At 68.3% G+C, this 110458-nt stretch carries 116 protein-coding genes, 4 tRNA genes and 1 pseudogene (2 of these 121 only partly in view); 28 read left to right on the top strand and 93 right to left on the bottom strand.

Annotated features, from left to right (window positions below):
• The 32 genes from truA to ACIHCQ_RS24855 form a co-directional block, all read right to left on the bottom strand.
• Window positions 1-792, bottom strand: the 5' portion of a protein-coding gene (truA, locus tag ACIHCQ_RS25010; protein ID WP_399666306.1) for a tRNA pseudouridine(38-40) synthase TruA. 69 nt of this gene lie to the left of the window's left edge; only the first 792 of its 861 coding nucleotides appear in the window; the start codon lies at window positions 790-792; its stop codon lies off the left edge, out of view.
• 88 nt (window positions 793-880) lie between these two features.
• Window positions 881-1402, bottom strand: a complete 522-nt coding sequence (gene rplQ / locus ACIHCQ_RS25005; protein ID WP_399666303.1) for a 50S ribosomal protein L17 — start codon at window positions 1400-1402, stop codon at window positions 881-883.
• Between the two features lie 98 nt (window positions 1403-1500).
• The gene (locus tag ACIHCQ_RS25000) at window positions 1501-2523 is read right to left on the bottom strand and encodes a DNA-directed RNA polymerase subunit alpha (protein WP_078075533.1); all 1023 of its coding nucleotides are present in this window, start codon (window positions 2521-2523) and stop codon (window positions 1501-1503) included.
• A gap of 125 nt (window positions 2524-2648) precedes the next feature.
• Complete coding sequence (gene rpsK, locus ACIHCQ_RS24995) at window positions 2649-3053, bottom strand: 30S ribosomal protein S11 (protein ID WP_003956432.1); 405 nt, start codon at window positions 3051-3053, stop codon at window positions 2649-2651.
• 68 nt (window positions 3054-3121) lie between these two features.
• A complete protein-coding gene (rpsM, locus tag ACIHCQ_RS24990) occupies window positions 3122-3502 on the bottom strand; it encodes a 30S ribosomal protein S13 (RefSeq protein WP_399666301.1) in 381 nt (126 codons plus the stop codon).
• Window positions 3503-3697: 195 nt separating this feature from the next.
• The gene (rpmJ, locus tag ACIHCQ_RS24985) at window positions 3698-3811 is read right to left on the bottom strand and encodes a 50S ribosomal protein L36 (protein WP_003956441.1); all 114 of its coding nucleotides are present in this window, start codon (window positions 3809-3811) and stop codon (window positions 3698-3700) included.
• Window positions 3812-3869: 58 nt separating this feature from the next.
• On the bottom strand, window positions 3870-4091 hold the full coding sequence (gene infA / locus ACIHCQ_RS24980) for a translation initiation factor IF-1 (protein WP_003956442.1): 222 nt from the start codon (window positions 4089-4091) through the stop codon (window positions 3870-3872).
• A 152-nt stretch (window positions 4092-4243) separates the two neighbouring features.
• Entirely contained in the window at window positions 4244-5086 is an 843-nt protein-coding gene (gene map / locus ACIHCQ_RS24975; protein WP_399666298.1) for a type I methionyl aminopeptidase, read from the bottom strand.
• A gap of 167 nt (window positions 5087-5253) precedes the next feature.
• Window positions 5254-5937: an adenylate kinase gene (locus ACIHCQ_RS24970; protein ID WP_399666295.1), complete on the bottom strand. Its 684-nt coding sequence runs from the start codon at window positions 5935-5937 to the stop codon at window positions 5254-5256.
• Window positions 5937-7256 (bottom strand): preprotein translocase subunit SecY, encoded by a 1320-nt coding sequence (secY, locus tag ACIHCQ_RS24965; protein WP_399666293.1) that lies wholly within the window; start codon window positions 7254-7256, stop codon window positions 5937-5939. The genes ACIHCQ_RS24970 and secY overlap by 1 nt, the downstream gene beginning before the upstream one ends.
• Before the next feature lie 296 nt (window positions 7257-7552).
• Window positions 7553-8008 carry a 50S ribosomal protein L15 gene (rplO, locus tag ACIHCQ_RS24960; RefSeq protein ID WP_399666291.1) on the bottom strand — a complete coding sequence of 152 codons (456 nt, stop codon included), beginning with the start codon at window positions 8006-8008 and terminating at the stop codon, window positions 7553-7555.
• A gap of 1 nt (window position 8009) precedes the next feature.
• A complete protein-coding gene (rpmD, locus tag ACIHCQ_RS24955; protein ID WP_399666288.1) occupies window positions 8010-8192 on the bottom strand; it encodes a 50S ribosomal protein L30 in 183 nt (60 codons plus the stop codon).
• A complete protein-coding gene (gene rpsE, locus ACIHCQ_RS24950) occupies window positions 8192-8794 on the bottom strand; it encodes a 30S ribosomal protein S5 (protein WP_399666285.1) in 603 nt (200 codons plus the stop codon). The genes rpmD and rpsE overlap by 1 nt, the downstream gene beginning before the upstream one ends.
• A gap of 46 nt (window positions 8795-8840) precedes the next feature.
• On the bottom strand, window positions 8841-9224 hold the full coding sequence (gene rplR / locus ACIHCQ_RS24945) for a 50S ribosomal protein L18 (RefSeq protein ID WP_399666282.1): 384 nt from the start codon (window positions 9222-9224) through the stop codon (window positions 8841-8843).
• A 3-nt stretch (window positions 9225-9227) separates the two neighbouring features.
• A complete protein-coding gene (gene rplF / locus ACIHCQ_RS24940) occupies window positions 9228-9767 on the bottom strand; it encodes a 50S ribosomal protein L6 (protein WP_399666279.1) in 540 nt (179 codons plus the stop codon).
• A 21-nt stretch (window positions 9768-9788) separates the two neighbouring features.
• Window positions 9789-10187, bottom strand: coding sequence for a 30S ribosomal protein S8 (gene rpsH, locus ACIHCQ_RS24935; RefSeq protein ID WP_018528360.1), 399 nt, complete (start codon window positions 10185-10187; stop codon window positions 9789-9791).
• 234 nt (window positions 10188-10421) lie between these two features.
• Window positions 10422-10607 carry a type Z 30S ribosomal protein S14 gene (locus ACIHCQ_RS24930; protein WP_003956452.1) on the bottom strand — a complete coding sequence of 62 codons (186 nt, stop codon included), beginning with the start codon at window positions 10605-10607 and terminating at the stop codon, window positions 10422-10424.
• 5 nt (window positions 10608-10612) lie between these two features.
• Complete coding sequence (rplE, locus tag ACIHCQ_RS24925) at window positions 10613-11170, bottom strand: 50S ribosomal protein L5 (RefSeq protein WP_399666277.1); 558 nt, start codon at window positions 11168-11170, stop codon at window positions 10613-10615.
• Complete coding sequence (rplX, locus tag ACIHCQ_RS24920; RefSeq protein ID WP_399666274.1) at window positions 11170-11493, bottom strand: 50S ribosomal protein L24; 324 nt, start codon at window positions 11491-11493, stop codon at window positions 11170-11172. Before rplX ends, rplE begins: the two co-directional genes overlap by 1 nt.
• A 2-nt stretch (window positions 11494-11495) precedes the next feature.
• The gene (gene rplN, locus ACIHCQ_RS24915) at window positions 11496-11864 is read right to left on the bottom strand and encodes a 50S ribosomal protein L14 (RefSeq protein WP_266534146.1); all 369 of its coding nucleotides are present in this window, start codon (window positions 11862-11864) and stop codon (window positions 11496-11498) included.
• Window positions 11865-12024: 160 nt separating this feature from the next.
• Entirely contained in the window at window positions 12025-12312 is a 288-nt protein-coding gene (rpsQ, locus tag ACIHCQ_RS24910) for a 30S ribosomal protein S17 (RefSeq protein WP_399666271.1), read from the bottom strand.
• Window positions 12312-12536, bottom strand: a complete 225-nt coding sequence (rpmC, locus tag ACIHCQ_RS24905; RefSeq protein WP_040024284.1) for a 50S ribosomal protein L29 — start codon at window positions 12534-12536, stop codon at window positions 12312-12314. Before rpmC ends, rpsQ begins: the two co-directional genes overlap by 1 nt.
• Window positions 12536-12955, bottom strand: a complete 420-nt coding sequence (gene rplP, locus ACIHCQ_RS24900; protein WP_014047785.1) for a 50S ribosomal protein L16 — start codon at window positions 12953-12955, stop codon at window positions 12536-12538. Before rplP ends, rpmC begins: the two co-directional genes overlap by 1 nt.
• A gap of 5 nt (window positions 12956-12960) precedes the next feature.
• A complete protein-coding gene (gene rpsC, locus ACIHCQ_RS24895) occupies window positions 12961-13821 on the bottom strand; it encodes a 30S ribosomal protein S3 (protein WP_399666265.1) in 861 nt (286 codons plus the stop codon).
• A complete protein-coding gene (gene rplV / locus ACIHCQ_RS24890) occupies window positions 13821-14168 on the bottom strand; it encodes a 50S ribosomal protein L22 (RefSeq protein ID WP_026290933.1) in 348 nt (115 codons plus the stop codon). The genes rpsC and rplV overlap by 1 nt, the downstream gene beginning before the upstream one ends.
• A gap of 40 nt (window positions 14169-14208) precedes the next feature.
• On the bottom strand, window positions 14209-14490 hold the full coding sequence (gene rpsS / locus ACIHCQ_RS24885; protein ID WP_127356386.1) for a 30S ribosomal protein S19: 282 nt from the start codon (window positions 14488-14490) through the stop codon (window positions 14209-14211).
• A gap of 12 nt (window positions 14491-14502) precedes the next feature.
• On the bottom strand, window positions 14503-15339 hold the full coding sequence (rplB, locus tag ACIHCQ_RS24880) for a 50S ribosomal protein L2 (protein ID WP_399666262.1): 837 nt from the start codon (window positions 15337-15339) through the stop codon (window positions 14503-14505).
• Window positions 15340-15386: 47 nt separating this feature from the next.
• A complete protein-coding gene (rplW, locus tag ACIHCQ_RS24875; RefSeq protein WP_399666259.1) occupies window positions 15387-15710 on the bottom strand; it encodes a 50S ribosomal protein L23 in 324 nt (107 codons plus the stop codon).
• Complete coding sequence (rplD, locus tag ACIHCQ_RS24870; RefSeq protein WP_399666257.1) at window positions 15710-16369, bottom strand: 50S ribosomal protein L4; 660 nt, start codon at window positions 16367-16369, stop codon at window positions 15710-15712. The genes rplW and rplD overlap by 1 nt, the downstream gene beginning before the upstream one ends.
• 5 nt (window positions 16370-16374) lie before the next feature.
• Window positions 16375-17019 (bottom strand): 50S ribosomal protein L3, encoded by a 645-nt coding sequence (rplC, locus tag ACIHCQ_RS24865; protein ID WP_398520262.1) that lies wholly within the window; start codon window positions 17017-17019, stop codon window positions 16375-16377.
• 14 nt (window positions 17020-17033) lie between these two features.
• A complete protein-coding gene (rpsJ, locus tag ACIHCQ_RS24860) occupies window positions 17034-17342 on the bottom strand; it encodes a 30S ribosomal protein S10 (RefSeq protein WP_003948644.1) in 309 nt (102 codons plus the stop codon).
• 484 nt (window positions 17343-17826) lie between these two features.
• Window positions 17827-18105 (bottom strand): hypothetical protein, encoded by a 279-nt coding sequence (locus ACIHCQ_RS24855; RefSeq protein WP_399666254.1) that lies wholly within the window; start codon window positions 18103-18105, stop codon window positions 17827-17829.
• Window positions 18106-18164: 59 nt separating this feature from the next.
• Between ACIHCQ_RS24855 and ACIHCQ_RS24850 the strand changes: the two are divergent.
• From ACIHCQ_RS24850 to ACIHCQ_RS24840, 3 genes and pseudogenes are all read left to right on the top strand, one after another.
• Window positions 18165-18434 (top strand): annotated as a pseudogene (locus ACIHCQ_RS24850) (AAA family ATPase); the annotation flags it as partial.
• The gene (locus tag ACIHCQ_RS24845; protein WP_399666251.1) at window positions 18435-19655 is read left to right on the top strand and encodes an RNA repair domain-containing protein; all 1221 of its coding nucleotides are present in this window, start codon (window positions 18435-18437) and stop codon (window positions 19653-19655) included.
• Between the two features lie 426 nt (window positions 19656-20081).
• Window positions 20082-22223 carry a PIG-L family deacetylase gene (locus ACIHCQ_RS24840; protein WP_399666248.1) on the top strand — a complete coding sequence of 714 codons (2142 nt, stop codon included), beginning with the start codon at window positions 20082-20084 and terminating at the stop codon, window positions 22221-22223.
• Window positions 22224-22318: 95 nt separating this feature from the next.
• On the opposite strand, the gene ACIHCQ_RS24835 is transcribed toward ACIHCQ_RS24840, so the two are convergent.
• Window positions 22319-22528: a DUF397 domain-containing protein gene (locus ACIHCQ_RS24835; protein WP_399666246.1), complete on the bottom strand. Its 210-nt coding sequence runs from the start codon at window positions 22526-22528 to the stop codon at window positions 22319-22321.
• On the bottom strand, window positions 22525-23406 hold the full coding sequence (locus ACIHCQ_RS24830) for a helix-turn-helix domain-containing protein (protein ID WP_399666243.1): 882 nt from the start codon (window positions 23404-23406) through the stop codon (window positions 22525-22527). The genes ACIHCQ_RS24835 and ACIHCQ_RS24830 overlap by 4 nt, the downstream gene beginning before the upstream one ends.
• Window positions 23407-23574: 168 nt before the next feature.
• Between ACIHCQ_RS24830 and ACIHCQ_RS24825 the strand changes: the two genes are divergently transcribed.
• Window positions 23575-24069 (top strand): ATP-binding protein, encoded by a 495-nt coding sequence (locus ACIHCQ_RS24825; RefSeq protein WP_399666241.1) that lies wholly within the window; start codon window positions 23575-23577, stop codon window positions 24067-24069.
• A gap of 187 nt (window positions 24070-24256) precedes the next feature.
• Here ACIHCQ_RS24825 and tuf read toward each other — a convergent pair whose 3' ends face one another.
• From tuf to ACIHCQ_RS24755, 14 genes are all read right to left on the bottom strand, one after another.
• Complete coding sequence (gene tuf, locus ACIHCQ_RS24820) at window positions 24257-25450, bottom strand: elongation factor Tu (RefSeq protein ID WP_399666238.1); 1194 nt, start codon at window positions 25448-25450, stop codon at window positions 24257-24259.
• Between the two features lie 168 nt (window positions 25451-25618).
• Entirely contained in the window at window positions 25619-27745 is a 2127-nt protein-coding gene (gene fusA, locus ACIHCQ_RS24815; RefSeq protein WP_399666235.1) for an elongation factor G, read from the bottom strand.
• A 38-nt stretch (window positions 27746-27783) separates the two neighbouring features.
• Window positions 27784-28254 carry a 30S ribosomal protein S7 gene (rpsG, locus tag ACIHCQ_RS24810; protein WP_399666232.1) on the bottom strand — a complete coding sequence of 157 codons (471 nt, stop codon included), beginning with the start codon at window positions 28252-28254 and terminating at the stop codon, window positions 27784-27786.
• A 3-nt stretch (window positions 28255-28257) separates the two neighbouring features.
• On the bottom strand, window positions 28258-28629 hold the full coding sequence (gene rpsL / locus ACIHCQ_RS24805; RefSeq protein ID WP_003948652.1) for a 30S ribosomal protein S12: 372 nt from the start codon (window positions 28627-28629) through the stop codon (window positions 28258-28260).
• A gap of 352 nt (window positions 28630-28981) precedes the next feature.
• Window positions 28982-32905 (bottom strand): DNA-directed RNA polymerase subunit beta', encoded by a 3924-nt coding sequence (locus ACIHCQ_RS24800; protein WP_399666228.1) that lies wholly within the window; start codon window positions 32903-32905, stop codon window positions 28982-28984.
• Between the two features lie 98 nt (window positions 32906-33003).
• A complete protein-coding gene (gene rpoB, locus ACIHCQ_RS24795) occupies window positions 33004-36486 on the bottom strand; it encodes a DNA-directed RNA polymerase subunit beta (protein ID WP_399666225.1) in 3483 nt (1160 codons plus the stop codon).
• Window positions 36487-37095: 609 nt separating this feature from the next.
• The gene (rplL, locus tag ACIHCQ_RS24790; protein ID WP_399666223.1) at window positions 37096-37476 is read right to left on the bottom strand and encodes a 50S ribosomal protein L7/L12; all 381 of its coding nucleotides are present in this window, start codon (window positions 37474-37476) and stop codon (window positions 37096-37098) included.
• A gap of 83 nt (window positions 37477-37559) precedes the next feature.
• On the bottom strand, window positions 37560-38117 hold the full coding sequence (rplJ, locus tag ACIHCQ_RS24785) for a 50S ribosomal protein L10 (protein WP_399666220.1): 558 nt from the start codon (window positions 38115-38117) through the stop codon (window positions 37560-37562).
• Window positions 38118-38460: 343 nt separating this feature from the next.
• Window positions 38461-39384, bottom strand: coding sequence for a hypothetical protein (locus ACIHCQ_RS24780; RefSeq protein ID WP_399666217.1), 924 nt, complete (start codon window positions 39382-39384; stop codon window positions 38461-38463).
• A gap of 179 nt (window positions 39385-39563) precedes the next feature.
• On the bottom strand, window positions 39564-40286 hold the full coding sequence (gene rplA / locus ACIHCQ_RS24775; protein WP_399666214.1) for a 50S ribosomal protein L1: 723 nt from the start codon (window positions 40284-40286) through the stop codon (window positions 39564-39566).
• A 116-nt stretch (window positions 40287-40402) separates the two neighbouring features.
• On the bottom strand, window positions 40403-40840 hold the full coding sequence (gene rplK, locus ACIHCQ_RS24770; protein WP_399666211.1) for a 50S ribosomal protein L11: 438 nt from the start codon (window positions 40838-40840) through the stop codon (window positions 40403-40405).
• Between the two features lie 149 nt (window positions 40841-40989).
• On the bottom strand, window positions 40990-41904 hold the full coding sequence (nusG, locus tag ACIHCQ_RS24765) for a transcription termination/antitermination protein NusG (protein ID WP_399666208.1): 915 nt from the start codon (window positions 41902-41904) through the stop codon (window positions 40990-40992).
• A 74-nt stretch (window positions 41905-41978) separates the two neighbouring features.
• On the bottom strand, window positions 41979-42266 hold the full coding sequence (gene secE / locus ACIHCQ_RS24760) for a preprotein translocase subunit SecE (RefSeq protein ID WP_399666205.1): 288 nt from the start codon (window positions 42264-42266) through the stop codon (window positions 41979-41981).
• A gap of 107 nt (window positions 42267-42373) precedes the next feature.
• A tRNA-Trp gene (locus ACIHCQ_RS24755) sits at window positions 42374-42446 on the bottom strand.
• A gap of 170 nt (window positions 42447-42616) precedes the next feature.
• On the opposite strand from ACIHCQ_RS24755, the gene ACIHCQ_RS24750 reads away from it, so the two are divergent.
• Together ACIHCQ_RS24750 and ACIHCQ_RS24745 are read left to right on the top strand one after the other, a co-directional pair.
• Window positions 42617-43852, top strand: coding sequence for a pyridoxal phosphate-dependent aminotransferase (locus ACIHCQ_RS24750; protein WP_399666203.1), 1236 nt, complete (start codon window positions 42617-42619; stop codon window positions 43850-43852).
• Window positions 43853-43986: 134 nt separating this feature from the next.
• Complete coding sequence (locus ACIHCQ_RS24745) at window positions 43987-45006, top strand: adenosine deaminase (protein ID WP_399666201.1); 1020 nt, start codon at window positions 43987-43989, stop codon at window positions 45004-45006.
• 35 nt (window positions 45007-45041) lie between these two features.
• Here the strand turns inward: ACIHCQ_RS24745 and ACIHCQ_RS24740 are convergent, their stop codons facing one another.
• From ACIHCQ_RS24740 to ACIHCQ_RS24695, 10 genes are all read right to left on the bottom strand, one after another.
• Window positions 45042-45944 (bottom strand): hypothetical protein, encoded by a 903-nt coding sequence (locus ACIHCQ_RS24740; RefSeq protein WP_399666198.1) that lies wholly within the window; start codon window positions 45942-45944, stop codon window positions 45042-45044.
• Complete coding sequence (locus ACIHCQ_RS24735; RefSeq protein WP_399666195.1) at window positions 45941-46498, bottom strand: SigE family RNA polymerase sigma factor; 558 nt, start codon at window positions 46496-46498, stop codon at window positions 45941-45943. Before ACIHCQ_RS24735 ends, ACIHCQ_RS24740 begins: the two co-directional genes overlap by 4 nt.
• 97 nt (window positions 46499-46595) lie before the next feature.
• Window positions 46596-47660: a UDP-N-acetylmuramate dehydrogenase gene (locus ACIHCQ_RS24730; protein WP_399666192.1), complete on the bottom strand. Its 1065-nt coding sequence runs from the start codon at window positions 47658-47660 to the stop codon at window positions 46596-46598.
• A 96-nt stretch (window positions 47661-47756) separates the two neighbouring features.
• Entirely contained in the window at window positions 47757-49208 is a 1452-nt protein-coding gene (locus ACIHCQ_RS24725; RefSeq protein WP_399666189.1) for an MFS transporter, read from the bottom strand.
• An 87-nt stretch (window positions 49209-49295) separates the two neighbouring features.
• Window positions 49296-49859 carry a TetR/AcrR family transcriptional regulator gene (locus ACIHCQ_RS24720; protein WP_399666186.1) on the bottom strand — a complete coding sequence of 188 codons (564 nt, stop codon included), beginning with the start codon at window positions 49857-49859 and terminating at the stop codon, window positions 49296-49298.
• 121 nt (window positions 49860-49980) lie between these two features.
• Complete coding sequence (locus ACIHCQ_RS24715) at window positions 49981-50409, bottom strand: MaoC family dehydratase (protein WP_399666183.1); 429 nt, start codon at window positions 50407-50409, stop codon at window positions 49981-49983.
• Window positions 50409-50870 carry a MaoC family dehydratase N-terminal domain-containing protein gene (locus ACIHCQ_RS24710; RefSeq protein WP_399666180.1) on the bottom strand — a complete coding sequence of 154 codons (462 nt, stop codon included), beginning with the start codon at window positions 50868-50870 and terminating at the stop codon, window positions 50409-50411. The genes ACIHCQ_RS24715 and ACIHCQ_RS24710 overlap by 1 nt, the downstream gene beginning before the upstream one ends.
• Before the next feature lie 207 nt (window positions 50871-51077).
• Window positions 51078-51242: a 50S ribosomal protein L33 gene (rpmG, locus tag ACIHCQ_RS24705; RefSeq protein ID WP_030986111.1), complete on the bottom strand. Its 165-nt coding sequence runs from the start codon at window positions 51240-51242 to the stop codon at window positions 51078-51080.
• A gap of 89 nt (window positions 51243-51331) precedes the next feature.
• Window positions 51332-51404: transfer RNA gene (locus ACIHCQ_RS24700), tRNA-Met, on the bottom strand.
• Window positions 51405-51450: 46 nt separating this feature from the next.
• Window positions 51451-51523, bottom strand: a tRNA-Thr gene (locus ACIHCQ_RS24695).
• A 244-nt stretch (window positions 51524-51767) separates the two neighbouring features.
• On the opposite strand from ACIHCQ_RS24695, the gene ACIHCQ_RS24690 reads away from it, so the two are divergent.
• The 4 genes from ACIHCQ_RS24690 (at window position 51768) to ACIHCQ_RS24675 (ending at window position 54996) form a co-directional block, all read left to right on the top strand.
• A complete protein-coding gene (locus ACIHCQ_RS24690; protein ID WP_399666177.1) occupies window positions 51768-53024 on the top strand; it encodes an amidohydrolase family protein in 1257 nt (418 codons plus the stop codon).
• Window positions 53025-53150: 126 nt separating this feature from the next.
• On the top strand, window positions 53151-53807 hold the full coding sequence (locus tag ACIHCQ_RS24685; protein WP_399666174.1) for an SDR family oxidoreductase: 657 nt from the start codon (window positions 53151-53153) through the stop codon (window positions 53805-53807).
• Between the two features lie 75 nt (window positions 53808-53882).
• The gene (locus ACIHCQ_RS24680; protein ID WP_399666171.1) at window positions 53883-54380 is read left to right on the top strand and encodes a GyrI-like domain-containing protein; all 498 of its coding nucleotides are present in this window, start codon (window positions 53883-53885) and stop codon (window positions 54378-54380) included.
• 154 nt (window positions 54381-54534) lie between these two features.
• A complete protein-coding gene (locus tag ACIHCQ_RS24675; protein WP_399666168.1) occupies window positions 54535-54996 on the top strand; it encodes a nucleoside 2-deoxyribosyltransferase domain-containing protein in 462 nt (153 codons plus the stop codon).
• 130 nt (window positions 54997-55126) lie between these two features.
• On the opposite strand, the gene ACIHCQ_RS24670 is transcribed toward ACIHCQ_RS24675, so the two are convergent.
• Window positions 55127-55208, bottom strand: a tRNA-Tyr gene (locus tag ACIHCQ_RS24670).
• Window positions 55209-55444: 236 nt separating this feature from the next.
• On the opposite strand from ACIHCQ_RS24670, the gene ACIHCQ_RS24665 reads away from it, so the two are divergent.
• The 3 genes from ACIHCQ_RS24665 to ACIHCQ_RS24655 all read left to right on the top strand — a co-directional run bounded on the left by ACIHCQ_RS24665 (window position 55445) and on the right by ACIHCQ_RS24655 (window position 57240).
• Window positions 55445-55936, top strand: a complete 492-nt coding sequence (locus ACIHCQ_RS24665) for a YajQ family cyclic di-GMP-binding protein (protein WP_399666166.1) — start codon at window positions 55445-55447, stop codon at window positions 55934-55936.
• A gap of 129 nt (window positions 55937-56065) precedes the next feature.
• Window positions 56066-56578: a methylated-DNA--[protein]-cysteine S-methyltransferase gene (locus tag ACIHCQ_RS24660; protein ID WP_399666164.1), complete on the top strand. Its 513-nt coding sequence runs from the start codon at window positions 56066-56068 to the stop codon at window positions 56576-56578.
• A complete protein-coding gene (locus ACIHCQ_RS24655; protein WP_399666161.1) occupies window positions 56575-57240 on the top strand; it encodes an alpha-ketoglutarate-dependent dioxygenase AlkB family protein in 666 nt (221 codons plus the stop codon). The genes ACIHCQ_RS24660 and ACIHCQ_RS24655 overlap by 4 nt, the downstream gene beginning before the upstream one ends.
• A 32-nt stretch (window positions 57241-57272) precedes the next feature.
• Here the strand turns inward: ACIHCQ_RS24655 and ACIHCQ_RS24650 are convergent, their stop codons facing one another.
• Entirely contained in the window at window positions 57273-57542 is a 270-nt protein-coding gene (locus ACIHCQ_RS24650) for a GlsB/YeaQ/YmgE family stress response membrane protein (protein ID WP_399666158.1), read from the bottom strand.
• A gap of 130 nt (window positions 57543-57672) precedes the next feature.
• Here ACIHCQ_RS24650 and ACIHCQ_RS24645 point away from each other — a divergent pair, with 130 nt between their 5' ends.
• Window positions 57673-58908 (top strand): APC family permease, encoded by a 1236-nt coding sequence (locus ACIHCQ_RS24645; RefSeq protein WP_399666155.1) that lies wholly within the window; start codon window positions 57673-57675, stop codon window positions 58906-58908.
• 113 nt (window positions 58909-59021) lie between these two features.
• Here the strand turns inward: ACIHCQ_RS24645 and ACIHCQ_RS24640 are convergent, their stop codons facing one another.
• The 12 genes from ACIHCQ_RS24640 to ACIHCQ_RS24585 all read right to left on the bottom strand — a co-directional run bounded on the left by ACIHCQ_RS24640 (window position 59022) and on the right by ACIHCQ_RS24585 (window position 70481).
• Window positions 59022-59414, bottom strand: coding sequence for a YccF domain-containing protein (locus ACIHCQ_RS24640; protein ID WP_399666152.1), 393 nt, complete (start codon window positions 59412-59414; stop codon window positions 59022-59024).
• Complete coding sequence (gene htpX, locus ACIHCQ_RS24635; protein ID WP_399666149.1) at window positions 59411-60274, bottom strand: zinc metalloprotease HtpX; 864 nt, start codon at window positions 60272-60274, stop codon at window positions 59411-59413. The genes ACIHCQ_RS24640 and htpX overlap by 4 nt, the downstream gene beginning before the upstream one ends.
• A gap of 147 nt (window positions 60275-60421) precedes the next feature.
• A complete protein-coding gene (locus tag ACIHCQ_RS24630) occupies window positions 60422-61999 on the bottom strand; it encodes an NADH-quinone oxidoreductase subunit N (protein ID WP_399666147.1) in 1578 nt (525 codons plus the stop codon).
• Window positions 61996-63645: an NADH-quinone oxidoreductase subunit M gene (locus ACIHCQ_RS24625; protein ID WP_399666350.1), complete on the bottom strand. Its 1650-nt coding sequence runs from the start codon at window positions 63643-63645 to the stop codon at window positions 61996-61998. The genes ACIHCQ_RS24630 and ACIHCQ_RS24625 overlap by 4 nt, the downstream gene beginning before the upstream one ends.
• A 27-nt stretch (window positions 63646-63672) precedes the next feature.
• Window positions 63673-65688 (bottom strand): NADH-quinone oxidoreductase subunit L, encoded by a 2016-nt coding sequence (locus tag ACIHCQ_RS24620; protein WP_399666144.1) that lies wholly within the window; start codon window positions 65686-65688, stop codon window positions 63673-63675.
• On the bottom strand, window positions 65685-66071 hold the full coding sequence (nuoK, locus tag ACIHCQ_RS24615; protein WP_399666142.1) for an NADH-quinone oxidoreductase subunit NuoK: 387 nt from the start codon (window positions 66069-66071) through the stop codon (window positions 65685-65687). Before nuoK ends, ACIHCQ_RS24620 begins: the two co-directional genes overlap by 4 nt.
• Window positions 66071-66712 carry an NADH-quinone oxidoreductase subunit J gene (locus ACIHCQ_RS24610; RefSeq protein WP_399666139.1) on the bottom strand — a complete coding sequence of 214 codons (642 nt, stop codon included), beginning with the start codon at window positions 66710-66712 and terminating at the stop codon, window positions 66071-66073. Before ACIHCQ_RS24610 ends, nuoK begins: the two co-directional genes overlap by 1 nt.
• Window positions 66709-67386 (bottom strand): NuoI/complex I 23 kDa subunit family protein, encoded by a 678-nt coding sequence (locus ACIHCQ_RS24605; protein WP_399666136.1) that lies wholly within the window; start codon window positions 67384-67386, stop codon window positions 66709-66711. The genes ACIHCQ_RS24610 and ACIHCQ_RS24605 overlap by 4 nt, the downstream gene beginning before the upstream one ends.
• Window positions 67386-68354, bottom strand: a complete 969-nt coding sequence (locus tag ACIHCQ_RS24600; protein ID WP_399666133.1) for an NADH-quinone oxidoreductase subunit H — start codon at window positions 68352-68354, stop codon at window positions 67386-67388. The genes ACIHCQ_RS24605 and ACIHCQ_RS24600 overlap by 1 nt, the downstream gene beginning before the upstream one ends.
• The gene (locus ACIHCQ_RS24595; RefSeq protein WP_399666130.1) at window positions 68351-69427 is read right to left on the bottom strand and encodes an NADH-quinone oxidoreductase subunit C; all 1077 of its coding nucleotides are present in this window, start codon (window positions 69425-69427) and stop codon (window positions 68351-68353) included. The genes ACIHCQ_RS24600 and ACIHCQ_RS24595 overlap by 4 nt, the downstream gene beginning before the upstream one ends.
• Complete coding sequence (locus tag ACIHCQ_RS24590; protein WP_399666128.1) at window positions 69427-70092, bottom strand: NADH-quinone oxidoreductase subunit B; 666 nt, start codon at window positions 70090-70092, stop codon at window positions 69427-69429. The genes ACIHCQ_RS24595 and ACIHCQ_RS24590 overlap by 1 nt, the downstream gene beginning before the upstream one ends.
• Window positions 70083-70481 (bottom strand): NADH-quinone oxidoreductase subunit A, encoded by a 399-nt coding sequence (locus ACIHCQ_RS24585; protein ID WP_399666125.1) that lies wholly within the window; start codon window positions 70479-70481, stop codon window positions 70083-70085. The genes ACIHCQ_RS24590 and ACIHCQ_RS24585 overlap by 10 nt, the downstream gene beginning before the upstream one ends.
• Before the next feature lie 190 nt (window positions 70482-70671).
• On the opposite strand from ACIHCQ_RS24585, the gene ACIHCQ_RS24580 reads away from it, so the two are divergent.
• The 5 genes from ACIHCQ_RS24580 to ACIHCQ_RS24560 all read left to right on the top strand — a co-directional run bounded on the left by ACIHCQ_RS24580 (window position 70672) and on the right by ACIHCQ_RS24560 (window position 77644).
• On the top strand, window positions 70672-71862 hold the full coding sequence (locus ACIHCQ_RS24580; RefSeq protein WP_399666122.1) for a sensor histidine kinase: 1191 nt from the start codon (window positions 70672-70674) through the stop codon (window positions 71860-71862).
• Window positions 71863-72049: 187 nt separating this feature from the next.
• On the top strand, window positions 72050-73423 hold the full coding sequence (locus tag ACIHCQ_RS24575; RefSeq protein ID WP_399666347.1) for a sensor histidine kinase: 1374 nt from the start codon (window positions 72050-72052) through the stop codon (window positions 73421-73423).
• Window positions 73424-73648: 225 nt separating this feature from the next.
• Complete coding sequence (locus ACIHCQ_RS24570; RefSeq protein ID WP_399666119.1) at window positions 73649-74308, top strand: LuxR C-terminal-related transcriptional regulator; 660 nt, start codon at window positions 73649-73651, stop codon at window positions 74306-74308.
• Window positions 74309-74538: 230 nt separating this feature from the next.
• The gene (locus ACIHCQ_RS24565; RefSeq protein WP_399666116.1) at window positions 74539-76593 is read left to right on the top strand and encodes a 2-oxoacid:acceptor oxidoreductase subunit alpha; all 2055 of its coding nucleotides are present in this window, start codon (window positions 74539-74541) and stop codon (window positions 76591-76593) included.
• The gene (locus ACIHCQ_RS24560; protein ID WP_399666114.1) at window positions 76586-77644 is read left to right on the top strand and encodes a 2-oxoacid:ferredoxin oxidoreductase subunit beta; all 1059 of its coding nucleotides are present in this window, start codon (window positions 76586-76588) and stop codon (window positions 77642-77644) included. Before ACIHCQ_RS24565 ends, ACIHCQ_RS24560 begins: the two co-directional genes overlap by 8 nt.
• Window positions 77645-77699: 55 nt before the next feature.
• On the opposite strand, the gene ACIHCQ_RS24555 is transcribed toward ACIHCQ_RS24560, so the two are convergent.
• The 4 genes from ACIHCQ_RS24555 to ACIHCQ_RS24540 form a co-directional block, all read right to left on the bottom strand.
• The gene (locus ACIHCQ_RS24555; protein WP_399666111.1) at window positions 77700-79907 is read right to left on the bottom strand and encodes a bifunctional serine/threonine-protein kinase/ABC transporter substrate-binding protein; all 2208 of its coding nucleotides are present in this window, start codon (window positions 79905-79907) and stop codon (window positions 77700-77702) included.
• 19 nt (window positions 79908-79926) lie between these two features.
• Window positions 79927-82107, bottom strand: a complete 2181-nt coding sequence (locus ACIHCQ_RS24550) for a bifunctional serine/threonine-protein kinase/ABC transporter substrate-binding protein (RefSeq protein WP_399666108.1) — start codon at window positions 82105-82107, stop codon at window positions 79927-79929.
• Window positions 82104-82862, bottom strand: coding sequence for a hypothetical protein (locus ACIHCQ_RS24545; RefSeq protein WP_399666105.1), 759 nt, complete (start codon window positions 82860-82862; stop codon window positions 82104-82106). The genes ACIHCQ_RS24550 and ACIHCQ_RS24545 overlap by 4 nt, the downstream gene beginning before the upstream one ends.
• 154 nt (window positions 82863-83016) lie before the next feature.
• Window positions 83017-83424, bottom strand: coding sequence for a winged helix-turn-helix transcriptional regulator (locus tag ACIHCQ_RS24540; protein ID WP_399666102.1), 408 nt, complete (start codon window positions 83422-83424; stop codon window positions 83017-83019).
• Between the two features lie 90 nt (window positions 83425-83514).
• On the opposite strand from ACIHCQ_RS24540, the gene ACIHCQ_RS24535 reads away from it, so the two are divergent.
• On the top strand, window positions 83515-84375 hold the full coding sequence (locus ACIHCQ_RS24535) for an SDR family oxidoreductase (RefSeq protein WP_399666099.1): 861 nt from the start codon (window positions 83515-83517) through the stop codon (window positions 84373-84375).
• Window positions 84376-84465: 90 nt separating this feature from the next.
• The gene (rarD, locus tag ACIHCQ_RS24530; RefSeq protein ID WP_399666097.1) at window positions 84466-85455 is read left to right on the top strand and encodes an EamA family transporter RarD; all 990 of its coding nucleotides are present in this window, start codon (window positions 84466-84468) and stop codon (window positions 85453-85455) included.
• 16 nt (window positions 85456-85471) lie between these two features.
• On the opposite strand, the gene ACIHCQ_RS24525 is transcribed toward rarD, so the two are convergent.
• Window positions 85472-86998 carry an MFS transporter gene (locus ACIHCQ_RS24525; protein WP_399666094.1) on the bottom strand — a complete coding sequence of 509 codons (1527 nt, stop codon included), beginning with the start codon at window positions 86996-86998 and terminating at the stop codon, window positions 85472-85474.
• Between the two features lie 8 nt (window positions 86999-87006).
• Here ACIHCQ_RS24525 and ACIHCQ_RS24520 point away from each other — a divergent pair, with 8 nt between their 5' ends.
• Window positions 87007-87474 carry a winged helix-turn-helix transcriptional regulator gene (locus tag ACIHCQ_RS24520; RefSeq protein WP_399666091.1) on the top strand — a complete coding sequence of 156 codons (468 nt, stop codon included), beginning with the start codon at window positions 87007-87009 and terminating at the stop codon, window positions 87472-87474.
• Window positions 87475-87576: 102 nt separating this feature from the next.
• Here the strand turns inward: ACIHCQ_RS24520 and ACIHCQ_RS24515 are convergent, their stop codons facing one another.
• A complete protein-coding gene (locus ACIHCQ_RS24515; protein ID WP_399666088.1) occupies window positions 87577-88077 on the bottom strand; it encodes an RICIN domain-containing protein in 501 nt (166 codons plus the stop codon).
• Between the two features lie 261 nt (window positions 88078-88338).
• Window positions 88339-88572, bottom strand: coding sequence for a hypothetical protein (locus ACIHCQ_RS24510; protein ID WP_399666085.1), 234 nt, complete (start codon window positions 88570-88572; stop codon window positions 88339-88341).
• A gap of 324 nt (window positions 88573-88896) precedes the next feature.
• On the opposite strand from ACIHCQ_RS24510, the gene ACIHCQ_RS24505 reads away from it, so the two are divergent.
• Window positions 88897-89241, top strand: coding sequence for a hypothetical protein (locus ACIHCQ_RS24505; protein ID WP_399666082.1), 345 nt, complete (start codon window positions 88897-88899; stop codon window positions 89239-89241).
• A gap of 78 nt (window positions 89242-89319) precedes the next feature.
• Here ACIHCQ_RS24505 and ACIHCQ_RS24500 read toward each other — a convergent pair whose 3' ends face one another.
• The 3 genes from ACIHCQ_RS24500 to ACIHCQ_RS24490 form a co-directional block, all read right to left on the bottom strand.
• On the bottom strand, window positions 89320-89832 hold the full coding sequence (locus tag ACIHCQ_RS24500) for an aspartate carbamoyltransferase (protein ID WP_399666080.1): 513 nt from the start codon (window positions 89830-89832) through the stop codon (window positions 89320-89322).
• Window positions 89822-90337 (bottom strand): MarR family winged helix-turn-helix transcriptional regulator, encoded by a 516-nt coding sequence (locus ACIHCQ_RS24495; RefSeq protein WP_399666077.1) that lies wholly within the window; start codon window positions 90335-90337, stop codon window positions 89822-89824. Before ACIHCQ_RS24495 ends, ACIHCQ_RS24500 begins: the two co-directional genes overlap by 11 nt.
• A gap of 65 nt (window positions 90338-90402) precedes the next feature.
• The gene (locus tag ACIHCQ_RS24490) at window positions 90403-91260 is read right to left on the bottom strand and encodes a helix-turn-helix domain-containing protein (RefSeq protein ID WP_399666075.1); all 858 of its coding nucleotides are present in this window, start codon (window positions 91258-91260) and stop codon (window positions 90403-90405) included.
• Between the two features lie 156 nt (window positions 91261-91416).
• Here ACIHCQ_RS24490 and ACIHCQ_RS24485 point away from each other — a divergent pair, with 156 nt between their 5' ends.
• Window positions 91417-92028 (top strand): NADPH-dependent FMN reductase, encoded by a 612-nt coding sequence (locus ACIHCQ_RS24485; protein ID WP_399666073.1) that lies wholly within the window; start codon window positions 91417-91419, stop codon window positions 92026-92028.
• A gap of 197 nt (window positions 92029-92225) precedes the next feature.
• Window positions 92226-93542, top strand: coding sequence for a M28 family peptidase (locus ACIHCQ_RS24480; protein WP_399666070.1), 1317 nt, complete (start codon window positions 92226-92228; stop codon window positions 93540-93542).
• Between the two features lie 126 nt (window positions 93543-93668).
• On the opposite strand, the gene ACIHCQ_RS24475 is transcribed toward ACIHCQ_RS24480, so the two are convergent.
• From ACIHCQ_RS24475 to ACIHCQ_RS24460, 4 genes are all read right to left on the bottom strand, one after another.
• Window positions 93669-94607: an ABC transporter permease gene (locus ACIHCQ_RS24475; RefSeq protein WP_399666067.1), complete on the bottom strand. Its 939-nt coding sequence runs from the start codon at window positions 94605-94607 to the stop codon at window positions 93669-93671.
• The gene (locus tag ACIHCQ_RS24470; protein ID WP_399666064.1) at window positions 94594-95538 is read right to left on the bottom strand and encodes an ABC transporter ATP-binding protein; all 945 of its coding nucleotides are present in this window, start codon (window positions 95536-95538) and stop codon (window positions 94594-94596) included. Before ACIHCQ_RS24470 ends, ACIHCQ_RS24475 begins: the two co-directional genes overlap by 14 nt.
• 122 nt (window positions 95539-95660) lie before the next feature.
• A complete protein-coding gene (locus ACIHCQ_RS24465; protein WP_399666061.1) occupies window positions 95661-97010 on the bottom strand; it encodes an outer membrane lipoprotein carrier protein LolA in 1350 nt (449 codons plus the stop codon).
• Between the two features lie 179 nt (window positions 97011-97189).
• On the bottom strand, window positions 97190-98200 hold the full coding sequence (locus ACIHCQ_RS24460; RefSeq protein ID WP_399666059.1) for a polyprenyl synthetase family protein: 1011 nt from the start codon (window positions 98198-98200) through the stop codon (window positions 97190-97192).
• A gap of 196 nt (window positions 98201-98396) precedes the next feature.
• Between ACIHCQ_RS24460 and ACIHCQ_RS24455 the strand changes: the two genes are divergently transcribed.
• The 3 genes from ACIHCQ_RS24455 (at window position 98397) to ACIHCQ_RS24445 (ending at window position 102327) form a co-directional block, all read left to right on the top strand.
• Complete coding sequence (locus ACIHCQ_RS24455; protein WP_399666056.1) at window positions 98397-100298, top strand: CocE/NonD family hydrolase; 1902 nt, start codon at window positions 98397-98399, stop codon at window positions 100296-100298.
• 81 nt (window positions 100299-100379) lie between these two features.
• Window positions 100380-101609, top strand: a complete 1230-nt coding sequence (gene fahA, locus ACIHCQ_RS24450) for a fumarylacetoacetase (RefSeq protein WP_399666053.1) — start codon at window positions 100380-100382, stop codon at window positions 101607-101609.
• Window positions 101610-101718: 109 nt separating this feature from the next.
• Window positions 101719-102327 carry a Uma2 family endonuclease gene (locus tag ACIHCQ_RS24445; protein WP_399666051.1) on the top strand — a complete coding sequence of 203 codons (609 nt, stop codon included), beginning with the start codon at window positions 101719-101721 and terminating at the stop codon, window positions 102325-102327.
• Between the two features lie 25 nt (window positions 102328-102352).
• On the opposite strand, the gene ACIHCQ_RS24440 is transcribed toward ACIHCQ_RS24445, so the two are convergent.
• From ACIHCQ_RS24440 to nuoL, 7 genes are all read right to left on the bottom strand, one after another.
• Complete coding sequence (locus tag ACIHCQ_RS24440; RefSeq protein ID WP_399666048.1) at window positions 102353-104056, bottom strand: LCP family protein; 1704 nt, start codon at window positions 104054-104056, stop codon at window positions 102353-102355.
• Window positions 104057-104232: 176 nt separating this feature from the next.
• Entirely contained in the window at window positions 104233-104433 is a 201-nt protein-coding gene (locus ACIHCQ_RS24435) for a DUF397 domain-containing protein (RefSeq protein ID WP_399666045.1), read from the bottom strand.
• Window positions 104434-104510: 77 nt separating this feature from the next.
• The gene (locus tag ACIHCQ_RS24430; protein WP_399666042.1) at window positions 104511-104711 is read right to left on the bottom strand and encodes a DUF397 domain-containing protein; all 201 of its coding nucleotides are present in this window, start codon (window positions 104709-104711) and stop codon (window positions 104511-104513) included.
• 10 nt (window positions 104712-104721) lie between these two features.
• Entirely contained in the window at window positions 104722-105099 is a 378-nt protein-coding gene (locus ACIHCQ_RS24425) for a DUF5753 domain-containing protein (RefSeq protein ID WP_399666039.1), read from the bottom strand.
• Between the two features lie 334 nt (window positions 105100-105433).
• The gene (gene nuoN, locus ACIHCQ_RS24420) at window positions 105434-107083 is read right to left on the bottom strand and encodes an NADH-quinone oxidoreductase subunit NuoN (RefSeq protein ID WP_399666036.1); all 1650 of its coding nucleotides are present in this window, start codon (window positions 107081-107083) and stop codon (window positions 105434-105436) included.
• Window positions 107080-108651: an NADH-quinone oxidoreductase subunit M gene (locus tag ACIHCQ_RS24415; RefSeq protein WP_399666033.1), complete on the bottom strand. Its 1572-nt coding sequence runs from the start codon at window positions 108649-108651 to the stop codon at window positions 107080-107082. The genes nuoN and ACIHCQ_RS24415 overlap by 4 nt, the downstream gene beginning before the upstream one ends.
• A 2-nt stretch (window positions 108652-108653) precedes the next feature.
• On the bottom strand, window positions 108654-110458 hold the 3' portion of the coding sequence (gene nuoL / locus ACIHCQ_RS24410) for an NADH-quinone oxidoreductase subunit L (protein ID WP_399666030.1). The gene runs 136 nt beyond the window's last position; only the last 1805 of its 1941 coding nucleotides appear in the window; its start codon lies off the right edge, out of view; it ends in the stop codon at window positions 108654-108656.

The following is a 110458-nucleotide window of genomic DNA, read 5'->3' as shown; positions in this document are numbered from 1 at the left end:
CAAATCGTCCGCGGGGTAGCCGACTTCCTCCAGCGTGAGGCCGTGCGGGCGTACGACATGGACCGCCGAGTCCCGTACGCCCGCGGCAAGCACCTTCGCGGGCCACTCCACCGGCCGGTGCCCGTCGCCCACGAACACCAGCGCGCCGACCAGCGAGCGCACCATGTTGTGGCAGAAGGCGTCCGCACGCACGGTCGCGGTGATCACCCCGGACGCGTCCCGCTCCCACTCCAACTGCTGCAGCGTACGTATCGTGGTGGCGCCCTCGCGCTTCTTGCAGTACGCCGCGAAGTCGTGCTCCCCGACCAGCCCGGCCGACGCCGCGTTCATGGCCGCCACGTCCAGCGGCCAGTCGTGCCAGAGCACATGGCCGCGCAGCAGCGGGTCGACGCCCCCGGGGTTGTCGGTCAGCCGGTACGCGTACCGCCGCCAGACAGCCGAGAAGCGCGCGTTGAACCCCGCGGGCGCCTCGGTCACCCGCCACACCCGCACATCGCGCGAGAGCCGCCCCGCCAGCCGCTTCAGCAGCTTCTCGCGGTGGTCCTCCCACACCGCCAGGGGCAGGTCCACATGCGCCACCTGCCCGCGCGCGTGCACCCCCGCGTCGGTCCGCCCGGCGACAGTCAGTTCGTACGTCTGCGAGGAGCGCGTCACCGTACGCAGCGCGTCCTCGATCTCGCCCTGGACCGTCCGCCGCCCGGCGGCCTGCTTGGCCCAGCCCGAGAATTCCTTGCCGTCGTACGACAGATCCAGCCGCACCCGGACCCACCCGGGCTCCACCTCGTCGCTCACGCGCTGATCCTCAATCCTTTCCTGTCCAAGCGGAACGGGCCCGCACCCCCCGAAGGGAGTACGGGCCCGTCCGTCAGCCTCAGAACGCTCAGGCGTCCTTGGACTTGTCCGCCGGAGCGGCGTCCTCGACGGCCTCGGGCTTGGCGTCCTCGACAACCTCGTCCTTGACGGCCTCGTCCTTCTTGAGGGCGTCTTCCTTGACCGCGCGCTTGGCGGCGGCCTCGGCCTCGGCGACGGTCGCCTTCTTCGCGATCTCACCCTCGACCAGCTCGATCACAGCCATCGGGGCGTTGTCGCCACGACGGTTGCCGATCTTGGTGATACGGGTGTAGCCACCCGGGCGGTCGGCGTACCGCGGAGCGATCTCGGTGAAGAGCGTGTGCACGATGCCCTTGTCCGTGATCGTCTGCAGCACCAGGCGACGGTTGTGGATGTCGCCCTTCTTCGCCTTGGTGATCAGGCGCTCGGCGACCGGACGCAGGCGGCGGGCCTTGGCCTCGGTCGTGGTGATACGGCCGTGCTCGAACAGCTGCTTCGACAGGTTCGCGAGAAGCAGCTTCTCGTGCGCGGCGCTGCCGCCCAGACGGGCACCCTTGGCGGGCTGCGGCATGATGTTTCTCCTTGTGATCTGCACCGGCCGTATCAGGTACCGGTGTCAGTTACCGACGGACTACTGCCTGCCGGAAGTACTCAGTACTGCGGTGGTGCTCAGTACTGCTCGGTCTCCACGAAGCCCGCGTCCGCGTCGTCGTCGGCGCCGAAGGCGTCGGCGGCAGCGGTCGGGTCGAATCCGGGCGGGCTGTCCTTGAGCGCCAGGCCCATGCCGGCCAGCTTCGCCTTGACCTCGTCGATCGACTTCGCACCGAAGTTGCGGATGTCGAGCAGGTCCGCCTCGGAACGCGCCACGAGCTCACCCACGGAGTGGATGCCCTCGCGCTTGAGGCAGTTGTACGACCGAACGGTGAGCTCGAGCTCCTCGATCGGCAGGGCGAGATCGGCGGCGAGCGCGGCGTCCGTCGGCGACGGGCCCATGTCGATGCCCTCGGCGTCGATGTTGAGCTCGCGCGCCAGACCGAACAGCTCGACCAGGGTCTTACCGGCCGACGCCATGGCGTCACGCGGACGCATGGCCTGCTTGGTCTCGACGTCGACGATCAGCTTGTCGAAGTCGGTGCGCTGCTCGACACGGGTCGCCTCGACCTTGTACGTGACCTTGAGCACCGGCGAGTAGATGGAGTCGACCGGGATCCGGCCGATCTCCTGACCCACCTGCTTGTTCTGCACGGCGGAGACGTAGCCGCGACCGCGCTCGACGGTCAGCTCCATCTCCAGCTTGCCCTTGCCGTTCAGCGTGGCGAGGACCAGGTCCGGGTTGTGGCACTCGACACCGGCCGGCGGGGCGATGTCCGCGGCGGTGACCAGGCCGGGACCCTGCTTGCGCAGGTACATCACGACCGGCTCGTCGTGCTCCGAGGAGACGACGAGCTGCTTGATGTTGAGGATGAGATCGGTGACATCCTCCTTGACGCCCGGCACGGTGGTGAACTCGTGCAGGACCCCGTCCACCCGGATGCTGGTGACAGCCGCGCCGGGAATCGAGGACAGGAGCGTACGGCGCAGGGAGTTGCCGAGGGTGTAGCCGAAACCGGGCTCCAGCGGCTCGATGACGAACCGTGAGCGGTACTCGTCAACGACCTCTTCGGTCAGTGACGGACGCTGAGCGATAAGCATGGGTTGATCCTCCAGTCTTGGCACCCGCTATTTGATGCCAACAGGAACAAGGGTACGGGCGATACGACGCCAAAGCGCCGTACCGCCCGGGAGTCCGGCCTCACCCCCGCGGAGCGGGGACAAAATCAGACGCGGCGACGCTTCGGGGGGCGGCAGCCGTTGTGCGGGGTGGGGGTGACGTCCTGGATCGAGCCGACCTCGAGGCCAGTGGCCTGGAGGGAGCGGATCGCGGTCTCACGGCCGGAGCCGGGACCCTTGACGAAGACGTCAACCTTGCGCATGCCGTGCTCCTGCGCCCGGCGGGCGGCCGACTCGGCGGCCATCTGCGCGGCGAAGGGGGTGGACTTGCGCGAGCCCTTGAAGCCGACGTGGCCGGCGGAGGCCCAGGAGATCACGTTGCCCGAGGGGTCCGTGATCGAGACGATCGTGTTGTTGAACGTGCTCTTGATGTGGGCGTGCCCATGAGCGACGTTCTTCTTTTCCTTGCGGCGCACCTTCTTGGCTGCACCCTGACGGCCCTTAGGAGGCATGTCTTTACTCCTGCGTGGAGGTGGTCGGTCCTACAAGCGAAGACCGCTGATAAGCGTCCTGCTGAGGACTACTTCTTGCCCGGCTTCTTCTTACCGGCGATCGCGCGACGCGGGCCCTTGCGGGTACGAGCGTTCGTGCTGGTGCGCTGACCGTGGACCGGCAGGCCACGGCGGTGCCGAATACCCTGGTAGCAGCCGATCTCGATCTTGCGGCGGATGTCGCTCTGAACCTCGCGCCGGAGGTCACCCTCGGTGCGGAGGTTGGCGTCGACGTACTCGCGGATCTTGACCAGGTCCTCTTCGGCCAGGTCACGAACGCGGCTGTTCGGGTTCACGCCGGTGGTGGAGAGGATCTCCCTGGACCGGGTGCGGCCAATGCCGAAGACGTAGGTGAGGGCGACTTCCACACGCTTGTCACGCGGGATGTCAACACCTGAAACGCGTGCCATTCAATGGCTCCAGTTGTTTTCGGGGGTCTTCCACAGAACCACTCCCGGACGCCGACCTCTCCCGAGCGGGAGAAGTGGTACGCCCCGGGTCTCCGGCCCCCGCCGGAGGTGTCGTCAGCCATGGGCTTGGACGGGCTCTGCGTATGTACGTTTACGTGCGTCGCGCGAAAAACTGCGAGTGCAGGTGGTCGTGCGTCAGCCCTGGCGCTGCTTGTGGCGCAGGTTGTCGCAGATGACCATGACCCGGCCATGACGCCGGATCACCTTGCACTTGTCGCAGATCTTCTTGACGCTCGGCTTGACCTTCATGTGATTGAGGTTCTCCGGGTCAGTGCCGACACCCCACCGAATGGGGCAGCGGCAAGATCTACTTGTATCGGTAGACGATCCGGCCACGGGTCAGGTCGTACGGAGACAGCTCCACCACAACCCGGTCGTCCGGGAGGATGCGGATGTAGTGCATCCGCATTTTGCCGGAGATGTGCGCGAGGACCTTGTGACCGTTCTGGAGCTCTACCTTGAACATCGCGTTCGGGAGAGACTCGATCACGGTGCCCTCAATTTCGATGGCACCTTGCTTCTTGGCCACGCTTCGCCCTTCGAATCGGCTACCTTGATCGACTCTGGTCTCCGTATAGAGACACACGGGTACACGAGAGCCGACGCATCAGTCTACGACAGGGCTCCCCGAAAGACGAATCCGGCAAGCCTGCCCACCCGCCGAGATCCTTAAGCGGATCCCTAGGCCGAGGCCAGCGGGTCCGGTGCGGCGGTAATGCCCAGCTCTGCCAGCTTCGCCTTACCGCAGTCGGGGGCCGTCAGCACCAGCGGTCCGTCCTCGGTGAGCGCTATCGAGTGCTCCCAGTGCGAGGACCAGGTGCCGTCCTTGGTGATGACTGTCCAGTTGTCTTCGAGCACGTCGGTGTACGGGGTGCCCAGCGAGACCATCGGCTCGATCGCCAGGCAGAGGCCGGGCACCAGCTTCGGGCCCCGGCCGCGCTTCTTGGAGACGTAGTTCAGCAGATGCGGATCCATGTGCATCTCGGTGCCGATGCCGTGGCCGCCGTACTCCTCGACGATTCCGTACTTGCCGGTCGCGGGGCGCGGCTGGCGGCGGATGTACGTCTCTATGGCGCGGGAGATGTCGATGAGCCGGTTGCCGTTCTTCATCGCGGCGATACCCGCCCACATCGACTCCTCGGTGACCCGGGAGAGCTCGATCAGCTCCGGCGCGTGGCCGGTGCCGACGAAGGCGGTGTACGCGGCGTCGCCGTGCCAGCCGTCGATGATCGCGCCGGCGTCGATGGAGATGATGTCGCCGTCCTTGAGGACGGTCTTCTCATCCGGGATGCCGTGCACGACGACCTCGTTGACCGAGGTGCAGATGGTCGCGGGGAACCCGCCGTAGCCGAGGAAGTTGGACTTCGCGCCGTGGTCGGCGATCACCTTACGGGCGACCTCGTCGAGATCCTTGGTGGAGGCACCCGGCACCGCGGCCGCGCGTGTCGCCGCGTGGATGGCGGCGACCACCAACCCCGCCTCGCGCATCTTCGCGATCTGCTCGGGCGTCTTGATCTGCACCATGCGTCTCCTTGCGGCTAAGCCGCCGCCGCTCTCGCGGAGGTGGTTGCTCGCCGCTGTGGCTGCTCAATTATTGGTTGCTGTTTTTCAACGATAACCGGCCCTGCACGCGAGACGGCCGCGGCGCCCAGTGGGCGTCGCGGCCGTCCGTAGGGACTGCGGGGTACCGCTCAGTCCTTGTCGTCCCCGTCGACAACACTCTCGCCGGGCTGCTTCAGCGCCTCCATCGCGCGCTGGGTGACCTCGGTGACCCGGCCCAGCGCGGAGATGGTGACCACCAGGTTCTGGGCCCGGTAGTAGTCGATGATCGGCTCGGTCTGCGTGTGGTAGACCTCCAGCCGCTTGCGCACGGTCAGCTCGGAGTCGTCGTCGCGCTGGTACAGCTCGCCACCGCAGGTGTCGCAGACACCCTCGGTCTTCGGCGCGGAGTACGTCACGTGGAAGACGTGGCTGGAGTCGTTGCGGCAGATGCGGCGGCCCGCGATCCGCTTGACCACCTCGTCCTCGGGGACCTCCAGGTCGAGCACCGCGTCCAGCGTCATGCCCTCGGACTTCAGCATCGCGTCCAGCGCCTCGGCCTGCGAGACATTGCGCGGGAAGCCGTCCAGCAGGAAGCCGTGCTCGGCGTCCGGCTGTTCCATCCGGTCCTTCGCCATGGCGATGGTGACCTCGTCGGGGACCAGCTCTCCCGCATCCATGTAGGCCTTCGCCTGCACACCAAGGGCAGTGCCCTGGCTGATGTTGGCGCGGAAGAGGTCGCCCGTGGAGATGTGCGGGATCGACAGGTTCCTGGCAAGGTACGCGGCCTGCGTTCCCTTGCCGGCACCGGGCGGCCCGACGAGGACGATTCGCATCAGCGGAGGAACCCTTCGTAATTGCGCTGCTGGAGCTGGCTCTCGATCTGCTTCACGGTCTCCAGACCCACACCCACGATGATCAGGATGGACGTCCCGCCGAAGGGGAAGTTCTGGTTGGCACCGCCAAAGCTCGCCAACGCCATCGTCGGGACGAGAGCAATCAGACCCAGGTACAGCGAGCCCGGCCAAGTGATCCGGTTGAGCACGTAGCTCAGATACTCGGCAGTGGGCCTACCAGCCCGGATACCCGGGATGAAGCCACCATACTTCTTCATGTTGTCCGCGACTTCCTCGGGGTTGAACGAGATCGCCACATAGAAGAAGGCGAAAAACACGATCATGAGGAAGTACGTGGCGATGTAGTACGGGTGGTCGCCCGTGACGAAGTGCTGCTCGATCCAGGTCTTCCAGCCCGAGGTGCCGCTGGAGAACTGGGCCACCAGCGCCGGGATGTACAGCAGCGACGAGGCGAAGATGACCGGGATGACACCGGCCTGGTTCACCTTGAGCGGGATGTACGTGGAGGTGCCGCCGTACGACTTCCGCCCGATCATGCGCTTGGCGTACTGAACCGGGACTCGGCGTTGCGCCTGTTCGACGAACACGACCAGCGCGACCATCACAAAGCCGATCAGGATGACCGTGCCGAACTCGATCCAGCCCTTGGCGAGCTTGCCGCTCTCCTTGATGGCCCACAGGGCACCCGGGAAGCCGGCGGCGATCGAGATGAACATCAGGATCGACATGCCGTTGCCGATGCCGCGGTCGGTGATGAGCTCACCGAGCCACATGACGGCCGCGGTGCCCGCGGTCATGGTGACGACCATGACGATCGTGGTGAAGATCGAACGGTCTGGAACGATCTGATCGCGCACTCGGCAGTCCGCGAAGAGCGCGCCACTGCGGGCGGTGGCCACCAGGCCGGTGCCCTGCAGCACGGCGAGAGCCACCGTGAGGTAACGCGTGTACTGGGTGATCTTCGCGGTGCCGGCCGAACCCTCCTTCTTGAGGGCCTCCAGCCGCGGAATGACCACGGTCAGCAGCTGCAGAATAATGCTCGCCGTGATATACGGCATGATGCCCAGCGCGAAGATGGTGATCTGCAGCAGCGCCCCGCCACTGAACATGTTCACCAGGCCGAACAGGCTGTTGTTGCCCTTTTGGGCTGCGTCCACACAGATCTGTACGTTCTGGTAACTCACGCCCGGCACTGGGACATGAGACCCGAGCCGGTACAGCACGATGATGGCGAGTGTGAAGAGCAGCTTCTTGCGCAGGTCGGGCGTCTTGAACGCCCGGGCGAACGCGGTGAGCACGGTGCCTCCTGCGACCCCCGCGCTACTGCGTCAGAGGTGACGGTATTGAGGATCGACGACTACGACGTATGACGAATAACGAGTAACGGGTACAGATCAGCAAATCCGCACGATCCTACTCCGACAGACCGCGCGACCCGGGGGGCTTGCGTCCCCCTTGTTACAGCAACAACTGTTACAGCAACAGTGCACGCCACCTTACCGGCGACAGTGCCCCCCTAGGAACGACCAACCGGGGATGCCCCATTTGAGAGGCATCCCCGGTTGATTGTCAGCTTTCAGCCACTGAACTCGTGTCAGACGAGCTCGGTGACGGTGCCGCCGGCAGCGGCGATCTTCTCCTTGGCGGAGCCGGAGACGGCGTCAACCGTCACCTGTACCGCCACGGAGATCTCGCCCTGGCCGAGGACCTTGACGAGGCTGTTCTTGCGAACCGCGCCCTTGGCGACCAGATCGGCCACCGTGACCTCTCCACCCTCAGGGTAGAGAGCGCCGAGCTTGTCCAGGTTGACGACCTGGTACTCGGTGCGGAACGGGTTCTTGAAGCCCTTGAGCTTCGGGAGACGCATGTGGAGGGGCATCTGCCCGCCCTCGAAGCGCTCCGGAACCTGGTAACGAGCCTTCTGGCCCTTGGTACCACGACCAGCCGTCTTGCCCTTGGAGCCCTCACCACGACCCACACGGGTCTTGGCGGTCTTGGCGCCCGGGGCGGGACGGAGGTTGTGGACCTTCAGCGGGTTGTTTTCCGCCATGTCAGTCGACCTCCTCAACCGTCACGAGATGGCGGACGGTGTGAGCCATTCCGCGGAACTCGGGGCGGTCTTCCTTGACAACCACGTCACGCACGCGCTTGAGCCCGAGCGAGCGCAGGGTGTCGCGGTGATTCTGCTTCGTGCCGATGATCGACCTGGTCTGCGTGATCTTGAGGCGAGCCATTACGCACCCGCTCCCGCACGCGCACGGAGCAGGGCCGCGGGGGCCACGTCCTCGAGGGGCAGACCACGGCGAGCCGCGATCTCCTCGGGACGCTGAAGACCCTTGAGGGCCGTCACAGTCGCGTGCACGATGTTGATCGGGTTCGACGAACCGAGCGACTTCGACAGGATGTCGTGGACGCCGGCGCACTCGAGCACCGCACGCACCGGGCCACCGGCGATAACGCCGGTACCGGGGGAAGCAGGCTTCAGCAGGACGACGCCCGCGGCCTTCTCACCCTGGATCGGGTGCGGGATGGTGCCCTGGATACGCGGAACCTTGAAGAAGTTCTTCTTCGCTTCTTCAACGCCCTTGGCGATGGCCGCGGGAACTTCCTTGGCCTTGCCGTATCCGACACCTACGGTGCCGTCACCGTCGCCCACCACGACCAGCGCGGTGAAGCTGAAGCGGCGACCACCCTTGACAACCTTGGCAACGCGGTTGATCGCGACTACGCGCTCAACATAAGCGGTCTTCTCGGCGGCAGCGCCACCGTCGCGACCCTTCCGGTCCCGCCGCTCGCCGCCACCGGCACCGCTTCCGCGGCGCTGGGGTCCAGCCATTGGATTTACCTCTCTCTGTTACGTCCGTTAGTCCCGGAACCGGGGCTTAGAACTTCAGCCCGGCTTCGCGGGCGGCGTCAGCCAGAGCGGCAATGCGCCCGGCGTACCTGTTGCCACCACGGTCGAAGACAACAGCCTCGACACCGGCAGCCTTAGCACGCTCGGCGACAAGCGCACCGACCTGCTTGGCCTGGGCGCTCTTGTCGCCCTCGGCACCACGGATCGAGGTGTCCAGGGTCGACGCCGACGCGAGCGTGTGGCCCGCGATGTCGTCGATGACCTGAGCGACGATGTTGCGGTTGGAGCGCGTCACGACGAGGCGAGGACGTTCCGGCGTACCGGAGACGTGCTTGCGAACGCGGATGTGGCGGCGCTTGATGGCGGCGCGCTTGTACGCGTCACCCTTGGCGATCTTTACACCGTATGCCATGGCTTACTTACCCGCCTTTCCGACCTTGCGGCGGATGACCTCGCCCGCGTACTTGACGCCCTTGGCCTTGTACGGGTCGGGCTTACGCAGCTTGCGGATTTTCGCGGCGACCTCGCCGACCTTCTGCTTGTCGATGCCTTCGACCGAGAACTTGATCGGCGACTCGACCTTGAAGGAGATGCCCTCGGGCGCCTCCACCGTGATCGAGTGGCTGTAGCCGAGCTGGAACTCCAGGCTGGAGCCCTTCGCGGCTACGCGGTAACCGACACCGCTGATCTCGAGCGCCTTGACATATCCCGTGGTCACGCCGGTGATCATGTTGGCCACCAGCGTGCGGGACAGGCCGTGCAGAGCCTTGTTCTGACGCTCGTCGTTGGGGCGGGTGACGTTGAGAACGCCGTCCTCACCCTTGGCGACATCGATCGGAGCGGCGACGGTGTGCGAGAGGGAACCCTTGGGTCCCTTCACCGCGACCGTACGGCCATCGATGGTGACGTCCACACCGGCGGGAACCTGGATGGGGAGCTTGCCGATTCGCGACATTAGCTTTTCCTCCGTTCCCGACTACCAGACGTAGGCGAGGACTTCCCCACCTACGCCCTTCTTGCCTGCCTGCTGGCCGGTCAGGAGACCGTGGGAAGTGGAGATGATCGCCACTCCCAGGCCGCCGAGAACCTTGGGCAGGTTGGTGGACTTCGCGTACACACGCAGACCCGGCTTCGAGATCCGCTTGATGCCCGCAATGGAGCGCTCACGGTTCGGGCCGAACTTCAGCTCCAGGACGAGGTTCTTGCCGACTTCGGCGTCCTCGACCTTCCAGCCGGTGATGAAGCCCTCCTGCTGGAGGATCTCCGCGATGTGCGACTTGATCTTGCTGTGCGGCATAGCCACGGTGTCGTGGTACGCCGAGTTCGCGTTACGCAGACGAGTCAGCATGTCCGCGATCGGATCAGTCATGGTCATGAATTGGCCTTCGGCCTCTCTCGCCGGGGTTTCCTGTATGCGCCATCCCTCTCCCCACTCAGTGGCGGGACGGGTGCGGTGCGGGGACCTACGGCGTAGTAAGCGTTAACTAGCGGGCTTCGCCCGCGGGCGTCCGGGTGGCAGACGCCCAACCCTCCTAGCCTAAGCCATGGAGGGGAGGGCTCCTGCCAACCCTGTGCTTACCGAGAGTCTCCGGGTATCCCTGTCAGGGAATTACCAGGAGCTCTTGGTCACACCCGGCAGCTCGCCACGGTGGGCCATCTCACGAAGGCACACGCGGCACAGGCCGAACTTGCGGTAGACGGAGTGCGGACGGCCGCAGCGCTGGCAGCGGGTGTACGCACGCACACCGAACTTGGGCTTACGAGCAGCCTTGGCAATGAGAGCTTTCTTCGCCATCTCGGTCACGCCTCCTTGAAGGGGAAGCCGAGGTGACGAAGGAGCGCGCGGCCCTCAGCGTCGTTGGTCGCCGTGGTGACCACGGTGATGTCCATACCCCGGACGCGGTCGATCTTGTCCTGGTCGATCTCGTGGAACATGACCTGCTCCGTGAGACCGAAGGTGTAGTTGCCACGGCCGTCGAACTGCTTCGGCGACAGACCGCGGAAGTCGCGGATGCGCGGCAGCGCGAGCGACAGCGTGCGGTCCAGGAACTCCCACATGCGGTCACCGCGGAGGGTGACGTGGCAGCCGATCGGCTGACCCTCGCGCAGCTTGAACTGCGCGATGGACTTCCGGGCCTTGGTGACGGCCGGCTTCTGGCCCGTGATCGTGGTGAGGTCGCGAATCGCGCCGTCGATCAGCTTGGAGTCGCGGGCGGCGTCGCCCACACCCATGTTGACCACGATCTTGACGAGACCGGGGATCTGCATGACGTTCTCGTACGAGAACTCCTCACGCAGCTTGCCCGCGATCTCCTCGCGGTACTTCGTCTTGAGACGCGGAGTCGTGGTGGTAGCCATCAGATGTCCTCACCCGTCCGCTTGGCAACGCGGATCTTGTTGCCCTCATCGTCGAAGCGGAAACCGACACGCGTGACGACCTTGTTGCCGTCCTTCTCCACGACGAGCTGAACATTGCTCACGTGGACAGGGGCTTCGGTGGTCACGATGCCGCCGGTCTGCGAACCGCGAGCGGTCTGCCCGGCCTTGGTGTGCTTCTTGACCCGGTTGACACCCTCGACCAGGACGCGGTCCTCACGGGGGAAGGCCGCGATGACCTTGCCCTGCTTGCCCTTGTCCTTGCCGGTGATGACCTGAACCAGGTCGCCCTTCTTGATCTTCATGCTTACAGCACCTCCGGCGCGAGCGAGATGATCTTCATGAACTTCTTCTCGCGCAGCTCACGGCCCACCGGGCCGAAGATACGGGTGCCACGAGGGTCGCCGTCGTTCTTCAGAATGACGGCGGCGTTCTCGTCGAAGCGGATGTACGAGCCGTCCTGACGACGACGCTCCTTCACGGTGCGAACGATGACCGCCTTGACGACGTCACCCTTCTTCACGTTGCCACCGGGGATCGCGTCCTTGACGGTGGCGACGATGACGTCACCGATGCCCGCGTAGCGGCGACCGGAGCCACCGAGAACACGGATGCAAAGGACTTCCTTGGCACCAGTGTTGTCGGCGACACGCAGTCGCGACTCCTGCTGGATCACGTCTATCTCCTGATTTGTCTGCCGGTTCCCGGCGGGAGTCCAGCCTGAACCGGACTCCCGCCGAGCCTGGCGGAACTAGTGCCGGGCGCCCGCCGCCAGGCCCGGAGGCTTGGCGGCGAGCCCCCAGCAGGGGGCGTGCGGGGGCGGAGCCCCCGCTGAATTACTTGGCCTTCTCGAGGATCTCGACGATGCGCCAGCGCTTGGTCGCCGACAGCGGACGCGTCTCCATGATGATGACGCGGTCGCCGACGCCGGCAGCGTTCTGCTCGTCGTGCGCCTTGAGCTTGTTCGTACGGCGGATGACCTTGCCGTACAGCGCGTGCTTCACACGGTCTTCGACAGCGACGACGACGGTCTTGTCCATCTTGTCGCTGACGACCAGACCCTCACGGGTCTTGCGGAATCCGCGGTCAGTCTTGGCAGTTTCAGTCACATTGCTCTCGCTCATCAGGCGCTCTCCACCGTCTCGATGCCCAGCTCGCGCTCACGCATCAGGGTGTAGATCCGCGCGATGTCCTTCCGGACGGCCTTGAGCCGGCCGTGGTTCTCGAGCTGACCGGTCGCCGCCTGGAAGCGGAGATTGAACAGCTCTTCCTTGGCTTCGCGAAGCTTGGCGACAAGCTCCTCGTCGCCCAGCTCACGCAGCTCGGACGCCTTGGTAACGGCCGCCATCACGACTCACCTGCCTCGCGCCGAACGATCCGGCACTTCATCGGAAGCTTGTGAGCAGCGCGGGTAAGCGCCTCACGCGCAATCTTCTCGTTCGGGTAGGACAACTCGAACATCACCCGACCGGGCTTGACGTTCGCGATCCACCACTCCGGCGAACCCTTACCGGAACCCATGCGGGTCTCGGCAGGCTTCTTCGTCAGCGGGCGGTCCGGGTAGATATTGATCCAGACCTTGCCGCCACGCTTGATGTGGCGGGTCATCGCGATACGGGCCGCCTCGATCTGGCGGTTGGTCACGTACGCCGGAGTGAGGGCCTGAATGCCGTACTCGCCGAACGCAACCTGCGTACCACCCTTGGACATACCGCTGCGCTTGGGGTGGTGCTGCTTGCGGTGCTTGACCCTACGGGGGATCAGCATTTCGGTCAGGCCTCCGTTCCAGTGCTCTCAGCCGGAGCGGCAGCGGCGGAAGCGTCGGCCTTGGGGGCCTCGGCTGCCGGCGCGGACTGCTGCGGCTTGCGGCCACCACGAGCGCCTCCGCGCTCGCCACCACCGCCACCGGCACCGCCACGGGCACCACGGCCGGCCGGACGGTCGGTGCCGCCTCGGGCCGGACGGTTGCCGGCGCGGGCAGCGGCGTTCTCGGCGCGGACCTCGGCGATGTTCTTGACGTCGCCCTTGTAGATCCAGACCTTCACACCAATGCGGCCGAAGGTCGTCTTGGCCTCGAAGAAGCCGTAGTCGACGTTCGCGCGGAGCGTGTGCAGGGGCACGCGGCCCTCGCGGTAGAACTCCGAGCGGGACATCTCGGCGCCGCCGAGACGACCGCCGCACTGAATCTTGATGCCCTTGGCGCCGGCCTTCATCGTGCCCTGCATGCTCTTGCGCATGGCACGACGGAAGGAGACACGGGAGGACAGCTGCTCGGCGACGGCCTGGGCCACCAGCTGAGCGTCCACCTCGGGGTTCTTGACCTCGAGGATGTTCAGCTGGACCTGCTTGCCGGTCAGCTTCTCCAGCTCGCCACGGATGCGGTCGGCCTCGGCGCCGCGGCGGCCGATGACGATGCCCGGGCGGGCGGTGTGGATGTCGACACGGACGCGGTCGCGGGTGCGCTCGATCTCAACCTTCGAGATACCGGCACGCTCCATGCCCTTCGTCATCATGCGACGAATGGCAACGTCTTCCTTGACGTAGTCCTTGTACAGCTTGTCGGCGTACCAACGGGACTTGAAGTCCGTGGTAATGCCGAGCCGGAACCCATGCGGGTTAACCTTCTGGCCCATTACCGGGTTCCTTCCTTGCTGCTGACGACCACGGTGATGTGGCTGGTCCGCTTACGGATCCGGTAGGCACGGCCCTGAGCACGCGGACGGAACCGCTTCAGGGTCGGGCCCTCGTCCACGTACGCCTCGCTGATGACCAGCGAAGAGGCGTCAGGGTGGTCGTAGTTGTGTGCAGCGTTGGCAATGGCGCTGTCAAGCACCTTGCCAACCGGCACGCTCGCGGCCTGCGGGGCGAAACGCAGGACCGCCTGAGCCTCCGTGGCATCCATGCCACGGATGAGGTCCACCACTCGGCGGGCCTTCATGGGCGTGACGCGGATGTACCGCGCCTGGGCCCTGGCTTCCATGGTTGTCCCTTCGGTGTAAGTCATAGTCAGTCACCCCGCGTTAGCGGCGCTTCGACTTCCGGTCGTCCTTGACGTGGCCGCGGAAGGTGCGAGTCGGCGAAAATTCACCGAGCTTGTGGCCGACCATCGACTCGGTGACGAACACCGGGACATGGATCTTGCCGTTGTGCACCGCGATCGTGTGGCCGAGCATGGCCGGGATGATCATCGAGCGACGGGACCAGGTCTTGATGACGTTCTTGGTGCCTGCTTCGTTCTGTACGTCCACCTTCTTGATGAGGTGGTCGTCGACGAAGGGCCCCTTCTTGAGACTGCGCGGCATCTAAACCCGCTCCTAGCGCTTCTTGTTCGTCTTGCGGCGGCGGACGATGTACTTGCTGGACGCCTTCTTCGGCGAGCGAGTACGACCTTCCTTCTGACCCCACGGGGAAACCGGGTGGCGACCACCGGAGGTCTTACCCTCACCACCACCGTGCGGGTGGTCGACCGGGTTCATCGCGACACCGCGGACGGTCGGGCGAACGCCCTTCCAGCGCAGACGGCCGGCCTTGCCCCAGTTGATGTTCGACTGCTCGGCGTTGCCGACCTCGCCAATGGTGGCGCGGCAGCGGGCGTCGACCAGCCGGATCTCACCGGAGGGCATACGAAGGTGGGCCATCGTGCCCTCCTTCGCCAGCAGCTGCACGGAGGCACCCGCGGAACGGGCGAACTTCGCGCCGCCGCCGGGCCGAAGCTCGATGGCGTGGATGGTCGTACCGACCGGGATGTTGCGCAGCGCCAGGTTGTTGCCGGGCTTGATGTCGGCACCCGGGCCGTTCTCGACCCGGTCGCCCTGCGACAGGTTCTTCGGCGCGATGATGTAGCGCTTCTCGCCGTCTGCGTAGTGCAGCAGCGCGATGCGCGCGGTGCGGTTCGGGTCGTACTCGATGTGCGCGACCTTGGCCGGCACGCCGTCCTTGTCATGACGACGGAAGTCGATCAGACGGTAGGCGCGCTTGTGTCCGCCACCCTGGTGGCGAACGGTGATCCGACCGGAGTTGTTCCGGCCGCCCTTGCTGTGCAGAGGGCGGACCAGCGACTTCTCCGGTGTGGACCGCGTGATCTCTACAAAGTCGGCGACGCTGGAGCCACGACGGCCCGGGGTCGTCGGCTTGTACTTGCGGATACCCATTTCTCAGTCCTCGGAAGATTCCGGACTTCTGAACGACTCGACCCCGGTCAGGAGGTCGGGCCGCCGAAGATGTCGATACGGTCGCCCTCGGCAAGGGTCACGATGGCGCGCTTGGTGTCCGAGCGCTTGCCGAATCCCGTCTTGGTGCGCTTGCGCTTACCCTGACGGTTGATCGTGTTGACCCCGGTGACCTTGACCGAGAAGACCGCTTCGACGGCCTGCTTGATCTGGGTCTTGTTGGAGCCGGGCCTGACGATGAACGTGTACTTGTTCTCGTCGAGCAGTGCGTAGCTCTTCTCGGAGACAACCGGCTTGACAAGAATGTCGCGGTGGTCCGTGAAGGTCTTGCTGGTAACGACAGCCTCAGTCATCAGGCTTCGCTCCCTTCAGTCTCATCGTTCCGGCCAACAGGCCCGCCGGACACGAAGGACTCGAAGGCGGTCTTGGTGAAGACCACGTCGTCCGAGACGAGCACGTCGTACGTGTTCAGCTGACCCGGGTCCAGGAGGTGTACCTGGGGCAGGTTGCGCGCGGAGAGCCACGCGGCCTCGTCGGCCCGCTCCACGACCAGGAGCACGTGCTTGCGCTCACTGATCTTGGCAAGCAGGGTCTTCACGGCCTTGGTGGACACGTCGCCCTCGATCACGCCGGTGACGACGTGAATGCGGGAGTTGCGCGCCCGGTCGGTGAGGGCACCGCGCAGGGCGGCGGCCTTCATCTTCTTCGGGGTCCGCTGCGAGTAGTCGCGCGGCGTGGGGCCGTGCACGACGCCACCGCCGGCGAACTGCGGGGCGCGGGTCGAACCCTGACGGGCGCGGCCGGTGCCCTTCTGACGGTAGGGCTTCCTACCGCCACCACGGACCTCGCCACGACGCTTGACCTTGTGCGTGCCCTGACGGGCGGCGGCCAGCTGTGCGACGACTACCTGGTGGAGCAGCGGGATGCTGATCTTCGCGTCGAAGATCTCGGCCGGGAGCTCAACGGTCCCCGCCTTGTCGCCTGCGGGCGACAGAATGTCAATGGTGCTCATAGTCCTCAGGCCCCCTTGGCCGCAGTGCGGACCAGGACCAGTCCGCCATTCGGACCAGGAACCGCGCCCTTGATCAGGAGCAGGCCCTTCTCCGCGTCAACGGCGTGGATGGTCAGGTTCTGGGTGGTGACCCGCTCGTTACCCATACGGCCCGCCATGCGCATGCCCTTGAACACACGGCCCGGGGTGGCACAGCCACCGATGGAGCCGGGAGAGCGGTGCTTACGCTGAGTGCCGTGGCCGGCGCCGAGGCCCTTGAAGTTGTGACGCTTCATGACACCGGCGAAGCCCTTGCCCTTGCTCTTGCCCGTGACGTCAACCTTGACGCCGGACTCGAACACCTCGGCAGTGATCTCCTGGCCGAGCGTGTACTCGCTGGCGTCGGAGGTACGGAGCTCCACCAGGTGGCGGCGCGGGGTCACGTCGGCCTTGGCGAAATGACCCTTGAGGGGCTTGTTCACCTTGCGCGGGTCAATCTCGCCGAAGGCGATCTGGACCGACTCGTAACCGTCGATGTCATTCTTACGGACCTGGGTAACGACGCAGGGCCCGGCCTTGACCACGGTCACCGGGACGACACGGTTGTTCTCGTCCCAGACCTGGGTCATGCCGAGCTTCTCGCCCAGGACGCCCTTGATCTGCTTTGCCATCTTCTCCGCGCCTCTCAGAGCTTGATCTCGATGTCAACGCCGGCCGGAAGGTCCAGGCGCATCAACGAGTCAACGGTCTTGGGCGTCGGGTCGAGAATGTCGATCAGGCGCTTGTGCGTGCGCATCTCGAAGTGCTCGCGAGAATCCTTGTACTTGTGCGGCGACTTGATGACGCAGTACACGTTCTTCTCAGTGGGCAGCGGCACCGGGCCCGCGACCGACGCACCAGTGCGAGTCACCGTCTCGACGATCTTCTTCGCCGAAGAGTCGATGACCTCGTGGTCGTAGGCCTTGAGCCGGATGCGGATCTTCTGTCCCGCCATGGCTACTCAGCAATCCTGTCTCTCGAAACGCTCTGGAACCCGAGGGCCGCGCTTGACGCCGTGCTCTGTCTTACGCTGTTCTGTCCGACCCACGCGGTCGGGCGTGTCGCATTCCCTCTACGAAGATCTCCCGAAGGATTTCCCACTCAAGGGGTGCGGGCCTGAAGACCGCGGGCCGGGGACGAACGCCCACCGGGTGCCTGGCCGGTGCCCCACTGACACTTCCCGGAAGATTCCCGTACGTCCGCCTCAGCGCTGCCTTACGACAGATGGGGCGACGAGTACTCTGGGACTCGCTTCCGGTCCTCCCGGCGGGAGGCGCACAGCATTGGCACTCAACCGAGCAACCCCGACAGTCTGCCACACGGGACGCGGCCCTGGCCAATCGGCCCGAGAGCGTATCAGCGCACACGGAGAAGCGGTCCTCGGCCCGGTGGTAACCGGGCCGAGGACCGCTTCGGGAGAGGCTGGGCTCAGTCCTCGCTCAGTCCTCCGCGTCGATGAAGCGACTGCTCAGGACCTCTTCGGACTGGGCCGCGTCACCGTGGACCGCCGCCACGCCGACGAAGCCGTTGCCCGCGTGCTCCAGATGGGGCAGGGCGTAGTAGTTCCGGCGGCGCTGCTCCGCCGGTGTGGCGAGCGCCGACCGCTCGGCCGCGACGGACCGCGGGCCGTCCGTCGGAGCGCAGTACGGGACCACGCTGCTCAGCCGGCCCACGATCTGGATGCCGGGAACGGTGATCGTCGTGCCGTCGAAGGTCAAAGGTCGAGGTGAAGGTGCGCATCGAGGAGCGGTTCTGGTGCCTGCCCGACAGCGAAAACGGCCCCCCGGTGGTGTGGGACGCCACCTCCCTCAATCCGCACCAGCGTTCCCTGGTGCACGCGGTCGCGCACCGCCGCGACGCGCTGATCACGCACGCGGTGGTACTGGTCGACGAGGATGAACTCGTCCGGCGCAATGCCGTACGGCCGCACCCGGTGCCGCCGCGGGTCCTCACCGCGCAGCTGCACCGGTTCGTACCGCCGTACCCCGGCCAGACGCTCCGCACCTGGTACATCGGGGCGGGCGGCACCGTCGAGGAGGAGGCGTAGATGCGCACCAGCGAGGAGATCTACCACCGGGTGCGCTGGGACCCGCGGTTCGACCCGGCCCGCTTCGTGCTCGGGATCAACCAGCGCGGCGCACCACCCGAGCGGATCCCGCTGTCCGCGTTCGTGCCCGGCGGCGACATCCCGTGGCACCGGGTGCTGTTCTTCGAGGCGGACGGCGAGGTGGTCTGGGACCGGTCCGTGGGCGTGGACCGTATCGACGCGACGGACGCCGGGCGGGTGCGCGAGCCGCGACGGCTGCGGGCCCCGTTCTTCACGGCCCGTACGCCGTACGCATGGGATGAGGCGGGCGGCTGGCTTCCGGCGGATACGCCCCGGGGCCCGGGCGGTGGCGTGCCGGTCCCGGCCGCTGGGGTGCCGGTCCGGGCCGCTGGGGTGCGCGTACTGACCTGGAACGCGCTGTGGGACCGGTACGACAGCGACCGCATCGACACCGCCCGGCGCAGGCTGCTGCTGCCCGCCGCCCTTGAGGACGCCGACGCGGACGTCATCGCGCTCCAGGAGGTGGAGGCGGAGCTGCTCGCCGTGCTGCTGCGGACGCCGTGGGTGCGTGAGGCGTACACCGTCTCCGCCGATCCGGCCGGGCGGGACGTGGCGGAGAGCGGGCTGCTGCTGCTCAGCCGGTTGCCCGTACGGGAGGCGGGGGTGCATGTCCTCGGCCCGCACAAGGCCCTCACGGCGCTGGTCGTGGAGAGCGCGGGCGGCCCGCTCGTGGTCGCCGCGACGCATCTGAGCAGCGACCACTCCGAGAACGGCCCGGCGCGGAGGGAGGCCGAACTGACCAGGATCGCCGAGGGTCTGGCGGGCGTCGAGGGCGATCTGATCCTGCTGGGCGACTTCAACGACGGGGGCCCGGGCCCCGCCCGGGCGCTGGGGATGCGCGACGCGTGGAGCGAGGTCCACGGGCCGGGCGACGCGACGCCGACGTTCGACCCGGGCGTCAATCCGCTGGCGGCCGTCTCCTCGCTGTCCGGGCGAGCCTCCCGGCTGGACCGGGTGCTGCTGCGCGCCGATGCCGGAAGGCTGCGGGCGGCCGGGGCGGTGCTGGTGGGCGATACGCCGACTCCGGACGGGCTGTACATCTCCGATCACTTCGGCGTGTCGGTGGAGCTGCGCGCCGATGAGTCCGGCCGTGTCCTCGCCGTACGGCCCACTGCCCGTACGGCGTGGCGTGGCTGCCGCCGCCGGCGCTGTGGCCGCTGATCCAGGACATCCGCCGGGACCACGACCCGCAGATCCGCCGGTGGCCGCCGCACCTACCAAGGGGCTTCGCCCCCTACGCCCTGGCGGGCGTGGGGGGACCCCCAGTACGGCCTTCGGCCGTGTCCTCAATCGCCGGCGGGGCTGGAGAATCCAGCCCCGCCGGCGATTGAGGCGCGGGGTTCGGGGCGGAGCCCCGACGGGGGCCCGAGGCGAATGGTCAGCCCCGCCGGCGATTGAGGCGCGGGGGCCTCGGGGGCAGCGCCCCCGACAAGGGCCCCGCGCCGCAGGCAACCCATCGCGCACAATCCCCGTCTAGCTGATCGCGGAGCGGCTCTGACCAGCCCATCCGCCCATTTGGGGAGTTCAACGTACGCAGCATGGGGGGCCTGTCTGCCCGCTGCGAGTAAAGCGGACGGAGCAGGACAGATGAATATCGCGCATGCCCTGGGGCAGGCTGCCGCGCGCCGGATCGGGCCGAGCCGGCGAAACGTGGTGATCGCCACAGGCGCCGTCGCCGGGGCCGTCGCCCTGGCCGGGTGTTCCGTGCCCGCGCCCCGGCGGGCCGCTCTCGCCGCCGATCCCGCGCCCGGTATGCCCATCGCCAGCACCCGCCGCGCGCAGCTGATGCAGATACTCGCCCACCCGGACGACGACCTGTACTTCATGAACCCCGACACCCAGCGGATGCTGGACTCCGGTACTCCGCTCGTCTGCGTGTACGTCACCGCGGGCGAGGCCGACGGCGTCAACAAGATCCCCGACCGACCGCGGCCCGCCGCCGACAAGACCGCGTACTCCTCCGCCCGCCACCAGGGCTTGCGCCAGGCGTACGCCACGCTGCTCGGGCTGCCCAAGTTCACCGACTGGCAGCAGGGCGTGGCCACCCTGCGCGGTGATCAGCGGGCCGAGATCAATGTCCTTGCCAACGGCCCGCGCCGGGTCGAGCTGATCTTCCTGAACCTCGCGATGCACACCGTGCGCGGCGGCCGGATGGGCCTGCCCTCCCTGTGGAAGGACCGCGAGCTCAACCTCCGGACCGTCGTCGCCGACGACTCCCCCGTGCGCAAGGCCGGCTCGTACGACTACGACGAGCTCATCGACGTACTCGTCGGGCTCATGGACCGCTACCGGCCCACGGTCATACAGACGCTGGACCCCGACCCGGACATCCAGCACGGCAGCGAGCGCGTCCGCAAGAAGGACAGCGAGCAGCGCGGCTACTCCGACCACGCGGACCACACCGCCGTGGCGTCCTTCAGCTGGGCGGCCATGGTGCGCTGGGTGGCCGAGTCGACCCACGAGGGCGGTCAGGTTCCCGCCTTCGCCGCCACCGCCTTCCGCGGCTACTACAACCGCCACTGGCCGAAGAACCTGCCCGAGAGCGTGCTCCAGCGCAAGGCCGCGAATCTCCTCCCGTACGGCGGTGACGTGAGCTGGGACTGCGGCAACCCGGCGGGCTGCGGCGACTACAACGTGGGCGGCAAGCGGCCGCTGCACAACCGGAAGGGCTGGGTCCGCTCCACCCATTACCGCTATCCGGGCGCCCGCACGGCCCTGGCCGTCGAGCCGGACGGCAGGCTCGCCGCGTACGGAGTGCTGGGGCTGCGCGCGGTCCGGTGGCGGGAGACTGAGCGCGGCAGCGGCGCGTGGGGGAACCCGGACGACCTCGGCGGCGGGCCGCTCGCGCCCACGCTGGGGGCGGCGACGTTGAAGGACGGCCGGCAGCTGCTCTTCGGGCTGCGGTTCTCGGCGCTCGGTGGGCACGGCGGGGCCAACACCCGCGAGATCGTCCTGCTGGAGCAGCGCGCCGCGGGCGGCGGGTTCCTCCCCTGGCTCGGCCTGGGCAATCCGGAACGCGGCGGCGACCGGGGGCGGCGTATCGGCGTCCCGGTGGCCGTCACCGCCCCCGACGGCCGGGTCCACCTCTTCGTACGCAACGCCGACCAGGGCGTCAGCACCCGCGTCCGCGACGCCGAGGGGCGGTGGGGCGGCTGGCAGGACCTGGCGGGCGGCGAGGAGCGAGACGGCGAGATACAGGACGGGCTGTCCACCATCGTGGACGGCGCCGGGCGGGTCCATGTCTTCGGCGCGGGCCACGACACCGTCCACCACTGGACCCAGGACGCACCCGGGCAGCCGCTGACCCTCCGGGCGGCCGAACCGCTGCCGGTCGCCGTGGGGACCCCCGCCGCGCTCGCGGCCAAGGACGGCGGCATAGAGCTGCTGTACCGCACGGAGCCCACCCCGAAGGCCGAGGGCCGCAGCACCGCATCGCCCGCGCTCACCTCCGTACGCCCCGACGGCACCCGCACACCCGGCGTCCGCTTCGAGGGCTACGGCGCGGTGAGCGCGCTGCCCTCTCCGCGCGGGCCCGTGCTCCTCGGCAAGGACCTCAAGGGCCAGATCCAGCTGCGGGTCGCGGACAGGCTGCTGACCCGCAGCACCGGCGTACTGGCGGCCCTGGACGCGCCCGCTCTGCACATAGGCGGCTCGGGCGCCACTGTCGTGGGCCTGGGGGCGGACGCGCACCCCTGGACCTGGGCGCCCGAGGCAGGCACCGCCGGCTGACAACAGATCCGCACAGCGCCGGTCTTCTGAGACCGCAACGCGGTACGCCCCGCCGTCGAGAGCAACCGAGGGCGGGGCGGAGACAGTTGCAAGGGTCAGCGCTTCGACGCGTACGTCACGAAGTCCGCCCACGCAGCGGACGCAACGGTAAACCGAGGGCCCTGGACGTTCTTCGAGTCACGTATGTACACCGTGCCGCGGGTGGTGGCGACCTCAATGCAGTCGTTTCCGCTGCTGCTGTCGCTGTAGCTGCTCTTGAACCACTCCAGCGTGGAGCCATCCCCCGTAGAAGGCTTGCGGATCATGTCTCTCCCAGCACTTTCTCGATGAAAGCCAGCGACTCCCTTGGGGTGAGAGCCTGGGCCCGGATCATGCCATACCGCAACTCAAGGATCCGGAGCTGTTTAGGGTCGGAGACCGGGCGCCCGTTGAACGCGCCTCCCGAGCGCCCCACGGCCGTACCGTCCTCGAACTTCAGCACCTCAATACCACCGTCCAACCCAGGATGAGTCTCGCAGTTGAGCGGCATCACTTGCAGTGACACGTTTCTCAACTGGCCGACTTCCAGGAGACGTTCGAGCTGACAGCGCAACGCCATTTTGCCTCCGATGGGCCGCCGCAGCGCCGCCTCCTCCTGAACGAAACTGAGTGCTGGTGCCGGCGAGCGGTCGAAGACCGAGCGTCGGGCCATGCGGGCAGCCACACCTCGCTCCACCTCGCCCAGGGAGTACGCAGGCTGTCTTGTCTCAAGCAGGACCCGCGCATGCTCTTCCGTCTGCAACAGGCCGTGAATCCCGTGGTTGGCGTACACCCCAGTTTCGACCGCCTTGGCCTCCATCCGCGCCAGGTCCCGAATCTTCTTGGGGTAGCGAACCTCCGCCACGTCCTTCCTCATGGCGGCGATCAAGCCGCCCGCCGCCAACACCTCGTCCGCCCTGTCCAGATACTCCGGCCGCGGAATCCGCTTGCCGGCCTCGACCTTGTAGACGAGGTCTTCCCCGTACCCGATCGCCAGCCCGAACTCGGCCGCCCCCATCCCCGCCGCCTCGCGCCGCATCTTGAGCTGCCGCCCCACCGTGGCGACGACCGCCGCCCCCGACTCGTCTTCGGGGTCGACCTCCCAACCCGGCTCATCCGGCTCACCGCTGGGCTCCGTACCGCCCGCTTCCACCGTCGTCCGCACCCGGACCCACCTCCGATGTACCGCCGTATCCGCCCCATCCGAGACGACGCCCCCGCCCGTACGGCCGCTCCGGACAGGCCCGACAACGTCGGAGAAGCTCCGGACCATCACCATACGTAACCGGTTCGTCACTGGTCAGCGTATGCACGCCGCCGCCACGCTGGCGGCGTGAACGAGAAAACCACCCAACTCGGTGCCCCCACTCGCCCCTTCACCGTGCTGCTCTCCCCCACCCGGCGCGGCGCGCGTCTCGCCCGGCTGCTCACCGCCGCGCAACTACGTGAGTGGAACATTGCGTGCGGGGTGATCGAGCGGGCGGAACATGTCGTCGCGGAACTCGCCGCCAACGCGGCCATGCACGGCCGGGTGCCGGGCCGGGACTTCCGCCTGACGCTCTCCACGACGGACGACGGCCGGGTACTCCGCGTCGAGGTGACCGACACCCGCCACGACCACCTCCCGGACACCCGCCGCCCCCACCGGCCCTCCCCCGACGACGAGTCGGGGCGCGGACTGCTGCTGGTTGAAGCCCTGTCCGACCGGTGGGGCGTCACGCCGGGGCTCGTACCGCGCAAAACGGTGTGGGCGGAACTGGACCTCGTACCGCGCGTACCGGCGGAGGCCGCCTCGGCCGCCGGGGCACCTCCTCACCCCATCGGGTGAAAACACCAACGACGAAGCGGTCGGCCTGAGCCGTCGGGGGCCTGCCGTCACCGCCCGCTCCGCCGAAGAGGTCTTCACCGAGGAAGTAGCCCCGTCGGGACGCCCCAGGACACGCAAAAGGCCCGTACGACCGAAGTCGTACGGGCCCTTCTTGCAGCTCAGCGAGCTACCAGGTCAGATCGACAAACTACTTGTTGATCTTGATGACCTGGCCGGCGCCCACGGTCCGGCCACCCTCACGGATGGCGAACTTGAGGCCCTCCTCCATGGCGACGGGCTGGATCAGCTCGACGGTCATGACGGTGTTGTCGCCCGGCATGACCATCTCGGTGCCCTCGGGGAGGGTCACAACGCCGGTCACGTCCGTCGTACGGAAGTAGAACTGCGGGCGGTAGTTGTTGAAGAAGGGGGTGTGACGGCCACCCTCGTCCTTCGACAGGATGTAGGCCTGGGCCTCAAAGCTGGTGTGCGGCGTGACCGAACCCGGCTTGATGATGACCTGGCCGCGCTCGACGTCCTCGCGCTTGATGCCACGGAGGAGCAGACCGACGTTCTCGCCCGCCTGGCCCTCGTCGAGCAGCTTGCGGAACATCTCGATGCCGGTGACCGTGGTGGTGGTCTTCTCGGTCTTGATACCGACGATGTCGACGGTCTCGTTGACCTTGAGGACGCCACGCTCGATACGACCGGTGACGACGGTGCCACGACCGGTGATCGTGAAGACGTCCTCGATCGGCATCAGGAACGGCTTCTCGACGTCACGCTCGGGCTGCGGGATGGACTCGTCCACCGCGGCCATGAGCTTGAGGATCGACTCGCCCCACTCCTTGTCGCCCTCCAGAGCCTTGAGCGCCGAGACGCGTACGACCGGAAGGTCGTCGCCCGGGAACTCGTACTCGGAGAGGAGCTCACGGACCTCGAGCTCAACGAGCTCCATGATCTCCTCGTCGTCCACCATGTCGGCCTTGTTCAGCGCGACAACGATGTACGGAACACCGACCTGGCGGGCCAGGAGCACGTGCTCCTTGGTCTGCGGCATCGGGCCGTCAGTGGCGGCGACCACGAGAATGGCACCGTCCATCTGCGCCGCACCCGTGATCATGTTCTTGATGTAGTCCGCGTGACCGGGGCAGTCGACGTGCGCGTAGTGACGCGAGGCCGTCTGGTACTCGACGTGCGCGATCGAGATCGTGATACCGCGCTGGCGCTCCTCGGGAGCCTTGTCGATCTGGTCGAAGGCCGAGGCCTCGTTCAGGTCCGGGAACGCGTCGTGCAGCACCTTGGTAATGGCGGCCGTGAGGGTCGTCTTACCGTGGTCGATGTGACCGATGGTGCCGATGTTGACGTGCGGCTTAGTCCGCTCGAACTTTGCCTTCGCCACTGGGTCCTCCTGCGGAGTGGTTCTGTACGCCTTGCTTCATCGGCGCCAGGTGATCTTTGCTGGGATGCCGGTCCCGGGGGCGTCCGCCGCATCGCACGATTGCTCGTGCTTCGCGCCGGACGCCACTCCAGGCACCGGTTACAAGCCTAAAGCGTCTACTCGCGAGAGTTACTCGCCCTTGGCCTTCGCGATGATCTCCTCGGCGACGTTCCGCGGAACCTCGGCGTAGGAGTCGAACTGCATCGAGTAGCTTGCGCGACCCGAGGTCTTGCTGCGGAGGTCTCCGACGTAGCCGAACATCTCCGAGAGGGGCACGAGGCCCTTCACGACGCGAGCGCCGCTGCGCTCGTCCATGGCCTGGATCTGGCCACGGCGCGAGTTGAGGTCGCCGATGACATCGCCCATGTAGTCCTCGGGCGTGGTGACCTCGACGGCCATCATCGGCTCAAGGAGCACGGGAGACGCCCTGCGGGCACCCTCCTTGAACGCCTGCGAACCGGCGATCTTGAAGGCCAGCTCCGAGGAGTCGACCTCGTGGTAACCACCGTCGAGAAGGGTGATGCGAACACCGACCATCTCGTAACCGGCCAGGATGCCGAACTTCATGGCTTCCTGGGCGCCCGCGTCCACCGAGGGGATGTACTCCCGGGGGATGCGGCCACCGGTGACCTTGTTCACGAACTCGTAGGTCGCGTCGCCGCCCTCAATGGGCTCCATCGCGATCTGCACCTTCGCGAACTGGCCGGTACCACCAGTCTGCTTCTTGTGCGTGTAGTCGATACGCTCGACGGTCTTGCGGATCGTCTCGCGGTACGCGACCTGGGGCTTGCCGACGTTCGCCTCGACGCGGAACTCGCGCCGCATGCGGTCGACGAGGACCTCAAGGTGGAGCTCGCCCATACCACCGATGATGGTCTGGCCGGTCTCCTCGTCCGAGTGGACCTGGAAGGAGGGGTCCTCCTCCGCGAGACGCTGGATGGCGACACCCAGCTTCTCCTGGTCACCCTTGGTCTTCGGCTCGATCGCGACCTGAATGACCGGCGCCGGGAAGTCCATGGACTCCAGGATCACCGGGTTCTTGTCGTCGCACAGCGTCTCACCAGTGGTGGTCTGCTTCAGGCCCATGACGGCGACGATGTCACCGGCACCCACCGACTCGATCTCCTCACGCTTGTTCGCGTGCATACGGTAGATCTTGCCGATGCGCTCCTTCTTGCCCTTCGTCGGGTTCAGCACCGCGGTGCCGGACGTCAGGCGGCCGGAGTAGATCCGGATGAAGGTGAGCTTGCCCAGGTGCGGGTCGCTCGCGATCTTGAAGGCCAGCGCGGCCAGCGGCTCGTCGTCCGAGGGCTTGCGCGTGACGACCTTCTCCGCGTCCTTGACGTCGTGGCCGTCAATGCCTTCGACGTCGAGGGGAGAGGGCAGGTAGCGCACAACCGCGTCGAGCAGGGGCTGGACGCCCTTGTTCTTGAACGCGGTACCGCAGAAGACGGGGGTGACGGTGGTGCCGCCGCCCTTGCCGGACGCGATGGTGATACGACGGATCGCGGCGTAGAGCTGCTCCTCGGTGGGCTCCTGGCCCTCCAGGTACATCTCCATCATCTCGTCGTCGTTCTCGGAGACGGCCTCAAGGAGCTTGCCGCGCCACTCCTCGGCAGCCTCCGTGTGCGTGCCCGGGATGTCGAGAACGTCGTACATCTCGCCCTTGGTGGCCTCGGCGGACCACACCAGAGCCTTCATACGAACGAGGTCGATGACGCCCTTGAAGTCCGCCTCGGCACCGATCGGGAGCTGCATCACGATCGGGGTCGCGCCGAGGCGGTCGCTGATCATGTCGACACAGCGGTGGAACTCGGCACCGGTGCGGTCGAGCTTGTTGACGAAGCAGATACGCGGCACGCCGTAGCGGTCCGCCTGTCGCCAGACAGTCTCGGACTGCGGCTCGACGCCGGCTACACCGTCGAACACCGTGACGGCACCGTCCAGCACGCGGAGCGAACGCTCCACCTCGACCGTGAAGTCGACGTGACCGGGGGTGTCGATGATGTTGATGGTGTGATCGACGTCCTCGAGCGGCCAGTGGCAGGTCGTCGCGGCGGACGTGATCGTGATGCCGCGCTCCTGCTCCTGCTCCATCCAGTCCATCGTGGCAGCGCCGTCGTGGACCTCACCGATCTTGTAGCTCACACCGGTGTAAAACAGGATGCGCTCGGTGGTCGTCGTCTTGCCCGCGTCGATATGGGCCATGATCCCAATGTTGCGGACCTTGGCCAGGTCAAGCGAAGTGGTGGCCATAAGGCTCAATCTTCTCTCGGTCTCGATGTGGGTAGCGACTACCAGCGGTAGTGCGCGAAGGCCTTGTTCGACTCGGCCATCTTGTGCGTGTCCTCACGCTTCTTGACCGCAGCGCCGAGGCCGTTGGAGGCATCGAGCAGTTCGTTCATGAGGCGTTCGGTCATGGTCTTCTCGCGGCGGGCGCGGGAGTAACCCACGACCCAGCGCAGCGCGAGCGTGGCGGCGCGACCAGGCTTGACCTCGATCGGCACCTGGTAGGTCGCGCCACCGACACGGCGGGACTTGACCTCAAGAGCGGGCTTGACGTTCTCAAGCGCGCGCTTCAGCGTGATGACCGGGTCGGCATTGGTCTTCTCGCGAAGACCTTCCATGGCGCCGTAAACAATCCGCTCGGCGGTGGAACGCTTACCGTTGAGCAGCAGCTTATTGATCAGCGAGGTGACAAGAGGAGAACCGTAGACCGGGTCGATGATGACCGGGCGCTTCGGGGCGGGGCCCTTACGAGGCATGTCTTACTTCTCCTTCTTGGCGCCGTAGCGGCTGCGGGCCTGCTTGCGGTTCTTGACACCCTGGGTGTCGAGGGAGCCGCGGATGATCTTGTAGCGAACACCCGGCAGGTCCTTCACACGGCCACCACGCACGAGCACGATGGAGTGCTCCTGCAGGTTGTGTCCCTCACCCGGAATGTAAGCGGTGACCTCGATGCCGGAGGTCAGACGCACACGCGCGACCTTCCGCAGCGCCGAGTTCGGCTTCTTCGGGGTGGTCGTGAACACACGCGTGCACACGCCACGGCGCTGAGGGGAACCCTCGAGGGCAGGCGTCTTGTTCTTCTCAACCTTGTCCTGCCGGCCCTTCCGGACCAGCTGCTGGATCGTAGGCACTACTTCTCCGGTTTCTGTGTGCCGTATGTGAAACTAACCTGGAACACTCGCCGACCCACGCGGTCGGGTGTGTCGAACACTGCACGCTCCAGCCGTAAGGCGAGAGAGCGCAGATTGCGGTGGCCTTTTCGTTCAGACTCGCCATGCGGCTGAAGACACGCACACGAGCCCAGGCACACCCCAGGCACAAGGACAGAGCGTACCTACCGCATCGGCTCTGGTCAAAACAAATGCACACGCGCGGGACGCACCACCCCGCAATGTACGACACAGGGCGGCCATCCGCGAAGGATGACCGCCCTGTGACCGTACGCTGCGTCATTCCGGGGGATGCCCCCGGAACCTTCAGCTCTTACTGGTTGTACGGACCGTAGTCGTAGTCCTCCAGCGGCACGGCCTGGCCGGAACCGGTCGAGAACGGCGAGTAGTCGATGTCGTCGTAGCCGACGGCCGAGTACATCGCGGCCTTGGCCTCCTCGGTGGGCTCCACCCGGATGTTGCGGTAGCGGGACAGGCCCGTACCCGCCGGGATGAGCTTACCGATGATGACGTTCTCCTTGAGGCCGATCAGGGAGTCCGACTTGGCGTTGATCGCCGCGTCGGTCAGAACCCTGGTCGTCTCCTGGAAGGACGCCGCCGACAGCCACGACTCGGTGGCCAGCGAGGCCTTGGTGATACCCATCAGCTGCGGACGGCCGGAGGCGGGGTGTCCGCCCTCGGTGACCACACGACGGTTCTCGGTCTCGAACTTCGAGCGCTCGACGAGCTCGCCCGGCAGCAGCTCCGCGTCGCCGGACTCGATGATCGTCACACGGCGCAGCATCTGCCGGATGATGATCTCGATGTGCTTGTCGTGGATCGACACACCCTGCGAGTTGTAGACCCGCTGGACTTCGCCGACCAGGTGGACCTGGACCGCGCGCTGACCGAGGATCCGCAGCACGTCGTGCGGGTTGGTGGCGCCGACGGTGAGCTTCTGGCCCACCTCGACCCGGTCTCCGTCGGCCACCAGCAGACGGGCACGCTTGGAGATCGGGAAGGGCGTCTCCTCGCTGCCGTCGTCGGGGGTGACGACCAGCTTCTTGGTCTTCTCGGTCTCCTCGATCCGCACGCGGCCCTGGGCCTCGGAGATCGGGGCGACACCCTTGGGCGTACGGGCTTCGAAGAGCTCGACGACTCGGGGCAGACCCTGGGTGATGTCGTCACCGGCCACACCACCGGTGTGGAAGGTACGCATCGTCAGCTGGGTACCGGGCTCACCGATGGACTGGGCGGCGATGATGCCGACCGCCTCACCGATGTCCACCAGCTTGCCGGTGGCGAGCGAACGGCCGTAGCAGTACGCACAGGTGCCGACCGCGGACTCGCAGGTCAGGACCGAGCGGGTCTTGACCTCCGTGACGCCCGCGGCGACGACCGCGTCGATGAGCACATCGCCCAGGTCGACATTCGCCGGCGCGATGACCTTGCCGTCGACAACGACGTCCTCGGCGAGCATCCGCGCGTACACGGACGTCTCGACGTCCTCCGCCTTGCGCAGGACACCGTCGGTGCCGCGCTCGGCGATCCGCAGCTTGAGGCCGCGGTCGGTGCCGCAGTCCAGCTCGCGGATGATGACGTCCTGCGAGACGTCCACCAGACGACGGGTGAGGTAGCCCGAGTCGGCGGTACGCAGGGCGGTGTCCGCCAGACCCTTACGGGCACCGTGCGTGGAGATGAAGTACTCCAGCACGGACAGACCCTCACGGAACGACGCCTTGATCGGCCGCGGGATGGTCTCGTTCTTGGCGTTGGACACCAGACCACGCATACCGGCGATCTGACGCATCTGCATCATGTTTCCACGAGCACCCGAGTTGACCATCATGAAGATGGGGTTGGTCTTCGGGAAGTTCGCGTTCATCGCCTCGGCGACCTCGTTGGTCGCCTTGGTCCAGATCGCGATGAGCTCCTGCGTACGCTCGTCCTTGGTGATCAGACCGCGCTCGTACTGCTTCTGGACCTTCTCGTCCAGGTCCTCGTAGCCCCTGACGATGGCCTTCTTGGCCTCCGGGACGACGATGTCCGAGACGGCGACGGTGACGCCGGAACGGGTCGCCCAGTGGAAGCCGGCCGCCTTCAGGTTGTCGAGCGTCGCCGCCACGATGACCTTGGGGTAGCGCTCGGCCAGATCGTTGACGATCTCGGAGAGCTGCTTCTTGCCCACCGAGTAGTCGACGAAGGGGTAGTCCTCCGGCAGCAGCTCGTTGAAGAGCGCGCGGCCCAGGGTCGTACGCAGCCGGAAGCTGTCGCCCTGCTGCCACTCACTGCCCGCGAAGCCGCCCTCGGACGCGGCGCCCTCGTTCCCCGTCAGCGGGGTCCAGCCGCGCGGCGGGATGGTGCCCACCGGGAAGCGGATGTCGACCTTCGCCTGGAGCGAGAGCCCCTTGGCGTCGAACGCCATGATCGCCTCGGCGGTGGAGCCGAAGGACCGGCCCTCGCCGATGACCTTGCGCTCTTCCTCGTCGGTCGTGAGGAAGAACAGACCGAGCACCATGTCCTGGGTCGGCATGGTGACCGGACGGCCGTCGGCCGGCTTGAGGATGTTGTTCGAGGACAGCATCAGGATGCGGGCCTCGGCCTGCGCCTCCGCGGAGAGCGGAAGGTGCACGGCCATCTGGTCACCGTCGAAGTCCGCGTTGAACGCGGTGCAGACGAGCGGGTGGATCTGGATGGCCTTGCCCTCGACCAGCTGCGGCTCGAAGGCCTGGATGCCCAGGCGGTGCAGGGTCGGCGCACGGTTCAGCAGCACCGGGTGCTCGGCGATGACCTCTTCGAGGACGTCGTACACGACGGTGCGGCCACGCTCGACCATGCGCTTGGCCGACTTGATGTTCTGCGCGTGGTTCAGGTCCACCAGGCGCTTCATCACGAACGGCTTGAAGAGCTCCAGCGCCATGGCCTTGGGCAGACCGCACTGGTGCAGCTTGAGCTGCGGGCCGACGACGATGACGGAACGCGCCGAGTAGTCGACTCGCTTGCCGAGCAGGTTCTGGCGGAAACGGCCCTGCTTGCCCTTGAGCATGTCGCTCAGGGACTTCAGAGGCCGGTTGCCGGGACCGGTGACCGGGCGACCGCGGCGACCGTTGTCGAACAGCGCGTCGACGGCCTCCTGCAGCATCCGCTTCTCGTTGTTCACGATGATCTCGGGGGCACCGAGGTCAAGGAGACGCTTGAGGCGGTTGTTGCGGTTGATCACACGGCGGTACAGGTCGTTCAGGTCGGAGGTCGCGAAGCGGCCACCGTCCAGCTGCACCATCGGACGCAGGTCCGGCGGGATCACCGGCACGCAGTCCAGCACCATGCCCTTCGGGCTGTTGCTGGTCTGCAGGAACGCGGAGACGACCTTGAGGCGCTTGAGCGCGCGGGTCTTCTTCTGGCCCTTGCCGGTGCGGATGATGTCGCGAAGCCGCTCGGCCTCTTCCGCGAGGTCGAAGGACTCCAGGCGCCTCTGGAGCGCCGCGGCGCCCATCGAGCCGTCGAAGTACGTGCCGAAACGGTCACGCAGCTCGCGGTAGAGCAGCTCGTCGCCCTCCAGGTCCTGGACCTTGAGGTTCTTGAAGCGGCTCCACACCTCGTCGAGGCGGTCGATCTCACGCTGCGCACGGTCACGCAGCTGCTTCATCTCACGCTCGGCGCCTTCGCGCACCTTGCGGCGCACGTCGGCCTTGGCGCCCTCGGCCTCCAGCTCGGCCAGGTCGGTCTCGAGCTTCTTGGCGCGGGCTTCGAGATCCGAGTCGCGACGGTTCTCGACCTGCTGACGCTCGACGGAGACATGCGCCTCCAGCGAGGGCAGGTCGCGCGTCCGGCGCTCCTCGTCCACGAAGGTGATCATGTACGCGGCGAAGTAGATGACCTTTTCGAGGTCCTTCGGCGCGAGGTCGAGCAGGTAGCCGAGGCGCGACGGGACACCCTTGAAGTACCAGATGTGGGTGACGGGCGCGGCCAGCTCAATGTGGCCCATCCGCTCACGACGCACCTTGGCGCGAGTGACCTCGACGCCGCAGCGCTCGCAGATGATGCCCTTGAAGCGGACACGCTTGTACTTGCCGCAGTAGCACTCCCAGTCCCGGGTCGGACCGAAGATCTTCTCGCAGAAGAGTCCGTCCTTTTCGGGCTTGAGCGTGCGGTAGTTGATGGTCTCCGGCTTCTTGACTTCGCCGTGCGACCAGGTCCGGATGTCGTCCGCGGTGGCAAGGCCGATCCGCAGCTCGTCGAAGAAGTTGACGTCGAGCACTTGTCGTCAATCCCTCTTTCGGGGTCGAGTCTCAATCAATGGTCTGAACGGGCCGGGGGGAGAGCCGGCCGTCCTGTGAGGGACGGCCGGCCAACCCGTCAGACCTCTTCGACGCTGCTCGGCTCGCGCCGGGACAGGTCGATACCGAGCTCTTCCGCTGCACGGAAGACGTCCTCGTCGGTGTCGCGCATCTCGATGGACATGCCGTCCGAGGACAGCACCTCCACGTTGAGGCAGAGCGACTGCATTTCCTTGATGAGCACCTTGAAGGACTCAGGGATGCCGGGCTCGGGGATGTTCTCGCCCTTGACGATGGCCTCGTAGACCTTCACGCGGCCGGTGACGTCGTCGGACTTGATGGTCAGCAGCTCCTGGAGTGCGTAAGCGGCGCCATAAGCCTCCAGCGCCCACACCTCCATCTCACCGAAGCGCTGGCCGCCGAACTGGGCCTTACCACCCAGCGGCTGCTGGGTGATCATCGAGTACGGGCCGGTCGAACGGGCGTGCAGCTTGTCGTCGACCAGGTGGTGGAGCTTGAGGATGTACATGTAGCCGATCGAGACCGGCTCCGGGAACGGCTCGCCGGAGCGGCCGTCGTACAGGTTCGCCTTGCCGGACGGCTGCACCATGCGGTTGCCGTCGCGGTTGGGGATCGTGTGGTTGAAGAGACCGGTGATCTCGTCCTCGCGCGCACCGTCGAAGACCGGCGTGGCGACGTTCGTACCGGGCTGGACCTCGTCCGCGCCGATGGTACGGAGCCGTTCCATCCAGTCCTCGTTGCCGTCGACCTTCCAGCCCTGACTGGCGAGCCAGCCGAGGTGGATTTCGAGGACCTGTCCCGGGTTCATTCGGGACGGGACACCCAGCGGGTTGAGGATGATGTCGACCGGGGTGCCGTCCTCCAGGAACGGCATGTCCTCGATCGGCAGGATCTTCGAGATGACGCCCTTGTTGCCGTGACGGCCGGCGAGCTTGTCACCATCGGTGATCTTGCGCTTCTGCGCAACGTAGACACGAACCAGCTGGTTCACACCCGGCGGCAGCTCGTCGCCCTCTTCGCGGTCGAAGACGCGCACACCGATGATCTTGCCGGTCTCGCCGTGCGGCACCTTCAGCGAGGTGTCGCGCACTTCGCGCGCCTTCTCACCGAAGATCGCACGGAGCAGACGCTCCTCCGGCGTCAGCTCGGTCTCGCCCTTGGGCGTGACCTTGCCGACCAGGATGTCGCCGGCGACAACCTCGGCACCGATGCGGATGATGCCGCGCTCGTCGAGGTCCGCGAGGACCTCCTCGGAGACGTTCGGGATGTCCCGGGTGATCTCCTCCGGCCCGAGCTTGGTGTCACGGGCGTCGACCTCGTGCTCCTCGATGTGAATCGAGGAGAGGACGTCGTCCTGTACGAGGCGCTGCGACAGGATGATCGCGTCCTCGTAGTTGTGACCCTCCCACGGCATGAAGGCGACGAGCAGGTTCTTACCGAGCGCCATCTCACCCTGCTCGGTGGCGGGCCCGTCGGCGAGGACCTGTCCTTCGAGCACGCGGGCGCCCTCGTCGACGACAACCTTCTGGTTGACCGAGGTGCCCTGGTTGGAGCGGGAGAACTTCGCGATGCGGTACGTGGTGTACGTGCCGTCGTCGTTGGCGACGGTGATGTAGTCCGCGGAGACCTCCTGGACCACACCCGTCTTCTCCGCCTTGATGACGTCACCGGCGTCGACCGCGCAGCGGTACTCCATGCCGGTGCCGACGAGCGGCGCCTCGGACGTGATCAGCGGCACGGCCTGACGCATCATGTTCGCGCCCATGAGGGCACGGTTGGCGTCGTCGTGCTCGAGGAACGGGATCATGGCGGTCGCGACCGACACCATCTGGCGCGGCGAGACGTCCATGTAGTCCACGTCGGAGCCCGGGACGTAGTCGACCTCGCCGCCACGGCGGCGGACCAGGACACGCGCTTCGGCGAAGCGCATGTCGTCGGTCAGCGCGGCGTTGGCCTGCGCGATGACGAATCGGTCTTCCTCGTCGGCGGTCAGGTAGTCGACATCGTCGGTCACCTGGTCGTCGACGACCCTGCGGTACGGCGTCTCGATGAAGCCGAACGCGTTGACCCGGCCGTAGGAGGCCAGCGAGCCGATCAGGCCGATGTTCGGGCCTTCCGGCGTCTCGATCGGGCACATGCGGCCGTAGTGCGACGGGTGTACGTCACGGACCTCGAAGCCGGCCCGCTCACGGGAGAGACCACCCGGGCCGAGGGCGTTGAGACGACGCTTGTGCGTCAGGCCCGACAGCGAGTTGTTCTGGTCCATGAACTGGGACAGCTGGCTGGTGCCGAAGAACTCCTTGATGGAGGCGACGACCGGCCGGATGTTGATCAGGGTCTGCGGCGTGATCGCCTCGACGTCCTGGGTGGTCATGCGCTCGCGCACGACACGCTCCATACGGGCGAGACCCGTACGGACCTGGTTCTGGATCAGCTCGCCGACGTTGCGGATACGACGGTTGCCGAAGTGGTCGATGTCGTCGGTCTCGACCATGATCGAGCGACCGGACTCACCGACCGTCTCGGTCTCACCGGCATGAAGCTTGACCAGGTACTTGATGGTCGCGATGATGTCGTCGCTGGTGAGGACACCAGCGTTGAGGGGCTCATTGCCGCCGAGCTTCTTGTTCACCTTGTAGCGGCCGACCTTGGCGAGGTCGTAGCGCTTCGGGTTGAAGTAGAGGTTCTCGAGCAGCGTCTGAGCGGCCTCGCGCGTCGGGGGCTCGCCAGGACGCAGCTTGCGGTAAATGTCGAGCAGCGCGTCGTCCTGGCCCTGGGTGTGATCCTTCTCCAGGGTGGCGCGCATCGACTCGTACTCGCCGAACTCCTCAAGGATCTGCTCAGTGGTCCAGCCGAGAGCCTTGAGCAGCACGGTGACGGACTGCTTGCGCTTGCGGTCGATGCGTACACCGACCATGTCGCGCTTGTCGATCTCCATCTCGAGCCAGGCACCCCGGGACGGGATGATCTTGGAGGTGAAGATGTCCTTGTCGGACGTCTTGTCGATGTTGGAGTCGAAGTAGACACCCGGCGAGCGGACCAGCTGCGACACCACGACACGCTCGGTGCCGTTGATGACGAACGTGCCCTTGCCCGTCATGAGCGGGAAGTCGCCCATGAAAACAGTCTGGGACTTGATCTCGCCGGTCTCGTTGTTGGTGAACTCGGCGGTGACGAAGAGCGGGGCGGCGTACGTGAAGTCGCGCTCCTTGCACTCATCAATGGAGTTCTTCGGAGGCTCGAAGCGGTGGTCGCGGAAAGTCAGCGACATCGACCCGGAGAAGTCCTCAATCGGAGAGATCTCCTCGAAGATCTCCTCCAGGCCGGACTTGGTGGGGACATCCTGTCCGCTGTCCAAAGCCGCCTCGACACGAGCCTTCCAGGCGGCGTTGCCGAGCAGCCAGTCAAAGCTCTCGGTCTGCAGCGCGAGGAGGTTCGGAACCTCGAGGGGCTCCTTGATCTTTGCAAAAGAGATGCGCAGCGGGGCGGTGCTGGCGCCGTTGTTCGTATTCGAGGTCGAGGCGTTGCGCGAGGCGGCCAAGAGGGGGTCCTTCCGAGGGCTCGGACTCACTACGCGCGTACCGGTCCCATGCTGGGCACAGAGGAAGAAATCCCAGATGAGGGGTTTCGATCTCGATGCTCTTGCGTGGGGATGCCCCTGGTGACGGGCAGGGGGCAGTTAACAGGCAGCGCAAAGGGTCAGTGTAGCCACTTGGCACACTGATGTCCAGTGCGGGTTTTCGAGACCCTCGTTGTTCTCAACTCCGCGGCAAGCCCTCGCGCCAAGTGGCGCACATCGTTACTGCCCATTCGGTCGCCGATCCATGCCTCGGATCCCGGATCGTTGTGGCGACGCGTCCTGAGAATTGCGCGCCGCGTGCGGTTCGTCAAGGCCCCCCAACCCAATCCGGCTGCTGCGATCTTCACCGACCAGCGTCGGGGGCACGCGGCGAAGATCACGATACCTGCCCAAAGCGGAGGATCAAGGCTTGGGTGGAAATGCCCCGCGGGAACGACGAAGGGCGACCACCCGTATGGGTGATCGCCCTTCGCTGTACACCGTGCAGCCCTAAACGGAACCGGAGTCACAAGCTCCGAAACGGAGCGGGGACACCCGAGCCCGGGAGGCTCCAGTCGCCGACTGAGGAGGTTACTTGACCTCGACCGAGGCGCCGGCGGCCTTGAGGGACTCGGCAGCCTTGTCGGCGGCCTCCTTGGCGACCTTCTCGAGAACGGGCTTCGGAGCGCCGTCGACGAGGTCCTTGGCCTCCTTCAGGCCCAGCGAGGTCAGCTCACGCACGACCTTGATGACCTGGATCTTCTTCTCGCCCGCACCGAGCAGGACGACGTCGAACTCGTCCTGCTCCGGCTCGGCCTCAACCGCGGCGGCAGCGCCACCGGCGGCAACGGCGACCGGGGCGGCAGCCTTGACGTCGAACTTCTCCTCGAAGGCCTTGACGAACTCGGAGAGCTCGATGAGGGTCAGGGTCTCGAACTGCGCGAGCAGCTCGTCCTGGGACAGCTTCGCCATGATGGCGTCCTTCCACTATTTCGGCAGGTGCCGGATGTACATGAAGGCGGGCGTACAGGCCCGCTGCGACCGATGCGCGAGAGTTACGCGGCGTCGGTCTCGGCGGAATCCGGTGTACCGGCACCGCCCTGCTCGACCTTGGCGCGAAGCGCGTCCGCGGTGCGGACGAACTCCGACAGCGGGGCCTGGAAAGTCGCCGCGGCCTTGGCCATCGACGCCTTGATTCCACCGGCCACCTTGGCGAGCAGAACCTCGCGGGACTCGAGGTCCGCGAGCTTCTTGATCTCATCAGCGGTCAGCGCCTTACCGTCAAGGACACCGCCCTTGATGATGAGGTTGGGGTTGTCCTTGGCGAAGTCACGAAGACCCTTCGCCGACTCCACCGGGTCACCGGTGACGAAGGCAACCGCCGTCGGACCCGTGAACAGGTCGTCGAGCGTGTTGATCCCGGCCTCATTGGCCGCGATCTTGGTCAGCGTGTTCTTCACCACGGCGTACTGGGCATTCTCACCGAGCGAACGACGCAGCTCCTTGAGCTGCGCCACGGTGAGACCCCGGTACTCGGTCAGCACGGCGGCGTTCGAGCTGCGGAACTGGTCCGTGAGCTCGGCTACCGCGGCAGCCTTGTCGGGCCTTGCCATAGAGCGTCGGCCTCCTTCCGGGTGATGAGGACCGCTCAGAAGGGGCTGGGCATACGAAACGCCCCGGCGCGGGCGCACGGGGCGGAGCTCGACCGGAATAAATTCCGGGAGCTTTCCTCGGTCACCTGCGCAGGTCGTCCGCGAGCTAGCGGATCCTTCGGCCGCCGCGCTCTCTTACGAGGGCACGACAACGACCAGCGGTCTTTGGCTTCGGGGGAACACTACGTGAACGCGGCGACGTCAGGCAAATCGGCCTTACTGGCTGCTTGCCGCGCCCGTTTCTGTGCCCGTTACCGCGCCTTTTCTGTGCGTGCCCGTTGCCGTACCCGTTTACCGTGCTCGCCTACGAGGCGGGGGCCTGCTGCTTGATCAGCTTGGTGAAGTCGATCGTGTCCGCGGTCGGCGGCGCCTCTGCCGACACCTCAGTGCCGTAGCCCGAGTAGAAGACCGTCGAATTGAACGCGCCGGTCTTCAGCTGACCGCTCTCGGTCTTCTTCACCAGCAGGTCGTTCTTGTCGACCCAGATGTCGACCTTCTCGGTGGTGATACCGGCCTTGGTGAGCTGCTCCTTGAGGGCCTGCAGCTGGCCGGCGTCGAGTGTGGAGTTCTTCTGCGTGAGCTCCGCGACGTCAACCGTGCCGGAGTAGTGCGTGGTGGGGACACCCCGTACGTCGTCCTCGCCGACCTTCTTGACGTCGCCCGAGGCGAGCAGGGCCTTCACCGCCTTGTCCGGGGTGGTGTTCTGCATCTGGTCCTTCATGACGTCGCCGGCGGCGCCCATCACCTTGGACAGGTCCTCGTAGCCGTACCGGATCCAGTGCTTGCCGCCCATCTGCGCGGCAAGCGCGTCGCCCATGTTCGCGTAGTACGCATCGCTCAGATAGCGGGCCTTTATGGTGCCGTCGCCGCCAATCTTCTTCATGGCGTCCGCCATGGTGCCGCCGGTGTACTTCATGTCCACAGTGCCGGTGACACCGTCAGTCCACTCCAGGGCGCCGTTCATCGTGAAGGACACGGTGGGGCCCATCATCATCGTGCCGTCGACCTTCGCGGACTTGGCTCCGTCGGTCTGCTGATCGACGGTGCGCAGAGCGGCAATCGGGCTGACGGCGGCCACACCGGCGCCTGCCTTCTTTCCGCCCTCGCTGCCGCTGGAGCCGTCGGAGCTGCCGGAGCCGCCGGAGCCGCTCTGGCAGCCTGCCGCACCAGCGATCGCGGCCACCGCCGCCAGCGTGATGCCTGCGCGCCTGAACCCGGACATGCCCATGAATTCCCCACCCCTTGTGACGTGTTTGAGCTCTGTCAGTCTCATAGCACCGTAACGCAGCCCTGTGACAGTGCGTAGGAAGCACGTACGAATCGCGCACGAACAAAGCCGGCCCCCGCGCCTCGGAAGAGGTGCGGGGGCCGGCTTGAGCTACGCGAGATCCGCGGCTGCCGTCAGTTTCAGACGGCGGCCGGGTCCTCCTCTACGAGGAGGTTACGAGTGCGGTTGGAGTCCAGCGGGATGCCGGGGCCCATCGTCGTCGCCAGGGTCGCCTTCTTGATGTAGCGGCCCTTCGCGGCGGACGGCTTCAGACGAAGGATCTCGTCCAGCGCCGCGGCGTAGTTCTCGACCAGCTTCGTCTCGTCGAAGGAGACCTTGCCGATGATGAAGTGCAGGTTCGAGTGCTTGTCGACGCGGAACTCGATCTTGCCGCCCTTGATGTCGTTCACTGCCTTGGTGACATCGGGGGTGACGGTGCCGGTCTTCGGGTTCGGCATCAGACCACGCGGACCGAGCACGCGGCCGAGGCGGCCGACCTTGCCCATCATGTCCGGGGTGGCGACGACGGCGTCGAAGTCCAGACGGCCCTTCGCGACCTCATCGATCAGTTCGTCGGAGCCGACGATGTCGGCGCCCGCGGCTTCCGCCGCCGCAGCACGGTCACCGGTCGCGAAGACCAGGACCCGGGCGGTCTTGCCGGTGCCGTGCGGAAGGTTGACGGTGCCACGGACCATCTGGTCGGCCTTACGCGGGTCAACGCCCAGGCGGAAGGCGACCTCGACGGTGCCGTCGAACTTGCTGACGGTCGTGTCCTTGGCGATACGGACGGCCTCGAGCGGGGCGTAGTTGCGCTCCCGGTCGATCTTGGCGTCCGCAGCGCGGAGATTCTTGCTGCGCTTCACTTCTGCTCCTGTGGTTCAGGGGTGGAGTCGTGGTGCGGGCCAGCGCTTGGCCCTCCCACTGAAAGGTCGTACGGGGCGTACGGGGCGTACAGAGTCGTACGGCGGAAGCTGGGCTGTCAGCCCTCGACCGTGATGCCCATGGAACGGGCAGTACCCGCGATGATCTTCGACGCGGCGTCGAGGTCATTCGCGTTCAGGTCGGGCATCTTGGCCGTGGCGATCTCGCGGACCTGTGCGCCGGTGAGCTTGGCGACCTTCGTCTTGTGCGGCTCGCCGGAGCCCTTGTCCACGCCCGCGGCCTTGAGGATCAGCTTCGCGGCCGGCGGAGTCTTGGTGATGAAGGTGAAGGAGCGGTCGTCGTAGACCGTGATCTCCACCGGCACGACCATGCCACGCTGCGACTCGGTCGCGGCGTTGTAGGCCTTGCAGAACTCCATGATGTTGACGCCGTGCTGGCCCAGCGCGGGGCCGACCGGCGGCGCCGGGTTGGCGGCGCCCGCGTTGATCTGGAGCTTGATAAGCCCCGTGACCTTCTTCTTCTTCTTGGGAGGCATTGCTCTCTCCGGGTCCTAGTGAGAGTTGTTTTCGCCTGCGAACAGGCATACCGCACCACGATAACGGGTATCAGGGTGCGGCCTGAAACCGAGCAGGTCAGGAGGGCTGCTGGAGCCCGCCTGACCTGGTCGGAAGCTGTGGGTACGAGCTAGTTCTTCTGGATCTGGTCGAAGCTGAGCTCGACCGGAGTCTCGCGGCCGAAGATCTCGACGAGGCCCTTGACCTTCTTCGAGTCGGCGTTGATCTCGTTGATCGTGGCCTGCAGCGTCGCGAACGGGCCGTCGGTGACGGTGACCGAGTCGCCGACCTCGAAGTCCAGCACCTGGACCTCGAGCTTGCGGGCCGGAGCCGGCTTGCCCTCGGCCTCGGCGGCTTCCGCGGCCTCGCGGGCGGCCTTCTCCTCGGCCTCCGGGGCCAGCATCTTGACGATCTCGTCCAGCGTCAGCGGGTACGGGTCGTAGGCGTTGCCCACGAAGCCGGTGACGCCCGGGGTGTTGCGGACGACGCCCCAGGACTCGTTCGTCAGGTCCATGCGGACCAGGACGTAGCCGGGAAGCTTGTTCTGGCGGACGTTCTTACGCTCGCCGTTCTTGATCTGGACGATCTCTTCCTCGGGCACTTCGGCCTGGTAGATGAAGTCCTCGACGTTCAGCGAGACGGTGCGCTGCTCCAGGTTGGCCTTCACGCGCTTCTCGTACCCGGCGTACGTGTGGATGACGTACCACTCGCCGGGCAGGCCGCGGAGCTCCTCGCGGAGAGCGACGACCGGGTCGACCGGGGCCTCGGGCTCTTCGGCCTCTTCGGCTTCAGCCTCTGCGGGCTCTACGGCTTCTTCGGCGCCTTCGACATCGGTGACCTCGTCGGCCTCAATAGCCTCATCGGTCTCGTCAGCCTCATCGGCCTCGACGTGCGTGTCCTCGACGGCCTCATCGACATCGGCGGCGTCGGCAGCTTCGGCCTGGTCCGGCTCCACAGCGTCCGCCGCCTCAACGATGTCGAGATCGCCCTCTACGGACTCGCTCTCACCGGGCCGGGCGGCCTCGTTCAGGTTCGGGTCAGACACGGTGGCTGCTTCTTCCTGGATACAGATGGGTGGAACATGCGAAAGGGACGCCGCTGCCGACCCCCTCCGCGGGATCAGCCGAAGACGTACTTGATGGTTTCCTGGAACCCATAGTCAATCACGGTCACCAGACCAATCATGACGACGACGAAGACGATCACGACAGTGGTGTACGTCGTCAGCTGGTTGCGAGTAGGCCAGACGACCTTGCGCAGCTCGGCGACAATCTGTCGGTAGAAAAGCGCGAGGCGCCCGAAGGGGCCTTTCTTTCCGCGCTTGCCGCCCTTACGAGTCTTCTTCTTCGACTCCGGCGCCTCGTCATCGGCATCAGGCATGTCGATGGAGCCCACGGCGTCCGTCACGATCTCTCACCTGATTCCGGGTCGTGGCCGTGCCATGCCCGGTTGAGCCGCACGGCTGTGCATTAAACAGTACGTACATGCGCACACATCCTGGCGAAGGTGTGTAGCAGGGCCGGAGGGACTTGAACCCCCAACCGCTGGTTTTGGAGACCAGTGCTCTACCAATTGAGCTACGACCCTTTGTGGTTCCCCCAACCTACCCCATCTGACGACGTGGTTGGTTCGGGCCAACGACGAGTGAGTGTACGTGGTCACAGGCCCGGCGTCGAACAGATAGCTCCGGGTCGGTACCTGTCCGCTACGTGAGATACCTGAAACCTGTGTGCCCGGCTCGTTTGCCGTCTGGGACGATGGGCCGTATGAGCGCTGAAACCCCTTCGTCCGAGCGCCGGGTCTCCGCCCGCATCGGCGCGATCTCCGAGTCCGCGACCCTCGCCGTCGACGCCAAGGCAAAGGCCCTCAAGGCCGCCGGTCGTCCGGTGATCGGCTTCGGGGCAGGTGAGCCCGACTTCCCGACGCCGGACTACATCGTCGACGCCGCGATCGAGGCCTGCCGCAACCCGAAGTACCACCGCTACACCCCGGCCGGCGGGCTCCCCGAGCTCAAGGCCGCCATCGCCGCGAAGACGCTGCGTGACTCCGGTTACGAGGTCGACGCCTCCCAGATTCTGGTGACCAACGGCGGCAAGCAGGCGATCTACGAGGCGTTCGCCGCGATCCTCGACCCGGGCGACGAGGTCATCGTTCCCGCGCCGTACTGGACGACCTACCCCGAGTCGATCCGGCTGGCGGGCGGTGTCCCGGTCGATGTCGTCGCCGACGAGACGACCGGCTACCGGGTCTCCGTCGAGCAGCTGGAGGCGGCGCGCACGGAGCGTACGAAGGTCGTACTCTTCGTCTCCCCCTCCAACCCGACCGGCGCCGTCTACAACCGGGCCGACACGGAGGCGATCGGCCGCTGGGCCGTCGAGCACGGGCTGTGGGTGCTGACGGACGAGATCTACGAGCACCTCGTCTACGGCGACACGCAGTTCGCCTCGCTGCCCGCGCTGGTGCCCGAGCTGCGTGACAAGTGCATCGTCGTCAACGGCGTCGCCAAGACGTACGCGATGACCGGCTGGCGCGTGGGCTGGATGATCGCCCCGAAGGACGTCGTCAAGGCCGCGACCAACCTCCAGTCGCACGCGACGTCGAACGTCTCCAACGTCGCGCAGGCCGCGGCGCTGGCCGCCGTGTCCGGGAACCTGGACGCGGTCGCCGAGATGCGGTCGGCCTTCGACCGCCGCCGCCGGACCATCGTGCGGATGCTGAACGAGATCGACGGCGTGGTCTGCCCGAACCCGGAGGGCGCGTTCTACGTGTACCCCTCGGTGAAGGCGCTGCTCGGCAAGGAGCTCCGCGGGCAGCGCCCGCAGACCTCGGTCGAGCTGGCCACGCTGATCCTGGACGAGGTCGAGGTGGCGGTCGTACCGGGCGAGGCGTTCGGTACGCCGGGCTATGTGCGCTTGTCGTACGCGCTGGGCGACGAGGACCTGGTCGAGGGCGTGTCGCGACTGCAGAAGCTGCTGGCCGAGGCGAAGGACTGAAGGAGCACCCCTTGACGTTAAGGGGTGGTCGATAGGGGCCCCGGCTGCGGCCGGGGCCCCTATCTTCGTTCGGGCAAGGACCCGATCGGGTAAAGACCCTGCCGGACGGGGGATGTGTGCGCCAAGATCCTTCAATGGAGCACGTCCGAGATCTCACCCTGTTGCCGAAGGCCCATCTGCATCTGCACTTCACCGGGTCGATGCGGCCCACCACGCTGCTGGAGCTCGCCGACAAGTACGGCGTCCATCTGCCCGACGCGCTGACCAGCGGCGAACCCCCCAAGCTGCGGGCCACGGACGAGCGCGGCTGGTTCCGTTTCCAGCGGCTGTACGACATCGCGCGGTCCTGTCTGCGTTCGCCCGAGGACATCCAGCGGCTGGTGCGCGAGGCGGCCGAGGAGGATGTCCGGGACGGCTCGGGCTGGCTGGAGATCCAGGTCGACCCGACCTCGTACGCCCCCATGCTCGGCGGTCTGATCCCGGCGCTGGAGATCATCCTGGACGCGGTGGAGCGCGCCGCGCGGGAGACGGGGCTCGGGCTGCGCGTACTGGTCGCCGCCAACCGTATGAAGCACCCGCTGGACGCCCGCACGCTGGCCCGCCTCGCCGTCCGGTACGCGGACCGTGGGGTCGTCGGCTTCGGTCTCTCCAACGACGAGCGCCGGGGCATGGCACGGGACTTCGACCGCGCCTTCGCGATCGCCCGGGAAGGCGGCCTGCTGGCCGCCCCGCACGGCGGCGAGCTGGCTGGGCCCGCGTCTGTACGGGACTGCCTGGACGATCTCCATGCCACGCGGATCGGCCACGGGGTGCGGGCGGCGGAGGACCCCCGGCTGATGCGGAAGCTGGCCGAGCGCGGGGTGACCTGCGAGGTGTGCCCCTCCTCGAATGTGGCCCTCGGCGTGTACGAGAAGCCGGCCGACGTGCCCCTGCGGACGCTGTACGAGGCGGGGGTACCGATGGCGCTGGGAGCCGACGACCCGCTGCTCTTCGGGTCGCGGCTGGCGGCCCAGTACGAGCTGGTGCGCAGGCATCACGCCTTCACGGACGCGGAACTGGCGGAGCTGGCCCGGCAGTCCGTGCGCGCCTCGGCCGCCCCGGAGGGCATCCGCGGCAAGCTGCTGGCCGGGATCGACGACTGGCTGGCGGGCTGACTGCCTCTCGGCCGGAGTCCTCCGATCGGCAGCCGCTAGCACCCGCCTCGCTTGTCGACCGCTCGGTAGGTGAACGTCTGCTTCGAGTCGGCGAGGCTTTCGAAGCGGGCGGTGTCCGCCGAGAGCTGGGTCATATATCCGGCAATGGGTGACATGGACGGCCAGCTGGCACGGGCGCCGACGCTCTGCGCCTCCTCGCTTTCCCAGACCCTTCCTCCGAATGTGGTGTACCGCAGGTCGCAGTCCTTGCTCAGCGAGTGCGGGTACGCGGAGCGGAGGTGCGGTTTCGGGGGGCCCATCGGGAAGGCGGGCTCGTTGGACAGCACCCGGTCTCTTTCCTTGGCGAGGCAGGGGGCATCGCCTGATATGGGGTGGAAGGTCAGCGGGGACACCGCGGGCGTGTCGGTGTCGAAGACGGCGGTGTCCTTGCCGGTGAGGGTCATGTACCCGCTCATGCGCGCATCTTTGCTCACCCAGCTGACGGCGTACTGAGGGCCCTCCTGGCTGAGCTCCCACGTCCGGCCGCCGAAGACCGCGTATTTCAGGTCGCAGACCGCGGACAGGTCGTAGCGGTACCTGACCAGCTCCTCAGGCTTGGCGGGTCCGGTAGCCAGGGGCTGCGAGGCCGAGGCCATGAGATCCCGGTCACCCGAGCCCGAGGGCGCCGGGACCGGGGTCAGGGTCGTCTGCTTCAGGGACGAGGCGTAGTCGGACGACGCCTTGCCGTCGTCGGTCGGCCACAGGCCGAGCCCCACGCCGCCCGCGACCAGCACTGTCGCGCAGCAGACAGCCGCTGCGCGGCGCAGATGACGGGTGCGGCGGCCGCGGGCCACCAGAGCGTCCACCGGCGGTGGGCTTCCGGGCGAGCTCTCCGACTCGGCCAGCTCGTGCAGACGCCGCCTCAACAGCTCCTCGTCCGAATGAGCCGACTCGCTCATCGTGTACCCCTTTCCGCGTAACCGGCGAGCGCGCCCGCAGCGCGCAGCCGCTCCAGGGCCCTTTTGGTACGGCTCTTGACCGTCCCGGGCGAACAGCCGAGCAGTACGGCCGTCTGTTCCACCGACAGGTCCTCGTAGAAACGCAGCACCACCACAGCGCGCTGGACACGGGGCAGGGTGGCGAGCGCACGAGCCAGCTCCAGCCTCGCCTCCACGCTCCCCGCCATGTCCTGGCCGTCAGCCGTGCGGTCCACTTCGGGGCGTACGACTTCGGTGTGCCAGCGGCGCCGACGCCACGTCGCGTAGAGATTGACGACGGTCTTGCGGGCGTACGCCTGAGGCGAGTCCCAGCCCGCCGAACGGCCCCAGCGCAGATAGACGCGCACGAGCGCGGCCTGCACCAGGTCTTCGGCGGCATGCGCGTCGCCCGTCAGCAGACGAGCCGTCCGCAGCAGGGAGGCATGCGCTCCCGCCACGAAATCCGCGAACTCTGTGTTGCTGTGATTCGAACCGCCGCCGCCCACCGGCACTCCCCCCGAGTGTGTGTGGTCCAAGGACCCTGTCACCCACTCGACAACCTGGAGGAACCAGCAGGTTCCATCAGTTGCCGGAAGATCCGAATCGATCGGATTCAGTTGGACTCAGTCGGATTCAGAGGCTGACGCCGACCGTCACCGGCTCGTTGACCAGAGTGACGCCGAAGGCCGCGTGGACGCCCGCCACGACCTCGCGGGCGAGTGCCAGCAGGTCCTCGGTGGTGGCCGCGCCGCGATTGGTGAGCGCGAGCGTGTGCTTGGTGGAGATGCGGGCCGGACCCGTGCCGTACCCCTTGGTGAAGCCCGCCTTGTCGATCAGCCAGGCCGCCGAGGTCTTGACCAGCCCCTCCCCCGCGGGGAAGGCGGGCGGCGCGGTCTGCGGGCCGAGGCGGTCCTGGGCCCGGGCGAGGAAGGCCGCGTACTCGGCGGCCGTCAGGATCGGGTTGGTGAAGAAGGAACCGGCGGACCAGGTGTCGTGGTCCTCGGGGTCCAGCACCATGCCCTTACCCGCGCGCAGCTTGAGTACGGCTTCGCGGGCGGCGGCGGCCGGGACCCGGTCACCGGCCTCGACGCCGAGGGCGCGGGCCGTCTCGGCGTACTTGAGGGGGGCCGAGAGGCCGCCCGCGTCCTCCAGCTGAAAGCGGACGCGCAGGACGACGTAGCGCTCGGGGTCCTGCTTGAAACGGCTGTGCCGGTAGGAGAAGGCGCAGTCGGCGTTCGGGACGGTGACCGTCTCACCGCTGCGTCGGTCGTAGGCGATGACCTCGGTGATGGTGCTGGAGACCTCCTGGCCGTACGCGCCGACGTTCTGGATCGGGGTCGCGCCGGCCGAGCCGGGGATGCCGGCCAGGCATTCGATGCCCGCGAGACCTGCCGCGACAGTGCGGGCGACCGCGTCCGTCCAGACTTCCCCTGCCGCCAGCTCCAGCGTCGTACGGGAAGGACCGGAGAATTCGAGGCCGCGGGTCGCGATGCGGAGCGCGGTGCCGTCGAAGCCCTTGTCCCCGATGACCAGGTTGCTGCCGCCGCCGATGATCAGCAGCGGGGTGCCCGTGGCGTCCGCCTCACGTACGGCGGCGATCACCTCGTCGTCGGTGGTGGCCGTGACCAGGCGCGTCGCGGGGCCACCGAGGCGGAAGGTGGTCAGGGGGGCGAGGGGGGCGTCGTGGAGTTCCTGCACGGGCACAAGAGTACGGTCCGTGGCCCCGCCACTCGGGCGGGGCCACGGACCGTACACGTACTCCGGCGTCACGCGGCTGTCAGACAGTGGCGGGGGTCATACGGTGGCGGGCTCGCGCTCGTCGGAAGCCGGGGATACCAGGGATTCAGCCTGCTCGTCAGCCGGGGCCGCGGCGGAGCGGCCGGGGATCATCAGCGCTGTCAGCGCCGCGACGGCCACCACGCCCGCGCCTATCCACAGCGCCGGAACGGTGCCGTCCGTAAAGGCGTCGGGGGACTCGTAGCCGCCCTGAGCCGCGAAGACCGCGCCCAGGACCGCGATGCCGAGCGCTCCGCCGACCTCGCGCAGGGCGTTGTTGGCACCGGAGGCGATGCCCTCCTCGCCGGGGCTGACGCTGGACATGACCACGCTGGCGGCAGGGGCGAAGTAGAGCGCCATGCCGACGCCGCTGAGGATCAGTGCGGGCAGCTGGGCGGCGTACGAGACACCCGGCTCAAGCACCAGGGCGAAGAGGCCGAGGCCGACCGCCTGGAGGGCGAGGCCCGTGGCGACTACCGGACGGCCGCCGATCTTGTCGGACAGGTATCCGGCGATGGGGGCGACGATCAGCGGCATACCGGTCCAGGGGAGCATCCGCAGGCCCGCCTCGGTGGGCGAGTAGCCGGCGACGTTCTGCAGGAACTGGCTGAGCAGGAAGATCGAGCCGAACATCCCCAGGAACATCAGAAGGCTCGCGATGTTGATTCCGAAGAAGGCGCGGTCGCGGAAGAGCCGCATGGGGAGCATGGGGTTCTTGTTGGTGAATCCGTGGTGTACGAAGCCGATGAGGAGCGCGGTGCCCACGATCAGACCGGCGAGGACGGGCGTGCTGGTCCAGCCATCGGACTGGCCGTTGACCAGGGCGTAGACGATTCCGAAGAGGCCGCCGCTGACGAGGAGAGTGCCGGGGACGTCGAGCCTGGCGTTCGGGGCGTACGACTCGTCAAGGCGCAGCCGGGCCAGCGGCAGCAGGACGAGGCCGATCGGGACGTTCAGCCAGAAGATCCACTGCCAGGAGATGTGCTCGGTGAGACTGCCGCCGATCAGGGGTCCGCTGGCGACGGCGAGACCGGTGACGGCGCCGAAGAGTCCCAGGGCCGCGCCGCGGCGGGCTGCTGGGACGGCTGCCGTGAGAAGGGTGAGAGTGAGCGGCATCATGATCGCGGCGCCGACGCCCTGGACGGCGCGGGCGGCGATGAGGGCGTCGATGCCGGGTGCGAGGGCAGCCGCGGCGGAGGCCGCGGTGAAGACCGTGAGTCCGGTGATGAACAGCTTCCGGCGGCCGAAGCGGTCGCCGAGGGCCGCGCCGAACATCAGGAGGACGGCGAAGGTGAGGGTGTACGCGCTCACCGTCCATTCGAGGTCCTCCAGCGCCCCGCCGAGATCCTTGCGGATGGAGGGAAGGGCGGTGGTGACGACGAGATTGTCGAGGGCCGCCATAAAGCCGGCGACACTGGTGATGACGATTGCCCAGGCGGCGCTGGAGCGTGGAGCTTTCCGCTGGTTCACTACTCTCCCCGTTGGTTAGTTATGGATGACTAACTTGTGAGCCCAGAACTGCGCCCCCAAAGGGGGCTACATCACATTTACCGGTTACTAGCTGTTACTGCCGACCCGCAGCTCCGCCATGTGGAGCCCGGACCACACCCGGTGGTCCTCCGGGAAGCCCATCGCCACCAGGACGTTGATCAGCATCCCGCAGGCCAGGAAGTCGGTCGTCTGCTTGGTGTCCCCGGCGAAGGTGACCTGCGCCTGGTCCCAGATCTCGACCCAGCCGGTCCTGATCCGCTCACCGAACTCCTGGTCCCCCGCCACCTCGGCGGAAGCCACCGCGACGTACATCTGCATCTGCATCAACAGCATGTCGCGGTCGTCTATGAGCCGCATGTACGCCGCGGCCATCGCGTCGATCGGTGGCCTGTCGGGGCTCTCTTCCATGGCCTTGGCGAACGCCTTCGGGGTCTCCTCCAGACAGCGGAGCGCCGCCGCGAGGAACAGCTCACGCTTGTTCTTGAAGAGCCGGAAGAGGTATGGCTGCGAGACACCGACCCGTTGGGCGATCACCTCGGTGGAGGTGCCGTGGTAGCCGCCGCGCGCGAATTCGGTGATCGCGGCGCGGATGACGCTCTCGCGCCGCTCGTCTGCGCTCATCCTGACCATGAAGGCGAAGTTAGTGGCCAATCACTAAGCTGTCAAGGCGGGTTGAGGACGTCGACAGGGAGACCGCCGTAAGGGGTGCCCTTCCAGGAGGACACCCCTTACATCTCACACCTACTGCCTGTCAGGCGAGCTGGACGACCGCGCGGGACATCCCCAGCACTTTCTGCCCGGCGCTCATCGCCGTCAGGTCGACGCGCACCCGGTTGTCGTCCAGCTTCGCCGCGACCTTGGCGCTGACCTCGACCAGCGCGCCCTTCTCGTCGTTGGGCACGATGACGGGCCTGGTGAAGCGGACGCCGTACTCGACGACCGCCCCCGGGTCGCCGACCCAGTCCGTCACCACTCGGATCGCCGCAGCCATGGTGAACATGCCGTGCGCGATCACGTCCGGAAGCCCAACCTCCGTGGCGAACTTCTCGTTCCAGTGGATCGGATTGAAGTCCCCGGAAGCGCCCGCGTACCGCACCAGCGTGTCGCGCATCACGGGAAAGCTCTGCGCCGGCAGCTCGGTGCCGACCTCGACGTCCGCGTAAGAGATCTTCGTCGTCATCACGCCTCCTCAGGCCCTTGGGGGGCGCGCGAGACCAACTTGGTCCACGCGGTCACGACGTGCTCGCCGTCCTGGTCGTACACCTCGCCGCGCACGTCCACGACGTCGTTGCCCGCGAGAGACTTGATCGTCTCGATGGTCGAGGAGACCGACAGCCGGTCCCCCGCCCGCACCGGCCGCGTGTACGCGAACTTCTGGTCGCCGTGCACCACGCGGTCGTAGTCGAGTCCCAGCAGCGGGTCCTGAATGACCTCTCGCGCGGCCTTGAAGGTAATCACGAAGGCGAAGGTCGGCGGGGCGATCACATCGGCGTGGCCGAGCGCCTTGGCGGCTTCCTGATCGGTGTACGCGGGATTGGCGTCGCCCACCGCCTCGGCGAACTCGCGGATCTTTTCCCGGCCGACCTCGTAAGGCGGGGTGGGCGGGTAGGTCCGCCCCACGAAGGACTGGTCGAGCGCCATGGGCTGGTTCCCTCCTGATGGCCTGATGGATTGCCTACTGCACCGGGATGGATGGACCGCGGGCTGAACTCGGATGGACCGTGAGCTGGACCCGAATGGACCATGAGCCGGATCCGAATGGACCGCGGACCGCGCAGATCGCGCACGCAACACAGCAAACGACACGAGGCCGCCCCCAGTGGGGACGGCCTCGTATACGAGCCTGATTCAGCGCGTTTCGCGGTGCGCCGTGTGGGACTTGCAGCGCGGGCAGTGCTTCTTCATCTCAAGACGGTCCGGGTCGTTACGCCGGTTCTTCTTGGTGATGTAGTTCCGCTCCTTGCACTCCACGCAGGCCAGCGTGATCTTCGGGCGGACGTCGGTGGCAGCCACGTGAGTGCTCCTTGGGCGGGACTGTAAAGGGATGAACGCATAAAAGAGTAGCCGATCGGAGGACCGACCCCGCAATCGGCTACTGTGTGTAGCGGTGACCGGACTTGAACCGGTGACACAGCGATTATGAGCCGCTTGCTCTACCGACTGAGCTACACCGCTGCGATACCGGATCCCCTCACCCGAAGGTGAGGATCACCGACATCAGAGCCCCAATACGGAATCGAACCGTAGACCTTCTCCTTACCATGGAGACGCTCTACCGACTGAGCTATTGGGGCGAGCGATGAAGACATTACACGCTCGGTCGCCGATCGCCCAAATCCGTTTCGGGTCCGGCTGCCCGGCTTCCGCCCCGGACGTCCCGTACGCCACCCATGCGCCCCTCGTGCGCCGCTCATAGCCGCGTGTGCTCCCTGCGTACGCCACGCGCAGCCACGCCAGTACGACTATTGCCCTCCTCCTCGAAGCGCGCCCCGAGCGCCCCTAGGCTCGAACGAACCCACCGCCCCACACAGGAGCGCGATGCCGGACAGTCAGCCGCCACCCCCCAACGACGCCTCCGCCGCCTCCGTCGGCACCGGCCACGCCGGCACGCTGCTGCTCAGCGGCGCCCGGCTCATGGATGGCCGCATCGTCGACGTACGGCTCAACGGCGGACGCATCGAGGCGGTCGGCACCGCGGGCAGCCTCGCCCCGCACTCCTCCCGCCTCGACCTGAGCGGATATCTGCTGCTCCCCGCCCCCGCCGAGCCGCACACCCATGGGGACACCGTGCTCACGGCGGACGCTCCCGCCCCCGGCCCCGTCTCGTACGAGATCGAGGACGTCCAGCGACGTGCCACCGAGGCGGCGTTGCTCCAACTGGGGCACGGGGCAACGGCGCTGCGCTCGCACGTACGGATCGGTGATGTGCAGGGCCTCGACCCGTTGGAGGCGGTCCTCCAGGCGCGGCGCTCGCTGCGCGGGCTCGCCGACCTGACGGCCGTCGCCGTGCCCCGGCTGCTCACCGGCGTAGCGGGGGCGGACGGGCTGGCGATGCTGCGGGACGCCGTGAAGATGGGCGCGGGCGTGGTGGGCGGCTGCCCGGACGCCGACCCCGATCCGGCCGGGTACGCGGAGACGGTGCTGGAGCTCGCCGCCGAGCACGGCCGCCCTGTCGACCTGCACACCCATGGGGACGACCCGGCGCGGCTCGCCCGGCTGGCGGCGATGGCGGGCGGGCTTCGGCCGGGGGTGGTGATCGGGCCGTGCGCGGGGCTCGCGCGGCTGCCGCGCGAGGCGGCCGCCAGGGCGGCCGACCAGCTCGCGGCGGCGGGCGTCACGGTGGTGTGCCTGCCGCAGGGCGGCTGCGGGGCCGTGGAGCGGCGGGGCAGCGCACCCGTACGGCTGTTGCGTGCGGCCGGAGTCCGGGTCGCGGCGGGCAGCGGCACCATGCGGGACGTCTCGAATCCGGTGGGCCGGGGAGATCCGCTGGAGGCGGCGTACCTGCTGGCCTCACAGGGCAGGTTGCGGGCGGGGGACGCGTACGGGGCGGTGGCCACGGTGGCCAGGGAGGCGATGGGGCTGCCGGAGGTGCGGGTGGAGGCCGGATTCCCGGCGGAGCTGCTGGCGGTGCGCGGAGAGCGGATCTCGGGGGTGCTGTCGCTCGCGTACAGCCGGATCGTCATTCACCACGGGCGGGTGGTGGCGCGTACGAGCGCGGTCCGTGAGTACTGCGACTCGGCGATCGCTGTCGCGCTCGAACTGCCGCGGCAGGGGCGGCCGGACGCCGGTCCCTGAGCAAGCCTGAGCAAGCCCGAGCTCGGACGAGCAAGTACGGTCGAGGGGGCGGCATCCGTGCGTGGCGGTTCCTGAGCGGAGCCCGCGCTTGAGCGGAGCCCGCGCTTCGGACGTACCGTCGTAGGCATGCGCATTGTCATCGCTGGAGGACACGGTCAGATCGCGCTCCGACTTGAGCGGCTGCTGTCGGCGGGAGGACACCAGGTCGCGGGCATCGTCCGCAGCGCGGGACACGCCGCCGACCTGCGGGGGGCGGGAGCCGAGCCGGTCGTCCTGGACCTGGAGTCGGCGTCGGTGGAGGAGGTCGCAGCGGTGCTGCGGGGCGCCGACGTCGCGGTCTTCGCGGCGGGCGCGGGCCCGGGAAGCGGCGCCGCACGCAAGGACACGGTCGACCGGGACGCCGCGGTGCTCTTCGCGGACGCGGCGGAACGGGCGGGCGTACGGCGGTACCTCGTGGTGTCCTCGATGGGCGCGGACGCGGGGCACGCGGGCGACGAGGAGTTCGACGTCTACCTGCGGGCGAAGGGCGAGGCGGACGAGAACGTACGGGCCAGGTCCGGGCTCGACTGGACGATTCTGCGGCCGGGTGGGCTGACGAACGACGCGGGCACCGGGCTCGTGCAACTGAAAGCGTCGACCGGGCGGGGGACGGTACCGCGGGACGATGTGGCGGCGGTGCTCGCGGAGTTGGTGGAGACGCCGGCGACGGCGGGACTGACGCTGGAGCTGATCAGCGGGTCGGTGCCGGTGACGGTCGCGGTGAAGGATGTCGCGGGGAACTGATCATCGGGAACGGAGCACCGGAGAACCAAGGAGCAGGGAACCTAAGAGCCTAGGAGCAGGAAACCGAGGAATCGCATGCCTGAAATCCAGCCTGCGGTCGTAGAGCGCGAGGAACAGCTGTACGCCTTCATCCGCGGCTCCGTACGGATGAACGCCTTCGCCTCGATCGCGGACCGGCTGCCGGAACTGGTCGCCTGGCTGACCGGCCACGGGGCGGAGTTCAACGGCGCTCCGTTCTTCCGCTTCAACGCCATCAACATGGAGGGCGAGTCGGAGGTCGAGGCGGGCGTGCCGGTCATCGCCGCTCCGGAGCCGGAGGGCGACATCCGCATCGCAATGCTGCCCGCGGGCCGGTATGTGACGGCGGTCCATGTGGGCCATCCCGACAAGCTGTTCGGGACCATCACCGAGCTGCGGCGGTGGGCGGAGCGGGAGGGCCTGGAGTGGGACATGACGGTGGTGGACGGGGTCGAGCGCTGGGGCTGCCGTGTCGAGTCGTATCTGACCGACCCACGGGTGGAGCCGGAGATGTCCAAGTGGGAGATCGGGCTCGCGTTCCGGCTGGCGCACTGAGATGGGCAGCGGTGATGTTCGAGGCGCCGCTCAGGCTTCGGCTTCGGCTTCGGCTTCGGCTTCCGCTCAGGCCGCCGGTCAGGCCGCCGGTCAGGCCGCCGGTCAGGCCGCCGGTCAGGCTTTTGCTCGTGTTTCGGCTCGGGCGGGGCGCTATGTGGAGGCCCCGAATGAGGCGGACGAGCGGCTGCCCGGGCCATCGCTCTTCCTGGCCGGCGGGATCAGCGGCTGCCCGGACTGGCAGCTGCGGGCCGTACGGCGACTGGACGCGGCCGGCTGCCGGGCAAAGATCTTCAACCCGCGGCGCACTGCGTTCTCGGTCGAGGACCCGGCGGCAGCCCCCGAGCAGATCGCGTGGGAGCACCGCCACCTGGCGCGGGCGGACGTGATCCTCTTCTGGTTTCCGGCAAGCGACAGCATGCAGCCGATCGCCCTGTACGAACTGGGCGCGCACGCCGCCCGTGGGAAACCCCTCGCGGTGGGCACGGACCCCGCGTACGGCCGCCGCCTGGACGTCGTCGAACAACTCGCCCTGGAACGGCCGGAGGTGCTGGTGCACGACTCGCTGCGGGAGACGGTACGGACGGCGATGCGCCTGCTCGACGCGGTCGGAGCGTAACCGGGCGGCGACTGGTTCCAGACCGGTCAGTGACTTGTCCGCGACTGTCCGCGACGGGTCGGAGCCGGAGAGCTTCATGACGATGGCCCCTGCTCCGCGTTTCCGCAGATCAGGGGCCATCGTCATCATGTGGCGGCGCCAGGATTCGAACCTGGGTAGGCTAAGCCGACGGATTTACAGTCCGTTCCCATTGGCCACTCGGGCACACCGCCATGGGATCACTCCGGAGCCGACCGCTGTGGTGCGGCGCGGTACTCCGTAGCAACGACGTAAACGATACCTGATGCCCGGGGGTGCTCCGCCACCGTATTGATCAGTCCTCGGGCGGTCACGGGTGACTAGGCTTGCGGGGGCGCCCCGGGCGCTTCCGCATGCGTCCCGACGCATGCCAGACCCCGATTCCCGGTACCCCGACACCCCGATACCCCGACACAAGGAGCCACAGGACATGGCCGACTCCAGTTTCGACATCGTCTCGAAGGTCGAGCGGCAGGAGGTCGACAACGCCCTCAACCAGGCCGCGAAGGAGATCTCTCAGCGCTACGACTTCAAGAACGTCGGGGCTTCGATCGCCTGGTCCGGCGACGACAAGATCGTTATGCAGGCGAACTCCGAGGAGCGGGTGGCCGCCATCCTCGACGTCTTCCAGTCCAAGCTGGTCAAGCGCGGAATCTCGCTGAAGGCGCTGGACGCGGGCGAGCCCCAGCTGTCCGGCAAGGAGTACAAGATCTTCGCCTCGATCGAGGAGGGCATCTCCCAGGAGAACGCCAAGAAGGTCGCCAAGATCATCCGCGATGAGGGTCCGAAGGGCGTCAAGGCGCAGGTCCAGGGCGATGAGCTGCGGGTCAGCTCGAAGAGCCGGGACGACCTCCAGGCCGTGCAGGCGCTGCTGAAGGAGCAGGACTTCGACTTCGCGTTGCAGTATGTGAACTACCGCTGACGCCGGGCGGGCCGTGTCCGGTCGTATGCGGTGTCCCGGTCGTATGCGGTGTCCGAATACCGCCAGCTTCGGCGGGGCGGGGGTCGCAGACTCGTAGGCGTAAATGTGCTGCGAGGAAGGGAACAGGCCATGACGGTCTACGCGATCACTGACAGCCCTCTGGGCGATTTGCTGCTGGTCGGCGAGGAGTCCGCCACGGCGAAAGGCGGCATTGCGCTCGCCTCGCTCTCGCTGCCCGGACAGAAGGGCGCAGCCGTCGTCCAGGACGGGTGGCGGTGCGCTTCGGCGGCCTTCGAGGAGGTCGGCGGGCAGCTGACGTCGTACTTCGAGGGCCGGCTGACGCGCTTCGAGATCGAGTACGTCGACGGCGGAACGGCGTTCCAGCGGCGCGTATGGCAGGCACTGGAGGACATTCCGTACGGGGCGACGGCGACGTATGGACAGATCGCCGAGCGGGTCGGCACGTCCGCTGTGGGGGTACGGGCGGTGGGAACCGCGATCGGACGCAACCCGCTGCTCATCGTCCGGCCGTGCCACCGGGTGATCGGAGCCGACGGGGCCCTGCGAGGGTACGCGGCCGGGCTGGAGCGCAAGGAGCGGCTCCTCGGGATCGAGGGCGTACGCACACTGGCGGCGTCGTGACCGGAACGCTGTTCCCGCGGCCCCCGAGGGAACGGACCGTCGTCACCCCCGGGGCCGTGCATGTGCCGGGGTGGCTGACGGTAGGGCGCCAGCGGGAACTGGTCGAGGCCTGCCGGACCTGGGCGCGCGGTCCCGTCCCTGTCCGGCACACGGCGCTGCCGGGCGGCGGCGTGATGTCCGTGCAGACGGTCTGCGTGGGCTGGCACTGGCAGCCGTACCGGTACACGCGCACCGCGGACGATGTGAACGGCGCGCGGGTCGCCGAATTCCCCGACTGGCTTGTGGAGTTGGGGCGTACCGCCCTGGTCGAGGCGTACGGCGGGCATCATGGCTACACCCCTGACACCGCATTGATCAACTTCTATGACGGCACGGCGAAGATGGGGATGCACCAGGACAAGGAGGAGCGGTCCAGTGCGCCGGTGGTGTCGTTGAGCATCGGCGACACCTGCGTCTTCCGGTTCGGCAACACCGAGACGCGGGGGCGGCCGTACACGGATGTGGAGCTGGCCTCCGGAGACCTGTTCGTCTTCGGCGGCCCGGCCCGGTTCGCGTACCACGGAGTCCCGAAGGTGTACCCAGGGACGGCCGAGGCCGCGACGGGGATGAGCGACGGACGGCTGAACATCACCCTGCGCGAGACCGGCCTCAGCGGGCGATAGCGTGCCAACGGGAGCGCGCCGACGAGAGCGCGCTAGCGCGAGCGGGAGTGGCCGAACAGCAGCCGGTAGCCGATCAGCAGGACGAGCGCGCCGCCGATGGCCGAAGCCCAGGTGGCTCCGTCGTAGAACTCATTCGTGATGGACCGGTCCAGGAAGCGCGCCGATATCCAGCCACCGATGAAGGCACCGGCGACGCCTATCAGGGTGGTGCCGATCAGGCCGCCCGGGTCCCGGCCGGGGAGCAGGAACTTGGCTATGGCGCCGGCGAGCAGCCCGAGAATGATCCAGCTGATGATGCTCATGCCGTGAACCTGCCTTTCGTGCAGTCATTCCATCAATCGGTCGTACTGTCGATCGGTCGTTCGTTCGTCGTTGTTCCGGGGGACGCCGGGAGGACAGAGCGCGGTTGCGGAGATCAGTAGCCTGCGACACATGACACAGGAGCTGCGTCGGTCACTCGGCGTCTTCGACGCGGTCGTCATCGGGCTGGGATCGATGGTCGGGGCGGGCATCTTCGCGGCGCTGGGCCCGGCGGCCCGGGCCGCCGGGTCGGGGTTGCTACCGGGGCTGGCGCTGGCCGCGGTGGTCGCGTACTGCAACGCCATGTCGTCGGCGCGGCTCGCCGCCCTGTATCCGGCGTCCGGCGGGACCTATGTGTACGGACGGGAGCGGCTCGGCGCGTTCTGGGGGTATCTGGCGGGTTGGGCGTTCATCGTCGGGAAGACCGCTTCGTGCGCGGCGATGGCGCTGACGGTCGGGGCGTACGCGTGGCCGGATCAGGCGCATGCGGTGGCGGTCGCCGCGGTGGTGTCGCTGACTGCCGTGAACTATGGGGGCGTTCAGAAGTCGGCGTGGCTGACGCGGGCGATCGTGGCGGTGGTGCTGGCGGTCCTCGCTGCGGTCGTGGCGGTCTCCCTCGGCTCGGGGACGACGGACTTCGGGCGGCTGGACGTGGGCGTGGACGCCTCGGTCGGCGGGGTGCTCCAGGCGGCGGGGCTGCTGTTCTTCGCCTTCGCCGGGTACGCCCGGATCGCCACGCTGGGCGAGGAGGTACGGGATCCGGCCCGTACGATCCCGCGCGCCGTCCCGCTGGCGCTGGGGATCACGCTGGTGGTCTATGCGTGTATCGCGGTCTCGGTCCTCTCTGTGCTGGGAGCCAGTGGGCTGGGGCAGGCGACGGCGCCGCTCGCCGATGCGGTACGGGCGGCGGACGCGGCATGGCTCGCGCCCGTAGTACGGGTAGGAGCCTCGGTGGCGGCGCTCGGGTCTCTGCTCGCGCTCATTCTCGGCGTCTCGCGTACGACGCTGGCGATGGCCCGGGACGGTCATCTGCCGGGCGCTCTGGCCGCCGTGCACCCGCGCTTTCAGGTTCCGCACCGCGCGGAGCTGGCCGTGGGGATGGTCGTCGCGGTGGTGGCGGCGACGGCGGATCTGCGCGGGGCGATCGGCTTCTCGTCGTTCGGAGTGCTGGTCTACTACACCATTGCCAACGCCTCAGCATGGACGCTCAGTTCCCGAAGCCGGGCATTGGCGAGTTGTGGACTCGTGGGTTGTCTGGTGCTGGCCTTCGCGCTACCGCTGTCGTCGGTGGTCGCGGGCGCGGGGGTGCTGGTGGTGGGCGCGGGGTTGTACGGCGCGCGACGGTTCAGGCCCGGGGCGGGGACCTGAAGCCGACGACAGGGCGACAGAGGGCGATCGGTGCGGACGTTCGGATGTGCAGACGTGCAGACGTGCGGATGTGCAGACGTGCGGAGGGTCGGCCGCCGTCCGGTTCCCGGTGCCTACCGCGAGGCGAATGGCTGATCCGTCGGCACGATCTCTTTGCCCAGCGGCATGAGGGAGACAGGGATGAGCTTGAAGTTCGCGATGCCGAACGGGATGCCGATGATCGTGACGCAGAGCACGATGCCCGTGACGATGTGCCCGAGCGCGAGCCACCAGCCGGCGAGGACCAACCACAGGACGTTGCCTATGCAGGAGGGCGCCCCGGCGTCGCGGCGGTCGACGGCCGTATAGCCGAAGGGCCATAGGGCGTAGACGCCGATACGGAAGGCCGCGAGACCGAACGGGATCCCGATGACCGTGATGCAGAGGAGGACGCCCGCCAGCAGATACCCGAGGAACAGCCAGAAGCCGCTCAGCACCAGCCATATGACGTTCAGAATTGTCTTCACGGGCGATGACCTGCCATCTTTTCGAGCCGGGCGATGCGTTCAGCCATGGGCGGATGGGTGGAGAACATTCGGGAGACACCGCGGCCGGGGCGGAAAGGGTTCGCGATCATCATGTGGCTGGCGGTCTCGATCCGCGGCTCGGGTGGCAGCGGCAACCGCTTCGTACCGGCGTCGAGTTTGCGCAGGGCGGACGCGAGGGCGAGCGGATCGCCGGTGAGCTGGGCGCCCGAGGAGTCGGCCTCGTACTCGCGCGAGCGGCTGACGGCGAGCTGGATCACGGAGGCGGCCAGCGGGCCGAGAAGCATGACCAGCAGCATCCCGACCAGGCCGGGGCCCTCGTCGTCGTCGGAGCGGCCGATGGGAATCAGCCAGGCGAAGTTCACCAGGAACATCACGACGGAGGCGAGCGCGCCCGCGACCGAGGAGATCAGGATGTCGCGGTTGTAGACATGGCTGAGCTCGTGGCCGATGACGCCGCGCAGCTCGCGCTCGTCCAGGAGCTGGAGGATCCCCTCGGTGCAGCAGACGGCGGCGTTGCGCGGATTGCGGCCGGTGGCGAAGGCGTTGGGGGCCTGGGTCGGCGAGATGTACAGGCGGGGCATGGGCTGGCGGGCCGCGGTGGAGAGTTCGCGGACCAGGCGGTAGAGCGCGGGGGCCTGGAACTCGCTGACGGGGCGGGCGCGCATGGCGCGCAGCGCCAGCTTGTCGCTGTTCCAGTAGGCGTACGCGTTGGTGCCGAGCGCAAGGAGGAGCGCGACGACCAAGCCCGTACGGCCGAAGAAGCTGCCGATGACGAGGATGAGCGCCGACAGTCCCCCGAGGAGTACGGCGGTCTTCAGCCCATTGTGCCGGCGGTGCACGGTACGCCCTCCAAATAGTGCGGCAGGGGAACCCTTTGCGTAGCGGTGCTCCACTCTCCAGTGGACCCTTCTGTACTGGTCAACGCCAGGCGAAGGACGCTAGTTCCCTTGTGCGCTCGACCCAGGGTTGGGCCATTGGAGTGGTGCTCAGAACATGCTCTCCGCCGCGAAGCGGAGCACCAGTTGGGGGTAGCCGGAGAGGATGACGCCGACGGCGGCGGTCAGGGCGATGGCCACGGTGACGGGGGCCGGGGCGCGCTTCCTGACCGGTTCGGCCTTCGCTGCCCTCGCCCCGGCGGCTTCCGGGACGGCCTCAGAGGCTGCCCCGGGCGCGGTCTCCGGCGCGGTCTCCGGCGCGCGGAAGAGGATCGCCGTCCACTGGAGGTAGTAGTAGAGCGCGATCACCACGTTGACGGCCATGATGACGGCCAGCCATCCCAGGCCCGCGTCGACGGCCGATGAGAAGACGGTCACCTTGGCGAAGAGGCCGATGATGCCCGGCGGCAGACCGGCCAGGGAGAGCAGGAAGAAGCCCATCGCGAGGGCGGTGAGCGGGCGAGTGGCGTAGAGGCCGCGGTAGTCGGAGATGCGGTTCAGCGGCCGGGTACGGGCGACGAGCGCCGCGACCGCGAACGCCCCGAGGTTCACGACGGCGTACATCAGGGCGTACGCGACGGTCGCGCCGATCTGGTCGTCGCTGGAGTACGCGGCGGCGGCGATCGGCACCAGGAGGTAGCCCGCCTGCGCCACGGAGGACCAGGCCAGCAGGCGAACCGCGCTCCACGTCCGCGTGGCCGACTGGCGCAGGGCCGCGACGTTGCCCGCGGTCATGGTGAGGCCCGCGAGGACGGCGATGGCCGGACCCCAGACGTCCGCGTACCCGGGGAACGCGACAACGGTCACCAGGATGAGGCCGGAGAAGCCGACCGCCTTTCCGACGACGGAGAGGTACGCGGCGACGGGCAGCGGCGCGCCCACATAGGTGTCGGGAACCCAGAAGTGGAACGGGACCGCCGCCGTCTTGAAGGCGAAGCCGACGAGGGTCAGGGCGACGCCCGCCTTGGCGAGGGTGTCCAGCTGACCGGGCACGTTGCCGAGCTCGGAGGCGATCTGGGTGAGGTGGAGGGTGCCCGTCGTGGCGTACACAAAGCTGACGCCGAGCAGCATCACGGCGGTCGCGGTGACCGAGGAGAGGAAGAACTTCAGGGCCGCTTCGCTGGAGAGCCGGTCACCGCGCCGCAGACCGACGAGCGCGAAAGCGGGCAGCGAGGCGACCTCAAGGGCGACGACAAGGGTGGCCAGGTCGCGCGAGGCGGGCAACAGGGCCGCGCCCGCGGCGGAGGAGAGCAGCAGGAACCAGAACTCGCCCGCGGGGAGCCTCTTGCGGGTCTCGGTGAGGGAGAGCAGTGCGGTGAGCAGCGCTCCGCCGAGCACCAGAAGCTGGATGACCAGCGTGAAGTGATCGGCGGTATAGCTGCAGGCGTCGGCGTCGGTGGTGAGACAGAACGTCTCACGGTCGCCTCGGCGCAGCGGCACCAGAGGGACGAGCGCGGCGACGAGGCCGGCGATCGCGAAGGCGCCCAGCAGCCACTTGCGCCTGTCCGGGAGGAAGAGGTCGGCGACCAGGATGATCAGGGCGACCACGGCGGTGATGGTGGGCGGCGCGATCGTGAGCCAGTCGACGGACTGGACGAGGCTGGTGACGCTGTCGGCGGCCACGGTCACGACTTGCCTCCTGAGAGGAGCTTCTGCACGGCCGGGTCGGTGAGGCCGAGGAGGACCGCGGGCCAGAGTCCGGCGAGGACGGTGAGAGCGACGAGCGGGGTCCAGGCCGCGAATTCGTACCCCTGAATGTCGGCGATCGCCGGTGTCCCGGCCGGCGCCTGCTCGACGGGCCGCACGGCCGACTTTCCGGCCGACTTCCCGACGGGCTGCTCAGCGGACTGCCCGGCGGACTGCCCGGCGTGCTGCTCGGCGGGAATCACGCCCATGCAGACACGGCGTACGACGACGAGGAGGTACGCGGCGGTGAGCAGGGTGCCGAAGCCGGCGATCGCCATGAAGGTGAGGAAGGCGGGGCGGCTGAGGCCGTCGGCGGGGTCGAAGGCCCCGAACATCGTGAGCATCTCGCCCCAGAATCCGGCAAGGCCCGGCAGGCCGAGGGAGGCGACCGCGCCGAAGGCGAGGAAGCCGCCCAGGCGGGGGGCGCGGCCGTAGAGCGCGGCGCCGGTGGCTCCGGCGAGGGTGTCGAGGTCGGCGGTGCCGTAGCGGTCCTTGAGCGCTCCGACCAGGAAGAAGAGCAGGCCGGTGATGAGGCCGTGGGCGATATTGGCGAAGAGCGCGCCGTTGACGCCGGTGGGGGTCATCGTGGCGATGCCGAGGAGTACGAAGCCCATGTGACCGACGGAGGAGTAGGCGATCAGCCGCTTGAGATCGCCGCCCGCGCCCTGTCTGGCCAGGGCGAGGCAGGCCAGGGATCCGTAGACGATGCCGGCGACGGCGAAGGCGGCGAGATACGGCGCGAACGTGTGCATGCCATCGGGGGCGATGGGCAGGACGATGCGGACAAAGCCGTACGTACCCATCTTCAGTAGGACGCCCGCGAGGAGAACGGAGCCGACGGTCGGCGCCGCGGTGTGGGCGTCGGGGAGCCAGCTGTGCAGCGGCCACATCGGAGTCTTCACCGCGAGGCCGACACCGATCGCCAAAACGGCGATGACCTGCGTGGATGAGGTGAGACCCCGGCCGTTGTCAGTGGCGAGTGCCACCATGTCGAATGTGCCGGTCTGCAGCCCGATCAGCAGCAGGCCGAGCAGCATGACGACGGAGCCGAGCAGCGTGTAGAGGATGAACTTCCAGGCGGCGGCCTGCCGCTCATCGCCGCCCCAGCGGGCGATGAGGAAGTACATCGGGATGAGCACCATCTCGAAGGCCAGGAAGAAGAGCAGCAGATCGAGGACGGCGAAGGTCGCGAGGGTCCCGGATTCCAGGACGAGCAGCAGCGCGACGAAAGCCTTCGGGGACGGGCCCGCGGGCATCTTGAAGTAGCTGTACAGCGCGCAGAGGAAGGTCAGTAGCGCGGTCAGAACGACAAGGGGGAGCGAAATGCCATCGATGCCCAGGTGGATCCGCACATCGAGCGCGGGGATCCATTTGATGTCTGTCGTGGCCTGCATCCGTGACGGCTGGTCGTGGTCGAAGCCGAGGGCCAGGACGACCGCGGCGAGCAGGATCGCGCCGGTGACGGTCACGCCGTGTCGTAGTACCGCCTGGTCGGGGCTGGTGCCCCGCAGACCGGGTGGGGCGGGCAGGAGCGCCGCGGCGGCCCCCACCAGCGGGCCGACGACGATGAACGCGAGAAGGAACTGCATCACGGACTCGCTGATATCGATCACGGCTCACGATCCCGCGTTGACGTTGGCAAGGACGACGGCCGCGATTGCCAGGGCGACGGAACCGGCGAGCAGCGCGCTGAGGTAGGTCTGCACATTGCCGGTCTGGGCTCGGCGGACGGCCGCACCCAGCCAGCGGACGCCGGTACCCGATCCACGCACGTACGTCTCGACGACCTCGCGGTCGAGGAAGCGGACCAGCTGGGCGGCGGCCCGGACGGGGCGCACGAAGAGGGCGGAGTAGAGGGCGTCGAGGTGGAAGCCGACGGCCGCGTGGCGGTGGAGCGGGCCGAGCAGGAGGCGGCCCGGGTCGGTCGGGTCGGGGGCCGCGGCGATATCGCCGTAGGCGGGGATGTGGGTGGCGATCGCCTCGGCCTCGGAGACCGCCGGAGCGGCGTCCGGATGGGCGGCGACGGCGCCCATGGGGCTACGGGCGGCGGGTGCGGCGCCTTCCCGGAAGCGCAGGGCGCGCCAGGCGCCGTAGGTGACCAGTCCGCCGACGAACGCGACACCGGTGCCGAGGACGGCGGTGGTGATGGTCGGGGTGAGGGCGTGGCCGTCGAACCAGTCGTCGATGTAGGTCACGGTCACGCCGAAGCCGATGGAGGGGAGGGCGAGCACCCAGAGCACCGAGTTCATGGCCAGGGGCTGCCTGCCGTGGTCGGGGACCTCGGCTCCCCGGCCGCGGAAGGCGAGCAGCCAGAGGCGGATCGCGTAGGCGGCGGTGAGCAGAGCGGTCAGCAGACCGGCGGCCAGCACCGTCCACCCCGCCGCGCCGGGTGCGATGTCGGATTCGCCGAGTGCCGTGTGCTCCGCGGCCACGAGGACGGCTTCCTTGGAGAGGAAGCCCGCGAAGGGAGGGATCGCGGCGAGCGCGAGCAGGGCGACGGTCATCGTCCAGTAGGCGTCGGGGACGCGCTTCGCGAGGCCGCTCATCCGGGACATGGCGGCGAGCGAGTTGGTCCCCGCGGCGTGGATGACCACGCCGGCGGCGAGGAAGAGCAATGCCTTGAACGCTCCGTGGGAGAGGAGGTGGAAGACGGCGGCGCCACGGTCACCTACGGCCAGCGCGCCCGACATATAGCCGAGTTGGCTGATGGTCGAGTAGGCGAGTACGCGCTTGATGTCGTCCTGCGCGAGGGCGGCGAGCGCCGAGCCGACCATGGTGACGGCAGCCATCACGGCGAGGACGGTGAGAGCCGCCGCGGAAGCGGCGAAGACGGGAAGGAGACGGGCCACGAAATAGATACCGGCCGCGACCATCGTCGCGGCGTGGATCAGCGCGGAGACGGGGGTGGGGCCCGCCATCGCGTCGGGCAGCCAGGTGTGCAGCGGGAACTGCGCCGACTTGCCCGCCACACCCGCCAGGAGCAGCAGGGCGATCAGCGTGGGGTGCTCGATGCCGCCGGCCGCGACGGCGCCGAGGACACCGGTGATCCGGAACGTGCCCGCGTCGGCGGCGAGCGCGAACAGACCGATCAGAAAGGGGACATCACCGAGCTTGGTGACCAGGAAGGCCTTGAGGGAGGCGGCACGCGCCTCGGGCGTCTCCCAGTAGTGGCCGACGAGGAAGTACGAGCAGATGCCCATGATCTCCCAGCCGACCAGGAGCAGCATCAGGTCGCCGGAGTAGACGACGAGCAGCATCGCGGAGGTGAAGAGGGAGACGAGAGCCGCGTACGAGGGGTAGCGCGGGTCGTCGCGCAGATAGCCGGTCGAGTAGATCTGCACGCAGGTCGCGACGGTCCCGACCAGGACGGCGACGAGGACCGCGAAGCCGTCGAGGTGCAGGGCGAGGTCGATGGGGACCGACCCGGTGGGGGTGAGCTGGGTCGAAGCGTCGATCGCCTTCTCTCCGCCTTGGCGGACGGCGACGAGGACGGCGAGGGCGGCCGCGGCGAGGGTCGGCAGGACGGCCAGGGGCCGTACGAACCCGGGAGCGGCGCGGCCGAGGAGCAGTCCGGCCGCGGCGCCCAGGAACGGAAGGAGGGGGACGAGCACGGCGAGGGTCGTGGTGGTCACGCGGTGGCCTCAGCCTTCTGCGCCGGGGCGGTTCCCTCAGTGCTGTGGGTTCCGTCGGCGTCAGGGGTGTCGTGCGGGCTCTCGGCGGTGTCGCGGAGCCGGTCGACGTCCGAGGTTCCGCGGTTGCGGTAGACCATCAGGACGATGGCCAGGCCGATGCCGATCTCCGCGGCGGCGATGGCGATGGTGAAGAGGGTGAGCGCCTGGCCGGCGTGCAGGGTGTCGCGCAGCCACACATCGAAGGCGACGAGGTTGAGGTTGACGGCGTTGAGCATCAGCTCGACGGACATCAGGACGAGGATCGCGTTGCGGCGTGCGAGTACTCCGTACAGCCCGACGCTGAAGAGGAGGACGGCGAGCACGGCGGGATAGGCGAGATGCATCAGCTCTTCCCCTCGGGAGCGTTGGGCGCCTTGGGGGCCTTGGCCCGCTGGGTTTCCGGGGTGTCCTCAGTGCTCTGGGCGTCCTCGGTGTCCTTGGTCTCCTTGGTGTCCTTGCGGGAAAGGACGATCGCGCCGACGAGAGCGGCGAGCAGCAGTACGGAGAGCGCCTCGAACGGCAGCACCCAGTGCCGGAAGAGGAACTCGCCGGAGACCTGGGTGGAGCCCTGGGCCGGTCCGTCCAGGTCGATCCAGGTCGTACGGAACGCGTCCACGACCACCCAGACGAGAGCGCCCGCGGCGGCGACGGCCACGGTGAGGGCGATCCAGCGGTTACCGGAGTCGGCGTCCGGGGAGCGGCCGATGGGGGCCTTGGTGAGCATCAGCCCGAAGAGAAGGAGCACGACCACGGAACCGACGTAGATCAGGACCTGCACCCAGGCAATGAACTCGGCCGTCAGCAGGAGGTACTCGACGGCGAGGCCGCCGAGAGTCACGACCAGCCAGAGGGCGGCGTGCACCAGTTGCTTGGTCGTGACGGTGATGACGGCCGCGCCGAGGGTGCCGAGGCCGACGAGGAGGAACGCGATCTCGACACCGGTCGGAGAAAGGAAGCCGTGCGGTTGGGCTGCGGCGAGCATCATGCCGTGCCTCCGTCAGCCGTGGGCGGCGCGGGCGGGGCAGGCGGCGGAGGCAAGGCGGGCGGCGGGGTGCTGTCGCCCGGGGCGGTGCCGTCGGCCGGGGTTGGCGGTGCCGGGGGCGCCGGGGTGGCCGGGGGCGCGGCAGGGTCCGGCTGTGTGGCCGCGCGCTTGTCGGCCGCCTTGCGGGCCGCGCCGAGTTCCTTCGGCTCCTCGGCCCCCGGGTCGAGCGCGGGCGGCGCGGGCACCGTCCACATCCACTCGCGGAGCTTGTCGCGTTCATGGGTGAGTTCGCGGATGTCCGTCTCCGCGTACTCGAACTCCGGGGACCAGAACAGCGCGTCGAAAGGACAGACCTCGATGCAGATACCGCAGTACATACAGAGCGAGAAGTCGATGGCGAACCGGTCGAGGACATTGCGGCTGCGCTCACGACCGCCGGGAGCCGTCGCCGGGGTGGTCTCCTTGTGGGAGTCGATATAGATGCACCAGTCGGGGCACTCACGGGCGCAGAGCATGCAGACCGTGCAGTTCTCCTCGAACAGGCCGATCACTCCGCGCGAGCGGGGCGGGAGTTCGGGCTGAGCGTCGGGGTACTGCGCGGTGACGGTTTTCTTCGTCATCGTCCGCAGGGTGACGGCCAGGCCCTTGGCCAGACCGCTGCCGGGGATGGGGGCCATTACTGGATCACCACCTTCACGATGCCGGTAAGGGCGATCTGGGCGAGGGCGAGCGGGACGAGCGTGGTCCAGGCGAGTTTCTGCAGCTGGTCCTCGCGCATGCGCGGATAGCTGACGCGCAGCCAGATGACGACAAAGGCGAGCACGGCCGACTTGAGCAGAGTCCACACCCAGCCGAGGCCCTCGGCCCCGAACGGGCCGTGCCAGCCACCCAGGAACAGGACGGTGGTCAGACCGCACAGGACGACGATGCCCGCGTACTCGGCGAGGAGGAACAGCGCGAAACGCAGGCCGGTGTACTCGGTGTACGCACCGAAGATGATCTCGGAGTCGGCGACCGGCATGTCGAACGGCGGGCGCTGGAGTTCGGCGAGGCCCGCGGTGAAGAAGACCAGGGCGCCGACGATCTGCCAAGGCAGCCACCACCACTCGAAGGCGTTCAGGATGCCGGGCAGCGAGACGGTGCCGGCCGCCATGGCGACGGAGGCGGCGGTCAGCAGCATCGGCAGTTCGTAGGCCAGCAGCTGCGCGGCGGTACGCAGACCACCGAGGAGGGAGAACTTATTGGCCGAAGCCCAGCCCGCCATGAGCGAGCCGAGCACTCCGACCCCCATCACCGCGAGCACGAAGAAGATGCCCGCGTCGACGAGCTGGCCCACCGCGCCCTCGCTCGGGCCGATCGGGATCGCGACCAGTACGAGGAGGTAGGGGAGCAGGGCGACGGCCGGAGCGAGCTGGAAGATACGGCGGTCGGCGCCCGTCGGGACCACGTCCTCCTTCTGCGCGAACTTCACGCCGTCGGCGACGAGCTGGGCCCAGCCGTGGAAGCCGCCCGCGTACATGGGGCCGAGGCGGCCCTGCATATGGGCCATCACCTTGTGCTCGGTCTGCCCGATGACGAGAGGGAGGACAAGGAACACGGCGAAGACGATGATCAGCCGGAGGGCGACGTCGAGAGCGTCGTTCACGCGGGGTCGCCTCCGGCGGGTTCGGTCGGCTCGTCGGGGGGTCCGTCGGCGGACCCGGTCTTCGGCGGCCGGGGGGTCGGTGGTGTGTCGGTACCGGCGGCGGCGTCGGTACCGGTGTCAGTACTGGCGTCAGCACCGGAGCCCGTGCCTGTGCCTGTGTCCGTGGTGGCGTCGTCGCCGGCCGGGCTCGGGTGATGCCACGGGGCGTCTGCACTGCGGGCAGGCGGCGCCGGTGTCGTCGGTGTCGTCGGTGGAGCAGGGGATTCCGGACCCGGGGCCGGGGCCTCCGGCGCGGCCTGGGTGCGGCGCGGGCGTGGTGCGGGGGTTTCGGCTGCCTCCGGCGTCTGGGACGCCGACCCCTCGGACACGCTGCGGGCCCGGCGCGGTGGGCGGTCGCCGGGTGCGGCGGCCGTGCGCGCCGCCCTCGCCGGGCGGGCCGGGGCAGGAGGGAGCTGGCCCTTGAGGGGGCCCCACTCGTTCGGGTCCGGGACACCGGGCGGGAGCATCTGGCGGCGCCTGGGGCCGCCGTGCTCCGACTCCCCCGGCTCCTTCGCGCCCGGCCATGCCTTCGCGACCCGGGCCGCCAGGACGAAGTCCTTGCGCAGCGGGTGGCCCTCGAAGCCCTCCGGGAGGAGCAGCGGGACCAGGTGCGGGTGATCGGTGAAGACGACGCCGAACATCTCGTACGTCTCACGCTCGTGCCAGCCCGCGCCCGCGTAGACCGAGATGGCGGTCGGGAGTTCGGGAGCCTCGTGCGGGACGGTCGTACGGACCAGCAGTCGGCGGACCCGTCCGCCCCCCAGGGCGACGACATGGGCGCAGACGCGGAAGCCCGTGCCCGGTTCGTCGACCGCGCTCAGCCAGTCGAAATAGGTGCAGCCCAGTTCGGAGCGGGCGGTCTCAAGCGCGGCGATCCAGGAGTCGGCCGGAACGTCGACCGTGAGCAGGTCGTACGCGCGTTCGGCCGTGGCCTCCTCGCCGAAAAGCTCGGCGGCGGCCTCCGGGAGACGGTCGTAGCGGTCGGCGGAGGAAGCAGAGGAGGCGGAAGGGGCAGAGGAGGCAGAGGAGGTCATCAGACAGGCTCCCCGCTCTTCCCCGCCGGGGGCGGCAGAACCAGGCTGCTGCGCAGCGCCGCTGTGGAGGGCCGGGCGGCCTCCGTCCCGTACCGCTCGGCGAGCGACTCTCGCGCGATCTTCTCCTGGAGTTTCAGGATTCCCTGGAGCAGCGCCTCGGGGCGCGGCGGGCATCCGGGCACGTACACGTCGACGGGGATGATCTGGTCGACGCCCTTGGTCACGGAGTACGAGTCCCAGTACGGCCCGCCGCAGTTGGAGCAGGCGCCGAAGGAGATGACGTACTTGGGCTCGGGCATCTGCTCGTACAGGCGCTTCACCGCCGGGGCCATCTTGTCCGTCACCGTGCCCGAGACGACCATCAGGTCCGCCTGGCGCGGGCCGGGCGCAAAGGGAATCACGCCGAGCCGGATGAAGTCGTGCCGCGCCATCGACGCCGCGATGAACTCGATGGCGCAGCAGGCGAGCCCGAAGTTGAAGACCCAGAGGCTGTAGCGGCGGCCCCAGTTGAGGATGACCTTCATCGGTTCCGGGGCCAGCCTCGACAGCACGCCCAGGCGCTTCGGCTCCGGCAGGAACACCCGGCCCGGCGAGGTCTCCGAGGTCTCCGGAGCGTCGTGAGCGTCCTGAGCCGGGGTCTCCGAGGTATCCGGGGTCACGTCCATGTCAGGACGCCCTTCTTCCATGCGTAGAGCAGTCCCACGGCCAGGAAGCCGAGGAAGATGAACATCTCCACGAGCGTCGTAGCGCCGTATCCCACGGCCGCGAAAACCGTCGCCCACGGAAAGAGGAAGATCGAGTCAACGGCGAAGATCACATACAGAAAGGCATAGACGTAGTAGCGGACCTGGGTGTGCGCCCAGCCCTCACCCACCGGGTCCACGCCGCATTCGTACGTCAGCATTTTCTCTCGCGTGGGCACCACAGGCCGCAGCAGGCGGCCCGCCGTGAAGGCCACGGCGACGAAGAGCACGCCGATCAACGCGAGCAGTCCGACAACCGAATAACCCTCGAAGTAGTCCGCCGCGAGCACGGCCACGGTCGGTTCCCGCACGTCCGCCCCTCGCTCCCTGACGTCATCGACTTCACAGGCGATCTGTCCGACGATCTGTATGCCTCGGAGTCTAGGCCCTGCTAAAGGGAGGGTAAGCAGTCGCGTCACGCATCAGGTGGGGTTATCCCTACTTCATGCCCACCCACGTACCCCATGGCGCGCCGTGGCCCGGCCCGGCAGGCTGTGGCATATGAACGCCAGCATCACCGTCCCCGACGACGACCGGCCGCCACCCGTGCGCTTCGCTTTCGACCGTCACACCTGGAAGGAGATCGCGCATCTCCTCGCCAATCTGCCGGTCGCCCTGATCGGCTTCGTCTATATGGCGTTCATGATCTTCACCGGCGTGGGGCTGTCCGTGACGGTGATCGGTCTGCCGTTCCTCGCCCTGGGGCTCGCGGGCGCGCGCGGCCTCGGCAAGGCGGAGCGCGCCCGCGCCCGCGCGCTGCTCGGCATACGAATAGACGAGCCGAGCCCCCTGCACAGCCGTCGGCGCGGGCAGCGCGAGGGGCTCTTCCCCTGGCTGTGGACGAGCCTGAAAGACCCGGTGGCGTGGCGGACAGTGCTGTACGAGTTCATCCGGCTGCCCTGGGGTGTGCTGACGTTCGCCGTCACGCTGACGAGCCTGTTCGTACTGTGGCCTGTCCTCCCCTTCATCGCGCGCGGTCTGACCAACGCCGACCGTGCCATGGTGCGCGGTCTGCTCTCCCCCTCCGACGAGCTGGAGCGGCGCATCGCCGAGCTGGAGTCGGACCGCGGCGTGGTCGTGGACACGGCCGCCGCCGATCTGCGCCGTATCGAGCGCGATCTGCACGACGGCGCACAGGCCCGGCTCGTGGCACTGGCCATGGGGCTCGGCCTCGCCAAGGAGAAGCTGAGCGGCGAAGCGCTGGACACGACCGCCGCGGCCGCGATGGTCGGCGAGGCACACGGCGAGGTGAAGCTCGCGCTCCAGGAGCTGCGCGATCTGGCCCGCGGCATCCACCCCGCTGTACTGACCGACCGCGGACTCGACGCGGCTCTCTCCTCCGTCGCCTCACGCTGCACGGCACCGGTGAAGGTCACCGTCGATCTGTCGGAGCGGCCCGCCGAGGCGATCGAAGGCATCGCGTACTTCACCGTCTCCGAACTGCTCCAGAACGTCAGCAAGCACGCCCAGGCGAAGAGCGTGTCCGTGGATGTCTGGCGAGCCGATGACCGGCTGCTGATCCAGGTCCAGGACGACGGTCGCGGCGGCGCTTCGATCGACGGCGGTACGGGCATGGCCGGGCTGGCCGAGCGACTGGGCGCGGTGGACGGGCTGTTCGTACTGGAATCACCGGTGGGCGGGCCCACGACGGTCACGGCGGAGCTGCCCTGGCGGCAGCGCGCCAAGCGCTGACCCGCGTGCCCCCCCGCCCCCCGCCGTCCGCCCTCCGCCCTCCATCCCCGTAACCCTTGCGCCGTCCCCGTACGTCCATGGTGGGGAAAACCCCCCGTCCAAGACGGTAACCGCCCTCATGGTGGCGGCGCCCTGGCCACGGCAGTCTTGAGTCATGTCAGCCCGTATCGCAGAACGGACGATTTCGATGGCCATGGATTACCGAGCGGACCGAGCGGACCGACTGGACCGACTGGACCGAGCAGGCCGTCCGGAGCCCGAGCCCAGGGACCACTTCCTCCACCCGGCCCTGCGCGCGCCGTTCGAAGGCCGCACATGGCGTGAGTTCCTCTACGTGCTTCTGTCCTTCCCCATCAGCATCGTCTTCTTCACCTTCGCGGTCACCTCCGTCTCGCTCGGCGCCGGGCTGCTCATCACCTTCCTCGGCATCCCCGTCCTGGCCGCCGGCCTCGTCGGCTGCCGCGCCTTCGGCGCACTGGAGCGCGCCCGGGCCCGGACCCTGCTGCACCTCGACGTCGGCAACCCGGCTCCAGTGCGCGGCCAGAAGCGGGGCCTGATGTCCTGGGTCGGCGCGGTCCTCAAGAGCGGGGTGTCCTGGCGCCATCTGCTCTACGCGATGCTGCACCTGCCCTGGGCGACATTCGCCTTCAGCGTCTCCTTCTCGTTCTGGATCACCGGCTGGGCCACGCTCCTCTATCCCCTGTGGCACTGGATCTTCATCCTCTCCACCGACGACCCCGGCCTCGCCTTCTTCGGCGACAGCGACGGCACCCAGCTCTACCTCGACACCCCCTTCGAGATAGGCGCGACCGCCGTGGTCGGCCTGGTGTTCGTCCTCGCCACCCCCTGGCTGATCCGTGGCCTGGTCTCGGTGGACCGAGTGCTTGTCGGCGGGCTCCTCGGGCCCTCCCGCCTCGCCACACGCGTGGTCGAGCTGGAGTCGGACCGCGGCGTGGTCGTGGACACGGCCGCCGCCGATCTGCGCCGTATCGAGCGCGATCTGCACGACGGCGCGCAGGCCCGGCTGGTCGCCCTCGCCATGGATCTGGGCCTCGCCAAGGAGAAGCTGAACGCGGACACCCTGGACACGGTCGCGGCCGCCCAGATGGTGAACGAGGCGCACGGCGAAGTGAAGGTGGCTCTCCAGGAGCTGCGCGATCTGGCCCGCGGCATCCACCCCGCCGTACTGACCGACCGCGGACTCGACGCGGCTCTCTCCTCCATCGCCTCACGCTGCACGGTCCCGGTCACGGTCGAGGTGGACCTGCCCGCCAGGCCTGCGCCCGCGATCGAGGGCATCGCGTACTTCAGCGTCTCCGAACTGCTCCAGAACGTCAGCAAGCACGCCCAGGCACACCGCGCCACGGTCGACGTCTGGCGCTCCCAGGACCGGCTGATGCTCCAGGTCAGCGACGACGGCCGGGGCGGCGCCGACACCTCGGCGGGCAGCGGCCTCGCGGGCCTGACGGAGCGGCTGGACGCGGTGGACGGGATCCTCGCCGTGAGCTCGCCGGTCGGCGGCCCTACGACGGTGACCGCCGAGCTGCCCTGGCGCGGCTGATCCCCGCGCGAGCTGCCCCGGCGCGGCTGATCACCGTCACCGCCCGGCCCACACTCGCCCGCACTTGTCACCGACACTGCCCGGCCCGCACTTGTCATCGACACCGCCCGGCCCTCCCGCCGATTCCCCAAGCCTGCGCACAGTCCGGTCCGAATACTGGGATGCTGAATGCCGCATGGGTAGGCAGCACACAGACATGGGGGCTTCAGGGTTGTGGAGGACAGGGTGCGCGTGGTCATCGCGGAGGATTCAGTACTGCTCCGGGAGGGCCTGACCCGGCTGCTGAACGATCGAGGGCACGACGTGGTGGCCGGCGTGGGTGACGCGGAAGCACTGATCAAGACCATCGCGGACCTCGCGTCGCAGGACGCGCTGCCGGATGTGGTGGTCGCGGACGTACGGATGCCGCCGACGCACACGGACGAGGGAGTACGGGCGGCGGTACGGCTGCGCCGGGAGCATCCCGGGATGGGCGTGCTGGTCCTTTCGCAGTACGTCGAGGAGCAGTACGCCACCGAGCTGCTCGCGGGCAGCAGCCGCGGCGTCGGCTATCTGCTCAAGGACCGGGTCGCCGAGGTCCGTGAGTTCGTGGACGCCGTGGTGCGGGTGGCGAACGGCGGTACCGCGCTGGACCCCGAGGTCGTGGCGCAGCTGCTGGGCCGGAGCCGTAAGCAGGACGTACTGGCCAATCTCACGCCGCGCGAGCGGGAGGTGCTCGGTCTGATGGCCGAGGGGCGTACGAACTCCGCGATCGCCAAGCAGCTGGTGGTCAGCGACGGCGCGGTCGAGAAGCACGTGAGCAACATTTTCCTGAAGCTGGGTCTCTCCCCCAGTGTCGGAGATCATCGGCGTGTACTGGCGGTGCTGACCTACCTGAACTCGTAGAACAGGCCGGCCGAACCCGTACCGGCCTCAATGCGTTTTACCAGTGGGAGCGGGGGGCGGAGTGACATATGGGGAACGAGGGCATCAGAGCGTCTCAAAGGCACGTCCAGGATATAAGCGGTCCACGGAAGGTCACCCCATTAGTCAACCCTTACCGACGTAGGGTGGACTATGGAACGGCCGGTGGGCCGGCCGGGCCCGAGCAGCCGCCTCGAAGGAGGTCCAGTTCAGTGACCAGCCAGGTCAGCAGCCCAGCCGAACATGCCGATGAGGCCAGCGAGGACGAGGCCAGCGAGACGAGCGAGACTACGGTCGGCGATACCGCGGTCGGGGATACCGCGGTCGGTGGCACTGTGGTCGGTGGCACGGTGGTCGGGGAGCAGCATCACCCCACCAACCACCACCCCGCCAACCCCGGTAGAGCGAGTGCGAAGGAAATCCGCCGACTGAACCGAGTGATCATCCGTTTCGCGGGTGACTCCGGTGACGGTATGCAGCTCACCGGCGACAGGTTCACCTCGGAGACCGCGTCCTTCGGCAACGACCTCTCCACCCTGCCGAACTTCCCCGCCGAGATCCGCGCGCCCGCCGGAACGCTCCCGGGCGTCTCCAGCTTCCAGCTGCACTTCGCCGACCACGACATCCTCACCCCCGGCGACGCGCCGAACGTACTGGTCGCCATGAACCCCGCCGCCCTCAAGGCGAACATCGCGGACGTCCCGCGCGGCGGCGAGATCATCGTCAACACCGACGAGTTCGCCAAGCGGGCGATGGCCAAGGTCGGCTACGACACCTCCCCCCTGGAGGACGGTTCGCTGGACGCCTACCACGTCCACCCGGTCCCGCTGACGACGCTGACCATCGAGGCGCTCAAGGAGCAGGGGCTCTCCCGCAAGGAGGCCGAGCGAAGCAAGAACATGTTCGCGCTCGGGCTCCTGAGCTGGATGTACCACCGGCCAACCGAGGGCACCGAGACCTTCCTGCGCACCAAGTTCGCCAAGAAGCCGCAGATCGCGCAGGCGAACATCACGGCGTTCCGGGCCGGGTGGAACTTCGGCGAGACGACCGAGGACTTCGCGGTCTCCTACGAGGTCGCGCCCGCCACCCATACGTTCCCCACCGGCACCTACCGCAACATCTCGGGGAACCTGGCTCTCTCGTACGGGCTGATCGCCGCGAGCAATCAGGCCGATCTGCCGCTCTACCTGGGCTCGTACCCCATCACACCGGCCTCCGACATCCTGCACGAGCTCTCGAAGCACAAGAACTTCGGCGTACGTACCTTCCAGGCCGAGGACGAGATCGCGGCCATCGGGGCGGCGCTGGGCGCGGCGTTCGGCGGCCGGCTCGCGGTCACGACCACCTCCGGACCCGGGGTCGCGCTGAAGTCGGAGACCATCGGTCTCGCCGTGTCACTGGAGCTGCCGCTGCTGGTGGTCGCCATCCAGCGCGGCGGCCCCTCCACCGGCCTGCCGACCAAGACCGAGCAGGCGGATCTGCTCCAGGCGATGTACGGACGCAACGGCGAGGCCCCCGTCCCGGTGATCGCGCCCCGCACACCCGCGGACTGCTTCGACGCGGCCCTCGAAGCCGCCCGCATCGCGCTCACCTACCGCACACCCGTCTTCCTGCTGAGCGACGGCTATCTGGCCAACGGCTCCGAGCCGTGGCGGATCCCCGACCTTGACCAGCTCCCGGACCTGCGCGTGCAGTTCGCGACCGGCCCGAACCATGAGCTGGCCGACGGCACCGAAGTGTTCTGGCCGTACAAGCGCGACCCGCAGACGCTCGCCCGCCCCTGGGCGGTGCCCGGCACGCCCGGTCTCGAACACCGCATCGGCGGCATCGAGAAGCAGGACGGCACCGGCAATATCTCCTACGACCCGGCCAACCACGACTTCATGGTCCGCATCCGCCAGGCCAAGATCGACGGCATCGAGGTCCCGGACGTCGAGGTGGACGACGCCGGGCAGGACGCGACCACCCTGGTCCTGGGCTGGGGATCGACGTACGGGCCGATCACCGCCGCCGTACGCCGCCTGCGCGCCGAAGGCGTCCCCATCGCGCAGGCCCATCTGCGCCACCTCAACCCGTTCCCGGGGAACCTCGGGGAGGTGCTGGGGCGTTACCGAAGGGTAGTAGTACCTGAGATGAACCTCGGCCAGCTCGCCACCCTGATCCGGGCGAAGTATCTGGTCGACGCGCACAGCTACAACCAGGTCAACGGCATGCCGTTCAAGGCGGAGCAGCTCGCCACCGTTCTCAAGGAGGCCATCGATGCCTGACACCAACGAGCTTCTGCAGCTGGTGCCCAAGGCAGAGGCCAAGCAGTCCATGAAGGACTTCAAGTCCGACCAGGAAGTGCGCTGGTGCCCCGGCTGTGGCGACTACGCGATCCTCGCCGCCGTACAGAGCTTCATGCCCGAGCTCGGTCTGGCGAAGGAGAACATCGTCTTCGTCTCCGGGATCGGCTGCTCCTCCCGCTTCCCCTACTACATGAACACCTACGGGATGCACTCCATCCACGGCCGCGCGCCCGCCATCGCGACCGGTCTCGCGTCCTCGCGCCGCGATCTGTCGGTGTGGGTCGTGACCGGTGACGGCGACGCGCTCTCCATCGGCGGAAACCATCTCATCCACGCGTTGCGCCGCAATGTGAATCTGAAGATCCTGCTCTTCAACAACCGCATCTACGGCCTCACCAAGGGCCAGTACAGCCCGACCTCCGAGGTCGGCAAGATCACCAAGTCGACGCCGATGGGCTCGGTGGACGCGCCCTTCAACCCGGTGTCGCTGGCGCTCGGCGCCGAGGCGTCCTTCGTGGCCAGGACCGTCGACTCCGACCGCAAGCACCTGACCGAGGTGCTGCGCCAGGCGGCCGACCACCCGGGCACGGCGCTGGTGGAGATCTACCAGAACTGCAATATCTTCAACGACGGCGCCTTCGACGCGCTGAAGGACCGGCAGCAGGCGCAGGATGCGGTTATCCGCCTTGAGCATGGGCAGCCGATCCGTTTCGGCGCCGAGGGCGACAAGGGCGTCGTACGGGACGCGGCGACCGGTGACCTGAAGGTGGTCCAGGTGACCGCCGAGAACGAGAGCCGGATCCTGGTCCACGACGCGCACAGCGCCAGCCCGACGACGGCGTTCGCGCTCTCCCGCCTGGCCGACCCGGACACCCTGCACCACACCCCCATCGGGGTGCTGCGCAGCGTGGAGCGGCCGGTCTACGACGTGCTGATGTCCGAGCAGCTCGACACGGCCATAGAGCAGAACGGCAAGGGCGACCTCGCCGCGCTGCTCGCCGGGAACGACACCTGGACCGTCGTCGGCTGAGCTGAGCCGGCCGATTTACGGGAAGGTCAGGAGCTGCCGTCAGCTCCTGACCTTCTTAAGTCTCCTCAGCCTTGTCAGCCTTGTCGCCCTTGGTGACATCCTCGTACGGGCCCAGGTAGCGCGCCCTGCCGCCCTCCACCCGGTGCAGGTACAGCCCGGTCTTCGACTTCAGCACCCCCGTCACCGGTTCGAACGCGATTGTCTTGGCCAGTCCCCGGTACGAGGACTGCCGCAGCCTGCGCACCATCGCGCCCCGCTCCGCCCCGACCTTCCCCAGCGCCCGCAAGCCCTCCGCGACGAAGAACAGCGCGTCGTACGCCTCGACCGCGTACCGCTCCACCGCCTTGACCCCGTAGCGCTTCTTGTAGGCCGCGACGAAACGCTCCGCCCCCGGCTGTGCGTCCGGGTCGATGTAGGGCGTACCGAAAACCCAGCCTTCCGCCGCCGCGCCGGCCTCGGTCAGGAACTCCAGCTCCAGTACGATCCCGAGGCCCGTCCGTGCCCCCTTGAAGCCTGCCGCGTTCAGCGCCCGGGCGCAGAGCGCGGCCCGGTGCGGTGAGTTCCCGCCGAAGACGACTGCCTGTGCGCGGGCGGCGAGCGCGGCGGCGACGGCGGGACCGAAGTCCTCGCTGCCTGCCTCGACCGGGTGAACCGAGGTGACGCCGTGCGAGGGCGACGCCTCGGTCAGCGTCTTGGTCACTTCCCAGGCGGCGCGCCCGGCCGCCGTGTCCTCGATGACCGCCGTCCGGCGGCTCTTTGTCACCACGGTGAGGTAGCGGATCAAAGGCGTGGTGAGGACGTTGTCATCCGGTCTGAGCTGGAAGTCGGCGCGGTTGGGCACACTCCTGATGTCGGCGTCCCCCACGGAAACGGTCACCATCGGCAACCGTGCGCTCTGAAAGAGCGGCGCGGCGATGGTAGCCGCCGCGTCGGTGGAGGGGCCGATGACGGCCAGTACCGTACGGTCCGCGATGAGCCGGGCGCTCGCGCTCTTCGCCCCGGCCGGCTGCCCGCCGTCGTCGACCGCCTTCAGGGTGAGTTCGAAGGGTCTGTCCTTACGGGCGTTGAACTCCTCGACAGCCAGCCGCGCCCCCCGCTCCTGGGCCCGGCCCACCGCCCGGCCGCTGCCGGTCAGGTCGGCCTGCAGCCCGACGGCGTAGCGCGGCAGCGGTCCCAAGGACAGGCTCCCGCTGTCTCCCGACGGATCCGGCCTGTTGGCCAGAAAGGCCGCGACTCCGCCGCCGATCGCGACCACCGCGGCAGCCGAGCCGCCCAGGGCGAGGAAGCGCCGCCGGGTGGGGGCCGGCGCCCGCGTCCCGGTGCGGGTGGCCTCCTGCGGCTCGGGGTCGGGCAGTTCCAGTACGAGGGCCGAGCGCTCCGCGATCAGCCGGGGCAGTTCGGACGGCAGCCACGCGCCGGTGGTGGCGGTCGTGGCGGTCGTGGCGGGATCCTCAAAGGGACCGGCCAGCGCGCCGCGTACCTCCTCGGCGGTCGGCCGCGCGGCAGGGTCCTTCGCCAGGCAGGCGGTCACCAGCCCCAGCAGCTCGCCCGGCACGCCGTCGAGGTCCGGCTCCTCGTGGACCGTACGGAAGACAACGGCGGCCGCGGTGCCGGAGCCGAACGGGCGGCGGCCGCTCACCGCGTACGCCAGGACGCACCCCAGCGAGAAGACATCGCTCGGCGGACCTGTCTCCCCCACCCGCCCCGCCTGCGCCTGCTCCGGCGAGAGGTAGCCGGGTGAGCCGATCACCATGTCGGTGGCGGTCAGGGCGGTCGCGCCCGCCGACCGCGCGATGCCGAAGTCGATCAGCCGCGGCCCGTCCAGCGCCAGCAGCACATTGCCGGGCTTCACATCCCGGTGCACCAGTCCGGCGGCGTGCACCTCGGTGAGCGCCTCGGCCAGCCGCTCGCCGAGGATCCGGACGCTCGCGTACGGCAGCGGCCCGTACAGCCGTACCGCTTCCGCCAGCGAGGGTCCGGGGACGAACGCGGTGGCCAGCCACGGTTCGCGCTCCTGCGGACCGGCTGCCGTCACCGGCACCGCCCACGGGCTCACCACGCGCCGCGCGGCCTCGACCTCCCGCCTGAAGCGCGTACGGAAGGCGGGGTCGGCCGCGTACTCGGCACGAATCACCTTCAACGCGACCAGCGCGCCGCCCGCCGAACGCGCCAGATAGACCACACCCATGCCGCCCGCGCCGAGCCGCCCGAGCAGCCGGTGGCCGCCGATGCCGGGCGGATCGCCCGCCTTGAGTGCCTGCATGCTTTCTCAGCTCACCTGCTCATTGGAAGGGCGCGGGGCCGACGTAACGGAAGCGGCCGCCCTCCACGCGGTGGTAAAAGGCAGCGCTGCCCTGGAAGTTGCCGTCCTTTGGTCTGAAGGCGTACTGCTTGGTGATGCCCCGGTAGTTGCCCTTGCGCAACAGCCCCACCAGGGTCTTGCGGTCCGGCATCGTCTTCCGCCGCTTGTGATACGCCACCAGCTCCTGGAGAACCAGATTGACGGTGTCGTACGCCTCGGCCGCGAAGTAGCCGGGCGGTGCGCCGTACCGCTTGCGGAAGGCGGCGGTGAAGGCCTTCGCCGTGGGCACGCCCGCCGGGTCCACGAACGAGGTGCACACCATCCAGCCTTCGGCCGCCTCGCCCGCCAGCGTGAGGAACTCCGGATCGAGTACGGCCTGCGGGGCGACCCGGGGCCCGTTGAATCCCGCCGTCGCCAGCTCGCGGGCGAAGCGCGCCGCGCCTTGTGGGTAGCCGCAGTAGGCGAAGGAGTCCACGCCCGCCCCCAGCATGTCCGCGACGACGGGCTTGAAGTCCTTGAGCTGCGCCGGCACGACGCGCGGGTAGACCACGCGGCCCAGGTCGCGCGCGATGGCGCTGGTCATGTAGGCCGACTCCCAGCCGTACTGCCCGGCGGTGCGGTCCTGGAGCAGCCCGGGGCGGGCCGACTTCATCCGGCTCACGAGCTGGACGGACAGCGGGACCGCGACTATCCCGTCGCCCGCGCGTGCGTGCACGAACGAACGGTTCTCCTCCGCGACCAGGTCGAGCCCGCCCGGGGAGACCGCGAGCAGCGCCAGCAACGCCTCGTCGTACACGGGCAGGACGGCCTGGGCCGTGGCGTCGTCGGTCGGACCGAGTACGGCGAGGACCTCGCGGTCCGCCGTGAGCCGCCTCGCCACCGCGGGCGCCCGCTGCGGGCTGCCGCCGTCGTCCAGTGCCCTGAGCGCCAGCGGGAAGGGCTTGTCCTTGCGGGCGTTGAACTGCTCGACGGCGAGCCGGGCGCCCTGCTCCTGGGCGCGGCCCGCCGCCTTGCGCGCGCCGCTGAGGTCCGCCTGTACGCCGATGGCCCAGCCGGGAGACCGCGTCGGCTCTTTGCCGGAGCCGGATTCGTCGTCGCGCAGGAAGGCCGCCCAGGCGCCCACGCCGCCACCCGCGAAGATCACGGCGCCACCGCCGGCGGCGAGCAGGAACCGCCTCCGGGTGGGCGGTGTTCCGGCGACCGCCGTCGCTGCCCCGGACGCCGGCTCCGGCTCTTCGGCGCGGGTCGCCTCGATGTCGGGCAGCGCGAGCATGTGGGCGGAGCGCTCGGCGATCATCCGAACGACGTCGTCCGGCAGCCAGTCGACACTGCCCTCCGGGGCGTCCTCGATCAGCTGTGCGTCGACTTCCTCGGCGGTGGGCCGGCGGGCCGGGTCCTTGGCGAGGCACCGCTTCAGCAGCCCTGCCAGCTCCCCCTCGACTCCTTCGAGATCGGGCGGGTCGTGGACGGTGCGGTAGAGCAGTGCGTCCACCGCTCCCGTACCGAAGGGAGCCCGCCCGGTAGCCGCGTACGCCAGCAGGCAGCCCAGCGAGAAGACGTCGCTCGGCGGGCCGGTCTCCGGGCCGCGCGCCTCCGCCTGTTCCGGCGAGAGAAAGCCGGGCGTGCCGATGATGACACCGGCGGAGGTGATGGCGGTGTCCTCGGCGGAGCGCGTGGTGGAGCGTGCGATGCCGAAGTCGATCAGCCGGGGACCGGCCGACGCGAGCAGCACATTGCCCGGCTTCACATCCCGGTGGACCAGGTCCGCCGCATGCACCGCGCTCAGCGCGCGGGCGAGCATCTTGCCCAGGACTCGTACGCTACGGGCGGGCAGCGGCCCGCAGGCGGCAACCGCCTCCGCGAGCGAGGGGCCCGGCACGAAGGCGGTGGCGAGCCAGGGCTCGTCGGCATCCGGGTCGGCGGCGGTGACCGGTACCGCCCAGGGACTCACCACGCGCCGGGCGGCCTCGACCTCCCGTCTGAAGCGGGCGCGGAAGTCGGGTTCGGCGGCGTACTCGGCGTGGATGACTTTGACGGCGACGAGCGCGCCGCCCGCCGAACGCGCCAGATAGACCGCACCCATGCCGCCCGCGCCGAGGCGGGCGAGGAGGCGGTGGCCCGCGAGGGAGGAGGGGTCGGGGGGAAGCAGCGGACTGGTCATTCCGTGGCCTCCAGTTCCTCTTCGACGCGGTTCAGCATCACGCCGATCGCCTGCTGCATCCCCGCGTGCATCTCCTGCTGGTCGCGGCCCTTGGCCGCCTTGCCGACGACCGCCGTGGTGACCTGGCCGATGCGTGACTGGTCCCAGTAGTAGAAGTGCGGGCCGCCCAGTGCGTCGCTGTGGTACTCGCCGCTCTCGGCCACCGTGTCCTCCGCATAGCCGTTGGCGCTGGAGCCGAACACGACACCCCGGGAGATCAGGCCAGTGAGCTTCTCGCCCTGGCTGAGCTGCTGGTCGGGGCAGCGCAGCGCCTCTTCGAGGGTGCGAGCGAGTTCCCAGTCGGCGCCGCTGACATCGCGGTGCACGGTCACGGTGGCGGCGAATCGCAGGGGGCCCTTGGCTCCCTCGGCGGGGAGTTCGACGTAGTGCGTGAGGCTGGCGAGAACGCCTGCGGGCAGCGGGGCGCGCTGCCAGATACAGTTTTCGTCGAGGACAGCCCACCTGGCCGGATCACTTTCGTACGGGGTGCCTCTGACGTGGCCGGGGCCGAAGCTCTCCGGGCCGGCGGCCACGGCGCGGGCGATGCGCAGGCCGTCGGCGGGGGTCTTCGGGGCGCGCTGCGGGTCGGGGGTGAAGTCGAACCGGGTCGGCGTCGCTGTCGGCGTCGCGCTTGGCTTCTTCGAGGTCGGCGTCGCGCTGGGTTTCTTCGAGGTCGCGTCGCCCGACGAGCATCCGCTCCAGATCAGCCCACCCACCAGCACCGCGCAGCCGACTAGTAACACCCGTAATGCCGGCAAACCCGGTAAGCCCAGTAACCCCGGTAACGCCCGTGACGCTTTCCCGATCGGCACGCGACCCCCCTAGTTCATGGGCCGATCGTACGACTGCGGACCGCTCCCCAACAGGCCCTCACTGGCGCTCTGTTGGCTCCTTCGACACGTCGTACACCGCCCGCGCGGCGAGCACCTCGCCCACCTGCTTCTCCGCCCAGCGGGCCAGCCCCCACACCTGCTCGGCGGCTTCCCTGCCGAGCTCGGTCAGGGAGTAGTCGACGCGCGGTGGGATCACCGGCTTGGCGTCGCGGTGCACAAAACCGTCGCGCTCCAGTGTCTGGAGGGTCTGGGCGAGCATCTTCTCACTGACGCCGCCGATCTCACGGCGCAGCTCGCTGAAGCGGTACGAGCGGTTCAGCAGTGCGGCAAGAACGAGCACACCCCAGCGGCTCGTGACGTGCTCAAGGATCAGGCGCGAGGGGCACATCGCCTGATTGACGTTGGCGTCCTTCTTGGGATCCGCAGATTCTTCCCTTACGGCCATGTCGGTACCTTACTTCAAAGTGGGTACTTTCGCAAAGTTAGTGTCGCCCCTAGGGTGAGCTCCATAACCACCCCTGAAGGAGAGAACACCATGGGCATCGTCGTCACCGGAGCCACCGGATCCCTCGGCCGTCTCGTCATCGACGAGCTGCTCGCCAAGGTCCCCGCGGAGCAGATCAGCGCCGTCGTCCGGAACAAGGAGAAGGCCGCGGACCTCGCGGCGCGCGGCGTCGAGCTGCGCATCGCCGACTACAGCCGGCCCGAGACCCTGGCCGGGGCCTTCCGCGCCGGCGACCGCGTCCTGCTGATCTCCGGCAGCGAGGTCGGGCAGCGGGTGGCCCAGCACACCGCCGTGGTCGAAGCCGCGCAGGCGGCGGACGTGGCGCAGCTCGCGTACACCGGCGTCCTGGGCGGACCCGAGGCCGACTTCCAGCTGGCCGCCGAGCACAAGGTCACCGAAGAGCTGATCCTGGACTCCGGGCTGCCGTACACCTTCCTGCGCAACGGCTGGTACCACGAGAACTACACCGAGCACCTCGCCCCCGTACTGGAGCACAACGCCGTCGTCGCGAGCGCGGGCAAGGGCCGGGTGGCCTCCGCCGCGCGCGCCGACTATGCGGCCGCCGCGGCCACGGTACTGACCGGCGAGGGCCACGTGGGCCAGGTGTACGAGCTGAGCGGCGACGTCGCCTGGTCCTTCGCGGAGTACGCCGCCGAGCTGTCCCGGCAGACCGGCCGCACGATCGCGTACAGCAACGTCCCGGCCGAGACGCTCCTGTCCATCCTGACGGGCGCGGGCCTGCCGCAGCCGTTGGCCGAGATCCTCGTGGACGTGGACGCGGGCATCGAGCGCGGGCTGCTGGCGGGCACGACCGGCGACCTGGCCCGGCTGGCGGGCCGCCCCACGACTCCGCTCGCGGACGCAGTCGCGGCGGCGCTCGCCGCGTCATGACCGTCATGACCGTATAGCGATACGGGCATGACAGCCCGGCCCTGCGCCACGTACCTTCGTCGAGGTGGTGGCACAGGGCGGGAGAGGCCAGTGAAGTCGATCAGGTCGGTCAGGTCGGAGGGCGAACAGCGTGCGGGACTGCTGTACGGGATCGGCGCCTACGGATTGTGGGGCCTGGTCCCGCTTTTCTGGCCGCTGCTGAAACCCGCCGGATCCGCCGAGATACTCGCCCACCGGATGGTCTGGTCGCTGCTCTTCGTCGGCGTCGCGCTGCTGGCGCTGAGGCGGTGGGGCTGGGTCCGCGAGCTGATACGCCAGCCCCGGAAGCTGGGGCTCCTCACTGTCGCCGCGACGGTGATCAGCATCAACTGGGGCGGCTACATCTGGGCCGTGAACTCCGGCCGTGTGGTCGAGGCGTCGCTCGGCTACTTCATCAACCCGCTGGTCACCATCGCGATGGGCGTGCTGCTGCTCAAGGAGCGGCTGCGGCCGATGCAGTGGGCGGCGGTCTCCATCGGCCTGGCCGCGGTACTGGTGCTGGCGATCGGTTACGGCCGGCCGCCCTGGATCTCGCTGATGCTCGCGTTCTCCTTCGCCACGTACGGACTGCTCAAGAAGAAGATCAACATCGGCGGCCTGGAGTCGCTGGCGGCGGAGACCGCGATCCAGTTCCTCCCGGCGCTGGCCTTCCTGCTCTGGCTGAGCGCGGACGGCTCGCTCACCTTCTCCACCGAGGGACTGGGGCACGCGGCGCTGCTGGCCTCGACGGGCCTGGTGACCGCGGTGCCGCTGGTCTGCTTCGGCGCGGCGGCGATCCGGGTGCCGCTCACGACGCTGGGGCTGTTGCAGTATCTGGCGCCGGTCTTCCAGTTCCTGCTGGGGGTCCTGTACTTCCACGAGGCGATGCCGCCGGAGCGGTGGGCGGGGTTCGCGCTGGTGTGGCTGGCGCTGAGCTGTCTGACGTGGGATGCGATGGGGTCGGGACGGCGTACGAGGGCGAAGGCAGCGGAAGCGGCGGAAGCGGAAGCGGTACGGCTTTCGACGCCGACGCCCGAGCGTCAGACCAGCACCCCGGTCTGAGCACCGCGCCCCCGCCTCACATCCCTGCGCCCACCGGCGCCAGCACCTCGCCCTCGTCCGCCGCCTCCCCCTTCCGCCGCAGGCCCGCCAGCGTGATCGCCGCGCCCAGCACCACCATCACCACCGGCACGGTCAGCGCCGCGCGGAAGGCGTCCAGGGTCGATCCCGCGTCTGTCGCGCCGCCCCGGGTGAGGCCGTACACCGCCGTCACCGCCGAGATCCCGATCGCCGCCCCGAACTGCGTCGACGTATGCAGCAGACCGCCCGCCAGCCCCTGTTCGCCCGCCGCCACCCCATCCGTCGCGGCGATCGTCAGCGGCCCGTACGCCAGCGCGAAAGCCGTGCCGGTCAGCGCCAGAGTCGGCAGCATCATCACATACGACCAGTCCGGGCCGACCGGCAGGAACAGCACGTACGACGCGATCGCCAGCACAAATCCGCCCAGTATCACCCGGCCGTTGCCGAAGCGGTTCACCAGGCGCGGGGTGAGCGTCGGCGCGAGGACCGCGTCGGAGCCCATGATCAACAGCGCCAGCGCCGTCTCCAGCGAGGACCAGCCACGCAGCTCCTGGAGGTACAGCGTCACCATGAACTGAAACCCCATGAACGACCCGACGAAGAGCAGCGCCCCCAGATCCGCCCGCACCATCGAGGCCTTGCGCAGCAGCCCGAGCCGGACCAGCGGCGACGACGAGCGGCGCTCGATCACCGTGAACAGCCCGACCATCAGCAGCCCGCCGCCCACCGCGCCGGCCGTGGTCGCCCACCCCGACAGCCCGTGCTCCAGCCGTACGATCCCGTACGCCATCAGCAGCATCGCCCCCGCCGCCGTCGCCGCGCCCGCCAGATCGAAGCCGCCCTGGCGTACGGGCCTGCCCTCGGCCGGTACGAGCCGGATCGCGGCCACCAGTATCCCGGCAGCCAGCAGAACCGGCGCGAAGAAGACCCAGCGCCAGCCGAGCTGGGTGAGCAGCCCGCCGATGACAAGGCCGAGGGAGAAGCCACCGGCCGCCGTGCCCGCGAAGACGAGCAACGCCCTGTTGCGCTGCGGGCCTTCCTCGTACGAGGTGGTGATGATCGACATCGCGGCCGGTGTCATGAACGCCGCCGAGACGCCGGTCACAAAGCGGGCGACAATCAGCATCCAGCCCTCGGTGGCGAAGCCGCCCAGGCCGGAGAAGACGAGGAAGACGGTGAGCCAGCCCAGAAACATCCGGCGCCGGCCGAGCAGATCGGCCGCCCGGCCGCCGAGCAGGGTGAAGCCCGCGTAGCCGAGTACGTACGCGCTGATCACCCAGGCCGCGGTGCCGGTCGACAACCCCAGATCGGATCTGATGGATGGCACGGCGACGGCGAGCATCGCGACGTCGATGCCCTCCAGGAAGATCGTCCCGCAGAGTACGAGGAGCAGGGCCCAGGCGCGTGCGGGCAGGGCGGCGACAGCTGAGGCGGAAGACATGGCGACTCCGGAGACCAGTTCATGGTTGGTTACTCGGCCGATGGCCAGTTCCTTCTTGTAACCACTGCGATCCTCCGGCAGCATGGCGTGCCATGGAAGAAGGCACTTTGAAGTCACCGAGTAACTGCGCGAGAACCGACCTCCCGGGGGCCGGAGACACGGACCCCTTCCAGTGGGACAGCCGCGAGGGCTGCGAGGTCCGCCAGATCCTCGACCGGGTCGCCGACAAGTGGTCGCTGCTGGTGATCGCCCTGCTCGACAGCCGCGTACTGCGCTTCACCGAGCTGCGCCGCGAAATCGACGGGATCAGCCAGCGGATGCTGACGGTGACGCTGCGCCAGCTGGAGCGGGACGGGGTCGTCAAGCGCACTGTGCACGCGGTCGTGCCGCCGCGCGTGGAGTACGAGCTCACTCCGCTGGGCGGCACCCTGCACACGACCATCCGAGCCCTGGTCACCTGGACCGAGGAACACCAGAACGAGATCGCGGCTGCCCGCGCCGACTACGACGCGCGCGCGGCGGATACGGAGCGGCCGACGATGACGGCCGACGCGCGCTGAGCGAGCGCCGCTTATTTTCCTTTCTGGCTGAAAAAAGGAGGGCCACCCGGCCTCGGGAATTCCGAGACCGGATGGCCAATTTCACTTACGGCGCCCCGAGGATCAGGTGGAAGCTACCTTCCAATGCTGGAAGGTGTCGTCGGGGTCGCACGTTTCAAGGCCCAGCGGTGCGTTGCGCGCCATCAGAGTGGCACAGGTTCCCCTGACGCGGTTCTGGAGGAGGACGTAATCGCCCTCCAGCGGGACGTGCCTCCATTGGGCGCGCAGGTTGTTACAGTCCTGGAGAGTGACGCTCGCGCCGCCCACCTGCTGGGCGGAGGCGCACAGGCCGCTTTCCTTGCCCTTGATGGTGAAGAAACCACCGCCGACGTTGGTGATGGACCACTGCTGGTTGTCGCCCCCGTTGATGTCGTAGGTCACGACAGCCGTGCCGGGGTCCGTGCCGTGGTCGTCCGCGTCCCAGACCTGTCCGGGAATCTCGCGGTTGTGGATGTAGTTGTATCCGTCATCGGCGGACGCATGGGTTGCCGTGGCCAGTAAACCGCCGGTCAACATGCTTGCGGACGCCGCCAGAGCAGCAGCGATCCGACCGAACTTCCCCATTTAACTTTTCCTCCCTGTGTGCGGTTCAGGATTGCAAAAGGACAGCGCCCCTCGCTTTTGTGCGCTTTGCCGAGGAAAGCGCATGACCTGCCTGCATCTTCAGGATGGGGCCGGAGTTACTGCACGGCAAGGAAATTAGCACGAACTGATGAAATGAGTCAGGCGGCGTTTGCCGTGAATTCGCCCTGCTTATATTCAAGAAATTCCAGTAAATTGATACGACGATAAGAAGCCTGTCCGCCACCGGCAGGCGGCATACCCTCAGCGGCCACGCCACAGATGAACCACCCGGCGGCGAAGATTCCGTCGTACGCGGCCAGACTGCCGCCGCAGCGGGCGCCGGCCGGCCGCGCCCAGTTGCCGACCGGCTTCGCCACCGTTCGGCCGCCACAAATCGTCGGGCGACGCCATCGGCACCTGGCGTTCCGCCTGCGCCTTGATCTCGTAGTGCGATTCGTGCGCCGTCACCCGAAACGCCTCGTCGTAGGACGCCATGGCCGCGCTGATGGCCGTACCGGCAACACCCGGCGACGTACAAGCGTTGCCAGCCACGTAAAGAACCCCATCACCACGGCGAGGCAACCGACGAATATCAGGAACGGCCAGAACGCACTCATGGCATCGAGCGCACGTCCGACGTCGGTCCGCATCGGTGAGCCTGACGGGGCCCTGCCCGCACGACGCCTCCCGACCCACTACTCCAAACAGGTGATACGGGAACGTTTCAGCAGGTCAGATCCCATGCGGTGGCGCTTATCCGCCCGCGCGCCTGGACAGCACCGGGTTGCCCTGATCACCGCGCCAAGAAGGGTCGCCCCCATGCGACTTCGTACCGTCTCCGCCGCCGCAGTCTGCGCCCTCACCATGCTGCTGGCCGCCCCCAGCTCCGCCACCGCCGCCACCGGCGATTTCCTCTACCAGTACACGGATTCTCATGGCGCCCCGCAGATTGGGCACCTGACCAACCCGCCGAGCGGGCAGTGCATCACCCTCCCGGAAGTGGAGGCGGAGTCCGTGCCGCCCGCGCATTCGCCGAGGAACTTCACGAGCTCGACCGCCGCGGTCTTCACAGGCATCGAGTGTGAGGGTGACTACTTCTCGCTGAGGCCCAACGGGGGACACGGGAGCGAGCGTCTCAAGCTGCGCTCGGTCGTCTTTTCCTGAGCCGTTCCTGATCGACAGTTCAGAGCCCGGTGCGCGCGAGCCTTCAGGCCCGCCCCGCACCGGGCTCGCTGCGTCCAGTCAGTGTTCCGCGTGTTCGCCGTGGTCGGTGACCTGTGCCGCTCCCCATGTGCGCAGCGCATCGACGAGAGCGGGGTCCGTGGTGCGGAACCGCACGGCCGCGCCATCGGGGCGGTCGGTGTACGTGATCTCGATCCTGCTCGCGCCCGCGCTCAGTTCCTTGAGCCCGGGCATGGCCGAGCCGTGGATGCTGGCGGGGTCGGCGTAGTCTCCCCGCCGAAAACGCCCGGCCTCCTGGGTCAGGTGCTCACGTATCAGCCTGACCTGATCGGCGTCCGTGGGCGCGTCGCTGACGACCTCCTCCAGCAGCCCGTCCGTAGCCGGTACGAAGCGGTGAGTTGTCCGGTCCAGGTCGAAGGGCATCACCGACGCGCCCTTCCGCGCGACCTGTTCCTGCCGAGAGCCTTCCGACGGCGCCTCCGCCGACGACCCGCAGCCGACGCCCAGCACGGTCATTACAGCCAGTACGCCCATGAGCGGGACACTGACGGGACGCGCGGTCCTAGAAATCATGGCTTGCTTCCTCCAGCAGACGCAGGGCTCGGATCACGGCAGGGCGCTGCGCTTTGGGCACCCTGTCGAGCAGCGCGGCGAGCCGGTCGGCGCGGCGGCGTGCCACGTCGGCCGCGACTCGCTCGCCTTGTCCGGTCAGTCCGACCAGTTGCACGCGTCCGTCGGCCGGATCAGCCGCCCGGTCCGCCCAGCCCCGCCCCATCAACTGGTCCACCAGCCGACTCGTGGTGGATTTGGTGAGGCTCAGGCGCTCACCCAACTCCCGTTGAGACATGCGGCCCTGGCGCAGCACGGTGACCGCATGAGCCTCGGCCGTGGACATCGGGGCGCCGCAGGGCGTGCGATCGGCGTCCAGCACGCCGAAGGCGCGTACGAAACGGACGAAGGCGTCGGAGAACGCTTCAGCCGAAGCGTCGTCAGGCCGGCCAGGCCGGTCGGGGCGATCGGGGCGATCGGGGCGATCGGGGCGATCAGGCCGATCGGGGCGGTCGGGGCGTTGGGACATGGTTGCAGGATAGGACTATCTAGTCCCAATCTGCAACCATTTCTCGGCTCGGGGAGCGGCCCCCGTCAGCCAGCCACCGCCCGCAGCGCACCCGGCCGGCGGCCCGTCAGACGGTCCAGCGCGGCCGACGTGGCCTCGTCGGCGGGGAGGTGGACGATCAGCCGCTGGTCGTCGTCCGCGGGCAGTTCGAGCGTTTCGTACGCCAGGCGCAGCTCGCCCGCCTCGGGGTGCACCAGCCGCTCGACACCGCTGGACTTCGGCAGGCTGGGCACGGTGGCCGCGCGATCCGTGAAGGCGGCTCCCGCCGTGATCGCCAGCTCGTCGGCGAGCTCCGCGATACGAGTGTCCGCACGGAACGGGCCCTGCTTGAGGGCGGCGACCTGTTCGTCGGCGATACGGCCCCAGTCCGGGTAGGCGACACGCGCCCGGTCGTCGGCGAACACGTACCGGGCGAGGTTCGGCGGGCTGCCGTCCAGCAGGCCGATGGGGCCCGCCAGCCGTTCGTACGTCGTCGTCCAGGCGAGCAGCTCGCTCAGCCGGTTGACCAGCACCGCCGGTGCGGGCTCCAGGCGGTCGAGCAGCGCGCGTACGGTCGGGCGCACCGCGCGGGTCGGCGGCGTCGCGCCGTTCATGCAGGTGAAGCCGCCGTCGGCCGCCTTGGTGAGGCGGTGCAGGTGGATGCGTTCGCTCGCGGTCAGCCCCAGCACGTCGGCCAGCGCGGACAGCACCGACGCGGACGGGCGGCGGTCGCGCCCCTGCTCCAGCCGGGTCACGTACTCGACGCTGACCCCGGCGAGCGTGGCCAGTTCGGACCGGCGCAGTCCGGGCGTACGGCGGCGGGGCCCGGGCGGCAGACCCACGTCCTCGGGTGTGACGGCCTCACGGCGGATGCGCAGAAACATGCCCAGCTCGTTGTCGCTCACGTCTCGAACGTAACAGCCGACGATCGCCGGATCGTGGCCCTGCCACTACCAGTCTCAGCCCGGCCTTCCAAACCCATGCCCCCGAACGGCAGGTTGAGAGGCATGACCCCCACGGTCATCTCGCAAGCCTCGTACGTTCGGAAATGGAGCACAGCCATGCCCAGTCAGCCGCCGCCCCTCAACCTCGCAGTGATCACCGGCAGCGTCCGGGAGGGACGGTTCGGCCCGGTGGTCACGAACTGGTTCGTCGAGCAGGCCGAGCAGTACAGCGACCGGTTCACAGTCGACGTGATCGACCTCGCCGATACGTCCCTGCCGCTCGCCCTGCCCCCGCTGCCGCCTGCCCTCGAACCGAATATGGCCCGCCCCGCCGGGATGACGGACCTCACCAATCGGCTCGGCGCGGCCGACGCGATCGTCATCGTGACGCCGGACTACAACCGCAGTTTCCCCGCCTCGCTGAAGGCCGCCATCGACTGGCACTACACCGAGTGGCAGGCCAAGGCCATCGGCTTCGTCGGCTACAGCGGCGCGAGCGGCGGCATCCTGGCGATCGAACAGCTTCGGCAGGTCTTCAACGAGTTGGGCGCCCACACGGTCCGCGACTACGTCTCCTTCCCCCGCTATTACGAGCTTTTCGACGCCGAAGGCTCCCTCAAGGACCCGACGGGCCCCAACGCAGCCGCGAAAACGCTGCTTGACCGGCTGCACTGGTGGGGCTCGGTCCTCCACGACGCCCGGCGCGACCGCCCGTACACCGCGGCGTAAAGAGACCCCTACGTTCGCAATACGAACACCGATGACCGGATTCCGCCCTTGACGAGGAGTCAAACTCTCGCTGAACTCTCAGCACGGCACACGCACCGCGCACCACTAGCTCCAACGCCCTGGAATCCGCCATTCCAGGGCGTCTCGCACGTTCCGTCCTGTCCCCATACGGAATAACGGAATCCGGAGCCCCCCACATGCATGTCTCCGCCGCAAGAAACACTGCCGCCGCGTTCGCCCTCGTCGGGCTGCTGCTCGCCGGCGCCGCACCGGTCGCGACCGCTACGACCGCCGCGCCCGCACCCGTCGCGCTCGCCGCCCCCGACATCCCCCTGGCCAACGTCAAGGCGCACCTCACCCAGCTCCAGTCCATAGCCACCGCCAACGGCGGCAACCGCGCCCACGGCCGGACCGGTTACAAAGCGTCCATTGATTACACGAAGGCCAAGCTGGACGCCGCCGGATTCACGACCACGCTCCAGCAGTTCACCTCCAGCGGCGCCATCGGCTACAACCTCATCGCCGACTGGCCGGGCGGTGACGCCAATCAGGTCCTGATGGCCGGCGCGCACCTCGACTCGGTCGCTTCCGGCGCCGGGATCAATGACAACGGCTCCGGTTCCGCCGCCGTACTGGAGACCGCGCTCGCCGTCTCCCGCGCGCAGCTCCAACCCACAAAGCATCTGCGTTTTGGCTGGTGGGGCGCGGAGGAGCTCGGCCTGGTCGGGTCGAAGTACTACGTCGCCAACCTGCCCGCCACCGAACGTGCGAAGTTTTCCGGCTATCTCAATTTTGACATGATCGGGTCACCGAACCCCGGCTACTTCGTCTACGACGACGACCCGGCCATCGAGAAGACCTTCAAGGACTTCTACGCGGGCCTCGGCGTCCCCACCGAGATCGAGACCGAGGGCGACGGCCGCTCCGACCACGCGTCCTTCAAGAACGTCGGCATACCGGTCGGCGGCCTGTTCACCGGTGCCAGCCGGACGAAGACCGCGGCCCAGGTCCAGAAGTGGGGCGGCACCTCCGGTCTGGCCTTCGACCGCTGTTACCACTCCTCCTGCGACACCTCGACGAACATCAACGACACGGCTCTGGACCGCAACAGCGACGCCATCGCCCATGCCATCTGGACGCTGTCCACCGAGCCCACCGTCCCGCCCGGTGACTTCTACGAGAACCTCACCGACGTCACCGTCCCCGACAACGGCGCGGCCGTCACCTCCACCGTCACCGTCGCGGGCCGTACGGGCAGCGCCCCCGCCACCCTCAAGGCCGCTGTGGACATCAAGCACACCTTCCGCGGGGACCTGGTGATCGATCTCCTCGCGCCCGACGGCACCGCGTACCGGCTGAAGAACTCAAGCACCAGCGACTCGGCCGACAACGTCATCGCCACGTACACCGTGGACGCGTCGAGCGAGACGGCGAACGGCGCCTGGCGGCTGCGCGTCCAGGACGTGGTGGCGCGGGACACGGGCTATATCGACAGCTGGAAGCTGACTTTCTGAGACCTGAAACCTGAGCCTGAAACCTGAGGCCTGAGGCCCCAGGACCTGAAGGACTCCCACAATCCGCACGACCGCCACCCCCCACAGACTGCATGCGTGCGCACGCGAAACCGCGCACGCATGCAGTCATGCCGTGACGTCCTTCGTCGTGAAGCGCGCCCACGCCGCCGACCCGAACACCGCCGCGTACACCGCCTGCAGACCGAGGTTCTTCATCACCTCGTCCCAGTAGAGCGGCTCGCGCATCAGATCCGCGAACGACAGCCAGTAGTGCGGGAAGAGATACGGCTGGATCGCGTGCAGCTGCGGAATCGTGTCCAGGATCTGCACCGTGATCAGCAGTCCGACCGTCGTCGCCATCGCCGCGATGCCGCTGGTCGTGAGGGTCGAGACGAACAGGCCGAGCGCCGCTGTCCCCACCAGCGAGGCGGCGACGACGACCGCGACCAGCCCGGCCCGTGCCAGCCCCTCGCCGAAGGAAATCCGGGTGCCGGAGATCGTCGTGACCTCGCCGAGCGGGAAGAGCAGCGCCCCGACGGCGAGCGCGGAGATGGCCACCACCAGAGTCGCGACCAGGCAGAAGACGCAGGCCGTGGCGTACTTGGCGAGCAGCAGCCGGGTACGTCCCGCCGGGGCGACCAGCAGATAGCGCAGGGTGCCGGAGTTCGACTCACCCGCGATGGCATCGCCCGCGATGACGCCGATCGCCATGGGCAGGAAAACCGGCAGGGTCGCGGCGAGCGCGGCGAACACCAGGAAGAGGCCGTTGTTGGTGATCTGCGAGAGGAAGGCCGGTCCCTGACCACCGCCGCCACCTCGTCCGTCGCCGACCGAGCCGCCGTCACTCGTCTCGATCTTGATGGCGATGCCGATGAGTATGGGTACGGCGGCCAGCACACCCAGCAGGGCGATGGTGCGCCAGCGGCGGAACGTGGTCGTCAGCTCGGAGCGGAACAGCCCGAGGGTCCACAGGGCGCTGGGCTTCCGGCCCGCCGCGGCCGTTCCCGTAGCCACCCCAACCACATCAGCCGTCTCGGCCGCCTCAGCCGTCTCAGCCTGCGACATCGAAACCCTCCCCGGTCAGTGCGACAAAGGCGTCTTCGAGCGACGCGCGCTCGACCCCGAACCCCCGTACCCGTACGCCGCCCCGCACCAGCGCGGCAGTCAGCTCCGCCAGCTCCACATCGCCGGCGGGCAGATCGCCCGTGACCCGGTCCCGGTCCTCCTCGACCGTCAATTCGGTGACGCCGAACTCCTTGAGGAGGCGGGCCGCCTCGCCCGCATCGGGGGTGGTGACGGCCAGCCGGCCGCGCGTCCCGGCCGCGAGTTCGGCGACGGAGCCCTGGGTGAGCAGCCGCCCCTGGGCCATCACCGCCGCGTGCGTACACACCTGCTCGATCTCATCCAGCAGGTGTGATGAGAGAAATACGGTGGTGCCGTCGGCCGCCAGCTCCCGGATCAGCGAACGTATTTCACGCATGCCCTGCGGATCGAGACCGTTCGTCGGTTCGTCAAGAACGAGCAGCTTGCGCGGTTGCAGCAGCGCCGCGGCCAGCCCGAGCCGCTGCTTCATTCCGAGCGAGTACGCCTTGGCCTTCTTGCCCGCGGCCTGCGTCAGCCCGACCCGGTCGAGCGCGGCGGCGACGCGCGCCTTGCGGGTACGGGGATCGGCGCTCGGGTCGGCGGAGTCGTACCGCAGCAGATTGTCCCGGCCGTTCAGGAACCCGTACAGCGCGGGCCCCTCGATCAGCGCGCCCACCTGCGGCAGTACGGTGCGGACGGCGCGGGGCATGGGGCGGCCGAGGACCGTGGCGGTGCCCGCGGTGGGCTCGATGAGGCCCATCAGCATCCGGATGGTGGTGGTCTTGCCGGATCCATTGGGGCCGAGGAAGCCGAAGACGCTACCGCCGGGCACGGTGAGATCGAGCCGCTCGACGGCCAGCTGCCCGCCCCGGTAGCGCTTGGTGAGCCCTCGCGTCTCGATGACAGCTGCCATCTGGGTCCTTCCTCTTCCCTTGGTCCTCTTGGTTCTCTTGGTGCTCGTGGTCAGCACTCCGCCCCACCGTACGGAGCGTACGGCGGGGCGGACGGTCATACCGTGTCGTACTACGTGCCCTCTTACTTGTCCTCGTTGGCTGCCTTCACGAGCGCGTCCTTCGTCACGGCACCGACGTACACCGTGCCGTCGTCCGTCATCAGGGCGTTGACCAGGCGGGTCTTGAAGATTGTGCCCGTGCCGAACTTCCCTTCGACCTTGTCGCCCAGCATGTCCAGGAAGTTCTGGGCCTCCGGCGGCACGTCGCCATCCTTCGGCGCGCTCATGTCTGCGCCGCCCATGCCGTCGATCTTGGCGATGGCGCTCCAGCCCTCGCCGATGACGTTCAGACCCGGGAAGCCCTCGGCATCGTTGAACTCGCCCTTGAACTTGCCGTCGAGCTCGCCCTCGAACTTCTTACCGAAGTCCTTGCCGAACTCCTCTTCGAACTGCTTCTCAAGCTCCTTGTCGAGCTCCGTCTCGGCACCCGGACCCTTCTCGGGCTCCGGGAGCGCGTCCTCCTCGGTCACCTTCGCGCCCTTGGGCGGAGTGAACTTGAAGGTGGAGGCGTCCGGCTTGGAGAAGTCGACCTTGGTGAAGCCGGCATCGATCGCGGCCTTGCCGCCGCTGCTCGGGGTGAGCGTGAACTTCAGCGGCACGCCGTTCTTCGCGTCCACCGCTATCTTGATCGAACCGATCGTCGAGCCGCTCTGCTTGGGCTTGATAACCAGCTGGTACGCATCACGGCCCGCCACCTGCGCCGTACCACCGACGGTGATCGAGGTGGTCTTGTCCGCCGCCTTCAGCGCCTCTTGGGCGAGGTCCTTGGGCGTCGTCGGAAGGTCCTTGCCCGTCTCGTCCTCCTCCGAGGGGCCCGAGCCCGGACCGGCATCCAAGCCTGCGTCCTTGCTGTGGAAGGCCTCGTTCGAGGCGCTGTCGTACGCCCAGACCTCGCCGCCGTTGTGGATCAGGCTGTACTCGGAGGAGTCCTCCAGGATGGAGATCTTCTGCTTGTCCGGGCCGTCGGCCGCGATCCGCAGCGTGTGCGAGCCGGTGGCCAGCTCCATCAACTTCGCCTCGGGGGCGGCGGACGAGCCCGACTCCCCGTCCTCGCCTCCGGGGGCGAAGGAGCCACCGCCCAGGCCACCGAGGTCGGCCAGGCCGCCCAGGGCCGGGAGGCCGAGATCCGTCTTGATCGTCAGCGTGCCGGACAGCTGCTGCGTGTCCGAGGCCGCCATCTTCTCGATGAGCTGCTGCGCACTGATCTTCGGCAGATCAGGGTCACCGGAGGCAGCGAGCGCCGGGACGAGCCCGATGGTCGCCGCCGCCACCCCGGCCACCGCGACCGGAACGATGTAACGAGCGGCTTTACGGCGGCCCGCTACGAGGTTCGTGGTCTCTTCGGTGGTCATTTCGCTGTCGTTCGGTGCCATGGTGTGCCCTACCTCCGTGGTTGGTCAGGCCTGTTGGGATTCATCTGACCAAATCGGGCGTGCAGAAGCGTCAGACCGCGGGAGCAACTTGTACTACTGCTATGGGATGACAGTAAGGCGCGATGCCTCCCCCATCCAGTAGGGGATGCGCCGCGTACCGGAGTCGGGAGCGGTGCGGGTCAGCCCGCCCGGTGGACCACCGCGTCGCACAGTTCCATCAGAGCGGCCTTCGCGAAACACTCGGGCAGCGGAGTGAGCATCGCCCGCGCATCCTCCGCGTACCGCACGGTGTCCCGCCTGGCCTTCTCCAGCGCCGGATGGGCCCGCAGCAGCCGCAGCGCCTCGGCGTGCCGGGCGTCGTCCGTCAGATCGCCGTCGAGCAGGGCTACGAGCTCCACGTCCTCGGCCCGCCCGTGCGCCTCGGCCCGCGCGCGCAGGTGCAGCACCGGCAGCGTGGGAATGCCCTCACGCAGGTCTGTGCCGGGGGTTTTGCCCGACTCCCTCGAATCGCTGGCGATGTCGAGTACGTCGTCGGCGAGCTGGAAGGCGACGCCGAGCCGCTCCCCGTACTGGGTGAGGATGTCGACCACACCCTCGTCCGCGCCGGACATCATGGCGCCGAACCGCCCCGACACCGCGATCAGCGAGCCCGTCTTGCCGCCGATGACGTCGAGGTAGTGATCGACCGGATCGCGCCCGTCGCGCGGCCCCGCGGTCTCCAGGATCTGGCCGGTGACCAGCCGTTCGAAGGCCTCCGCCTGGATGCGTACGGCCTCGGGGCCCAGGTCGGCCAGTATGTGCGAGGCCCGGGCGAACAGGAAGTCGCCGGTCAGCACGGCGACGGAGTTGCCCCAGCGGGCGTTGGCGCTCTCCACCCCGCGCCGAACCTCGGCCTCGTCCATGACATCGTCGTGGTACAGCGTCGCGAGGTGGGTGAGCTCCACGACCACGGCCGAGGGCACGACACCCGGCGCGTACGGATCGCCGAACTGGGCGGCGAGCATCACCAGCAGCGGCCGGAAGCGCTTGCCACCGGCGCGTACAAGATGCTGAGCGGCCTCCGTGATGAAGGGCACCTCGCTCTTGGTGGCATCGAGGAGTCCCGCCTCGACGGCCGCCAATCCGGTCTGGACATCGCTCTCAAGAGCCTGGTCCCGCACGCTCAGCCCGAACGGCCCGACGACGGTCACGAGCGGATCTCCTGTCTGCTGACGATCACACGAATTGTCGATGTGTCGCTGGATTCACTCAAGTCAGCGTATCCGGTCGCCTTTCGATCACCGTGGGCGCCTTCCCGCCTCCCCCGGTATGTTCGCGATCAGTCGATATGATCAGACGTAGCTCGTTTATGCAGATTCATCCGAGGCAACGCGCCGAGGTCACGCCATGCACATCCGTACCGGTTTCCCGTACGACACCGTCCACGAGGATGTACATATCCCCCTCGCGGACCGTACGAGGCTCTACGCGCGCGTGTGGCGTCCGCTCACGGACGAGTCCGTACCGGCGGTTGTCGAATACAGCCCGGGGCGGCTGACCGACTGGACCGCGCCGCGCGACTGGCAGCGCCATCCGTGGTACGCGGGGCATGGTTACGCCTCCGTACGGGTCGATGTCCGCGGCCACGGCAACAGCGAGGGCGTGCCCGGCGACGCACACGACGTGGACAACGACGGGGTCGAGGTCGTGAACTGGCTGGCCCGGCAGCCCTGGTGCACCGGCCGCGTCGGCATGTTCGGGATCTCCCGGGGCGCCCTGAACGCGCTCAGGGTCGCCGCCCTCGCGCCCGCTCCTCTGCGGGCGATCGTCATCGTCTGCCCGCCGTACGGCATGGGCGGCGCCGTCCTCGCCGAGGGAACGCACTCCCGGGCCGCCACCCTCCTCGCCTACGCCGCCCGCCCGCCCGACCCGCTCTACGTGGGTGACGCGTGGCGAGGCCTGTGGCTGACCCGGCTGGAGGCAGTCGAGCCCGCCATCGAGGAGCACGCAGTAGTAGAGGAGTACGGAGCCATCGGCGCGGCGGTGCTCGCGGTGGGCGGCTGGCACGAGCCGCACCGGGACGCGGTGCTGCGTCTGGCCGAACGCCTGCCACCCGATCGCGTACGAGGGGTGATCGGACCGTGGTCGCACCAGTACCCGGACCGCGGGCTGCCGCCCGGACCCGCGATCGGCTTCCTCCAGGAGACCCTGCGCTGGTGGGACCACCACCTCAAGGGCGTCGACAACGGCGTCATGGCCGAGCCGCTGCTGCGCTCCTGGATCAGCGAGTCGCACCCGCCCGCGACCGGCTGTGCCGAGCTGCCGGGCCGCTGGGTCGGCGACGCCACCTGGCCGTCCGCGCACAGCACCCTCGTCCCGTACGCGCTCCAGGGCGCGCCCGTGATCGTCGACTCGCCCCAGCACACCGGCCTGGATGCCGGCCGCTTCCGTCCCTGCGGCAACGACGCCGACCTGCCGCCCGACCAGCGCGCCGAGGACGCCCATTCGGCCTGCTTCGACTTCCCGGTCACGGGCGGCGAGCCGGTCGAGATCCTCGGCCGCCCCCGGGTGACCCTGCGGCTGCGCCAGGACGCTCCGTACGGGCAGGCTGTCGCCCGGCTCTGCGACGTCGCCCCGGACGGTGCGTCCACGCTGGTCACGCGCGGCGTCCTGGACCTGGCCGCCGGCCAGGTCCACGAGCTCGCCGCCATCGGCCACGCCTTCCTGCCGGGCCACCGCATCCGGCTCGCGGTCTCCTCCGCGTACTGGCCGTGGATCTGGCCCCGCACCGGCGCGGCGGAAACCGGCTTCACCCTCGACCCGGCGGGCTCCCGCCTGGAGCTCCCTGTACGTCACCCCGGCGGAGACATGACCAAAATCAGCTTCGAGGCGCCCGAACAGTCCGAGCAGTCCGAGCCGCTGGGCGTCGTCGTCCCCGTGACCCTGGACGAGCCGCGCCCGGAGCGGCTGGTGATCCGGGACGTCGCGAAGGGCGAATGGCGGCTGGACGTCGACCCGCGCCCCGGCTCCGCCACCCGGCTCTACCCGGACGGCCTGGAACTCACCGAGGACGCCCTGGAGACGTACACCGTCCGGGAGGACGACCCGTGCTCCGCACACGCCCGCTCCCGGTGGACGATCCGGTTCCACCGCCCCGAGCTGCCCTGGGACGCACGGATCGAGACACGCTCCGAGATCAGCCGCGACCGCGCCGGTTTCCGCACCTTGGACGAGGTGGTGTGCCGGGACGGCGACGAGGTCGTCTTCCACCGCACCTGGGAGAACCTCATCCCCCATACGAGTGGTTGAGGACGCCGACGGCACCTTGCGGCGGCGTGGCAACGTCAACGTAACGTGTCACTCACACCAGTGGAAAGCGAGGCAAGCACGATGCCCGAGCACAGCCCGCTCGATCTGGCCGAGGGCGATCCCTTCGGCCCTCACAACCTCCCGTACGGCGTCTTCACCACGGACGAGGAGCCCGACCGCCGGCGGCTCGGCGTACGCATCGGCAACCATGTGCTCGACGCGGGCGCGGCGGCGCAGACCCTCGGCTCGCCCTATGCGACCCTGCTGGCGCGGCCGAACCTGAACCCGCTGCTGGCCGCGGGACGTACCGCCTGGCGCGATGTGCGGCGCGCGCTGACCGCGTGGGTGACAGTGCCCGCCCACCGGCGGGACATCCAGTCGCTGCTCCACCCGCTCGACTCGGTCACGCTGCATATGCCGTACGAGGTCGCGGACTATGTCGACTTCTACTCCAGCGAGCACCACGCCACCAACGTCGGGCAGATCTTCCGGCCGGACGGGGACGCGCTGCCACCCAACTGGAAGCACCTGCCGATCGGTTACCACGGCCGCGCGGGCACGGTCGTCGTCTCCGGCACGGACGTGGTGCGCCCCTCGGGCCAGCGCAAGTCCCCCGCCGACACGGACCCGGTCTTCGGCCCGACGCGCAAGCTGGACATCGAGGCGGAGGTCGGCTTCGTCGTCGGCACCCCCTCCGAGCAGGGCAGCCCGGTGGCGCTCGCGGACTACCGCGACCATGTCTTCGGACTCTCGCTCCTCAACGACTGGTCGGCGCGCGACATCCAGGCCTGGGAGTACGTGCCGCTGGGCCCGTTCCTCGGCAAGTCCTTCGCCACGTCCGTATCCGCCTGGGTGACCCCCCTGGAGGCGGTGGACGCGGCCCGGGTCCCGCCGCCGGACCGGGACGTCACGCTGCTCCCGTATCTCGACGACGCGGACGACGACGAGCCGGGCGGCCTCGACCTCCGTATCACCGTCATGATCAACGACCAGGTGGTCGCCGAGCCGCCATTCGCCACGATGTACTGGACGGCCGCCCAGCAACTGGCCCATATGACGGTCAACGGCGCCTCGCTGCGCACGGGCGACCTCTTCGCCTCCGGCACGGTCAGCGGCCCCGAGGTCCACCAGCGCGGCTCGCTGCTGGAGATCACCTGGAACGGCCAGAACGCGATGGAGCTGCCGACGGGGACGCGGACGTTCCTGGAGGACGGCGACGTGGTGACGATGACGGCGTGGGCGGAGGGCGCGCACGGCGTACGGGTGGGCCTGGGCGAGGTGACGGGCCGGATCGTGCCGTCGCGGGCGTGAGCCGCGCGCGTCAACGGCACGGACTCGTTCACACGTGCGGGGGAGCCTGATCGCATTCCTGCTGGATAGGCTGGACAGACCCGCGAGACTCCGTCGCATGGGAGCACTAATGAGCGTCGAACCCGAGGCCACTGAGCCCAGCTGGCCGGTCCCGCCCGTGGGCGGCTGGACCGGCGACGACCTGGACCGGCTTCCGAACCTGCCTCCGCACACGGAGCTGATCGACGGGAGCCTTGTTTTCGTGAGTCCGCAGAGCTTGTTTCATTCGCGCGCGGTCAGCTTCTTCGAGTGGCAGCTGCAGTCTGTCGCGCCCGAGGACCTGGAGGTGGTCAGGGAGTTCACCATCGACATCGACTGGCAGAACAGGCCGGAGCCCGATGTGATCGTCGTGGGCGAGGATGTTGTCAATGACTCGAAGCAGACCCGGTTCCCAGCCGAGTCCGTTGTGCTGGCCATTGAGGTCGTCTCCAACGAATCCGTGACCCGCGACCGGGAGACCAAGCCGGTGAAGTACGCGCGCGCCAAGATCCCCCACTACTGGCGCGTGGAGAACAACGAGGGCCAGGCCGTGGTGTATGTCTTCGAACTGGAGCCGGCCACAGGCGCGTACACCAGCACCGGAATCTTCCACGACCGGATGAAGGTCTCCGTCCCCTTCCCCGTCGACCTGGACCTCACCCGGATCACGCCGCGCCGGAAGCGACCCGCCGAGCAGTAGCCGCTCACAGTCTGACCGGGCGTGGCTACTTGTCGCACGTCTTCTGGTCCGCCTGGGACCGCTTGACGTCCACCTTCTTCGGCGGAGCGATGGGCGTGCCGGCCTCCTTGAAGTCCGGCCCGAGGGTGAGCTTCATCGGCTGCACCTCGGCGGCGTCCGTCGCGCCGGGCTTCAGTGCCGAGGCGGGAAGGCCCATGAGGTCCGCGAGCTTACGGGCCTGGCCGGCCTGGTTCGGTGTGTACTCCAGTGTCGTCTTGGCCACGTCCTGCGGGGCGTTGCCGGCGTTGCTGGACTTCTGTACACCCTTGGAGTTCTGCAGCCAGTTCAGGAGGTTGCTCGCGGACCCGCCCCGGGCGCCGCCGTTGGTGATTTCGACGCGCACGGCCGACGCCTCCTCGCGCGGGCCTACGAGCAGGGCGGCCTGCTTGTCCTTGGCTTCCTTCTGCTGCTCCTTCACCTCGGTGAAGGACACGTCGTTCTGCAGCATGCTGAAGACCTGCGGGGCCTCAACTGGCTTCAGAACGACGGTGACGGGCGTGGGCTCGTCCGGGTTGTCGACCACCGGCACCGTCGTCAAGGTGATGTTCTTCAGGTTGATTTTGCCGAGTTCCTTGGCGAGGGTGACCAGCTTCCTGGCGCTTCCTATCCCCTTGTCCACGGTGAGGGCCTTGGTGGCCGCCTCGGCGACGTCGAGCATCTTCTTCGGGCTGCCCAGCGTCTCTTCCTTCAGCTGCCGCATCATCGCTGCGACGAACTTCTGCTGCATCTCGATCCGGTCCAAGTCGCTCTCGTTCTTGAGACCGTGCCGGTTACGGAGGAACGACAGCGCGTCTTCGCCCTCGATCCTGCTTTCCCCGGCCGGCAGATCGAGTTTGGACCCGCCGTCTTCGTCCTTGATGGGCTTATTCAGACACACCTCGACGCCGCCGATCGCGGTGGACAGCGTCTTGACCGCGTTGAAGTCGAACATCATGAAGTGGTCGACCTCAAGGCCCGTGATGCTCTCGACGGTACGCATGGTGCAGCCCGGATCTCGGCCGTTCACACCGAAGGATTCGTTGAATCTGGTGGGGTTCGTCGAGCCTGGGATGACCTTGGACGAGCCATCGGGCTGTTTGGTCTCACAGTCCGGGATTTTGATCATGAGATCCCGGGGGATGCTCAGCACAGTCGCGTTGGTGCGGTCCCCGGAGACGTGGAAGAGGAGCGTGGTGTCGGCGTGGCCGGTGGCGTTGTCACGGTCACCGTAGCTTTCGTTGCCCTTGCCGACCCGTACGTCGTTACCGATGATCAGCATGTTGACCGGCCCCTTCTCCAGGACGCTGTCACTGCCCACGTCGCCGATGTCGACGGTCTTGATGTTGCCGTCGAGGCGGTCGTACCAGTAATACGCGTAGGCCGAGCTGCCGACGAGGATGAAGGCGAGGGTGCCTCCGATCCATATCAGCGCCTTCTTCTTGCCGCCCTTCTTCTGCTGCTTGCGCTTGCGGCGGCCGGAGCCGCGCGTGTCGTCCGGCGCGGGTGCGGCGCGGCGCCTGCGCTGGCCCGGGACGCTGCCCGGGGCGGAGGCGGAAGCGGGGGCGGAGGCGGGGGCGCTCCGGGGGCGGGTTGCCTCTGGCTTCTGTGGGGAACCGGTCAGTCGCAGTTCGTAATTGCCGGTTTCGGGGTTGAGCACCCACTGGTCGGCAGGGTCGATCTCATCCGCCGGCCCACGGCTCTGCGCATCCACGGTTGTTCCAATCCTCCGTCGGGTGCCACACGAGTCGCCTTCCCCCAGGGCTATCGAGTGCTCGATGCGTCACGCTATCCGGCCCGTTCCGCGTTCAGTGACGTCCATGACAAATTCATGGCGCCTGGGGCCGGGCACAGTGCGTATTCCTCCGCATCTGCCACCGTTCGGGCCCCTCAGGGCGTGAGGTGAGCGAAGCCGCCCGCTTTGATGCCGCGTATGAGGTCCCCGAGGCGGGTCGGCGTGGTGGTGATGATCTCGTTCGGGGTGTCGCTCTCGCGGAGGTGGACGGTTCCGTCGGGCGCGGCTGCGAGGTGGAGGCAGTTGCCGGACTCGTCGCCGCTGAACGAGGACTTCTGCCAGTGAAGTTCGGGCATGGTGCCTCCCTAGACAATGCGCGATGTCGCCGGGTGACACCCCGAGCGAGTGGTGTGCGTCGTGCCCGTCCGGACCTTCAGGGTGTGACATGGGCGAAGCCACCGGCCTTGATGGAGCGTATGAGACCCCCAAGGCGGGTGGGCGTGGTGGTGATGATCTCGTTCGGGGAGTCGCTCTCGCGAAGGCGGACGGTTCCGTCGGGCGCGGCTGCGAGGTGGAGACAGTTGCCCCCTTCGCCGCCGCTGAATGAGGACTTCTGCCAGTTGAGCTGGGGCATTTTCGGCTTCCTAGAGTGTGTAGAGGATGTGCTGGAGGAGACCCAGTGAGTCGGGGTGGGCGTGCGACTCGGGGACGGCTGTCGGGTTGATCGGAGCAAGTGCTTCCCGGGACAGGCGGTCGAACATGGCCTGGTACTGGGTGATGTGTTCTTCGTCGTCGAGGTAGATCGACTTGACCGGATGCTCCAGCAACACGGTGGAGAGCTCGGGCACGGACGGTGTGACGTGCAGGAATGCCCCGCTGAACGCCGCGAAGGCATCTGCCTTGAACGGGAACACCTGGATCGTGATGGTCGGCTGTCGTGCCAGCTCGATGAGGTGCACGAGCTGGTTGCGCATAACCTCTGGACCGCCGAAGTGCATGTGCAGCGCCGCCTCATGGATCACGGCGTGGAGGATCGTGCGGAACACCGCCGCTTGAGGCCGGCGCCACCGAAGCGGGCCCACAAGACTCTGCGGTTGACCGTCTGGGACACCAACCCCGAGCCGCCTCGGCCACGCCTGTGCGGCGATGGTGACGATGGTGGGCGCGGGCTCGGGATCGTGCAGGAACTGGCGGACCGGTGGGGGCACTACAGCCTGCGGGAGGGGCTGCTCGGGGCCGGGGGGGGAGCTCGTATGGTGCGAGCTCGCGGGTGTATGAGAGCGCGCGGCCCGGGACGAACAAGGCCCGGCGTCTCCGCACGGAGAAGCCGGGCCCTGGCGCCGATACGGACTTCGGCTACCGCACAAACACACCCGCCTGGCTCGCCAGGTCCAGGAAGTACTGCGGCGCCACGCCCAGTACCACCGTCACCGCCACGCCCACCGCGATCGTCGTCATCGTCAGCGGCGACGGCACCGCAACCGTCGGGCCCTCCGGCTTCGGCTCGCTGAAGAACATCAGCACAATCACGCGGATGTAGAAGAACGCCGCGATCGCCGACGAGATCACGCCGACCACCACCAGCGCGCCCGCGCCGCCCTCCGCCGCCGCCTTGAAGACCGCGAACTTTCCGGTGAAGCCCGAGGTCAGCGGGATACCCGCGAAGGCCAGCAGGAAGACCGCGAACACCGCCGCCACCAGCGGTGACCGGCGGCCCAGGCCCGCCCACTTGGACAGGTGCGTCGCCTCGCCGCCCGCGTCGCGGACCAGGGTGACCACCGCGAACGCGCCGATCGTCACGAAGGAGTACGCGGCCAGATAGAAGAGGACCGACGAGATGCCGTCGGGCGTCGTCGCGATGACGCCCGCCAGGATGAATCCCGCGTGCGCGATCGAGGAGTACGCGAGGAGGCGCTTGATGTCGGTCTGGGTGATCGCGACGATCGCGCCGCCCAGCATCGTCACGATCGCGATACCCCACATGACAGGCCGCCAGTCCCAGCTCAGGCCCGGCAGTACGACGTACAGCAGCCGCAGCAGCGCGCCGAAGGCGGCGACCTTGGTGGCCGCGGCCATGAAGCCGGTGACCGGGGTCGGGGCGCCCTGGTAGACGTCCGGGGTCCACATGTGGAACGGGACCGCGCCGACCTTGAAGAGCAGGCCCGTGAGGATCATCGCGCCGCCGATCAGCAGCAGCGCGTCGTTGCCCATGGTGTCCGCGAGCGCCGGGTCGATCGTACGGACGCTGCCGTCGACGACGTCCGCGATCCTCGCGTACGACATGGAGCCCGAGTACCCGTACAGCAGGGCGATCCCGAACAGCATGAACGCCGACGAGAACGCGCCCAGCAGGAAGTACTTCACCGCCGCCTCCTGCGACAGCAGCCGCTTGCGGCGGGCGAGGGCGCACAGCAGGTAGAGCGGGAGCGAGAAGACTTCCAGCGCCACGAACAGCGTCAGCAGGTCGTTGGCGGCCGGGAAGACCAGCATGCCGGTGATCGCGAAGAGCACCAGCGGGAAGACCTCGGTGGTGGTGAACCCGGCCTTGACCGCAGCCTTTTCGCTGTCGCTGCCGGGTACGGACGCGGCCTGCGCGGCGAAGGAGTCGACGCGGTTGCCGTGCACCTCCGGGTCGAGGCGGCGCTCGGCGAAGGTGAAGACGGCGACCAGCGAGGCCAGCAGGATGGTGCCCTGCAGGAACAGCGCCGGGCCGTCGACCGCGATCGCGCCCATCGCCGCGATGTGCGCCTTGGTGGTGCCGTATCCGCCGGCGGCCAGGCCGACGACCGCCGCGAAGGCGGCGCAGAGGGCGACCACGGTCAGGAACACCTGCGTGTGATAGCGGGCCTTGCGCGGGACGAAGGCCTCCACGAGCACACCCAGGATCGCCGCGCCGACCACGATCAGCACAGGCGCCAGCTGGGCGTACTCGATATGCGGGGCCGGGACCTTGTCGATCGGCTCGACCGCCTTTGTCCACAGGCTGTGGACAACTGTTGCGCTCACTTGGCGGCCTCCACCTCGGGCTGGGGGTCCTTCTTCTGTACGTCGGACATCGTGTGCTCCACCGCGGGATTGATGATGTCCGTCAGCGGCTTCGGGAAGACGCCGAGGAAGAGCAGCAACGCGATCAGCGGGGTGATCACCGCCAGCTCACGGACCCTCAGGTCCGGCATCGACCGCACCTCGTCCTTCACCGGGCCCGTCATCGTCCGCTGATAGAGCACGAGGGTGTAGAGCGCGGCGAGCACAATGCCGAAGGTGGCGATGATCCCGGCCACCGGATAGCGCGCGTACGTGCCGACCAGGACCAGGAATTCACTCACGAACGGCGCGAGCCCCGGCAGCGACAGCGTCGCCAGACCGCCGATCAGGAACGTGCCCGCGAGCACTGGCGCGACCTTCTGCACTCCGCCGTAGTCCGCGATGAGCCGCGAGCCCCGCCGGGAGATCAGGAAGCCGGCCACCAGCATCAGCGCGGCCGTCGAGATCCCGTGGTTGACCATGTACAGCGTCGCGCCCGACTGGCCCTGACTGGTCATCGCGAAGATGCCCAGGATGATGAAGCCGAAGTGCGAGATCGAGGCGTACGCGACAAGCCGCTTGATGTCCCGCTGGCCCACCGCCACCAGCGCCCCGTAGACGATGCTGATCAGGGCCAGGACCAGGATCACGGGCGTCGCCCACTTGCTGGCCTCGGGGAAGAGGCCGAGGCAGTAGCGCAGCATCGCGAACGTGCCGACCTTGTCGACCACCGCCGTGATCAGCACGGCGACCGGCGCGGTCGCCTCACCCATCGCGTTGGGCAGCCATGTGTGCAGCGGCCACAGCGGCGCCTTCACCGCGAAGGCGAAGAAGAAGCCGAGGAAGAGCAGCCGCTCGGTGTTGGTCGCCATGTCGAGCGTTCCCGACGCCCGCGCCTCGGCGATCTCGGAGAGCGAGAAGGTGCCCGCGACGACATACAGCCCGATGACCGCGGCCAGCATGATCAGGCCGCCGACCAGGTTGTACAGCAGGAACTTCACGGCCGCGTACGACCGCTGGGCGGCGGCGTTCTCGTCGCTGCCCGCGTGGGCCCGGTCCCCGAAGCCGCCGATGAGGAAGTACATCGGGATGAGCATCGCTTCGAACAGGATGTAGAAGAGGAAGACGTCGGTGGCCTCGAAGGAGAGGATCACCATCGCCTCGACCATCAGGATCAGGGCGAAGAAGCCCTGCGTCGGCCGCCAGCGGGAGTTCTTTGTTTCCAGCGGGTCGGCGTCGTGCCAGCCGGCGAGGATCACAAAGGGGATCAGCAGCGCGGTCAGCGCCAGCAGCGCGACCCCGATGCCGTCCACGCCCAGTTCGTACCGGACCCCGAAGTCCTTGATCCAGGCATGGGACTCGGTGAGCTGATAGCGGTCGCCGCCGGGCTCGAAGCGTACGAGCACGATCGCCGCCAGCACCAGCGTGGCCAGCGAGAAGAGCAGCGCCAGCCACTTGGCGGCAGTACGCCTCGCCGCCGGGACGGCGGCGGTGACGATCGCGCCGATCGCCGGGAGCGCCGCCGTCGCCGTCAGGATTGGGAAGGACATACTCAGACCGCCCTCATCAGCAGGGTCGCGGCGATGAGGATCGCCGTACCGCCGAACATCGAGACCGCGTAGGAGCGGGCGTAGCCGTTCTGCAGCTTGCGCATACGGCCGGAGAGCCCGCCGACCGAGGCGGCCGTGCCATTGACCACGCCGTCGACCAGGGTGTGGTCGACGTAGACCAGGGAGCGGGTCAGGTGCTCGCCGCCGCGGACCAGGACCACATGGTTGATGTCGTCCTGGAGCAGATCACGGCGGGCGGCCCGGGTGAGCAGCGAGCCGCGCGGTGCGATGACCGGCACCGGCCTGCGTCCGTACTGGACGTAGGCGGCGCTCACGCCGATCAGCAGGACCACCACCGTGGCGGCGGTGATCGTGCCCGCGCTGAGCGGCGCGTGCCCGTGGTCGAAGTCGGTGACCGGCTCCAGCCAGCCCACGAACCGGTCGCCGATGGCGAAGAATCCGCCGGCGAAGACCGAACCGAAGGCGAGCACGATCATCGGGATCGTCATGGACTTCGGCGACTCGTGCGGGTGCGGCAGCTCGCCGGGGTGGATCTCGATGCCGGGCTCGACGCTGGGGGCCGTGTCCGGGTCGGGGGCGGGCTGCCAGCGCTTCTCGCCGAAGAACGTCAGGATCATCACGCGCGTCATGTAGTACGCGGTGATGGCCGCGCCCAGCAGCGTGACGGCGCCGAGGATCCAGCCCTCCGTGCCGCCCTTGGCGAAGGCCGCCTCGATGATCTTGTCCTTGGAGAAGAAGCCGGACAGCCCCGGGAAGCCGATGATCGCGAGATAGCCGAGGCCGAAGGTCACGAAGGTGACCGGCATGTACTTCCGCAGGCCGCCGTACTTGCGCATGTCGACCTCGTCGTTCATGCCGTGCATGACCGAACCGGCGCCGAGGAAGAGCCCGGCCTTGAAGAAGCCGTGCGTCACCAGGTGCATGATCGCGAAGGCGTAGCCGATCGGGCCGAGGCCCGCCGCCAGGATCATGTAGCCGATCTGCGACATCGTCGAACCGGCCAGCGCCTTCTTGATGTCGTCCTTCGCGCAACCGACGATCGCACCGAAGAGGAGCGTGACCGCGCCGACCACCACGACCGCCAACTGCGCGTCGGGCGCGCCGTTGAAGATCGCGCCGGAGCGGGTGATGAGGTAGACGCCCGCGGTCACCATGGTCGCCGCGTGGATCAGGGCGGAGACCGGGGTCGGGCCCTCCATCGCGTCGCCGAGCCAGGACTGCAGCGGCACCTGCGCGGACTTGCCGCACGCCGCGAGCAGCAGCATCAGGCCGATGGCCGTCAGCTTGCCCTCGCTGGTCTCGCCCGTCGCTTCCAGCACGGGGCCGAAGGTGAAGGTCCCGAAGGTGGTGAACATCAGCATGATCGCGATGGACAGGCCCATGTCGCCGACCCGGTTGACCAGGAAGGCCTTCTTCGCCGCGGTCGCCGCGCTGGGCTTGTGCTGCCAGAACCCGATGAGCAGGTACGAGGCGAGACCGACGCCCTCCCAGCCGACGTACAGCAGGAGGTAGTTGTCGGCGACGACGAGCAGCAGCATCGCCGCGAGGAAGAGATTCAGATAGCCGAAGAAGCGGCGGCGCCGCTCGTCGTGCTCCATGTAGCCGATCGAGTAGATGTGGATCAGCGTGCCCACACCGGTGATCAGCAGGACGAACGTCATCGACAGCTGGTCGAGCTGGAAGGCGACGTCCGCCTGGAAGCCCTCGACGGGGATCCAGCTGAACAGCTTCTGGTGCAGGGCGCGTTCCTCCGCGCCCTTGCCCAGCATGTCCAGGAACAGCACCA

This window comes from Streptomyces sp. NPDC052236, assembly GCF_044548015.1.
GTDB lineage: Bacteria > Actinomycetota > Actinomycetes > Streptomycetales > Streptomycetaceae > Streptomyces.
This window is presented reverse-complemented; position numbering and strand designations above follow the sequence as displayed.

Coding starts and splice junctions, on each gene's coding strand:
- rplQ (WP_399666303.1), bottom strand. CDS start 1,402: ATGCCGCAGCCCGCCAAGGGTGCCCGTCTGGGCGGCAGCGCCGCGCAC.
- ACIHCQ_RS25000 (WP_078075533.1), bottom strand. CDS start 2,523: ATGCTTATCGCTCAGCGTCCGTCACTGACCGAAGAGGTCGTTGACGAG.
- rpsK (WP_003956432.1), bottom strand. CDS start 3,053: ATGCCTCCTAAGGGCCGTCAGGGTGCAGCCAAGAAGGTGCGCCGCAAG.
- rpsM (WP_399666301.1), bottom strand. CDS start 3,502: ATGGCACGCGTTTCAGGTGTTGACATCCCGCGTGACAAGCGTGTGGAA.
- rpmJ (WP_003956441.1), bottom strand. CDS start 3,811: ATGAAGGTCAAGCCGAGCGTCAAGAAGATCTGCGACAAGTGCAAGGTG.
- map (WP_399666298.1), bottom strand. CDS start 5,086: ATGGTGCAGATCAAGACGCCCGAGCAGATCGCGAAGATGCGCGAGGCG.
- ACIHCQ_RS24970 (WP_399666295.1), bottom strand. CDS start 5,937: ATGCGAATCGTCCTCGTCGGGCCGCCCGGTGCCGGCAAGGGAACGCAG.
- rplO (WP_399666291.1), bottom strand. CDS start 8,008: ATGGCGGAAAACAACCCGCTGAAGGTCCACAACCTCCGTCCCGCCCCG.
- rpmD (WP_399666288.1), bottom strand. CDS start 8,192: ATGGCTCGCCTCAAGATCACGCAGACCAGGTCGATCATCGGCACGAAG.
- rpsE (WP_399666285.1), bottom strand. CDS start 8,794: ATGGCTGGACCCCAGCGCCGCGGAAGCGGTGCCGGTGGCGGCGAGCGG.
- rplR (WP_399666282.1), bottom strand. CDS start 9,224: ATGGCATACGGTGTAAAGATCGCCAAGGGTGACGCGTACAAGCGCGCC.
- rplF (WP_399666279.1), bottom strand. CDS start 9,767: ATGTCGCGAATCGGCAAGCTCCCCATCCAGGTTCCCGCCGGTGTGGAC.
- rpsH (WP_018528360.1), bottom strand. CDS start 10,187: ATGACCATGACTGATCCGATCGCGGACATGCTGACTCGTCTGCGTAAC.
- ACIHCQ_RS24930 (WP_003956452.1), bottom strand. CDS start 10,607: ATGGCGAAGAAAGCTCTCATTGCCAAGGCTGCTCGTAAGCCCAAGTTC.
- rplE (WP_399666277.1), bottom strand. CDS start 11,170: ATGGCTACCACCACGACTCCGCGTCTCAAGACGAAGTACCGCGAGGAG.
- rplX (WP_399666274.1), bottom strand. CDS start 11,493: ATGAAGATCAAGAAGGGCGACCTGGTTCAGGTCATCACCGGCAAGGAC.
- rpsQ (WP_399666271.1), bottom strand. CDS start 12,312: ATGAGCGAGAGCAATGTGACTGAAACTGCCAAGACTGACCGCGGATTC.
- rpmC (WP_040024284.1), bottom strand. CDS start 12,536: ATGGCGGCCGTTACCAAGGCGTCCGAGCTGCGTGAGCTGGGCGACGAG.
- rplP (WP_014047785.1), bottom strand. CDS start 12,955: ATGCTGATCCCCCGTAGGGTCAAGCACCGCAAGCAGCACCACCCCAAG.
- rpsC (WP_399666265.1), bottom strand. CDS start 13,821: ATGGGCCAGAAGGTTAACCCGCATGGGTTCCGGCTCGGCATTACCACG.
- rplV (WP_026290933.1), bottom strand. CDS start 14,168: ATGGAAGCCAGGGCCCAGGCGCGGTACATCCGCGTCACGCCCATGAAG.
- rpsS (WP_127356386.1), bottom strand. CDS start 14,490: ATGCCGCGCAGTCTCAAGAAGGGGCCCTTCGTCGACGACCACCTCATC.
- rplB (WP_399666262.1), bottom strand. CDS start 15,339: ATGGGTATCCGCAAGTACAAGCCGACGACCCCGGGCCGTCGTGGCTCC.
- rplW (WP_399666259.1), bottom strand. CDS start 15,710: ATGACTGAGGCTGTCGTTACCAGCAAGACCTTCACGGACCACCGCGAC.
- rplD (WP_399666257.1), bottom strand. CDS start 16,369: ATGAGCACCATTGACATTCTGTCGCCCGCAGGCGACAAGGCGGGGACC.
- rplC (WP_398520262.1), bottom strand. CDS start 17,019: ATGGCAAAGCAGATCAAGGGCGTCCTGGGCGAGAAGCTCGGCATGACC.
- rpsJ (WP_003948644.1), bottom strand. CDS start 17,342: ATGGCGGGACAGAAGATCCGCATCCGGCTCAAGGCCTACGACCACGAG.
- ACIHCQ_RS24845 (WP_399666251.1), top strand. CDS start 18,435: ATGCGCACCAGCGAGGAGATCTACCACCGGGTGCGCTGGGACCCGCGG.
- ACIHCQ_RS24840 (WP_399666248.1), top strand. CDS start 20,082: ATGAATATCGCGCATGCCCTGGGGCAGGCTGCCGCGCGCCGGATCGGG.
- ACIHCQ_RS24835 (WP_399666246.1), bottom strand. CDS start 22,528: ATGATCCGCAAGCCTTCTACGGGGGATGGCTCCACGCTGGAGTGGTTC.
- fusA (WP_399666235.1), bottom strand. CDS start 27,745: ATGGCCACCACTTCGCTTGACCTGGCCAAGGTCCGCAACATTGGGATC.
- rpsG (WP_399666232.1), bottom strand. CDS start 28,254: ATGCCTCGTAAGGGCCCCGCCCCGAAGCGCCCGGTCATCATCGACCCG.
- rplL (WP_399666223.1), bottom strand. CDS start 37,476: ATGGCGAAGCTGTCCCAGGACGAGCTGCTCGCGCAGTTCGAGACCCTG.
- rplJ (WP_399666220.1), bottom strand. CDS start 38,117: ATGGCAAGGCCCGACAAGGCTGCCGCGGTAGCCGAGCTCACGGACCAG.
- ACIHCQ_RS24780 (WP_399666217.1), bottom strand. CDS start 39,384: ATGGGCATGTCCGGGTTCAGGCGCGCAGGCATCACGCTGGCGGCGGTG.
- rplK (WP_399666211.1), bottom strand. CDS start 40,840: ATGCCTCCCAAGAAGAAGAAGAAGGTCACGGGGCTTATCAAGCTCCAG.
- ACIHCQ_RS24750 (WP_399666203.1), top strand. CDS start 42,617: ATGGGCCGTATGAGCGCTGAAACCCCTTCGTCCGAGCGCCGGGTCTCC.
- ACIHCQ_RS24745 (WP_399666201.1), top strand. CDS start 43,987: ATGGAGCACGTCCGAGATCTCACCCTGTTGCCGAAGGCCCATCTGCAT.
- ACIHCQ_RS24740 (WP_399666198.1), bottom strand. CDS start 45,944: ATGAGCGAGTCGGCTCATTCGGACGAGGAGCTGTTGAGGCGGCGTCTG.
- ACIHCQ_RS24720 (WP_399666186.1), bottom strand. CDS start 49,859: ATGGTCAGGATGAGCGCAGACGAGCGGCGCGAGAGCGTCATCCGCGCC.
- ACIHCQ_RS24715 (WP_399666183.1), bottom strand. CDS start 50,409: ATGACGACGAAGATCTCTTACGCGGACGTCGAGGTCGGCACCGAGCTG.
- ACIHCQ_RS24710 (WP_399666180.1), bottom strand. CDS start 50,870: ATGGCGCTCGACCAGTCCTTCGTGGGGCGGACCTACCCGCCCACCCCG.
- ACIHCQ_RS24690 (WP_399666177.1), top strand. CDS start 51,768: ATGCCGGACAGTCAGCCGCCACCCCCCAACGACGCCTCCGCCGCCTCC.
- ACIHCQ_RS24685 (WP_399666174.1), top strand. CDS start 53,151: ATGCGCATTGTCATCGCTGGAGGACACGGTCAGATCGCGCTCCGACTT.
- ACIHCQ_RS24680 (WP_399666171.1), top strand. CDS start 53,883: ATGCCTGAAATCCAGCCTGCGGTCGTAGAGCGCGAGGAACAGCTGTAC.
- ACIHCQ_RS24665 (WP_399666166.1), top strand. CDS start 55,445: ATGGCCGACTCCAGTTTCGACATCGTCTCGAAGGTCGAGCGGCAGGAG.
- ACIHCQ_RS24660 (WP_399666164.1), top strand. CDS start 56,066: ATGACGGTCTACGCGATCACTGACAGCCCTCTGGGCGATTTGCTGCTG.
- ACIHCQ_RS24650 (WP_399666158.1), bottom strand. CDS start 57,542: ATGAGCATCATCAGCTGGATCATTCTCGGGCTGCTCGCCGGCGCCATA.
- ACIHCQ_RS24645 (WP_399666155.1), top strand. CDS start 57,673: ATGACACAGGAGCTGCGTCGGTCACTCGGCGTCTTCGACGCGGTCGTC.
- ACIHCQ_RS24625 (WP_399666350.1), bottom strand. CDS start 63,645: ATGCAGTTCCTTCTCGCGTTCATCGTCGTCGGCCCGCTGGTGGGGGCC.
- nuoK (WP_399666142.1), bottom strand. CDS start 66,071: ATGCATCTCGCCTATCCCGCCGTGCTCGCCGTCCTCCTCTTCAGCGTC.
- ACIHCQ_RS24610 (WP_399666139.1), bottom strand. CDS start 66,712: ATGATGCTCGCCGCAGCCCAACCGCACGGCTTCCTTTCTCCGACCGGT.
- ACIHCQ_RS24605 (WP_399666136.1), bottom strand. CDS start 67,386: ATGGCCCCCATCCCCGGCAGCGGTCTGGCCAAGGGCCTGGCCGTCACC.
- ACIHCQ_RS24595 (WP_399666130.1), bottom strand. CDS start 69,427: ATGACCTCCTCTGCCTCCTCTGCCCCTTCCGCCTCCTCTGCTTCCTCC.
- ACIHCQ_RS24590 (WP_399666128.1), bottom strand. CDS start 70,092: ATGGACGTGACCCCGGATACCTCGGAGACCCCGGCTCAGGACGCTCAC.
- ACIHCQ_RS24580 (WP_399666122.1), top strand. CDS start 70,672: ATGAACGCCAGCATCACCGTCCCCGACGACGACCGGCCGCCACCCGTG.
- ACIHCQ_RS24575 (WP_399666347.1), top strand. CDS start 72,050: ATGGCCATGGATTACCGAGCGGACCGAGCGGACCGACTGGACCGACTG.
- ACIHCQ_RS24560 (WP_399666114.1), top strand. CDS start 76,586: ATGCCTGACACCAACGAGCTTCTGCAGCTGGTGCCCAAGGCAGAGGCC.
- ACIHCQ_RS24555 (WP_399666111.1), bottom strand. CDS start 79,907: ATGCAGGCACTCAAGGCGGGCGATCCGCCCGGCATCGGCGGCCACCGG.
- ACIHCQ_RS24550 (WP_399666108.1), bottom strand. CDS start 82,107: ATGACCAGTCCGCTGCTTCCCCCCGACCCCTCCTCCCTCGCGGGCCAC.
- ACIHCQ_RS24540 (WP_399666102.1), bottom strand. CDS start 83,424: ATGGCCGTAAGGGAAGAATCTGCGGATCCCAAGAAGGACGCCAACGTC.
- ACIHCQ_RS24535 (WP_399666099.1), top strand. CDS start 83,515: ATGGGCATCGTCGTCACCGGAGCCACCGGATCCCTCGGCCGTCTCGTC.
- ACIHCQ_RS24525 (WP_399666094.1), bottom strand. CDS start 86,998: ATGCTGCCGGAGGATCGCAGTGGTTACAAGAAGGAACTGGCCATCGGC.
- ACIHCQ_RS24520 (WP_399666091.1), top strand. CDS start 87,007: ATGGAAGAAGGCACTTTGAAGTCACCGAGTAACTGCGCGAGAACCGAC.
- ACIHCQ_RS24515 (WP_399666088.1), bottom strand. CDS start 88,077: ATGGGGAAGTTCGGTCGGATCGCTGCTGCTCTGGCGGCGTCCGCAAGC.
- ACIHCQ_RS24510 (WP_399666085.1), bottom strand. CDS start 88,572: ATGGCGTCCTACGACGAGGCGTTTCGGGTGACGGCGCACGAATCGCAC.
- ACIHCQ_RS24505 (WP_399666082.1), top strand. CDS start 88,897: ATGCGACTTCGTACCGTCTCCGCCGCCGCAGTCTGCGCCCTCACCATG.
- ACIHCQ_RS24500 (WP_399666080.1), bottom strand. CDS start 89,832: ATGATTTCTAGGACCGCGCGTCCCGTCAGTGTCCCGCTCATGGGCGTA.
- ACIHCQ_RS24495 (WP_399666077.1), bottom strand. CDS start 90,337: ATGTCCCAACGCCCCGACCGCCCCGATCGGCCTGATCGCCCCGATCGC.
- ACIHCQ_RS24485 (WP_399666073.1), top strand. CDS start 91,417: ATGCCCAGTCAGCCGCCGCCCCTCAACCTCGCAGTGATCACCGGCAGC.
- ACIHCQ_RS24480 (WP_399666070.1), top strand. CDS start 92,226: ATGCATGTCTCCGCCGCAAGAAACACTGCCGCCGCGTTCGCCCTCGTC.
- ACIHCQ_RS24475 (WP_399666067.1), bottom strand. CDS start 94,607: ATGTCGCAGGCTGAGACGGCTGAGGCGGCCGAGACGGCTGATGTGGTT.
- ACIHCQ_RS24470 (WP_399666064.1), bottom strand. CDS start 95,538: ATGGCAGCTGTCATCGAGACGCGAGGGCTCACCAAGCGCTACCGGGGC.
- ACIHCQ_RS24465 (WP_399666061.1), bottom strand. CDS start 97,010: ATGGCACCGAACGACAGCGAAATGACCACCGAAGAGACCACGAACCTC.
- ACIHCQ_RS24455 (WP_399666056.1), top strand. CDS start 98,397: ATGCACATCCGTACCGGTTTCCCGTACGACACCGTCCACGAGGATGTA.
- fahA (WP_399666053.1), top strand. CDS start 100,380: ATGCCCGAGCACAGCCCGCTCGATCTGGCCGAGGGCGATCCCTTCGGC.
- ACIHCQ_RS24445 (WP_399666051.1), top strand. CDS start 101,719: ATGAGCGTCGAACCCGAGGCCACTGAGCCCAGCTGGCCGGTCCCGCCC.
- ACIHCQ_RS24435 (WP_399666045.1), bottom strand. CDS start 104,433: ATGCCCGAACTTCACTGGCAGAAGTCCTCGTTCAGCGGCGACGAGTCC.
- ACIHCQ_RS24430 (WP_399666042.1), bottom strand. CDS start 104,711: ATGCCCCAGCTCAACTGGCAGAAGTCCTCATTCAGCGGCGGCGAAGGG.
- ACIHCQ_RS24415 (WP_399666033.1), bottom strand. CDS start 108,651: ATGTCCTTCCCAATCCTGACGGCGACGGCGGCGCTCCCGGCGATCGGC.